At 66.8% G+C, this 109777-nt stretch carries 119 protein-coding genes, 1 tRNA gene and 1 pseudogene (2 of these 121 cut by a window edge); 76 read left to right on the top strand and 45 right to left on the bottom strand.

What is annotated here, in order from left to right; all coding sequences use genetic code 11:
- From gatB to ABD727_RS08890, 5 genes are all read left to right on the top strand, one after another.
- On the top strand, positions 1-96 hold the 3' end of the coding sequence (gatB, locus tag ABD727_RS08910; protein WP_344707050.1) for an Asp-tRNA(Asn)/Glu-tRNA(Gln) amidotransferase subunit GatB. The gene continues 1380 nt to the left of window position 1, outside the view; 96 of the gene's 1476 nt are visible here — the last part of the coding sequence; its start codon lies off the left edge, out of view; its stop codon occupies positions 94-96.
- 32 nt (positions 97-128) lie between these two features.
- Complete coding sequence (locus tag ABD727_RS08905; protein WP_344707049.1) at positions 129-1742, top strand: alkaline phosphatase family protein; 1614 nt, start codon at positions 129-131, stop codon at positions 1740-1742.
- Between the two features lie 217 nt (positions 1743-1959).
- Positions 1960-2376 carry an MbcA/ParS/Xre antitoxin family protein gene (locus ABD727_RS08900; RefSeq protein WP_344707048.1) on the top strand — a complete coding sequence of 139 codons (417 nt, stop codon included), beginning with the start codon at positions 1960-1962 and terminating at the stop codon, positions 2374-2376.
- 120 nt (positions 2377-2496) lie between these two features.
- The gene (locus ABD727_RS08895) at positions 2497-3213 is read left to right on the top strand and encodes an RES family NAD+ phosphorylase (RefSeq protein WP_344707047.1); all 717 of its coding nucleotides are present in this window, start codon (positions 2497-2499) and stop codon (positions 3211-3213) included.
- A 54-nt stretch (positions 3214-3267) separates the two neighbouring features.
- On the top strand, positions 3268-3780 hold the full coding sequence (locus ABD727_RS08890) for a hypothetical protein (RefSeq protein ID WP_344707046.1): 513 nt from the start codon (positions 3268-3270) through the stop codon (positions 3778-3780).
- Between the two features lie 344 nt (positions 3781-4124).
- On the opposite strand, the gene ABD727_RS08885 is transcribed toward ABD727_RS08890, so the two are convergent.
- The 5 genes from ABD727_RS08885 to ABD727_RS08865 form a co-directional block, all read right to left on the bottom strand.
- The gene (locus ABD727_RS08885) at positions 4125-5303 is read right to left on the bottom strand and encodes an ATP-binding protein (protein WP_344707045.1); all 1179 of its coding nucleotides are present in this window, start codon (positions 5301-5303) and stop codon (positions 4125-4127) included.
- 34 nt (positions 5304-5337) lie between these two features.
- Positions 5338-7380, bottom strand: coding sequence for an RNA polymerase sigma factor RpoD (gene rpoD, locus ABD727_RS08880; RefSeq protein WP_344707044.1), 2043 nt, complete (start codon positions 7378-7380; stop codon positions 5338-5340).
- Positions 7381-7395: 15 nt separating this feature from the next.
- A complete protein-coding gene (dnaG, locus tag ABD727_RS08875) occupies positions 7396-9252 on the bottom strand; it encodes a DNA primase (protein ID WP_344707043.1) in 1857 nt (618 codons plus the stop codon).
- Between the two features lie 29 nt (positions 9253-9281).
- Entirely contained in the window at positions 9282-9635 is a 354-nt protein-coding gene (locus ABD727_RS08870) for a GIY-YIG nuclease family protein (RefSeq protein ID WP_344707042.1), read from the bottom strand.
- A 205-nt stretch (positions 9636-9840) separates the two neighbouring features.
- Entirely contained in the window at positions 9841-10296 is a 456-nt protein-coding gene (locus tag ABD727_RS08865; RefSeq protein WP_344707041.1) for a GatB/YqeY domain-containing protein, read from the bottom strand.
- Positions 10297-10440: 144 nt separating this feature from the next.
- On the opposite strand from ABD727_RS08865, the gene carA reads away from it, so the two are divergent.
- The 4 genes from carA to ABD727_RS08845 all read left to right on the top strand — a co-directional run bounded on the left by carA (position 10441) and on the right by ABD727_RS08845 (position 16215).
- Positions 10441-11688, top strand: a complete 1248-nt coding sequence (carA, locus tag ABD727_RS08860) for a glutamine-hydrolyzing carbamoyl-phosphate synthase small subunit (protein WP_425566781.1) — start codon at positions 10441-10443, stop codon at positions 11686-11688.
- Complete coding sequence (gene carB / locus ABD727_RS08855) at positions 11688-15032, top strand: carbamoyl-phosphate synthase large subunit (protein ID WP_344707039.1); 3345 nt, start codon at positions 11688-11690, stop codon at positions 15030-15032. The genes carA and carB overlap by 1 nt, the downstream gene beginning before the upstream one ends.
- A gap of 81 nt (positions 15033-15113) precedes the next feature.
- Positions 15114-15587 carry a transcription elongation factor GreA gene (gene greA, locus ABD727_RS08850; protein WP_344707038.1) on the top strand — a complete coding sequence of 158 codons (474 nt, stop codon included), beginning with the start codon at positions 15114-15116 and terminating at the stop codon, positions 15585-15587.
- A gap of 10 nt (positions 15588-15597) precedes the next feature.
- Positions 15598-16215, top strand: coding sequence for a rhomboid family intramembrane serine protease (locus tag ABD727_RS08845; protein ID WP_344707037.1), 618 nt, complete (start codon positions 15598-15600; stop codon positions 16213-16215).
- Between the two features lie 3 nt (positions 16216-16218).
- Here the strand turns inward: ABD727_RS08845 and ABD727_RS08840 are convergent, their stop codons facing one another.
- From ABD727_RS08840 to ABD727_RS08820, 5 genes are all read right to left on the bottom strand, one after another.
- Positions 16219-16431, bottom strand: coding sequence for a DUF4170 domain-containing protein (locus tag ABD727_RS08840; RefSeq protein WP_344707036.1), 213 nt, complete (start codon positions 16429-16431; stop codon positions 16219-16221).
- Positions 16432-16562: 131 nt separating this feature from the next.
- Complete coding sequence (locus tag ABD727_RS08835; RefSeq protein ID WP_344707034.1) at positions 16563-16889, bottom strand: hypothetical protein; 327 nt, start codon at positions 16887-16889, stop codon at positions 16563-16565.
- The gene (locus ABD727_RS08830; protein ID WP_344707033.1) at positions 16882-17241 is read right to left on the bottom strand and encodes a hypothetical protein; all 360 of its coding nucleotides are present in this window, start codon (positions 17239-17241) and stop codon (positions 16882-16884) included. Before ABD727_RS08830 ends, ABD727_RS08835 begins: the two co-directional genes overlap by 8 nt.
- Positions 17238-17591, bottom strand: coding sequence for a phage holin family protein (locus ABD727_RS08825; protein WP_344707032.1), 354 nt, complete (start codon positions 17589-17591; stop codon positions 17238-17240). Before ABD727_RS08825 ends, ABD727_RS08830 begins: the two co-directional genes overlap by 4 nt.
- Before the next feature lie 4 nt (positions 17592-17595).
- Positions 17596-18297 carry a hypothetical protein gene (locus ABD727_RS08820; protein WP_344707031.1) on the bottom strand — a complete coding sequence of 234 codons (702 nt, stop codon included), beginning with the start codon at positions 18295-18297 and terminating at the stop codon, positions 17596-17598.
- A 162-nt stretch (positions 18298-18459) separates the two neighbouring features.
- Between ABD727_RS08820 and eno the strand changes: the two genes are divergently transcribed.
- The 6 genes from eno (at position 18460) to def (ending at position 23864) form a co-directional block, all read left to right on the top strand.
- Positions 18460-19746 (top strand): phosphopyruvate hydratase, encoded by a 1287-nt coding sequence (eno, locus tag ABD727_RS08815; protein WP_344707030.1) that lies wholly within the window; start codon positions 18460-18462, stop codon positions 19744-19746.
- 142 nt (positions 19747-19888) lie between these two features.
- On the top strand, positions 19889-20149 hold the full coding sequence (locus tag ABD727_RS08810; protein ID WP_344707029.1) for an FtsB family cell division protein: 261 nt from the start codon (positions 19889-19891) through the stop codon (positions 20147-20149).
- A gap of 82 nt (positions 20150-20231) precedes the next feature.
- Positions 20232-21281 (top strand): pyruvate dehydrogenase (acetyl-transferring) E1 component subunit alpha, encoded by a 1050-nt coding sequence (pdhA, locus tag ABD727_RS08805; protein WP_425566780.1) that lies wholly within the window; start codon positions 20232-20234, stop codon positions 21279-21281.
- Positions 21281-21862 (top strand): hypothetical protein, encoded by a 582-nt coding sequence (locus tag ABD727_RS08800; RefSeq protein ID WP_344707028.1) that lies wholly within the window; start codon positions 21281-21283, stop codon positions 21860-21862. Before pdhA ends, ABD727_RS08800 begins: the two co-directional genes overlap by 1 nt.
- Before the next feature lie 2 nt (positions 21863-21864).
- Positions 21865-23289 carry a pyruvate dehydrogenase complex E1 component subunit beta gene (locus ABD727_RS08795; protein WP_344707026.1) on the top strand — a complete coding sequence of 475 codons (1425 nt, stop codon included), beginning with the start codon at positions 21865-21867 and terminating at the stop codon, positions 23287-23289.
- 38 nt (positions 23290-23327) lie between these two features.
- Positions 23328-23864, top strand: coding sequence for a peptide deformylase (gene def, locus ABD727_RS08790; RefSeq protein ID WP_344707025.1), 537 nt, complete (start codon positions 23328-23330; stop codon positions 23862-23864).
- A gap of 54 nt (positions 23865-23918) precedes the next feature.
- On the opposite strand, the gene purF is transcribed toward def, so the two are convergent.
- The gene (purF, locus tag ABD727_RS08785; RefSeq protein WP_344707024.1) at positions 23919-25370 is read right to left on the bottom strand and encodes an amidophosphoribosyltransferase; all 1452 of its coding nucleotides are present in this window, start codon (positions 25368-25370) and stop codon (positions 23919-23921) included.
- 143 nt (positions 25371-25513) lie between these two features.
- On the opposite strand from purF, the gene ABD727_RS08780 reads away from it, so the two are divergent.
- The 7 genes from ABD727_RS08780 (at position 25514) to msrB (ending at position 31127) form a co-directional block, all read left to right on the top strand.
- Positions 25514-25933, top strand: a complete 420-nt coding sequence (locus ABD727_RS08780; RefSeq protein WP_344707023.1) for a hypothetical protein — start codon at positions 25514-25516, stop codon at positions 25931-25933.
- A gap of 71 nt (positions 25934-26004) precedes the next feature.
- A complete protein-coding gene (locus tag ABD727_RS08775; protein WP_344707022.1) occupies positions 26005-27801 on the top strand; it encodes an acyl-CoA dehydrogenase C-terminal domain-containing protein in 1797 nt (598 codons plus the stop codon).
- A 59-nt stretch (positions 27802-27860) separates the two neighbouring features.
- Positions 27861-28370, top strand: a complete 510-nt coding sequence (locus ABD727_RS08770) for a sigma-70 family RNA polymerase sigma factor (RefSeq protein ID WP_344707021.1) — start codon at positions 27861-27863, stop codon at positions 28368-28370.
- Complete coding sequence (locus tag ABD727_RS08765; RefSeq protein WP_344707020.1) at positions 28367-29083, top strand: anti-sigma factor; 717 nt, start codon at positions 28367-28369, stop codon at positions 29081-29083. The genes ABD727_RS08770 and ABD727_RS08765 overlap by 4 nt, the downstream gene beginning before the upstream one ends.
- Before the next feature lie 139 nt (positions 29084-29222).
- A complete protein-coding gene (locus tag ABD727_RS08760) occupies positions 29223-29738 on the top strand; it encodes a fasciclin domain-containing protein (protein ID WP_344708056.1) in 516 nt (171 codons plus the stop codon).
- A gap of 100 nt (positions 29739-29838) precedes the next feature.
- Positions 29839-30654: an outer membrane protein gene (locus ABD727_RS08755; protein ID WP_344707019.1), complete on the top strand. Its 816-nt coding sequence runs from the start codon at positions 29839-29841 to the stop codon at positions 30652-30654.
- Between the two features lie 11 nt (positions 30655-30665).
- Positions 30666-31127, top strand: a complete 462-nt coding sequence (msrB, locus tag ABD727_RS08750; protein WP_425566778.1) for a peptide-methionine (R)-S-oxide reductase MsrB — start codon at positions 30666-30668, stop codon at positions 31125-31127.
- Here the strand turns inward: msrB and thpR are convergent.
- Genes thpR through ABD727_RS08725 form a run of 5 tightly spaced genes read right to left on the bottom strand, consistent with a single transcriptional unit; the run spans position 31112 to position 33969 of the window.
- The gene (thpR, locus tag ABD727_RS08745; RefSeq protein ID WP_344707018.1) at positions 31112-31642 is read right to left on the bottom strand and encodes an RNA 2',3'-cyclic phosphodiesterase; all 531 of its coding nucleotides are present in this window, start codon (positions 31640-31642) and stop codon (positions 31112-31114) included. The genes msrB and thpR overlap by 16 nt on opposite strands.
- Before the next feature lie 6 nt (positions 31643-31648).
- On the bottom strand, positions 31649-32023 hold the full coding sequence (locus ABD727_RS08740) for a potassium channel family protein (protein WP_344707017.1): 375 nt from the start codon (positions 32021-32023) through the stop codon (positions 31649-31651).
- A 4-nt stretch (positions 32024-32027) separates the two neighbouring features.
- Positions 32028-33170, bottom strand: a complete 1143-nt coding sequence (locus ABD727_RS08735; protein WP_344707016.1) for a glutathionylspermidine synthase family protein — start codon at positions 33168-33170, stop codon at positions 32028-32030.
- Entirely contained in the window at positions 33170-33556 is a 387-nt protein-coding gene (locus ABD727_RS08730; protein WP_344707014.1) for a hypothetical protein, read from the bottom strand. The genes ABD727_RS08735 and ABD727_RS08730 overlap by 1 nt, the downstream gene beginning before the upstream one ends.
- Positions 33557-33561: 5 nt before the next feature.
- Entirely contained in the window at positions 33562-33969 is a 408-nt protein-coding gene (locus ABD727_RS08725) for a DUF350 domain-containing protein (protein ID WP_344707013.1), read from the bottom strand.
- A gap of 201 nt (positions 33970-34170) precedes the next feature.
- On the opposite strand from ABD727_RS08725, the gene ABD727_RS08720 reads away from it, so the two are divergent.
- The 3 genes from ABD727_RS08720 to ABD727_RS08710 all read left to right on the top strand — a co-directional run bounded on the left by ABD727_RS08720 (position 34171) and on the right by ABD727_RS08710 (position 36577).
- Entirely contained in the window at positions 34171-34899 is a 729-nt protein-coding gene (locus tag ABD727_RS08720; RefSeq protein ID WP_344707012.1) for a Bax inhibitor-1/YccA family protein, read from the top strand.
- A gap of 135 nt (positions 34900-35034) precedes the next feature.
- Positions 35035-35841, top strand: coding sequence for a hypothetical protein (locus ABD727_RS08715; RefSeq protein ID WP_344707011.1), 807 nt, complete (start codon positions 35035-35037; stop codon positions 35839-35841).
- A 49-nt stretch (positions 35842-35890) separates the two neighbouring features.
- The gene (locus ABD727_RS08710; protein ID WP_344707010.1) at positions 35891-36577 is read left to right on the top strand and encodes a hypothetical protein; all 687 of its coding nucleotides are present in this window, start codon (positions 35891-35893) and stop codon (positions 36575-36577) included.
- Here the strand turns inward: ABD727_RS08710 and ABD727_RS08705 are convergent.
- The 3 genes from ABD727_RS08705 to ABD727_RS08695 all read right to left on the bottom strand — a co-directional run bounded on the left by ABD727_RS08705 (position 36574) and on the right by ABD727_RS08695 (position 39968).
- Positions 36574-37431 carry a dienelactone hydrolase family protein gene (locus ABD727_RS08705; protein WP_344707009.1) on the bottom strand — a complete coding sequence of 286 codons (858 nt, stop codon included), beginning with the start codon at positions 37429-37431 and terminating at the stop codon, positions 36574-36576. The genes ABD727_RS08710 and ABD727_RS08705 overlap by 4 nt on opposite strands.
- Before the next feature lie 112 nt (positions 37432-37543).
- Positions 37544-38173 carry a glutathione S-transferase family protein gene (locus ABD727_RS08700; protein WP_344707008.1) on the bottom strand — a complete coding sequence of 210 codons (630 nt, stop codon included), beginning with the start codon at positions 38171-38173 and terminating at the stop codon, positions 37544-37546.
- A 94-nt stretch (positions 38174-38267) separates the two neighbouring features.
- A complete protein-coding gene (locus ABD727_RS08695; RefSeq protein WP_344707007.1) occupies positions 38268-39968 on the bottom strand; it encodes a M28 family metallopeptidase in 1701 nt (566 codons plus the stop codon).
- 135 nt (positions 39969-40103) lie between these two features.
- On the opposite strand from ABD727_RS08695, the gene ABD727_RS08690 reads away from it, so the two are divergent.
- Together ABD727_RS08690 and ABD727_RS08685 are read left to right on the top strand one after the other, a co-directional pair.
- A complete protein-coding gene (locus ABD727_RS08690; protein WP_344707006.1) occupies positions 40104-40958 on the top strand; it encodes an ATP-grasp fold amidoligase family protein in 855 nt (284 codons plus the stop codon).
- A 51-nt stretch (positions 40959-41009) separates the two neighbouring features.
- Positions 41010-41486, top strand: a complete 477-nt coding sequence (locus tag ABD727_RS08685) for a hypothetical protein (RefSeq protein WP_344707005.1) — start codon at positions 41010-41012, stop codon at positions 41484-41486.
- A gap of 2 nt (positions 41487-41488) precedes the next feature.
- On the opposite strand, the gene ABD727_RS08680 is transcribed toward ABD727_RS08685, so the two are convergent.
- From ABD727_RS08680 to ABD727_RS08670, 3 genes are all read right to left on the bottom strand, one after another.
- Positions 41489-42814 (bottom strand): SLC13 family permease, encoded by a 1326-nt coding sequence (locus ABD727_RS08680; RefSeq protein WP_425566777.1) that lies wholly within the window; start codon positions 42812-42814, stop codon positions 41489-41491.
- A gap of 150 nt (positions 42815-42964) precedes the next feature.
- Positions 42965-45352, bottom strand: a complete 2388-nt coding sequence (gene clpA, locus ABD727_RS08675; RefSeq protein WP_344707004.1) for an ATP-dependent Clp protease ATP-binding subunit ClpA — start codon at positions 45350-45352, stop codon at positions 42965-42967.
- A gap of 108 nt (positions 45353-45460) precedes the next feature.
- Complete coding sequence (locus tag ABD727_RS08670) at positions 45461-45655, bottom strand: DUF1192 domain-containing protein (protein ID WP_344707003.1); 195 nt, start codon at positions 45653-45655, stop codon at positions 45461-45463.
- Positions 45656-45787: 132 nt separating this feature from the next.
- Between ABD727_RS08670 and ABD727_RS08665 the strand changes: the two genes are divergently transcribed.
- From ABD727_RS08665 to queA, 7 genes and pseudogenes are all read left to right on the top strand, one after another.
- Positions 45788-46780 carry an NAD(P)H-quinone oxidoreductase gene (locus ABD727_RS08665; RefSeq protein WP_344707002.1) on the top strand — a complete coding sequence of 331 codons (993 nt, stop codon included), beginning with the start codon at positions 45788-45790 and terminating at the stop codon, positions 46778-46780.
- A 132-nt stretch (positions 46781-46912) separates the two neighbouring features.
- Positions 46913-47602 (top strand): cell cycle transcriptional regulator TrcR, encoded by a 690-nt coding sequence (locus ABD727_RS08660; RefSeq protein ID WP_344708053.1) that lies wholly within the window; start codon positions 46913-46915, stop codon positions 47600-47602.
- Positions 47603-47684: 82 nt separating this feature from the next.
- The gene (locus ABD727_RS08655; protein WP_344707001.1) at positions 47685-47924 is read left to right on the top strand and encodes an exodeoxyribonuclease VII small subunit; all 240 of its coding nucleotides are present in this window, start codon (positions 47685-47687) and stop codon (positions 47922-47924) included.
- On the top strand, positions 47921-48829 hold the full coding sequence (locus ABD727_RS08650) for a polyprenyl synthetase family protein (protein ID WP_344707000.1): 909 nt from the start codon (positions 47921-47923) through the stop codon (positions 48827-48829). Before ABD727_RS08655 ends, ABD727_RS08650 begins: the two co-directional genes overlap by 4 nt.
- Position 48830: 1 nt before the next feature.
- On the top strand, positions 48831-49337 hold the full coding sequence (gene coaD, locus ABD727_RS08645) for a pantetheine-phosphate adenylyltransferase (protein ID WP_344706999.1): 507 nt from the start codon (positions 48831-48833) through the stop codon (positions 49335-49337).
- A gap of 23 nt (positions 49338-49360) precedes the next feature.
- Positions 49361-49894 (top strand): annotated as a pseudogene (locus ABD727_RS08640) (peptidylprolyl isomerase); the annotation flags it as partial.
- A 55-nt stretch (positions 49895-49949) separates the two neighbouring features.
- Positions 49950-50984 (top strand): tRNA preQ1(34) S-adenosylmethionine ribosyltransferase-isomerase QueA, encoded by a 1035-nt coding sequence (queA, locus tag ABD727_RS08635; protein ID WP_344706998.1) that lies wholly within the window; start codon positions 49950-49952, stop codon positions 50982-50984.
- On the opposite strand, the gene ABD727_RS08630 is transcribed toward queA, so the two are convergent.
- From ABD727_RS08630 to ABD727_RS08620, 3 genes are read right to left on the bottom strand one after another with little or no spacing between them, the layout of a single operon-like run.
- Positions 50981-52201: a glycosyltransferase gene (locus tag ABD727_RS08630; RefSeq protein WP_344706997.1), complete on the bottom strand. Its 1221-nt coding sequence runs from the start codon at positions 52199-52201 to the stop codon at positions 50981-50983. The genes queA and ABD727_RS08630 overlap by 4 nt on opposite strands.
- Before the next feature lie 14 nt (positions 52202-52215).
- Positions 52216-52950: a fatty acid desaturase gene (locus tag ABD727_RS08625; RefSeq protein ID WP_344706996.1), complete on the bottom strand. Its 735-nt coding sequence runs from the start codon at positions 52948-52950 to the stop codon at positions 52216-52218.
- A gap of 55 nt (positions 52951-53005) precedes the next feature.
- Positions 53006-53758 carry a TSUP family transporter gene (locus ABD727_RS08620; protein ID WP_344706995.1) on the bottom strand — a complete coding sequence of 251 codons (753 nt, stop codon included), beginning with the start codon at positions 53756-53758 and terminating at the stop codon, positions 53006-53008.
- Between the two features lie 49 nt (positions 53759-53807).
- Between ABD727_RS08620 and tgt the strand changes: the two genes are divergently transcribed.
- Together tgt and ABD727_RS08610 are read left to right on the top strand one after the other, a co-directional pair.
- Entirely contained in the window at positions 53808-54950 is a 1143-nt protein-coding gene (tgt, locus tag ABD727_RS08615) for a tRNA guanosine(34) transglycosylase Tgt (protein WP_344706994.1), read from the top strand.
- A 31-nt stretch (positions 54951-54981) separates the two neighbouring features.
- Positions 54982-55608, top strand: a complete 627-nt coding sequence (locus ABD727_RS08610; protein ID WP_344706993.1) for a glutathione S-transferase family protein — start codon at positions 54982-54984, stop codon at positions 55606-55608.
- A gap of 12 nt (positions 55609-55620) precedes the next feature.
- On the opposite strand, the gene ABD727_RS08605 is transcribed toward ABD727_RS08610, so the two are convergent.
- A complete protein-coding gene (locus tag ABD727_RS08605; protein ID WP_344706992.1) occupies positions 55621-55887 on the bottom strand; it encodes a hypothetical protein in 267 nt (88 codons plus the stop codon).
- Between the two features lie 191 nt (positions 55888-56078).
- Here ABD727_RS08605 and ABD727_RS08600 point away from each other — a divergent pair, with 191 nt between their 5' ends.
- Both ABD727_RS08600 and ABD727_RS08595 read left to right on the top strand, forming a co-directional pair.
- Positions 56079-56807, top strand: a complete 729-nt coding sequence (locus tag ABD727_RS08600; protein ID WP_344706991.1) for a hypothetical protein — start codon at positions 56079-56081, stop codon at positions 56805-56807.
- Positions 56808-56851: 44 nt separating this feature from the next.
- Positions 56852-57331, top strand: a complete 480-nt coding sequence (locus tag ABD727_RS08595; RefSeq protein WP_344706990.1) for a hypothetical protein — start codon at positions 56852-56854, stop codon at positions 57329-57331.
- Positions 57332-57334: 3 nt separating this feature from the next.
- On the opposite strand, the gene arsC is transcribed toward ABD727_RS08595, so the two are convergent.
- From arsC to ABD727_RS08580, 3 genes are all read right to left on the bottom strand, one after another.
- On the bottom strand, positions 57335-57682 hold the full coding sequence (gene arsC / locus ABD727_RS08590) for an arsenate reductase (glutaredoxin) (RefSeq protein ID WP_344706989.1): 348 nt from the start codon (positions 57680-57682) through the stop codon (positions 57335-57337).
- A 3-nt stretch (positions 57683-57685) separates the two neighbouring features.
- Positions 57686-59083 carry a DEAD/DEAH box helicase gene (locus ABD727_RS08585; RefSeq protein ID WP_344706988.1) on the bottom strand — a complete coding sequence of 466 codons (1398 nt, stop codon included), beginning with the start codon at positions 59081-59083 and terminating at the stop codon, positions 57686-57688.
- Between the two features lie 92 nt (positions 59084-59175).
- Positions 59176-59595, bottom strand: a complete 420-nt coding sequence (locus ABD727_RS08580) for a hypothetical protein (protein WP_344706987.1) — start codon at positions 59593-59595, stop codon at positions 59176-59178.
- Between the two features lie 215 nt (positions 59596-59810).
- Between ABD727_RS08580 and ABD727_RS08575 the strand changes: the two genes are divergently transcribed.
- A complete protein-coding gene (locus ABD727_RS08575; protein ID WP_344706986.1) occupies positions 59811-60611 on the top strand; it encodes a SapC family protein in 801 nt (266 codons plus the stop codon).
- Positions 60612-60754: 143 nt separating this feature from the next.
- Here ABD727_RS08575 and ABD727_RS08570 read toward each other — a convergent pair whose 3' ends face one another.
- The gene (locus tag ABD727_RS08570) at positions 60755-61612 is read right to left on the bottom strand and encodes an N-formylglutamate amidohydrolase (RefSeq protein WP_344706985.1); all 858 of its coding nucleotides are present in this window, start codon (positions 61610-61612) and stop codon (positions 60755-60757) included.
- Between the two features lie 113 nt (positions 61613-61725).
- On the opposite strand from ABD727_RS08570, the gene cpdR reads away from it, so the two are divergent.
- A complete protein-coding gene (gene cpdR, locus ABD727_RS08565; protein WP_344706984.1) occupies positions 61726-62103 on the top strand; it encodes a cell cycle two-component system response regulator CpdR in 378 nt (125 codons plus the stop codon).
- Between the two features lie 68 nt (positions 62104-62171).
- Positions 62172-63635: a M48 family metalloprotease gene (locus ABD727_RS08560; RefSeq protein ID WP_344706983.1), complete on the top strand. Its 1464-nt coding sequence runs from the start codon at positions 62172-62174 to the stop codon at positions 63633-63635.
- Positions 63636-63641: 6 nt separating this feature from the next.
- Here the strand turns inward: ABD727_RS08560 and ABD727_RS08555 are convergent, their stop codons facing one another.
- Positions 63642-63854: a Flp family type IVb pilin gene (locus tag ABD727_RS08555; RefSeq protein WP_425566776.1), complete on the bottom strand. Its 213-nt coding sequence runs from the start codon at positions 63852-63854 to the stop codon at positions 63642-63644.
- A gap of 85 nt (positions 63855-63939) precedes the next feature.
- Positions 63940-64686: an SAM-dependent methyltransferase gene (locus tag ABD727_RS08550; protein ID WP_344706982.1), complete on the bottom strand. Its 747-nt coding sequence runs from the start codon at positions 64684-64686 to the stop codon at positions 63940-63942.
- Between the two features lie 95 nt (positions 64687-64781).
- Between ABD727_RS08550 and ABD727_RS08545 the strand changes: the two genes are divergently transcribed.
- From ABD727_RS08545 to ABD727_RS08515, 7 genes are all read left to right on the top strand, one after another.
- Positions 64782-65462: a ComF family protein gene (locus tag ABD727_RS08545; RefSeq protein WP_344706981.1), complete on the top strand. Its 681-nt coding sequence runs from the start codon at positions 64782-64784 to the stop codon at positions 65460-65462.
- Positions 65463-65518: 56 nt separating this feature from the next.
- Positions 65519-65773: a glutaredoxin 3 gene (grxC, locus tag ABD727_RS08540; RefSeq protein ID WP_344706980.1), complete on the top strand. Its 255-nt coding sequence runs from the start codon at positions 65519-65521 to the stop codon at positions 65771-65773.
- Entirely contained in the window at positions 65770-66600 is an 831-nt protein-coding gene (locus tag ABD727_RS08535) for a carbon-nitrogen hydrolase family protein (RefSeq protein WP_344706979.1), read from the top strand. The genes grxC and ABD727_RS08535 overlap by 4 nt, the downstream gene beginning before the upstream one ends.
- 35 nt (positions 66601-66635) lie before the next feature.
- Positions 66636-66712: transfer RNA gene (locus tag ABD727_RS08530), tRNA-Arg, on the top strand.
- Positions 66713-66753: 41 nt separating this feature from the next.
- The gene (locus ABD727_RS08525; protein ID WP_344706978.1) at positions 66754-68025 is read left to right on the top strand and encodes an FAD/NAD(P)-binding protein; all 1272 of its coding nucleotides are present in this window, start codon (positions 66754-66756) and stop codon (positions 68023-68025) included.
- Positions 68018-68632 (top strand): GTP cyclohydrolase I FolE, encoded by a 615-nt coding sequence (folE, locus tag ABD727_RS08520; protein ID WP_344706976.1) that lies wholly within the window; start codon positions 68018-68020, stop codon positions 68630-68632. Before ABD727_RS08525 ends, folE begins: the two co-directional genes overlap by 8 nt.
- Before the next feature lie 37 nt (positions 68633-68669).
- The gene (locus ABD727_RS08515; protein WP_344706974.1) at positions 68670-69824 is read left to right on the top strand and encodes an aromatic ring-hydroxylating oxygenase subunit alpha; all 1155 of its coding nucleotides are present in this window, start codon (positions 68670-68672) and stop codon (positions 69822-69824) included.
- On the opposite strand, the gene ABD727_RS08510 is transcribed toward ABD727_RS08515, so the two are convergent.
- Positions 69772-71127 (bottom strand): APC family permease, encoded by a 1356-nt coding sequence (locus ABD727_RS08510; RefSeq protein WP_344706972.1) that lies wholly within the window; start codon positions 71125-71127, stop codon positions 69772-69774. The two genes, ABD727_RS08515 and ABD727_RS08510, sit on opposite strands and share 53 nt — an antisense overlap.
- A gap of 81 nt (positions 71128-71208) precedes the next feature.
- On the opposite strand from ABD727_RS08510, the gene fabD reads away from it, so the two are divergent.
- From fabD to ABD727_RS08475, 7 genes are all read left to right on the top strand, one after another.
- On the top strand, positions 71209-72132 hold the full coding sequence (fabD, locus tag ABD727_RS08505) for an ACP S-malonyltransferase (RefSeq protein ID WP_344706970.1): 924 nt from the start codon (positions 71209-71211) through the stop codon (positions 72130-72132).
- Positions 72132-72872 (top strand): 3-oxoacyl-[acyl-carrier-protein] reductase, encoded by a 741-nt coding sequence (gene fabG / locus ABD727_RS08500; RefSeq protein WP_344706968.1) that lies wholly within the window; start codon positions 72132-72134, stop codon positions 72870-72872. The genes fabD and fabG overlap by 1 nt, the downstream gene beginning before the upstream one ends.
- 175 nt (positions 72873-73047) lie before the next feature.
- Positions 73048-74976, top strand: a complete 1929-nt coding sequence (gene dnaK / locus ABD727_RS08495; RefSeq protein ID WP_344706966.1) for a molecular chaperone DnaK — start codon at positions 73048-73050, stop codon at positions 74974-74976.
- Between the two features lie 102 nt (positions 74977-75078).
- The gene (dnaJ, locus tag ABD727_RS08490) at positions 75079-76191 is read left to right on the top strand and encodes a molecular chaperone DnaJ (RefSeq protein ID WP_344706964.1); all 1113 of its coding nucleotides are present in this window, start codon (positions 75079-75081) and stop codon (positions 76189-76191) included.
- A gap of 36 nt (positions 76192-76227) precedes the next feature.
- Entirely contained in the window at positions 76228-77280 is a 1053-nt protein-coding gene (locus ABD727_RS08485; RefSeq protein ID WP_344706963.1) for a serine hydrolase domain-containing protein, read from the top strand.
- A gap of 103 nt (positions 77281-77383) precedes the next feature.
- A complete protein-coding gene (gene glmS / locus ABD727_RS08480) occupies positions 77384-79207 on the top strand; it encodes a glutamine--fructose-6-phosphate transaminase (isomerizing) (RefSeq protein WP_344706961.1) in 1824 nt (607 codons plus the stop codon).
- 53 nt (positions 79208-79260) lie between these two features.
- A complete protein-coding gene (locus ABD727_RS08475; RefSeq protein ID WP_344706959.1) occupies positions 79261-79782 on the top strand; it encodes a YcxB family protein in 522 nt (173 codons plus the stop codon).
- Here the strand turns inward: ABD727_RS08475 and ABD727_RS08470 are convergent.
- A complete protein-coding gene (locus ABD727_RS08470; RefSeq protein WP_344706957.1) occupies positions 79779-80690 on the bottom strand; it encodes a LysR family transcriptional regulator in 912 nt (303 codons plus the stop codon). The two genes, ABD727_RS08475 and ABD727_RS08470, sit on opposite strands and share 4 nt — an antisense overlap.
- 166 nt (positions 80691-80856) lie before the next feature.
- On the opposite strand from ABD727_RS08470, the gene ABD727_RS08465 reads away from it, so the two are divergent.
- Genes ABD727_RS08465 through ABD727_RS08415 form a run of 11 tightly spaced genes read left to right on the top strand, consistent with a single transcriptional unit; the run spans position 80857 to position 91162 of the window.
- On the top strand, positions 80857-81975 hold the full coding sequence (locus ABD727_RS08465; RefSeq protein WP_344706956.1) for an EpsG family protein: 1119 nt from the start codon (positions 80857-80859) through the stop codon (positions 81973-81975).
- Positions 81972-82850 carry a glucose-1-phosphate thymidylyltransferase RfbA gene (gene rfbA, locus ABD727_RS08460; RefSeq protein WP_344706954.1) on the top strand — a complete coding sequence of 293 codons (879 nt, stop codon included), beginning with the start codon at positions 81972-81974 and terminating at the stop codon, positions 82848-82850. Before ABD727_RS08465 ends, rfbA begins: the two co-directional genes overlap by 4 nt.
- Complete coding sequence (rfbC, locus tag ABD727_RS08455) at positions 82850-83398, top strand: dTDP-4-dehydrorhamnose 3,5-epimerase (RefSeq protein ID WP_344706952.1); 549 nt, start codon at positions 82850-82852, stop codon at positions 83396-83398. The genes rfbA and rfbC overlap by 1 nt, the downstream gene beginning before the upstream one ends.
- The gene (rfbB, locus tag ABD727_RS08450; protein ID WP_344706950.1) at positions 83395-84453 is read left to right on the top strand and encodes a dTDP-glucose 4,6-dehydratase; all 1059 of its coding nucleotides are present in this window, start codon (positions 83395-83397) and stop codon (positions 84451-84453) included. The genes rfbC and rfbB overlap by 4 nt, the downstream gene beginning before the upstream one ends.
- A complete protein-coding gene (gene rfbD / locus ABD727_RS08445; protein WP_344706948.1) occupies positions 84450-85358 on the top strand; it encodes a dTDP-4-dehydrorhamnose reductase in 909 nt (302 codons plus the stop codon). The genes rfbB and rfbD overlap by 4 nt, the downstream gene beginning before the upstream one ends.
- A complete protein-coding gene (locus tag ABD727_RS08440) occupies positions 85355-86581 on the top strand; it encodes a glycosyltransferase (RefSeq protein WP_344706946.1) in 1227 nt (408 codons plus the stop codon). Before rfbD ends, ABD727_RS08440 begins: the two co-directional genes overlap by 4 nt.
- A gap of 40 nt (positions 86582-86621) precedes the next feature.
- Positions 86622-87833, top strand: a complete 1212-nt coding sequence (locus ABD727_RS08435; protein WP_344706944.1) for a 2-phospho-L-lactate transferase CofD family protein — start codon at positions 86622-86624, stop codon at positions 87831-87833.
- The gene (locus tag ABD727_RS08430) at positions 87830-88462 is read left to right on the top strand and encodes an HAD family hydrolase (protein WP_344706942.1); all 633 of its coding nucleotides are present in this window, start codon (positions 87830-87832) and stop codon (positions 88460-88462) included. The genes ABD727_RS08435 and ABD727_RS08430 overlap by 4 nt, the downstream gene beginning before the upstream one ends.
- Complete coding sequence (locus ABD727_RS08425) at positions 88459-89358, top strand: glycosyltransferase (RefSeq protein WP_344706940.1); 900 nt, start codon at positions 88459-88461, stop codon at positions 89356-89358. The genes ABD727_RS08430 and ABD727_RS08425 overlap by 4 nt, the downstream gene beginning before the upstream one ends.
- Positions 89348-90073: an NTP transferase domain-containing protein gene (locus tag ABD727_RS08420; protein WP_344706938.1), complete on the top strand. Its 726-nt coding sequence runs from the start codon at positions 89348-89350 to the stop codon at positions 90071-90073. The genes ABD727_RS08425 and ABD727_RS08420 overlap by 11 nt, the downstream gene beginning before the upstream one ends.
- Positions 90074-91162, top strand: a complete 1089-nt coding sequence (locus tag ABD727_RS08415; protein ID WP_344706936.1) for a glycosyltransferase — start codon at positions 90074-90076, stop codon at positions 91160-91162.
- Here ABD727_RS08415 and ABD727_RS08410 read toward each other — a convergent pair.
- Together ABD727_RS08410 and ABD727_RS08405 are read right to left on the bottom strand one after the other, a co-directional pair.
- Positions 91132-92343 carry a glycosyltransferase family 4 protein gene (locus ABD727_RS08410; RefSeq protein WP_344706934.1) on the bottom strand — a complete coding sequence of 404 codons (1212 nt, stop codon included), beginning with the start codon at positions 92341-92343 and terminating at the stop codon, positions 91132-91134. The genes ABD727_RS08415 and ABD727_RS08410 overlap by 31 nt on opposite strands.
- Positions 92340-93821 carry an oligosaccharide flippase family protein gene (locus ABD727_RS08405; protein ID WP_344706932.1) on the bottom strand — a complete coding sequence of 494 codons (1482 nt, stop codon included), beginning with the start codon at positions 93819-93821 and terminating at the stop codon, positions 92340-92342. The genes ABD727_RS08410 and ABD727_RS08405 overlap by 4 nt, the downstream gene beginning before the upstream one ends.
- 17 nt (positions 93822-93838) lie before the next feature.
- Between ABD727_RS08405 and ABD727_RS08400 the strand changes: the two genes are divergently transcribed.
- Together ABD727_RS08400 and ABD727_RS08395 are read left to right on the top strand one after the other, a co-directional pair.
- On the top strand, positions 93839-94390 hold the full coding sequence (locus tag ABD727_RS08400; RefSeq protein WP_344706931.1) for a GNAT family N-acetyltransferase: 552 nt from the start codon (positions 93839-93841) through the stop codon (positions 94388-94390).
- Positions 94390-95319 carry a GNAT family N-acetyltransferase gene (locus tag ABD727_RS08395; RefSeq protein ID WP_344706930.1) on the top strand — a complete coding sequence of 310 codons (930 nt, stop codon included), beginning with the start codon at positions 94390-94392 and terminating at the stop codon, positions 95317-95319. Before ABD727_RS08400 ends, ABD727_RS08395 begins: the two co-directional genes overlap by 1 nt.
- Positions 95320-95322: 3 nt before the next feature.
- Here ABD727_RS08395 and ABD727_RS08390 read toward each other — a convergent pair whose 3' ends face one another.
- Genes ABD727_RS08390 through ABD727_RS08375 form a run of 4 tightly spaced genes read right to left on the bottom strand, consistent with a single transcriptional unit; the run spans position 95323 to position 99230 of the window.
- Positions 95323-96426, bottom strand: a complete 1104-nt coding sequence (locus ABD727_RS08390; protein WP_344706929.1) for a DegT/DnrJ/EryC1/StrS family aminotransferase — start codon at positions 96424-96426, stop codon at positions 95323-95325.
- Complete coding sequence (locus ABD727_RS08385) at positions 96423-96854, bottom strand: sugar 3,4-ketoisomerase (protein ID WP_344706928.1); 432 nt, start codon at positions 96852-96854, stop codon at positions 96423-96425. The genes ABD727_RS08390 and ABD727_RS08385 overlap by 4 nt, the downstream gene beginning before the upstream one ends.
- 53 nt (positions 96855-96907) lie before the next feature.
- Entirely contained in the window at positions 96908-97903 is a 996-nt protein-coding gene (locus ABD727_RS08380) for an NAD-dependent epimerase/dehydratase family protein (RefSeq protein ID WP_344706927.1), read from the bottom strand.
- 10 nt (positions 97904-97913) lie between these two features.
- Complete coding sequence (locus tag ABD727_RS08375) at positions 97914-99230, bottom strand: UDP-glucose dehydrogenase family protein (RefSeq protein WP_344706926.1); 1317 nt, start codon at positions 99228-99230, stop codon at positions 97914-97916.
- Positions 99231-99335: 105 nt separating this feature from the next.
- Here ABD727_RS08375 and asnB point away from each other — a divergent pair, with 105 nt between their 5' ends.
- Positions 99336-101306, top strand: a complete 1971-nt coding sequence (asnB, locus tag ABD727_RS08370) for an asparagine synthase (glutamine-hydrolyzing) (protein WP_344706925.1) — start codon at positions 99336-99338, stop codon at positions 101304-101306.
- On the opposite strand, the gene ABD727_RS08365 is transcribed toward asnB, so the two are convergent.
- The 3 genes from ABD727_RS08365 to surE are packed head-to-tail and all read right to left on the bottom strand — an operon-like array spanning position 101303 to position 104069.
- Positions 101303-102970 carry an ABC transporter ATP-binding protein gene (locus ABD727_RS08365; RefSeq protein ID WP_344706924.1) on the bottom strand — a complete coding sequence of 556 codons (1668 nt, stop codon included), beginning with the start codon at positions 102968-102970 and terminating at the stop codon, positions 101303-101305. The two genes, asnB and ABD727_RS08365, sit on opposite strands and share 4 nt — an antisense overlap.
- Positions 102967-103302, bottom strand: coding sequence for a hypothetical protein (locus tag ABD727_RS08360; protein WP_344706923.1), 336 nt, complete (start codon positions 103300-103302; stop codon positions 102967-102969). The genes ABD727_RS08365 and ABD727_RS08360 overlap by 4 nt, the downstream gene beginning before the upstream one ends.
- Positions 103299-104069 carry a 5'/3'-nucleotidase SurE gene (gene surE, locus ABD727_RS08355; protein WP_344706922.1) on the bottom strand — a complete coding sequence of 257 codons (771 nt, stop codon included), beginning with the start codon at positions 104067-104069 and terminating at the stop codon, positions 103299-103301. Before surE ends, ABD727_RS08360 begins: the two co-directional genes overlap by 4 nt.
- A 283-nt stretch (positions 104070-104352) precedes the next feature.
- Here surE and dksA point away from each other — a divergent pair, with 283 nt between their 5' ends.
- Positions 104353-104814, top strand: a complete 462-nt coding sequence (dksA, locus tag ABD727_RS08350) for an RNA polymerase-binding protein DksA (RefSeq protein WP_425566775.1) — start codon at positions 104353-104355, stop codon at positions 104812-104814.
- A 131-nt stretch (positions 104815-104945) separates the two neighbouring features.
- On the opposite strand, the gene ABD727_RS08345 is transcribed toward dksA, so the two are convergent.
- Positions 104946-105110 carry a DUF465 domain-containing protein gene (locus ABD727_RS08345; RefSeq protein WP_344706921.1) on the bottom strand — a complete coding sequence of 55 codons (165 nt, stop codon included), beginning with the start codon at positions 105108-105110 and terminating at the stop codon, positions 104946-104948.
- Positions 105111-105259: 149 nt separating this feature from the next.
- Here ABD727_RS08345 and ABD727_RS08340 point away from each other — a divergent pair, with 149 nt between their 5' ends.
- The 5 genes from ABD727_RS08340 (at position 105260) to ABD727_RS08320 (ending at position 108655) form a co-directional block, all read left to right on the top strand.
- On the top strand, positions 105260-105457 hold the full coding sequence (locus ABD727_RS08340; RefSeq protein WP_344706920.1) for a DUF465 domain-containing protein: 198 nt from the start codon (positions 105260-105262) through the stop codon (positions 105455-105457).
- Between the two features lie 86 nt (positions 105458-105543).
- Positions 105544-106035, top strand: coding sequence for a DUF1465 family protein (locus tag ABD727_RS08335; protein ID WP_344706919.1), 492 nt, complete (start codon positions 105544-105546; stop codon positions 106033-106035).
- Positions 106036-106053: 18 nt separating this feature from the next.
- Entirely contained in the window at positions 106054-107196 is a 1143-nt protein-coding gene (locus ABD727_RS08330) for an iron-containing alcohol dehydrogenase (RefSeq protein ID WP_344706918.1), read from the top strand.
- Positions 107193-107627: an acyl-CoA thioesterase gene (locus ABD727_RS08325; protein ID WP_344706917.1), complete on the top strand. Its 435-nt coding sequence runs from the start codon at positions 107193-107195 to the stop codon at positions 107625-107627. The genes ABD727_RS08330 and ABD727_RS08325 overlap by 4 nt, the downstream gene beginning before the upstream one ends.
- 128 nt (positions 107628-107755) lie before the next feature.
- On the top strand, positions 107756-108655 hold the full coding sequence (locus ABD727_RS08320; RefSeq protein ID WP_344706916.1) for a hypothetical protein: 900 nt from the start codon (positions 107756-107758) through the stop codon (positions 108653-108655).
- On the opposite strand, the gene ABD727_RS08315 is transcribed toward ABD727_RS08320, so the two are convergent.
- On the bottom strand, positions 108551-109501 hold the full coding sequence (locus ABD727_RS08315; RefSeq protein ID WP_344706915.1) for an NAD(P)H-dependent flavin oxidoreductase: 951 nt from the start codon (positions 109499-109501) through the stop codon (positions 108551-108553). The genes ABD727_RS08320 and ABD727_RS08315 overlap by 105 nt on opposite strands.
- A 152-nt stretch (positions 109502-109653) precedes the next feature.
- Between ABD727_RS08315 and ABD727_RS08310 the strand changes: the two genes are divergently transcribed.
- Positions 109654-109777 carry the beginning of a PAS domain S-box protein gene (locus ABD727_RS08310; protein ID WP_344706914.1) on the top strand. Its footprint extends 3044 nt past the window's final position, so the window shows 124 of its 3168 coding nt (coding positions 1-124); it begins with the start codon at positions 109654-109656; the stop codon falls past the right edge of the window.

Below are 109777 nucleotides of genomic sequence, written 5' to 3'. Positions count from 1 at the left end.
CTGTTCGGCTTCTTCGTCGGCCAGACGATGAAGGCGATGGCGGGCAAGGCCAACCCGGGCGTGGTCAACGAGCGGCTGAAGGCGAAGCTGGGCTAGTTACCCGCTTCGCAGCGGGGTAGGAGAGGGCGATGCGTACCTTCCTCCTCGCCGCCTCCGCGCTTGTCGCCGTTCCCGCCGCCGCCCAGCAGCCGTCGCGGAGCCCCAAGCTGATCGTCGCCATTTCGGTCGACCAGCTGTCGAGTGACCTGTTCGAAGCCTATCGCCCGCACTTCACCGGCGGGTTCAAGAGGCTGATCGACCGCGGGGTGGTCTTCGCCAACGGCTACCAGAGCCATGCCGCGACCGAGACCTGTCCGGGCCATTCGACCCTTCTGACCGGGCGGCACCCGGCAGCGAACGGGATCGTCGCCAACAACTGGATCGACCAGGGCGCGGCGCGGTCGGACAAGAGCATCTACTGCGCCGAGGACGAGCGGGTCGCGGGCTCCTCGTCGAAGGATTATAGCGTCAGCCCCGAGCACCTCCGCGCCTCGACATTGGGCGACCGGCTGAAGGCAGCCGATCCGCGCAGCCGCAACGTCGCGGTCGCGGGCAAGGACCGCGCCGCGGTGATGATGGGCGGACGCGCGGTCGACCAGCGCTACTATTGGGACGGCAAGGGCTGGGCGAGCGACCGCAAGGACGCCGCCGTGCCGAGGATCGTCACCGACTTCCGCTCCTCCTTCGCCGCGAGCCTCGCCGCCCCGCGTTCCGCGCTGGTCCCGCCGCCGCTCTGCCAAGCCCGCGCCACGCCCTACCAGGTGAGCCCGACGGTGACGGTCGGCAATGGCACCCTCGGCCGCGCGGCGGGCGACGCCCGTGCCTTGCGCGCCTCGCCCGAGATCGACGGGGCGACGCTGGCGCTGGCCGCCGCGCTGACCCAGCAGATGGGGCTCGGCCAGGGGCCTGCGACCGACGTCCTCTCGGTCGGCCTCAGCGCGACCGACTATGTCGGGCATAGCTACGGCTGGGGCGGGCAGGAGATGTGCCTGCAGATGCTCGTGCTCGACGGTGAGCTCGGCCGCTTCCTCGCCTGGCTCGACACCCGCAAAGTCGACTATGCGGTGGTGCTGTCGGCCGACCATGGCGGGCTCGACCTCGTCGAGCGGCTCCGCGCTAACGGCAATACCGCCGCCGAGCGGGCCGACCCGGGCCTTGCCGCGGGCGAAGTCGGCAAGCTGCTCGGGCCCCAGGTCGGGCGCAGCGGCGCCGTGCTGCTCGGCGAGGGGGTGGGCGGCGACGTCTGGCTCGACCGCGCCATTCCCGCCGCCGACCGCCCCCGCATCCTTGCCGCCGCGGTCACCCGCTACAGGGCGCACCGGCAGGTCGAGGCGGTATTCACCGCGGCCGAGCTCGCTCGCTTGCCGGTCCCGTCGGGCGACCCCAGCCGCTGGACCATCCAGCAGCGGGTGCGGGCCTCGTTCGACGCGGGCCGCTCGGGCGACTTCATCGTCGTCCTCAAGCCCTATGTCAGCACCGTCGCAAGGCCCGGGCCCGGCTACACCGCGAGCCACGGCACCCCCCACGACTATGACCGGCGGGTGCCGATCGTCTTCATGGCCCCCGGCCTCGCCCCGGCGGCGCCGACCGGGGCCGCGGACACGGTCGACATCCTGCCCACGCTGGCGAGCTGGGTCGGGCTGAAGCTCGACCAGGGTTCGGTCGACGGGACCTGCCGCCGCGAGGCCGCCGCCTGCCGCTAGGGCGCGAAGTTCTCGAAGTTCTCGAAGTTCACAGGGTGCGGGGGTCTCGCGAGGACCCGAAGTTCTCGAAGTTCACAGGGTGCGGGGGTTCCGCGCTCTTTGTCCCCTGGTGGCTGGCGAAGATGGTGGCCGGAAGCATCACCGGATCACCACATCATGCGAAATCCTACTAGGCAAGAGGTTGCCATTTGGCATCATCGTACCTAGATTGTTCCGCATGGCCCTCTCCCTCGTTCCCGCGGGCGCCGAGCCCGAGCCGCCCCGAAGCGCCGCGATCAGCGAGGCCGAGGGGCAGGCGGCGTTCCGCGCGGTGCGGACCCTGTTCGAGCGCTGGGGGGTGACCGACGCGCAAGGCGCGGTCCTGCTCGACGCGCCGCTGCGCACCTACCGCCGGTGGAAGGCCGACGCTCCGCCGCGGATGGGGCGGGACCTCAAGGCCCGGCTCGGCAATTTGCTCGGCATCCACAAGGCGCTTCGGATCCTCTTCACCGATCCCGCACGCGGCTATGCGTGGGTGAGGGCGCCCAATGCCGCGTTCGCGGGCGCGAGCGCGCTCGAGGTAATGCTCGGCGGCGAGCTCACCGACCTGATGCGGGTGCGGCGCTATCTCGATGCGGAGCGGGGCGGGTGGTGATGGCCATCGTCACGCACTGGCGTGCGCGCCGGGGTGGGCTCGCCAAACCGACTCGCTTTCCCGTTCGTGCTGAGCGAAGTCGAAGCACGCCCTTCGACTTCGCTCAGGGCGAACGACACGGTGAGTAGTCACAAGACCGTCCTCGTCGACTGGCCCGAGGCGCGGCGGATCATCCGGAGCAGCTTTCCGCCGATCGACCTGTTCGAGGACATCGCCGATCCGGCCGACTGGCCGTTGCTGCTCGCCGCCGAGGCCAAGACCAACCCGCGGCTGGCGCTAAGCGTCGGCGCGCTCGACCTGGTGCCGCCCGAGCGGCGGGTGAGCGGGCCGGGCGCGAGCCTCGTCATGGCGCCCTTCACCCATGTCAGCCGCGACCGCCCGAGCCGGTGGAGCGACGGCAGCTATGGCGTGCTCTACGTCGCCGACAGTTTCGGGACCGCGCTCGCCGAGACGATCCACCACTTCGCCCGCTTCATGCGCGCGACCGACCAGCCGCCCGGCTGGACCAGCCAGTTCCGCGAGCTGGTGGTGCCGGTGAAGGTCCGCGCCGAGCGGGTGGGGAAGGGGGAGACGGCGCTGCTCGATCCGCGGGACTATGCGGCCGCGCAAGCCCACGGCGCGGCGCGGCGGGCGGCGGGGACGGAGGCGCTGCTGTGGCCGAGCGTGCGGGCGAAAGGCGGCGAGTGCCTCGCGCTCTTCTGGCCGGACCTCTGCGGGCCGCCCGTCCAGGCGCGGCACCTCGACTATCATTGGGACGGGGCGCGGGTGGACCGGGTGCGCGATGCGGGGACGCGGGAGGAGTGGGCGGTCGGCGAGGGAGCGGCGGGGCCTGCTTGACGGAGCGGCCGCGCGGCTTCTTGATGGCGCGGGCTGCGAAGGGGGGACGACATGATGCGGCGATCGACAAGCGGGCTGCTGGCGCTGGGCGTCATGGTCGCGACGGGGGCCGAGGCCTGCCCGCGGACCAGCGAGGCGGCGTTCAACTCGGTCCTGCAAAACGAGATTCTGATCAAGAAGCGCGAGGGCCCGCTGACGATCCTCGCGATCGAGCCCAGGGACCTCCAGATGATCGGCGAGCCGGTCCACGGGATCGAGATGGTGGTCGACATCAAGCGCCCGCGCGCCACAAGGGTGAAGGAGATGCGCTTCTTCTTCCATGGCCAGCTCGACGAATATGACTTCCGCTTCGTCAAGCAGTTCGCCGAGGGGCGGGCGGCTTGCTACGACCGGACGATGGGTCAGGGCGGCGACGGCTTCTGCCGCTATCGCGTGCCCCTTCACACGGAGAAGGTCGGCGGCCTCATCGGCGCCGACATACGCCGCGCCGGCGATCACCTCGACGGGCAGAAGCGGCACCTCGCGGCGGGCGATGTGGCGGTGCGGTGCTTCTATCGGTTCGAGTGAGGGTTGAGAGCGGAGGCGCTACTGTCACCGAGCCTCGTAGTCGCGCGGTAAGTGGCGTCTTTCGGGACTAGTCAAGTAGGTGCAGGAACGGCAGCGCATAGCCTGCGCTGCTCATATTTGCGCGTCCGAGCCGCACGCTGCAGCCTGTCAGCCGCGCCCTAGCAAAGATCCGGGTAATTGAAGTCCACTGCTTTGGTCAGAACGCAAAGCGTATAGTCACAAGCAGAAAATCTAACTCAAATGGGCGAGATAATGCTCAATCAGCCAGCCCTTCGGAGTAATCGTTATGATTTTTCTCCGGCCATCGGAATCATCTTGAGAGCTGACAATGAGTCCTTGTACCTCTAGTGATTTGATGTGCGGTCGAATGCCATCGACGTTTCAAAGCCAAATTGAGCATGATCGCTGGGCGAGAAAATGCCGTCGAGTTCGACCGCCGTCCTGAAAACTTTGAACGCTCTTGGGCGCACTTCGCTAGCGATAGAACGATAAGCAGCTTCGCACCTGTCGTTGAGCCAAGTTGTAAAATGCGCTCGCTTTTCTTCTTCGGTACGCGGCAACGCTCTATCAGCGATCCACTGGCAATAGTTGTCAGCATCGCCCAGAACATCCCTGAGATTTCCTCTGAGGATATTATAAAGTCTGTCGAAATCCTCAACCAGAAGCGGCATGTACGGTGAAGTCTGAGGGAGTGCAAAAGCCCGCACACGGCTCTCTATGATCTGAGGTGCGATATCGGGAGTTAACGCCTGAATCTCCACTGGAGCGTGGAGGCGACCAGCCAATCGCTTGGATGAGGCGACTCCGAAGAATATACCAGATGCTCCGCAGAGAACCCACTTCAGACCGGGGACATTGAAAAGTGTATCGCGGAATGTTTCGATGATAGTGCGAGCGCGCTCTGATGTCTGCAAGAGTTCGAGATTGTCAATTACACAGATGATGCCTTCAGACGCTTCGTCAACGAACAAGTCTTTGAGCCAAGAGCGGATAAGTTGCCTGAATCCACTTCGGTCGAACCCAGTAGAAGAATTATTTTCACCTGACGATGAAAAATTAAATCCGAATGCGCCAGCCTCTAAGGATGAGATCTGAGGAGCATTCAGCCACTTATTGATTCGATCTAGAGTCGGGACATTCAGGTTACGATCGGTGCCTCCAATAATAGCTGCTCGCTGAATAAGTGTTTGAGCAACCTCTCGGTAGACGTGATCGATGAACTCTTCAGCGATGGTATCAGGAGTAAGTTGAAAAATCTCGCTGCAAGGAATGATGAAGCTGCCTTCACCATTGTTGATGTAATCCCTGAAGAGCTGGAAAGCTGCGACGTTTACAACGCTAGTCTTTCCGATGCCGATCTCACCTTCAACGGTGACAATTCTTGGACCGTTTTGAATCCGTCGCTTGATCTTTGCAAGTTCGTCGGCCCGACCAACGAGGAGTCGCTCACCTAATGCATCAGCGGGTAGTGATTTAGTCTGAAAAGGAGGCTGCGAAAAACCCCAATCGCGATAAAAAACCACTTAGTCCCCCCAAGCAAGCTCATATATTTGAGAATTACTGATCCAAGAAGCTCCGCATCTTCCGGCTCCGCGACGGGTGCTTGAGCTTCCGCAGCGCCTTGGCTTCGATCTGGCGGATGCGTTCGCGGGTGACGCTGAACTGCTGGCCGACTTCCTCGAGGGTGTGGTCGGTGTTCATGCCGATGCCGAAGCGCATGCGGAGGACTCGCTCCTCACGCGGCGTCAGGCTCGCGAGGACGCGGGTGACCGTTTCCTTGAGGTTGGCCTGGATCGCGGCGTCGACCGGGATGACCGCATTCTTGTCCTCGATGAAGTCGCCGAGGTGGCTGTCTTCCTCGTCGCCGATTGGGGTCTCGAGGCTGATCGGCTCCTTGGCGATCTTCATCACCTTGCGGACCTTCTCCAGGGGCATGGAGAGGCGCTCGGCCAGTTCTTCCGGGGTCGGCTCGCGGCCGGTCTCGTGGAGGAACTGGCGGCTGGTGCGGACGAGCTTGTTGATCGTCTCGATCATGTGGACCGGGATCCGGATGGTCCGCGCCTGGTCGGCGATCGAGCGGGTGATCGCCTGGCGGATCCACCAGGTCGCGTAGGTCGAGAACTTGTAGCCGCGGCGATACTCGAACTTGTCGACCGCCTTCATCAGGCCGATGTTGCCTTCCTGGATGAGGTCCAGGAACTGCAGCCCGCGGTTGGTGTATTTCTTGGCGATCGAGATGACGAGGCGGAGGTTGGCCTCGACCATTTCCTTCTTGGCGATGCGCGCTTCGCGCTCGGCCTTCTGGACCTGGTTGACGATCCGCCGGAACTCGCTGAGCGCCATTCCGGTGCCCTGGGCGATCTCGCCGATCTCGGTACGGATGCGGTCGACGCTGTCCTTCTCGGCCGCGGCGAAGGCGGCGAACTTCTTGTCGATGGTCGCGACGCGGTCGAGCCAGCCGTCGTCGAGCTCATGGCCCATGTAGCTGTCGAGGAAGGCCTTGCGCGGCACGCGGTGGCGCTCGGCAAGGCGCAGCATCTGGCCGCCGAGCGCAGTCAGGCGCCGGTTGTAGCTGTAGAGCTGCTCGACCAGATACTCGATCTTGGCGTTGTGGAACTGCATGCTCTCGACCTCGGCCGTGAGCTGCTCGCGAAGCTTCTGATAGTCCTTCTCCTTGGCGGGGGAGAAGGGCGTGCCGGCGGCCATGCAGGCAAGGCGCGCGTCCTGGAGCTTGGCGAACTTCTTGTAATGGTCGGTGATGGCGGCGAACCGCTCGAGCGCTTGCGGCTTGAGCGTCTCTTCCATCTGGGCGAGGCTGAGGGTGTTGTCCTCTTCCTCTTCCTCGGCGGGCTTGGGCGCGCGATTCTCGCGCAGCTCGTCCTCGTCGTCGCCGTCGGCAGGGGCCGATTCGGGCTCTTCCTCTTCCTTGAGGGTCGGGCCGGCGGCCGCGGCGGTGACTTCGCCGTCGCCGTCCTCGTCATTCTCGGCGGCGTTGAGCTGTTCGGCGCTGGGGCCCTTCGACAGCATCGCCTCGAGATCGAGAATCTCGCGCAGCTGCATCCGGCCCTCGTTCAGGGCGGTCGACCATTCGATGATCGCGTTAAAGGTGATCGGGCTTTCGCACAGCCCCCAGATCATCGTGTCGCGGCCGGCTTCGATGCGCTTGGCGATCGCGATCTCGCCCTCGCGGGAGAGGAGTTCGACCGCGCCCATCTCGCGCAGGTACATGCGGACGGGATCGTCGGTGCGATCGACCGTCTCCTTCTTGACCGCCGCCGCGGGGCGCGGGCCGCCGTCGTCGAGCGGATCGACCTCGTCGTCGCTGGCCGATTCGGAGTCGGACTGCTCCTCCTCGTCGTCGGCGCTGTCATCCTTCTCGACGATCTGGACGCCCATGTCGTTGAGCGCGGACATGACGTCCTCGATCTGCTCGGACGACATCTGGTCCTGAGGCAACGCCTCGTTCAATTCGTCGATGGTGATGGTGCCGCGCTTCTTGGCGCGCGCAATCAGCTTTTTGACTGATGCATCGTTGAGATCAATGAGGGGGGCGTCGCCGCCGTCCTGATCGTCGGTGTCCTGGGTTTCGACTTTGGCCATGGTTGGTCGCTGCGCTTAATCGCTGGAAGTCAAATCTACCAGCTTTCTGTTAAGGTCATGGAGAGTGAGCTGAAGACGTAACCGTTCCGTCACAGCTTCCTCCCTTTCGAGTACTTCTGCTTCCATCGCCCCGAGCGCCGCCGCGATCTCCCGCTTGGCACCCAATAGTTCGATCACGAGCTTGAGGTCGGCCCGGCCGCGCGCCGGATCGGTCTCGCTGCGGTTGAAGGAGAAGATCACGTTCGTCCCGCGCTGCACCTCGAGGAGGAGCGAGGCGGTCCGCTCGTCTGCCAAGATGGGTTGGAGCGCCTGCGAGTCAAGGGCGTCGTGGAGGGCGGCGTCGAGCAGCCTCTGCTTGAGCGCCTCGGCCGACGGGTCGGCAAAGGGCAGGGCGGCGAGGAGGTCGAACTCCTCGGCGATGAGGTCGGGGTAGGCGGCGAGCCCGGCGGCGATGGCGCGCGCCTCCTGCGGGCCGACGCTTTCTCGGCCGATCTGGCGAGTCGCGTCCTCGAGCGGCTTCTCAGGCGGGACGAAGCCCTTGCCGCGGACCCAGGAACCGCGGCGCTGGGGCGACTGGCCAGGAGAGCGCGGCTCGAACGCCGGGCGTTCGCGGCGATTGAGGGCGAAGAAGCGATCCATCCACTCGTCGCGATAGAGCTGCGAGAGGCTGCGGTCGGCGATCGCCGCGGCATGGTCGAGGAGCCGCTGCTTCAGGCCGGCGCGCTGCTCGGGGGTGGCGAGGGGCGTGGAGTCGACCTCGTGGCGCCAGAGCCGGTCGACCAAAGGCTCGGGCCGGCCTAGCAGCGCCTCGACCGCCTCGCGCCCGCCCGAAGTCACCAGATCGTCGGGGTCCTGCCCCTCGGGCAGGGTGACGAAGGAAAGGGTCCGCTCCGGACCAAGCATCGGAAGCGCGCGGGTGGCGGCGCGGATCGCGGCCTTGGACCCGGCCTTGTCGCCGTCGAAGCAGAGGATGGGCGAGGGATCGAGCCGCCAGAGCAGCTCCAGCTGGCGCTCGGTCAGCGCGGTGCCGTTGGGCGCGACAACCTCGGCGATCCCGGCGCGGTCGAGGCCGATCACGTCCATATAGCCCTCGACCACGATCAGCCGCCGAGCCTGGCGCGAGGCCGGGCCGGCGCGGTCGATCGCGTAGAGGGACGAGCCCTTGTCGAAGAGTACGGTCTCGGGCGAGTTGAGATATTTGGGCTCGCCAGCGCCGAGGATCCGCCCGCCAAAGCCGATCACGCGCCCGCGCTGGTCACGGATCGGGATCATCAGCCGTCCGCGGAACCGGTCGTAGGGCTCCTTCTTCGGCTCGTCCTCGATGCTGATGAGGAGGCCGCACTCGACGAGCCTGGCGTCGCCGTGGCGCTCCAGCGCCTTGCGCAGCCCGTTTCGGCGGTCGGGGGCGAAGCCGATGCCGAAGCGCTTGATCGCGCCCGCGCCGATGCCGCGTTTCTGGCAATAGGCGCGCGCCTCGGCGCCATCGATCCCGTCCAGTTGCTCGGCGAACCAGGCCTGCGCGTCGGCCATGACGTCGTGGAGGGTCGCCTGGCGCTTGGCCCGTTCCTGGCTTCGCGGGTCGGCGGCGGGCACCTCGAGGTTGGCGGCGGAGGCAAGCTCCTTGACCGCGTCCATGAAGGGCAGGCCGAGATGGTCGGTGAGAAAGCGGATCGCGTCGCCGTGCGCCGAGCATCCGAAGCAATGGTAGAAATGCTTCTCGTCGTTGACGGTGAAGCTCGGCGTCTTCTCGTTGTGGAACGGGCAGCAGGCCTTCCACTCGCGCCCGGCACGGGTGAGCTTGACGTGCGGCGCGATGACGCTGCTGAGCGTGGTGCGGGCGCGCAGTTCGTCGAGGAAGGCGGGGGTCAGCATGGGGGTGCGATAACGTCCTTCGACTTCGCTCAGGACGAACGAAAATTCGCGATTATCTTACACGGTTCGTTCGTGCTGAGCGAAGTCGAAGCACGTTCGCTCGGCGGCTTCGATAGCCATTTGATTGCGGCCCAGTCACCGATGATCAGCGCTTCCTTCTTGGCGCGGGTCCAGCCCTTGATGCGGCGCTCGAACGCGAGAGCTTCCTCGCGACTCCCGGTGGCCTCGGACCACAGCAGTCGAACGGGCCTCCGCTTTTGCGTGTAGCCCTCGTGAATGCCGTTCTGGTGCTCGTGCAAGCGCTTCTCGAGATTATCGGTGTGACCGACGTAATAAGAGCCGTCGGCGCAGCCCAAAAGATAGACCCAGAAGTGCAGTTGCATGTGGAGGCGTTCGCGCCTGCGCCCTTCGACTTCGCTCAGGGCGAACGATGGTGAGGGTTGAACGGAAGCGCAAGCGCCCTTCGACTTCGCTCAGGGCGAACGAGGATGGGACGAGCCGGCAAGCGCTCCTTGACTTCGCTCCGGACGAGCAAAACTGGTTAGGGCACTTATCTCGTTCGTGCTGAGCGAAGTCGAAGCACGCTTGTCAGGAACTCAACGCCCCCTTGACCAGCCCGCTCGCCCGGGCCGGTTCGATGCTCGTTCCCAGCCGCTCCTTCACCGTGGCCATGACACGGCCCATGTCCTTCATGCTTGAAGCGCCGAGCTCGGCGACGATCTCGCGGACCTTGGCCGAAGCTTCCTCGTCGGACAGCTGGGCGGGGAGGAAGCGTTCGATGACGGCGATCTCGCTTTCCTCCTGGGCGGCGAGTTCCTCGCGGTTGCCCTGGCGGTACATGGTGACCGATTCGCGCCGCTGCTTGATCATCTTCTGGAGGACCTCGGTCACCAGCGCGTCGTCGTCAGCCGGCGCGGCGGCGGTGCGAAGCTCGATGTCGCGGTTCTTGATCGCGCTCTGGATCAGGCGGATGGTGCTGGTGGAGGCCTTGTCCCCGCCCTTCATGGCGGTGACGAGCGCGGTCTTGATGGTGTCTCGGATCATGGAGGCGCGCATAATCCATATGCAGCGCGGTTGACCATCCCGCGAGAGTCTTCGAAGCGCGCAGTTGACCAGCACCGCGCAAGGCCGTAGCGGCGGCGGCTTAGCGACATCGCCGGTTTTCACTCTCACGGAGCCCTCCATCCGATGGCCAGTCCTGCGCCCACGCCCATGCCGAAGGGAGCCACCGGCGCCCTCGTCTTCGCCGATGGACGGGTGGTCTGGGGACAGGGCTTCGGGGCCGAGGGGGCGGAGGTGGCCGAGCTGTGCTTCCACACCGCCATGACCGGCTACCAGGAGGTGATGACCGACCCGTCGTTTGCACGGCAGCTCGTCTGCTTCACCTTCCCGCACATCGGCAACGTCGGGGCGAACGATGAGGACGTCGAGGCCGACGATCCGCATGCGGTGGGCTCGATCGTGCGCGAGGCGGTGACGGGGCCAAGCAACTTCCGGTCGAGGAGCGACTTTCCGGCCTGGATGGCGAAGCACGGGCGGATCGGGCTGTCGGGAGTCGATACGCGGGCGCTGACGAAGCTCATCCGCCGGGAGGGGCCGCCGACGGTGGTCATCGCCCATTCGGCCGCTGGCGAATTCGATGTGCCGGCGCTGGTCGAGATGGCTCGTGCATGGCCGGGGCTCGAGGGGATGGACCTGGCGAAGGAAGTGTCCTGCGAGCAGCTTCGGGTGTGGTCGGGCGGCAAGTGGACGATCGAGCTGGGCTATGCGGGGGAGGAGCGCGAGCGTGCTTCGACTTCGCTCAGCACGAACGAGAATGGGAACGGTTCGTTCGCCCTGAGCGAAGTCGAAGGGCAGGGGACCAGGCCCCACGTCGTCGCGATCGACTATGGTGCCAAGCGCAACATCTTCCGCAACCTGGTCGAAGCCGGGGCGCGGGTGACGATCCTTCCGGCGACCGCCACCTTCGAGGAAGTGATGGCGCACGAGCCCGACGGCTTCTTCCTCTCGAACGGGCCGGGCGATCCGGCGGCGACGGGGGACTATGCCATTCCGGTGATCCGCAGCATGCTGGAGACGGGCAAGCCGCTGTTCGGCATCTGCCTCGGCCACCAGCTTCTCGCGCTCGCGGTGGGGGGCAGGACGAGCAAGATGTTCCAGGGCCATCGCGGCGCCAACCATCCGGTCAAGCGGCTGGCCGACGGGGCGGTCGAGATCACCAGCATGAACCACGGCTTCGCGGTCGAGCGCGAGGGACTGCCGAACAACGTGCGCGAAACGCATGTGTCGCTGTTCGACGGGTCGAATTGCGGGATCGAGCTGGCGGACCGGCCCGCGTTCAGCGTGCAATATCACCCCGAGGCGAGCCCGGGGCCGCAGGACAGTTTCTATCTGTTCGAGCGGTTCATGGGGATGATCAAGGAAGCCAGGAAGTAATGCCCCGCCGTACCGACATCTCCTCCATCCTCATCATCGGCGCTGGCCCGATCGTCATCGGGCAGGCGGCGGAGTTCGATTATTCGGGCAGCCAGGCGGTCAAGGCGCTGAGGGCCGAGGGTTATCGCGTCATCGTCATCAATTCTAACCCGGCGACGATCATGACCGATCCCGAGCTCGCCGACGCGACTTATATCGAGCCGATCACGCCCGAGGTGGTGGCGCGGATCATCGAGGCGGAGAAGCCCGACGCCCTGCTTCCAACGATGGGCGGGCAGACCGCGCTCAACACCGCGCTGGCGCTCTACAAGGACGGGACGCTCGACCGGCTGGGGGTCGAGCTGATCGGGGCCAATGCCGAGGCGATCGAGAAGGCCGAGGACCGGCAGAAATTCCGCGACGCGATGGACGCGATCGGGCTCGAGAGCCCCAAGTCGGCGGTGATCCACACGGTCGAGGAAGCGCTCGGCGTGCTCGACACGATTGGGCTTCCGGTCGTGATCCGGCCAAGCTTCACGCTGGGCGGGACGGGCGGGGGGATCGCCTACAATCGCGACGAATATCTCCACTTCGTCCGCACCGGGCTCGAGGCCTCGCCGACGACCGAGGTGCTGATCGACGAGAGCCTGGTCGGGTGGAAGGAATATGAGATGGAGGTGGTCCGCGACCGCGCGGACAATGCCATCATCATCTGCTCGATCGAGAATGTCGACCCGATGGGGGTGCATACGGGGGATTCGATTACCGTCGCCCCGGCGCTGACGCTGACCGACAAGGAATATCAGCGGATGCGTTCGGCGAGCATCGCCGTGCTTCGCGAGATCGGGGTCGAGACGGGCGGCTCCAATGTCCAGTTCGCGGTCGATCCCAAGACCGGGCGGATGATCGTCATCGAGATGAACCCGCGCGTGTCGCGGTCCTCGGCGCTGGCGTCCAAGGCGACCGGCTTCCCGATCGCCAAGGTCGCTGCCAAGCTGGCGGTGGGATACACGCTCGACGAGATCGCCAACGACATCACCGGCGGGGCGACCCCCGCGTCGTTCGAGCCGACGATCGACTATGTCGTGACCAAAATCCCGCGCTTCACCTTCGAGAAGTTCGCGGGCTCGCCGGCCGAGTTGTCGACCGCGATGAAGTCAGTCGGCGAGGTGATGGCGATCGGGCGTAGTTTTGCGGAGTCGCTGCAGAAGGCGCTTCGCGGGCTCGAGATCGGGCTGTGCGGCCTGGACCGGGTACGGCATCTCGAGACGGCGAGCGTCGAGGAAGTGGAGACCGCGCTGGCGGTCTCGACCCCCGACCGGCTGCTGGTCGCGGCCGAGGCGCTCCGCCACGGGATCAGCGTCGCGCGCATCCACGAGATCGCCGGCTTCGACCCCTGGTTCCTCGAGCGGCTGGCCGAGATCGTCCGGGCCGAGGGCCAGGTGCGGGCCTTCGGGCTGCCCAACGATTCGGCCGAGATGCGGCGCCTGAAGGCGATGGGCTTCTCGGACAGCCGGCTCGCGCAGCTCAGCCTTCGCTCCACGGGCATGAACCGCGAAATGAGCGAGATGCAGGCGCGCGGCGGCGGAATCGTCCACGCAGCGATGCGCGCGATGACCGGCGGCGTGACCGAGGCGGAGGTGCGCAAGCATCGGCTGAAGCTCGGCGTGCGGCCGATCTACAAAAGGATCGACAGCTGCGCGGCCGAGTTCGACGCCTCGACGCCCTATCTCTATTCGACCTATGAAGCGCCGCTGTTCGGCGAGCCGGAAGACGAGGCGGAAATCAGCGATCGCCGCAAGGTGGTGATCCTCGGCGGCGGGCCGAACCGGATCGGGCAGGGGATCGAGTTCGACTATTGCTGCTGCCACGCGAGCTTCGCGCTGGGTCGCGACGGTGCGGGCTATGAGACGATCATGGTCAACTGCAATCCGGAGACGGTCTCGACCGATCCGGACACCAGCGACCGGCTCTATTTCGAGCCGCTGACGCACGAGGACGTGCTCGAGATCGTCACCCGCGAAAGCGAGAAGGGCGAGCTTGCGGGTGTGATCGTGCAATTGGGCGGGCAGACCCCGCTCAAGCTCGCCGAGGGACTGCAGGCGGCGGGGATCCCGATCCTTGGTACCAGTCCCGACAGCATCGATCTTGCCGAAGACCGCGAGCGGTTCGCGGCGCTGGTCGCCCGGCTCGACCTCCGCCAGCCCGAGAACGGGATCGCGCGGAGCCGGGAGGAGGCGCTCAAGGTCGCCGAGCGAATCGGCTATCCGGTGCTTCTTCGGCCGAGCTACGTGCTCGGCGGGCGGGCGATGGAGATCGTCGACGGTCCGGCGCAGCTAGAACATTATATCGCGACCGCTGTGCAGGTGTCGGGATCGAGCCCGGTGCTGGTCGATCGTTACCTGCGCGACGCGACCGAGGTCGATGTCGACGCGATCTGCGACGGGACCGACGTGGTGGTCGCGGGCGTGCTCGAGCATATCGAGGAAGCTGGCGTCCATTCGGGCGACAGCGCCTGCTCGATCCCGCCGCACAGCCTTCCCGCCGACATCATCGCCGAGATCGAGCGGCAGACCCGGGCGCTCGCGCTCGAGCTCAAGGTCAAGGGCCTGATGAACGTCCAATATGCGGTGAAGGACGGCGCGGTGTACCTCATCGAGGTCAATCCGCGCGCGAGCCGGACGGTGCCCTTCACCGCCAAGGCGATCGGCGTGCCGGTGGCCAAGATCGCGGCGCGGGTGATGGCGGGCGAGATGCTCGCCGACCTGCCGCCGATCGACCGGGCGATCGCCCATGTCGCGGTCAAGGAGAGCGTCTTCCCCTTCGCCCGCTTCCCCGGCACCGACCCGGTGCTCGGCCCCGAGATGAAGTCGACCGGCGAGGTGATGGGCATCGCCGACGACTTCGAGATGGCCTTCGCCAAGAGCCAGATCGGTGCGGGCACCGTGATGCCGCAGGGCGGGACCCTGTTCGTGTCGGTCAAGGACAGCGACAAGGAGGCGATCGTCCCGGCGGTCGAGGCCATGCTCGAATTGGGCTTCGACGTGATCGCGACCGGCGGCACCCACGACCATCTCGCCGCGCGCGGGCTCAAGGTCGCCAAGGTCAACAAGGTCGCACAGGGGCGGCCGCACGTGGTCGACCGGATCGTCGACGGCGACGTCAGCCTGATCTTCAACACGACGGAAGGCTGGCAGAGCCTCAAGGACAGCCAGTCGATCCGCGCGACTGCGCTCAACCGCAAGGTGCCTTACGTCACCACGGTCGCGGCGAGCATCGCCATGGCGCGTGCCTGCCGGGCCGCTCGGGGCCGTTCGCTTGAAGTCCGGTCCCTGCAGTCCTATTATTCCGCCCGCGCAATCTAAGGGTTTCCCCAACAAGCTGGCATGCACGACGCGGCCCGACCGCGCAGGGAAGCTATTGAGAAGAGAGAAGGACCGGGGACGATGGCGAGTGAAAAGGTGCCGATGCTGGCCGAAGGCTATCGGAGCCTCGAGGACGAACTGAAGCGCCTCAAGGCCGAGCGCCCGCAGATCGTCGACGCGATCGAGGAAGCGCGCGCCCACGGCGATCTCTCCGAAAACGCCGAATATCATGCCGCCAAGGAGCGGCAGGGTCAGGTCGAGGCGCAGATCGGCGACATCGAGGACCGGCTGGCGCGCGCGCTGGTGATCGATCCGACGACCCTGTCGGGCGACAAGGTGGTGTTCGGGGCGACGGTCAATCTCGTCGACGAGGACGACAAGAAGGTCCGCTACCAGCTCGTCGGCCAGCAGGAAGCCGACGCCAAGGTCGGTCGGATCAGCTACAATTCGCCGCTCGGCCGGGCCCTGATCGGGCGCCAGGTCGGCGACGAGGTCGAAGTGACGACGCCGAGCGGCGATCGCTACTACGAGATTGCGGGGATCGAGTTCATTTGAACCTAGCCCGGTGAAGCTTCCCTCGACCGCCACCATCTGGCTGCTGATCGTCACCGCGGTGGTCAGCATCCTCGCCGGCTTCAGCGACGCGGCAATCGGCGCGATGGCCTTCGTCCCGGCGCGGGTCAGCGGGCTGTTGGCGATTCCGGGCGCAGTGCCGGCGGTGCTCACCCCGCTCAGTGCGACGCTGATCCACGGCGGGCTGCTCCACCTCGGCTTCAACATGCTGATGCTTGCCTGGTGCGGGCTGGCGGTGGAGCGGATTCTCGGCCGCGCGGGAACGCTGACCATCTATGCCGTCAGCGCCTACGCGGCGATGCTTGCGCAGTGGCTTGCCGACCCGCAGGGGGTCGCTCCGGTGATCGGCGCGAGCGGTGCGATCAGCGGGCTGATCGGAGCCTATGCGCTGAGCTTCGGGCGGGCGCGGCGGATCAGCGACAATCCGCGGACCAACCGCTGGATCAATATTGTCTGGCTGGCGATCAGCTGGGCGGTGCTGCAGGTGATGGTCGGCTGGGTCGCCGGCCAGCAGGGACTGCTGCTTGCAACCCCGGCACACGTCGGCGGCTTCCTGGCCGGTCTGCTGATGCAGCGGCCGCTACTGTTGTGGCGCTACCGCAAGGCCTGACGTCTAGGCGTCCGGCTCGAGCAGCCGGTGAAGGTGGACGACGACATATTTCATCTCGGCATCGTCGACGGTGCGCTGGGCATTGGCGCGCCAGGCATCCTCCGCCTCGGCGTAATTGTCGAACAGGCCGACGATGTGGACATTCGGTAGATCGGTGAATTCGAGGCCCTGCGGGTCGTTGACCCGTCCGCCGAACACGAGGTGGAGCTTGCTCATGCGCGCGCCGGTAGCATGAGGCGGCATCACAAAAAACCCTCCCGCATGCGCGGGAGGGTCTGTTGCGAAGCGGGTCCGTGCGAGGACAGGCCCGCTCTTGGCCCCTCCCGCGAACGGGAGGGGAGACGGATTCAGGCGTTCGAGCTGGTCGAGCCGAGGAACTCGCGCACCTTGTCGCCGGCCATCTCGTCGAACTTCTGCTTGGCCATGCCGCGACCGCGATCGAGCGCCCCGGTGCCGGCATCGTTGAGCTTCGTTCCGAGCGGTCCCAGAAGCTCGCGCTCCTTGTCGCTGGCGGGAAGCACCGCGCCGAGCACCGCACCGAGCGCAAGGCCGGCACCGAGCGCGATCAGCGGGCTGTTGTCGATCTGACCCGAGGCGCTGCTGCCAAGGTCGGAGAAGCGGCCGCCGGTGGAGCCGGCGTCGGCATTGCTGTCGTAGGTGTCGTTCTTAGCCATCGAGATTCTCCATTCGGTCCGCGGTCGTGCGCGAGCCCTTGTTGCTGTCATTCGAAAGGTCGTCCGAGCCGCCGAACAGGCCGCGCACGGCCGCGAACAGCGGACGACGGGCGATGTAGAGGGCGGCGGCGGTGGCCACCCCGGCGGCGAGGCCGGGGCGTTCCTTGACCGCCGTCACGGCGTCATCGGCGACCACGATGCTCTTGTCCTTGGCGGACTGGACGGCGTCGGAGGCGAGCTTGCCCGGGGCGAGCCTGGCCTTCGCTTCCTCGACCGTTCCCATCAGCCGGGCCTTGGCCTGGTCGGCCTCGCCCCGGGCCCGAGCGATGCGGACCTTCGCCGCGCCGCTCACTGGGCATCCTCCATTCCCGATTTTGCCTTGCTGTAGGCGAGCGAGCCGAGAAGCCCGGACACCGCGAGGCAGATCACGAGGGTCACGACGCCGGCCAGAGTGTCGCTCATCAGCGACGCGAGCCCGACGAAGATGGTCGCGATCAGAACCAGGAAGGCGGCATGGGCGAACAGCAATGCGCCAAGACCCAGCAGGAGCGGGGTCTTGATCGCGCTGGCCTTCTCGGTGCCGAGGGTCTTGTAATAAGCCACCTCGGCCCGGGCATAGGCCTTGCCGTCCTCGACCAGGCGTTGGACGAGATCACCGATCCCCTCCGCTTCGCCGGTCGTCGTCTCGGTCCGCTTCAGCATTGGCTCACCGGGTGGAACCGGTCCGGTCGCTCTGACGGTCACGGGTTCCATTGCTGCCCTCCTGCGGGATACCGGCCTTCAAGAGGCGAACGAGGCCGAAGCCGAGGATTGCGGCGCCCGTGATCGCCACCGCTGGGCTCTTGCGGATGATCGCGCGGGCGTCGTCCACCAGTTCGTCGGGATTCTTGTTCTCGAGCGTGGTGGCGTAGCGCTGGATCGACTGGCTCGCCGAGCGGGCATAGTCGCCATATTGCGGGCCGAGCTTCTCGCCGATCTGGTCGACGGTCTCCTCGATGATCCCGGCAATGCTGCCGAGCGTGGTCGAGCCGCTCTTGAGGCCTTCGCCGACGAATCCGCGAGCGCGATTGGCAGCCTCGTCGCGGGCCTTGGTGGTGACGTTCCCGACCATGCCGCGGATGCCGCCGCTCGACCCGTCGCTACCCGACGAACCGCTGCTGCCCGACGATCCGGCCGAACCGCTGCTGCCCGAAGAGCCGGCCGAGCCGCTGCTGCCCGAGGAGCCGGTCGAGCCGGTGATGAGCGCGTCGGTCTGGCTGTCGCCCGAAGGGGTGGTGGTGCGTCCGCCAGTGGAACTGGTCGTCGTGGAAGGGCTGTGGCCCTGGCTGGTGGTGCTGGTCCGGCCCATGCCGCCGCCTTCGATCACCGTGTCGGTGCCCTCAGGCAAACCACTCTTGTTGTCGGCCATGTGTCGGCTCTCCTCTTCTACGCTGGAGTTGGATTCAGTGCCGACAACGACAGAGCACTGCACGCCGTTCCGGCCTATCGCCGCGCTTCAGGTTGTGCCTGCCGCGGCCCGCCGATACAGGCGTCCAGCGTAACAAAAGCCGCGCCGGAGTGCCACTTCATCATGACCGCCATCATCGACATCCACGCCCGCCAGATCCTCGACAGCCGCGGCAACCCGACGGTCGAGGTGGATGTAACGCTGGAAGACGGCAGCATGGGCCGCGCGGCGGTGCCCTCGGGCGCCTCGACCGGAGCGCACGAAGCGGTCGAGCTTCGCGACGGTGACAAGAGCCGCTGGGGCGGCAAGGGCGTCAGCAAGGCGATCGAGGCGGTCAATGGCGAGATCGCCGAGGCGCTGGTCGGCTTCGAGGCCGAGGACCAGAGCGAGATCGACGGCGAACTGATCCACCTCGACGGGACCGAGAACAAGGGTCGGCTCGGCGCCAATGCCATCCTCGGCGTGAGCCTGGCGGTGGCCAAGGCGGCGGCGGACGCGCGCGGGCTGCCGCTTTATCGCTACGTCGGGGGAGTTTCGGCCGACCTGCTGCCGGTGCCGATGATGAACATCCTCAACGGCGGCGCCCATGCCGACAATCCGATCGACTTCCAGGAATTCATGATCATGCCGGTCGGCGCCGACAGCTTCGAGGAAGCGCTGCGCTGCGGGACCGAGATCTTCCATGCGCTGAAGGGCAAGCTCCTCTCGGCGGGCCTCGCCACCGCGGTCGGCGACGAGGGCGGGTTCGCGCCCGACATCGCCTCGGCCCGGGCGGCGCTCGACTTCATCGGGGAGGCGGTGAACGCCGCGGGCTACAGCCTCGGCGAGGACGTGCTGCTGGCGCTCGACTGCGCCGCCACCGAATATTTCAAGAACGGCCGCTACGAGATGACGGGCGAGAAGCTCAGCCTGACGCCCGAGGAGAATGCCCGCTTCCTCGCCGACCTCGCCCGCGATTATCCGATCGCTTCGATCGAGGACGGGATGAGCGAGGACGACATGGGCGGCTGGGCCGCGCTGACCGAAGCGCTCGGCGATCGTTGCCAGCTAGTCGGCGACGACCTGTTCGTCACCAACGAGACCCGGCTGGCGCAGGGGATCGAGGACGGCATCGCCAACTCGATCCTGGTCAAGGTCAACCAGATCGGGACGCTCACCGAGACGATCGCGGCGGTCCGGCTGGCGCAGTCGAACGGCTATACGGCGGTGATGAGCCACCGATCGGGCGAAACCGAGGACTCGACCATCGCCGACCTCGCGGTTGCGCTCGGCTGCGGACAGATCAAGACCGGCAGCCTCGCGCGCTCGGACCGGACGGCGAAGTACAACCAGCTGCTCCGCATCGAGGAGGAGCTCGGAATGGTGTCGCGCTACCCCGGAAGGGCCGCGATCAAGGCCTATCGCGGCTGACACCCGCGGGTTTGTCGCTTTTTTGTTGCGCGGGCGCGACGAACCCCTTGCGCCCGCGAGTCAAAACTGATTCTGTCCCCATATGGGAAGGGGAGCAGTCAGTCAGGCACGAAGCTTGATCCGCAGGGCGGTATGGCCTGCGGTGTCGCTGCTCATCATCGGGACCTTTGCGGGCCATGCGGTGGCCGGCCCCAACGGGCTGCTCGCATGGGGCGGCTACCATCGCGACCTCACCTCCAAGCGCACCGACCTCGCCCGGCTCGAGGCCGAGCGCGAGGCGCTGAAGCACCGCTCGGCGCTGCTCGATCCGCGCAAGGCCGACCCGGACATGGCCGACGAGCTGGTCCGCCGCGATCTCGGACTTGTCCGACCCGACGAAGTGATCGTTCCGCTCGAGGACTAGGCACATGGCGATGCGCGGGACGGTTGCCCATCGCCCGGCCTCGCTCCTATAGAGCCGCCAACCATTTCAAAGAGGTTTGCCTGTGGCGCGTTCGCCCAAGACGGCGGCTCCGGCCGTTCCCTTGACCCCCAACCGGGAGCGTCCGGCCCAGCCGCAGCGCTACCAGGCGAGCAAGGAAGAGTTGCTCGACTTCTACAAGCAGATGTTGCTGATCCGCCGCTTCGAGGAGCGCGCGGGCCAGCTTTACGGCCTCGGCTTCATCGGCGGCTTCTGCCACCTCTACATCGGCCAGGAAGCGGTCGCGGTCGGGCTGCAGAGCGCGATGACGGTCGGCAAGGACAGCGTCATCACCGGCTATCGCGACCATGGCCACATGCTCGCCTACGGGATCGACCCCAAGGTCATCATGGCCGAGCTGACCGGACGCGCCGCGGGCATCTCCAAGGGCAAGGGCGGCTCGATGCACATGTTCTCGGTCGAGCATGGCTTTTACGGCGGGCACGGGATCGTCGGCGCGCAGGTGTCGCTCGGCACCGGCCTGGCGCTCAAGCACAAGTATAGCGAGGACGGCGGGGTCAACCTCGCTTACTTCGGCGACGGCGCGGCCAACCAGGGCCAGGTCTACGAGAGCTTCAACATGGCGAAGCTGTGGGACCTGCCGGTCATCTACGCGATCGAGAACAACCATTATGCGATGGGCACCAGCGTCGAGCGGTCGGCGTCCGAGCCCGACTTCTACAAGCGCGGCGAGAGCTTCCAGATCCCCGGCATCCAGGTCGACGGGATGGACGTGCTCGCGGTACGCGGCGCTGCGCAAGTGGCGCTCGAGTGGACCCGCTCGGGCAAGGGGCCGATCATCCTCGAGCTCAAGACCTATCGCTACCGCGGCCACTCGATGAGCGACCCGGCCAAGTACCGCACCCGCGAGGAGGTGCAGAGCTACCGCGAGAACCAGGACCCGATCCAGCGCGCCGAGAAGGAGCTGGTCGCGATGGGCGTTGCCGAGGAAGAGCTGAAGGCGATCGACAAGGAGATCAAGGACATCGTGGTCGAGGCTGCCAAGTTCGCGGAAGAGGCGCCCGAGCCCGAGGCGGGCGAGCTCTACACCGACGTGCTGGTGGAGCGCTATTGATGCTCGCCTTGTCCCTGGCGTCGGTGCTGGCGGCGAGCCAGCCTGCGGATCTGTCGGTCGCGCTCCGTCCCTGCGAGTCCGAGACCAGCTTCGAGGCCGCAACGGCCTGCATGGTGGAGAAGCTTGGAGACGAGGGCGTCGCGGCGCTTCGCACCGACCGCGACTACGATCCTTCGGTCTACCGTGCGGTTGGACTGACCTTCCGTCTGCAGGATGCTCGCTCGCCGGTGGCCGCAAGCATGGCGGCGAAAGGCTATTATAACGCCGACATTGCGCCGGCAGTATTGATCACGATGGCCCAGGCACGGACCCGCGGTGATGGTAGGCTGAACGACCAGCCCGATCTTCGCCGGATGATCGCGATGGTTAACGAGGAGCAGGTCGCGAAGCGCAAGGCGTGGCCGCCGGCAAGCGCCGGCCGAAGGGTCGATCTGTCCCGCTGTCCGGTGACACCCGCACGCACTGCGCCGGGGGCGGTTTGCGTCGACAGTCCGGAACATGGCCTCTCCATCCTGACGCCGCTTGCCGCAATTCCTGGCTGGCTCGCTGCCGATTCCTCATCGAACAAGAAGGCTGATTGAAGATGGGCGTCGAACTGAAGATGCCGGCGCTGTCGCCCACCATGGAAGAGGGCACGCTGGCCAAGTGGCTGGTCAAGGAAGGCGACACCGTGTCGAGCGGCGACATCCTTGCCGAGATCGAAACCGACAAGGCGACGATGGAATTCGAGGCGGTTGACGAAGGCGTCATCTCGAAGATCCTCGTTCCCGAGGGCACCGACGGGGTGAAGGTCGGGACTGCGATCGCGCTGATGGGCGGCGAAGGTGACGAGGCGGCCGAACCAGCTCCGGCGCCTGCCGCGGAGGCTTCGCCGCCGCCGGCTGTTGCGCCCGCGAACGCCGGGGCGACGACGCCCTCGGACCAGAAGACCGAGACCGATGCGCCGAAGCAGAAGGCCGAGACCGGTACGTCGCAGCTGACCACGGGTGCTGCCGCCGATCCCGAGGTGCCCGCGGGCACGGCGATGCAGAAGCTGACGCTTCGCGAGGCGCTGCGTGACGCGATGGCCGAGGAGATGCGCAAGGACGAGCGCGTCTTCGTGATGGGCGAGGAGGTCGCGCAGTATCAGGGTGCCTACAAGGTGACCCAGGGCCTGCTCGACGAGTTCGGGCCCAAGCGCGTGATCGACACGCCGATCACCGAATATGGCTTTGCCGGGCTCGGCACCGGCGCTGCGATGGGCGGTCTGAAGCCGATCGTCGAGTTCATGACCTTCAACTTCGCGATGCAGGCGATCGACCACATCATCAATTCGGCGGCCAAGACCAACTACATGTCGGGCGGCCAGATGCGCTGCCCGATCGTGTTCCGCGGTCCGAACGGCGCCGCCAGCCGGGTCGGCGCGCAGCACAGCCAGAACTACGCGCCCTGGTATGCGAGCGTCCCCGGGCTGATCGTGATCGCGCCCTATGACGCGGCCGACGCCAAGGGGCTGCTCAAGGCGGCGATCCGGAGCGAAGACCCGGTGGTCTTTCTCGAGAACGAGCTGCTTTACGGCCATTCGTTCGAGCTTCCGGCGGTCGACGACTGGGTTCTTCCGATCGGCAAGGCGCGCACCGTGCGCGAGGGCAAGGACGTGACCATCGTCAGCTACTCGATCGGGGTCGGGGTCGCGCTCGAGGCCGCGCAGACGCTGGCCGGCGAGGGGATCGACGCCGAGGTCATCGACCTTCGCACGCTCCGCCCGCTGGACAGGCAGGCGGTGCTCGAGAGCCTCAAGAAGACCAACCGGATGGTGGTGGTCGAGGAAGGCTGGCCGACCTGTTCGATCTCGAGCGAGATCATCGCCATCTGCATGGAAGAGGGTTTCGACGACCTCGATGCGCCGGTCATGCGGGTGACCGACGCCGACGTCCCGCTGCCTTATGCCGCCAACCTCGAGAAGATGGCGCTGATCAAGGCCGCAGACGTGGTCGAGGCGGTGAAGAAGGTGACGTACCGCGGATGATTGAAGGGGAGGGCGGACCCGCCTAAGTGGGCGCCATCATGGCCATCCTCCCCATCGTCTGCATTCCCGATCCGATCCTGCGCGAGACCTCGACCCCGGTCGAGGCGTTCGACACCGATTTGAAGACCCTCATCGCCGACATGTTCGAGACGATGTACGACGCGCCCGGCATCGGGCTAGCCGCGGTGCAGGTGGGCGTGCCCAGGCGGCTGCTGGTGATCGACCTCCAGGAAGAGGAGGATGCGGAGGGCAAGCCGGTCAAGGATCCGCGCGTCTTCATCAATCCCGAGATCCTCGAGGAGAGCGACAGCTTCGTCCCCTACAAGGAGGGCTGCCTGTCGATCCCGGAGCAATATGCCGAGGTGATGCGACCCGACCGGGTGCGCGCCAAGTGGCAGGACGCCGAGGGCGGTTGGCAGGAAGAGGAGATCACCGGGCTGCTCGCGGTCTGCCTCCAGCACGAGATCGACCACCTCAACGGCGTTCTGTTCATCGACCACCTGACCCGGCTGAAGCGCGACATGCTGCTCAAGAAGCTGGCGAAGGGACGCAAGGAAGGCACGATCGCGGCCTAAGGCCGGCTTCCAACGTCGTTGGTCCTGCGCTCAAGGGCAGCGAGGGTTGGACGTTCAGCCCACCGCGGCTAGCTTGAGCCCGCTCTCCTCGGCCTTCTTCTCGGTCAGGTCGGTCAGGCGGGTCGGATAGTCGCCGGTGAAGCAGGCGTCGCAGCGCTGCGGTGTGGCGGCATCGCGCTGGTCGCCGAGAGCGCGGTAGAGCCCGTCGATCGAAATGAAGGCGAGGCTGTCGGCGTTGATGTACTTGGCCATCGCCTCGACATCCATCTGCGCGGCGAGGAGCTTGGCGCGCTCGGGCGTGTCGACCCCGTAGAAGCAGCTGTGACGGGTCGGCGGGCTGGCGATCCGCATGTGGACCTCGCGCGCGCCGGCATCGCGCATCATCTGCACAATCTTCACGCTGGTGGTGCCGCGAACGATCGAATCGTCGATGAGTACGATGCGCTTGCCCTTGATCAGCGCGCTGTTGGCGTTGTGCTTGAGCTTGACGCCGAGATGCCGGACATCCTGGCTCGGCTGGATGAAGGTTCGCCCGACGTAGTGAGAGCGGATGATCCCGAGCTCGAACGGGATGCCGCTTTCCTGGGCGTAGCCGATCGCTGCGGGAACGCCGCTGTCGGGCACCGGCACGACGATGTCGGCGTCGACCCCCGACTCGCGGGCGAGCACGGCGCCGATGTTCTTGCGCGACTCGTAGACCGATGTGCCGTCGACCACGCTGTCGGGGCGCGAGAAATAGACATGCTCGAAGATGCAGGGGCGGGGCGAGGCGGCGGCGAAGGGGCGGAAGCTGCGGATGCCCTCGGCATTGACCAGCACCATCTCGCCGGCGCCGACATCGCGTTCGTAGCGGGCGCCGATGACGTCGAGCGCGACGGTCTCCGAGGCGAACACGATCTTGTCGCCGATCCGGCCCATGACCAGCGGACGGATGCCGAGCGGGTCGCGGCAGGCGATCAGCCCCTGCTCGGTGAGGACGACGAGCGAATAGGCGCCTTCGACCTGGTTCAGCGCATCGACCAATTTGTCGATCATCGAGCTGTAGGTGGAGGTGGCGACGAGGTGGATGATGACCTCGGTGTCGCTGGTCGACTGGAAGATGGAGCCGCGGCGGTTGAGCGTTCGGCGGAGCTTCATCGCATTGGACAGATTGCCGTTGTGCGCGACCGCGAAGCCGCCCTCGGCAAGCTCGGCGAACAACGGCTGGACGTTGCGCATCGCGCTAGAACCGGTGGTTGAATAGCGGACGTGGCCGATCGCGGTCCGGCCGGGCAGCGCGCGGATCACCTCGTCCTTGTCGAAGTTGCCGGCGACATGGCCGTTGGCGCGGTGCGAGTGGAAGGCGGTGCCATCCATCGAGGTAATCCCGGCCGCTTCCTGGCCGCGATGCTGGAGCGCGTGGAGGCCGAGGGCGACGAAGCTCGCCGCATTGTCGGCGTTCCACACGCCGAAGATGCCGCACTCCTCGCGGAGCTTGTCGTCGTCGAAGGGGTTGGTGGTCAGCATGCCGCGCGGCTCCTCTGGCTGGGCGGGCATATAGGGGCGGGGGGTCGGTTTGTCGCCCCCGCTATTCCGTCGACCCGCGAGGAAGAAGGCACCTTCACGCCTTCGGCGTTGCCAGACGGGAAGGAGTCGCTACCGTCGCACCGATGCGCCTACTTCCCCTTCTGCTGCTCTTACCCATGGCGGCCTGCCGGCAGGAGGAGGCTGCTCCGGCCGCGGAGACCGTGCCGGACGCGGCCGCTGCCGAGGTCTATGCATCGGGTCCGCGCGATCGGCTGTGCCTGAAGCCTGGCGAGCAGCGCGCGGGGATCATTACCTTCGCAAAGACGGGCGACTCCAATTGCTCCGTGCGCGGGTCCATCACGAACCCGCAGGCGATCCGTCCCGACGGCGACACCACCTGCGCAATCCTTTACAATCGCGACGGCGACACGCTGACCCTGCTTACCGGCGATAACAGCTGCGCCTATTATTGCGGGCCGGGCGCAAGCCTCGAGGGCAAGACCTTCGTCCGCATGGACAATCCCATGCCGGTCACCGACATCGCCGGAGACCCGCTTTGCTGACAATTTTGTTGATTAGCTGCCGCTCGCCCACCTAGAGCAACCTGCGACATGCTTTTTCCGGAGACGCCTCGATGCCCGTCTACACCGCTCCCGTCCGCGACACGCGCTACGTCCTCGACCACATCGTCCAGATGCAGAACTTCGGCAACCTGCCGGGCTTCGCCGATGCGACGCCCGACCTCGTCGAAGCGATCCTGACCGAGGGCGCGCGCTTCACCCAGGAAGTGCTGCTCCCGCTCAACCGGGTTGGCGACGAGGAAGGCTGCACTCGGCACGAGGATGGTTCGGTCAGCACCCCAACCGGTTTCAAGGACGCCTACAAGCAGTTCTGCGAGCTCGGTTTCACCAGCCTCGCGGCGCCGACCGAATTTGGCGGGCAGGGGCTTCCCCACGTGCTTGCGACCGCGATGAGCGAATATGTGCTCTCGGCGAACCAGAGCTTCGAGATGTACCATGGCCTGACCGCGGGCGCGATCGCCTCGCTGCTGGTCAAGGGCAGCCCCGAGCAGCAGCAGATGTACGTGCCCAAGATGGTCTCGGGCGAGTGGACCGGCACCATGAACCTGACCGAGCCGCATTGCGGGACCGACCTCGGGCTACTCAAGACCAAGGCCGAGCCGCAAGGCGACGGAAGCTACAAGATCTCGGGCACCAAGATCTTCATCTCGTCGGGCGAGCACGACATGAGCGAGAACATCATCCACCTGGTGCTCGCCAAGATCGCCGGCGCGCCCGACAATGTGAAGGGAATCAGCCTGTTCGTGGTGCCCAAGTTCCTCGTCAACGAGGACGGCACGCCGGGTGAGCGGAACAGCCTCGCCTGCGGATCGATTGAGCACAAGATGGGCATTCACGGCAACTCGACCTGCGTGATGAACTATGACGGTGCGACCGGATGGCTGGTCGGCGAGCCGGAGAAGGGCCTCGCCGCCATGTTCATCATGATGAACGCCGCGCGCCTCGGGGTCGGGCTGCAGGGCCTCGCGCAGGGCGAGATCGCCTACCAGAATGCGGTCGCCTATGCGAAGGACCGCCGCCAGGGCCGCGCGATCAATCCCGCGATGCGCGAGGAAGGCGTCAAGGCCGACAACCTCTTCGTCCACCCCGACGTTCGTCGAATGCTGCTCGAGGCCAAGGCCTTCAACGAGGCGGCGCGCGCGCTGATCCTGTGGGGTTCGCTCCAGGTCGACCTGTCCCGCAAGGGCGCGACCGAGGAAGAGCGCCAGCGCGCCGACGACATCATCAGCCTGCTGACCCCCGTCATCAAGGGCTACCTCACCGACAAGGGCTTCGAAGCCGCGGTCAACATGCAGCAGGTGTTCGGTGGACACGGCTACATCCGCGAATGGGGCATGGAGCAGTTCGTCCGCGATGCCCGTATCGCCCAGATCTACGAGGGCACCAACGGCATCCAGGCGATGGACCTTGTCGGCCGCAAGCTCGCGCAGAACGGCGGTCGCGGCGTCCGGCTGCTGTTCGAGACCGTCGCTGCCGACATCGCCGAGGCGCGCAAGAACGGCGACCCGGCGGGGGTCGCCGATCCGCTCGAGAAGGCACTCGGCCACCTCCAGGCCTCGACCATGTGGCTGGCGCAGAACGGGATGCAGGATCCCAATCACGCCGGCGCCGGAGCGGTGCCCTACATGCACCTGATGGGCCTGGTGACGCTCGGCTGGATGTGGCTCAAGATGGCCGACGTTTCGGCGCGGCTCGAGAATGAGGCGGGCGAGGATGCCGCCTTCCACCAGACCAAGCTTGCGACCGCGCGCTTCTACGCCCAGCGCGAACTGCCCAAGGCGAGCGCCTATCGCGGGCAGATCGAGGCCGGGGCGGACAGCCTCATGGCACTGGCCGAAGAGGCTTTCTGAGCCGAGCTTCCGCCCAGGATCCAGCCGGGATCGAGGCGCTCCGCCAGGCGCTCGCCAATGTGGCGAGCGGCGACCGGGACGCGCTCCATCTGCTGATGGATCGAACGGGCGCGAAGCTGTTCGCCATCTGCCTCCGTATCTTGGGAGACGAGGCGGAAGCGGAGGATGCAGTGCAGGAGGTGTTCGTCAGCGTCTGGCATCGCGCCGGCAGCTTCGACGCGACCAGGGCAAGTCCGATCAGCTGGCTGTCGGCGATCGCGCGCAATCGGGCAATCGACCGGCTGCGCTCGTCGCGGCGGGTCCGCGAAAGTGCGTCCATCGAGGCTGCGGCCCATGTTGCCGACGACCGTCCGGACCCTCATGCGCTTGCCCTCGCGGGTGACGAGGCGCGCCGGCTCTACCTATGCATGGACGGGCTTGAGGATCGCCAGCGCGGCGCCATCCGCTCGGCCTTCTTCGAGGGCCTGAGCTATCCCGAACTGGCGGAGCGGACCTCGGTACCGCTGGGAACGATGAAGAGCTGGATCCGCCGTGGTCTCCAGCAACTCAAGGCCTGCCTCGACGGATGAGCGAGCGCGATCTCCTTGCCGGCGAATATGCGCTGAGGCTGCTGAACGGCGAGGAACTGCTCGCCGCACGCCGGTTGCTGGCCGAGGATCCCGACTTCGCGGCGGCAGTCGCCGAGTGGGAAGAGCGTTTCGCACCGCTGGCCGGCGAGCTTCCGGAGCAAGCGCTGCCCGCGGATATGTGGGCGCGGATCGAAGCGGCGATCGCAGGCGGCGCGAACGAGCCCGTCTCACTCAATCTCCGGCGCAAGCTGCGCCGCTGGCAGGGTCTCACCGGCTTGTCGACGGCGGCGGCCGTGGCAGCCAGCCTCGCGCTGTTCCTCGTCGTCCGCTCCGAGCCGCCGGCGGTACCGGTGCCCGCGCCGGTCGAGCGGGTTTCCGCCCCGGTGCTGGTGGCGTCGGTCGCGACCGAACAGTCCGGCAGCCTGGCGGTGACCTACGTCCCCGACCGCGGCGACCTGCTGGTCGTCCCGGCCGCGCTCGAGGTACCCAGCGGTCGGTCGCGCCAGTTGTGGCTGATTCCAGAGGGTGGGACGCCGATCTCGCTCGGCCTCGTGGCCGAAGGCGACAGCGGGCCGCGCCGGATCGCTGCGGTGACGGCACGCCAGTTCGCACGCGGCGCCACGATCGCAATCTCCGACGAGCCGGAGGGCGGCTCGCCGACCGGGCAGCCGACCGGCACCGTGCTCGGCACCGGAGTGCTCCAGCAGGGATGATTTTCGTCCCCACTGCATCCGCTCGGTTCATCGCTCCGTAACTTACCCTGATCGCCAGAATGGCGGCAGACAGGGAGTGACCATGAACAGCTTCAAGATGCTTCTTCTTGCGGGGGCCGCAGCCTCGCTCGGAGCCTGCATGACCATGGACGGACAGGCGGCCACCTCGGCCGACGTCGTCACGGTCGGCGGCGCGCCGATGTACGCCAACAAGACCATTGTCGAGAATGCGGTGAACTCGGCCGACCACACCACGCTGGTCGCCGCGGTCAAGGCCGCCGGGCTGGTCGACACGCTGAACGGCGCAGGTCCGTTCACTGTTTTCGCGCCGACCAACGCGGCTTTCGCAGCGCTTCCGGCGGGCACCGTCGACACGCTTCTTCGCCCCGAGAACAAGGCGATGCTCACCAGCGTGCTGACCTACCATGTGGTGCCCGGCCGGCTGACCGCCGCCGACCTCATGTCGCAGATCCGCGCCGGCGGCGGGATGGCGATGCTGACCACCGTCCAGGGCGGCATGCTGCATGCGCGTATGGACGGCAATCGGATCGTGATCGTCGATGCCAAGGGCGGGGTCGCGACCGTGACCCAGGCCGACGTGCTGCAGTCGAACGGCGTGATCCACGTCACCAACAAGGTCTCTCTTCCCGGCTAAGCCGGGACACCGGGCCGGCTCGTCCTGTCGCTCTCTCCGGGGCGGGTCGGTCCTTTGAGCTTCCATCGCGAGAGAGAATTTTCCGAGAGAGGAAATTTCCATGCACAAGATCATCACTGGCGGCCTGCTCGCCGCTGCCTTTGCCGCCACCCCAGCCGCGGCCCAGACCGCCGACTGGAGCGGCTTCCACGTCGGGGCGCGCGCCGGCATCTCCAATGCCCGCAACGGCAATGAGCGGATCGAATTCGACAACAACCTCGATGGCTCGTTCGGCGACACGGTGAACACCGCGGCCGGCGCCAACGCCTTCTCGCCCGGCTTCTGCAACGGCGCGGCACTCGGCGCGACCCCTGCGCAGGGCTGCCGCAAGGACAAGGAGAAGGGCGACTATGCGCTGATGGCCGGCTACGACCAGCAGTTCGGCAATGTGGTCGTCGGCGTCGTCGGCGAGATCGGCCGTTCGTCGGCCCGCGACAGCGTCACCGCCTACAGCACCACCCCGGCCTTCTACACGATGACCCGCCGGATCAAGAACAGCGCCGCGATCCGTGCCCGCGTCGGCCTCGCGCTCGGCGACACACTGCCCTACGTCACCGCGGGTGTCGCAAGCGCCAAGATCCGGCACGACTTCGCTACCAGCAACGCGGTGAACACCTTCACCGAGCGCGGTGACGACGACCGGTCGACGGGCTTCCGCTACGGCGCCGGTGTCGAGCAGCGCTTCGGCAACATCGCCGTCGGCCTGCTTTATCTGGGTACGCGCTACAGCGACAATGACTATCGCGTCCGTGCCAGCGGGCCGGCCCCGGCGACCAACCCGTTCATTCTCAGCAATGCCGGCGGGACCGACTTCCGGCGCAGCGATGACCGGTTCATGATCCATAGCCTAAGCCTGACCGCAGGCCTTCGGTTCTAGGAGCAAGCAAGATGGAAGAACGTCGGACGATCCTGCGAATGGGTTTCGCGCTGGCGCTTCTTCCGCTTGCGGGCGGGGTCTCGGCCCAGGCCTTCAAGCTCGACGATCGCGAGTGGCGGCGGCGCCTGTCGCCCGCCGCCTATCGCGTGCTTCGGCAGGCGGGGACCGAGCGACCGTTCAGCTCGCCGCTTGACCATGAGAAGAGGGTCGGAATCTACCGCTGCGCGGGTTGCGGGCAGCCGCTGTTCCGCTCGACTGCGAAATTCGACAGCGGGACCGGCTGGCCGAGCTTCTTCGCGCCTTTCGACGGCGCGGTCGATCTGCGTACCGAGAGCGGCTTCATGGCCCGGACCGAGGTCCGTTGCCGCCGCTGCCTCGGCCATCTCGGCCACGTCTTCGACGATGGTCCCAAGCCCACCGGCAAGCGCTACTGCATGAACGGGGTCGCGCTGCGCTTTCAGCCGGCAAAGTAACTGGCGACGGTCTTGTAGAAGGGGCCGTGGCGACCAAGACGGCTTTCGACGAGGTTGAAGCGATCCACCGTCCATGGCGCGGAGCGGAGCCCGCCGTGGCGCTCTAGGAACGGGCCGAGAAGAGGCTCGGCACCATTCCAGCGGGCCAGGGTGATGTGCGGGTGGAAGGCACGGTGCTCGGCGGCCAGGCCGCATGCCTGAACGAGACGTTCGATCCTCGCCGCCAGCGCGGCGACCGGCTCGCGCGGAGCGATCCCGCACCACAAGGCCCCGCCACGGCGCTGCGCGAAGCGGCCGACTCCGGATAGCGCGATCTCGAATGGCTGGAAGGTGAGGGTGGCGAGCGCTCGGGCGAGGTCCTCGGCGATTGGCCGCTCGACCTCACCGACAAAGCGCAGGGTGAGGTGAAGCTGCTCCGCCTCCTGCCAGCGCAGCGGTGCACCGTCGTCCATGAGGTCGAGCAGCACGTCCGCGACAGACTCGGGGACGGGGAGGGCGACGAACAGGCGGTGCATGACCGCTCAACGCTTCTCGATGCGCTCCAGCCGCTCCTCGAGCCTTGAGAGGGTCGCGAGGATCCGCTCCTGCTCGTCATGGGTGAACTCGTGCCGGTCCTCGTTCAGCCGCTCGATTAGGCGAACGACGATCAGCGGCGCGATGACGAAGATGCTGGCGTGCATCAGCGCGACCGAGACAATCATCCCGCCCAGCGTCTTGGCCGAGATGTCGCCATAGCCGGTCGACGTGGCGGTGGTCGCCGCCCAGTAGAGGCTGTCGAGGAAGGGTCGGCCCTCGAACCAGGCGAAGAGGGTCGCCGACACCAGCAGGAGACCGACGTAGAGCGCGGCCACTTCCTTGAGCGTGTCGGTGGCGGCGCGGAGCTTGATCACGGCCATCGGGTCAGCCCTCGATAATGTGGGGCACGAAGCGGGCCTCGTCGCCGGTGATCCGTCCGCCCTCGCGGATGCCGAGACCGGCTGCCTCCCCGCCGACGGTCCAGACGCCAAGCACCGGATAGGCGCCGTCGAACTCGGGCAAGTCGTAGAGCTGCTGGTAGATCACGGGTGACGTGTAAGGGCCGTCGGTCCGGCCGGTCTCGCGGCCGTCCTCGCTGATCACGATGTTGGCGCCTTCGCGGGCAAGGATCGGCTTGGCGACGTGCCGCGAGCCGACGCTCACCGGGTCCCAGCTGGCGGGTAGAAGATTGGGGTGCTTCGGTTCCAGTTCGGACAGGAGGGGCAGGATCGCCTTGTTCGACCATAGCATCTTCCAAATCGGCTCGAGCCAGAGGGTCGCGTCCATCCGACGGACGATTTCCCGGCCATAGTCCTCGGCGACAATCCATTCCCACGGATAGAGCTTGAAGATGGCGGTGATGAGATAGTCCTCGTCGTCGACGATCCGCCCTTCGCCGTCGATCCCGATGCGGTCGATGAGGACCCCGCGGGTCTCGAGACCCGCCTGCTCGGCGAGGTCGCGCATGTAGGTGGCGGTGAGCGTGTCCTCGTGCAGCTCGTCGCCGTAGTGGGTGACCCACAGCCGTTGCCCCGGAAGGTCGCGGGCCATGTAGCGCCAGCGATCGATGAGCTTGTCGTGGAGCGAGGTGAACTGGTCGTTGGCGGGGAAGACCTCTTCCTTCCACTGCCATTGCACGACGCCGCATTCGAGCATCGCGGTCGGCGTGTCGCAATTATACTCGAACAGCTTGGGCTCGCCCTTGCCGTCCCAGCCGAAGTCGAAGCGGCCGTAGTCGAGCGCCGGCCGGTCGCGCTTCCACTCGGCGAGGAGCGGATCGATACACCAGTCGGGAATGCCGAAGCGGGCGAGCTTCTCGGGTCGCTTGGCGAGATGGTCGCCGGCCTCGAGGAACAGCTCGTGGCAGCGCTCGGCGGCGCGTTCGAGGGTTTCGATCTCCTTCAGCGTGAAGACGTAGCAGCCGCTTTCGTCCCAATAGGGCTTGCCGTCCTGGGTGTGCCAGACGAGCCCCTGTTCCTCGACGATCCGCTGCCAGCCCTCGCGTGGACGCAGCCTGCGCTTGTCCATCAGCCGCCGCGGCCGAAGCTGCGCCCGCTGCTGCCGAGGCCGCCGCGCGAGATGGCGGAGGAGCGCGACATGTTGACGGAGGAGGGCGCGCGATTGACCGCCCCGCCAAGCGGCGTGGGGCTGAGATAGCGCGCGTATTTCGCGCCGCGGACATTGTCGTAGTAATAAGGGATCGGACTACCGGCACGCAGGTAGAGGAAGCTGCTGCGATGGCCGCTGCCGTAGCGCCCTTCGCAATAGTCGTCGTCGATGCGGTTGCTCCACTCGTCGACGCAGATCCGGGTGTTGTTGGCCGCGACGACCTCACGGGCGCCGTTGCTGGAGCACCCCGACAGTCCGGTGAGGGCTGCGGCGAGCGTAGCGGTGAGGGTGAGCTTGCGATCCATCGCGCTCACGGAACCATGCAGGCGGCCTGGAGCAGGCCGATGCCGAGACCCATTCCGCCGACGAAGACGCCGCTCGAGGTGCAGCCGTCGCTGATCCGGGCCGAGATGCCGCGGAACAGCAGCCGGGCGATGACCACGAAGACCAGCAACTGGACGACCGCCGCGACCACGCCCCACATCAGCATGTCGGGAATGCTGACGCTGTTGCCGATGATGGTGGCGACCGGAAGCGCGAAGCCGAGGAAGGTGCCGGTCAGCTGGAGCGCGGCGGCACTGTTGCCGTTGCGGATGAGGTCCAGCTCCCGGTGCGGGGTCAGCTGGACGTAGATGGTGAGAAAGGCCGCGGCGAGCAGCAGCGCCGCCCCGAAATAAGCCAGGAAATGCGGCAATGCCGCAGTGAAGTAGCCGAACAAGCTTAAGCCCCCTGTGTGTCGCTCGTCTGAGACACCATGACTAGCCGATCCGCGTGACCGCGCAAGTGCTTGCCCCGGCAGCTTCTACTCACATGTAAGTAGGTCGTTTCGCTTGCGATTATTTCTTGAAACCTTCGCCCCCCTCAACGATATATGGTCTCGTAGACGGGCTATCGGGCCCGCCGGACATGGAGCTTTGAGATGCAGAACTGGTCTGACCCGCAAGCGACCGCATCGCCGGCCGTCTCGGTCGGCGTGCCGCGCGCCGCCCGTGATGCGGGCCTGCGGTCCTACATGCTGGGTGTGTACAACACGATGGCGTCGGGCGTGCTGCTCACCGGCATCGTCGCGCTGGCGCTGGCCGCGACGGGCGTCGCCGCCTCGCTGTTCGCGCATCCGATCCTCCGCTGGGTCGCGCTGTTCGCGCCGCTGATCATGATCATGGTGATGGGCTTCAAGGCCCAGAACATGTCGGCGGCGGGCATGCGGACCTTCTTCTACGCCTTCGCCGCGGTGATGGGCGTGTCGATGTCGGTCATTCCGCTGATCTACAGCGGCACCAGCATCGCGACGACCTTCTTCGCGACCGCTGTCGCCTTCCTGTCGCTCAGCCTCTACGGCTACACGACCAAGAAGGACCTGTCGGGCCTCGGCACCTTCCTGATCATGGGCGTGGTCGGCCTGATCGTGGTGATGATCGCCAACATCTTCATCCAGTCGACTGCGCTCAGCATGGCGATCAGCGCCATCGGCGTGCTGCTGTTCGCGGGCCTGACCGCCTACGACACGCAGAAGATCAAGAGCGTCTACGCGCAGGTCGCCGGGTCGGACATGCTTGGCAAGGCCGTGATCATGGGCGCGCTGACGCTCTATCTCGACTTCATCAACATGTTCCAGTTCCTGCTGAGCTTCATGGGCAACCGCGACTGATCAGCGCACGGATCGGAAAAGAGATGGGCTCGGCGGGCAACCGTCGGGCCCTTTTTCTTGCGCCCGATCAATCAACGGGGCATGGTTGCGCGCACGCCGACTCTGGGGGGAGTCGCGGCAAGGCAGGGGGAAGACATGCCTTATCGACACGCGCACTGGTACATCTTGTCGCTCTTTCCGCTGGCCGCGGTGGCCTTCTGGCCGACCTATCTCGGGCAGTTCGGAACCGCTCCGTGGGAGCTTCATGCGCACGGCCTGACCGCGACCGCCTGGCTGCTGCTGCTGGCGCTTCAGAGCTGGACCATCCACCATGGCCAGCGGGCCACGCACCGCACCGTCGGCCCGGCCGTCCTGGCGCTGTTCCCGCTGTTCATGGCGGGCGGAGCCGGGATCTTCTTCGGCATGGCCGATCGCTACGCGGCAGGCGCGCCCTTCCAGGCGATGTGGGCGCCCGAGCTCGCCTGGTTCGACTTTGTCGGGGTCGCGATGGTGGCCTACTTCGTTTTCATGGGGCTGAAGCACCGCCGAAGCGTTCGCCTGCACTCGGGCTACCTGCTGGCGACGGCGATCGCGCTCTTGCCGCCGATCATCGGACGACTGAGCGGCATCCCGCTCGGCATCCGGGGGCCGGAGGACTTCGACAGGCTGCACGTCGGGTTCCAGGCGACCAACGTCCTGGTTGCCGCAATCGCCTTCCTGATCGCCTTCCGCCAGCGCAAGGATGGCCGTCCCTTCGTGCTCGCCGGCGCGGCGACCATCCTTTCCTCGATCTTGTTCGAGGTGCCCGGGCATACTCCTGGCTGGGAGCGCATCTACGCTTCGCTCGCCCCGCTGCCGAGTGAGCCGTTCATCCTCCTGGCGGGCATTGCCGGGGTGGGGATCGCGGCCGCCGGCTGGTTCGCGGGAAAGCGCCCGTCGCTGGGCGGAGCCTTGCCGGCCTGAGATCCCAGACGCGATGACCCATTCCACGCCGTAGCGCGTTGGCGGCGTCATGCGAGGACTGGATATCGGCAGCTGGCAGGGGCTTCTCTCGACCCTGCTCGGAATCGTGCTCATCACGCTGGTCGGTGTTGGAATCCGCTTGCTGCTGATGATGACCTGGCAGCAGCGTCGGGAGCGCGAGAACCGGCAGATCAACGAGCGACTGCGGACGCTGATCGCGGCCTACAAGACACTCGGTGGAAGCTTCACCGGCGACCTCAGCGTCGATCCGACCCACCTGCGGGATCTCCGTGCCGCCGGCCTCGTCGAAGGTGCCGGGGAAAGCGATCGTCCAGGCTCCGAGCGAGGCCGCCGGACGCGTGACGCGGTCGAGGCCGCACTCTCCGACATCATCCTGCTCGGCACCGACGACCAGGTCCGCCTTGCCGCGACCGCCGCGTCGGAACTCGCGTCGGGACGGCCGGTGCACACCGCCGAGCTGGTGACGAGCCTGCGCGACTTCATCCGCTCGGCGCTCGGCCTTGCCGCCATCCCCAACGATGTCGCCATTCCCCGCCAGGGACCGGCCCGGCCCAGCAGCGGCGGCGGGGGCGGAGGCCGGAATGGCGGGCGCGGCGAGGGCGGCGGCGGTGGAGGACGTGGCGGCGGCGGAATGGCCGCGGGCATGGGCATGGGCGGGCTCGGGCTCGGGCTTGGAGCCCGCCACGGTGATGCCGACGAAGAGCCTCGCGCCTAGCCGAGGTTGCGCTTGAAGAAGCGCAGCGTGCGCTGCCAGCTCAGTTCGGCCGCTGCCTTGTCGTAGCGCTCGGCCGAGGTGTCGTTGTGGAAGGCGTGATTGACGCCGTCGTAGAGCTGGAAGGTCACCGGCTTGTTCGCCGCGCGGAGCGCCTCGACCCACGGAAAGGCGCTGCGGTTCACCCGCTCGTCGAGCCCGGCGCAGTGGATGAGCAGCGGTGCCGAGACCCGCGCCGCCTGGCTCGGGTCGGGGGCGGTGCCGTAATAGGGCACTCCCGCGTCGAGGTCGCTGCCCGCGTCGACCGCCAGGCGGTTCACGTAAGCGCCGCCCCAGCAGAAGCCGACCGCGCCGACCTTTCCGCCGCGACTGCTCTTGGCGAGCTCGCGGAGCATGGCGACACCCGCCTGGCTGGCCTGCGCGAGGTCGAGCTTGCCGATCAGGTCGCGGGCCTGGTCCTCATTTGCGGGCGTGCCGCCGAGCGGCGTCAGGAAGTCGGGCGCGACCGCGCGATAGCCGGCGACGCCCAGCCGCCGGGCGACGTCGCGGACATAGCCGTTGAGGCCGCGGTTCTCATGAACCACGATGACCGTCGGCTTGAGGCTGCGGCTGCGCGGTTCGGCGACATAGGCCTTGGTACCGGCGATCGTCTGCTCGCGCATGGTCAGCCGGCGATCGTTCTCGGGCACGATGGCCGCGGCGGCGGGCGAGGCAGCAATGCTTCCGATCAGCGCTTCGGCAGCGGCCACGCTTCCAGCCAGCGCCACCATCCGGGTCATGAAGGTCCGGCGCGGCATGCCCTCGTGGGTGAAGGCGTCGTAGAGGGCGATGGCTTGGGTCTTGAGGTCTTCGGTCATCGTCGGTCATCCTCCACGGCTCGGCCGCCCGGGGGTGGGGCGGTCCGCATCGCCATGCCGGCAGAAGACCAGAAGCGGGACCCCGGCTCAAGGCCGGGGTGACGATCAATTGTCAGGAAGCGTCGGTCTTCATCGCTTCGGCGGCTTCGGTGTCGATCTGCTTGGCGCGGCGGTACGCCTCCCGGTCGGTGCAGCGGGCGACATAGGCCTTGAGGAGCGGAGTGCCCTCGATCATCCCGAACGTCATCATGAAGCCGAGTTGCGAGGCGACATAAAGATCGGCGGCGGTAAAGCGGTCCCCGCAGGCATAGTCGCGGCCGGTCAGCATCGTCTCGAGCGCGGCGAAGGTGCGGGCCTCGCTGCCGTGGCCGAACATCGCCTGCTTGTCGGCGGGCGGATCATATTGGATCGCCTTGAGGCTGAAGGTCATCTCGAGCGGACCCGAGGCGAAGAAGAGGAAGCGGTAATAGTCCGCCCGATCGGTCAGCGCCGGAGCAAGCCCGGCTTCGGGAAAAGCATCGGCGAGATAAGCGCAGATCGCCGCCACTTCGGTCACCACCGTGCCGCGGTGGCGGATGGCGGGGACCTTCATCATCGGGTTGATCGACTTGTAGGGCTCGGCCGTCATCGAGCCGCCATAGGTCAGGATCTCGGTCTCGTACGGGACGCCGACCTCTTCCAGCATCCAGCGGATGATCTGCCCGCGCGACTGCGGATTGGTGTAGAAGGTGAGATCGGTCACGGCGCTTCCCCTTGCCAGAACAAAAGACGAACAAGCGGTAGCCTCCGCGCCTCCTTCCTCAAGCCTGAAGAAGGAGGCCCGTCAGCGCGTTCGGTCAGCCCCGCTCGCCGGCGCCTACGGCAGCACCGGCGGCCGGTGCGCCCGGCCGTTCGCCGGCGGTGGCGTCGCGGGCACCGCGGAATTCGCTGTCCTGGCTCCAGTTCGGCCAGGCGGTCGAGTTGGCGAGGTCGCGTCCGACGCGGTGCAGAAGCTGGGCATCCTGGACGAGACCGGTAAGGTTCCAGCTCGAGTCATATTCGTCGTCGGGCTGGTGGTAGCGCTTGGCGGTATATTCCTCCTCGAGCGCCGCGCCCCGGGCCCGTCCGCCGGTGACCAGGTCCTGGCCCTCGCCGAAGCTGATCGCGGGCACGCCGCGCTTGGCGAAGGGGAAGTGGTCGGAGCGGAAGAAGTAGCCGGCCTCGACCTTGGCGTCGGGCGTGTAGCTGCGGCCCTGGCGACGGCCCTCGGCGATCAGCATGTCGAGCAGCCCGACCTTGGCGGTGCCCGAGATGGTGAAGTCGCGGGTCGGCCCGTGAATCGAGCCGCCGTCGGTATTGAGCACGCCCGCGGTCTTCGACAGCGCGTAGAGCGGGTTCGAGACATAATATTCGGAGCCGAGGAGGCCCTTCTCCTCGGCCGCGACAAACAGGAAGACGAGGCTCCGGTCGGTCCGCGGCTCCCTTGCGAAAGCGCGCGCCTGTTCGAGCACGTGGGCGGTGCCGGTCGCATTGTCGAGTGCGCCATTGTAGATGTTGTCGCCATTGGCGTCCGGCTGGCCGATGCCGAGATGATCGTGGTGCGCGGTGTAGATGACGGTCTCGTCGGGGCGGGTCTTGCCGGGCAGGATGCCCACCACATTGTAGCTGGTAATGACCTTGGCGGCGGCGTTGCCGGTGGCGCTGAAGCGGACCGGAAGGTCCATCAGGCGGAAGTCGCGGCGGCGCGCGGCGGCCTTGGCCTGCGCCAGGCTCATGCCCGCCGAGGCGAAGATCTTCGCCGCCGTCGCGCTGGTCACCCAGCTTTCCATCAGCGGGTGCGAGGCCGCGGGGTTCTGTCGGACGACGTCGAACATGGTATTGGTGTTCGAATTCTTGACGGTGGCCCAGCCATAGGAAGCGGGCGCGTCCTCGTGGACGATCATCACGCCGGCCGCGCCGAGCTTGGCCGCCTGCTCATATTTGTAGGTCCAGCGGCCGTAGTAGGTCATCGCCTTTCCGCCGAAGTCGGGGCCGCCATCGGTGATCGCGCCCTCGAAGTCGGGGTCGTTGATGAAGACGGCGAGGATCTTGCCGCGGACATCGACGCCCTTGAAGTCGTCCCACTGCCGCTCGGGCGCCTGGACCCCGTAGCCGGCGAATACCAGCGGGACATTGTCGAGGCGGAGCTGGCTGGCGCCGGTGAGCGGGGCGCGGACCGCGATGTCGGTGCCCTGTGCAAGCCGACCGGCCGCGCTTCCCCCCTGCAGCGTCAGCACCGGATCGCCGCTCCAGCTCGACTGGAGCAAGGGCACGCGCTGGGTCCATTGGCGCTTGCCGTCCGCGACCTCGCCGCCGGGCTGGACGCCTGCTGCGGTCAGTTGCCGGACGAGATAGGCGACCGTCTTGGTCTCTCCCTCGGTCGCGGGACCGCGCCCGGCGAAGCTGTCGTCCGAGAGGGTCTTGATGTCCTGCGTCAGGCGCGGGATCGAGAAATTCTGTGCGATCGCAGGCGCGGTGGCGAGCGTGGTGGCGGCGAGCAGAACGAACGGACGGATCACAGGCAAGGCTCCGCAAAGAGAATGGTAGTGCAGTCATGCGCTGGGAGGGCGCCACTGCAAAGTGCTTTCGGTTTCTTCGGAGCATCGGACCGGAGGCGGAACCAACCTGCCCGTTCCGGAGCTTGCCCTTCAATGGTGAGCTTTCCCGCACCCCCGACCGCCGTCGGAAGCAGCGCGCTGCGTGTTCAATTGACCTACTGGTGGCGGCACCGCCGGCTCGCCAGGTTGAGCGCGCCGCGGCTGTTCACCGAATGGGTGCAGCATCGCAAGCTCAACGACCGCGACCCACGGCTTCCAATCCTGGCGGACAAGGTGCTGGTCAAGGACTGGGTCGCGGAGCGGCTCGGGCCGGAGTGGATCACGCCGACGCTGTGGGCCGGGAAAGTGATGCCGACGCGTCCGGATTGGCCCTTGCCGGTGATCGTCAAGTCTCGCCACGGCTGCAACCAGAACATGGTGGTCCGCTCGCTGGCCGATCACCGCGAAGCCGTGCGCCGCGCGCGCAGATGGGCCGGACGGCCCTATGGCGCTTGGCTCGACGAATGGCTCTACGGCGAGATCACGCGGGGGGTCATCGTCGAGCCCTTCATCGGCACCGGCGAAGCGCTGCCGATCGACTACAAGATCTTCGTCTTCGCCGGCGTCGCCCGCTTCGTGCAGGTCCATCTCGGCCGTGGGGAGCAGCATCGCTGGATCGTGTTCGACCGGGCCTGGAAGCGGGTGTCGCTGCCGACCGACGATCCCGATCCCGTCATGCCGGAGTCGCTTGAGCGGATGCTTGCCGCGGCGGAGGAACTCGGCCGCGAATTCCCGTTCGTTCGGGTCGACTTCTACGAGATCGACGGCGCGCCCCGCTTCGGGGAGCTGACCTTCTATCCGGGCAGCGGTCTCGAACCGATCCAGCCGATGCGGCTCGACCTGCTGATGGGGCTGCTGTGGACCGCGGCGGCGGCGGACTGGCTCGAGCGCGGGATGCTAGTGCACGCTTGACGGCTCAATCCGAGGGTGTATTGTGGCAGCAACACACCGGAGGGCCGTTCCATGAAGTCGCTGCTGTCGATCCTTGCCGCACCCCTGCTGCTCACGGCCTGCGATGCCGAGGTCAGGACGCCGGCGAACGGCGACGAGAAGGTCGCACTGAGCGCGGATGCCAATGGCAGCGTCAAGTTCGACATGCCGTTCGCCAAGGGTAACCTAAAGCTGCCCAACGCGATGATGGCGAGCGGCGACTTCGACATCGATGGAGTCACGCTGCCAAAGGGAAGCCGGATGACCGGCTTCAACCTCAATGCCGGTGACGGCAACGAGGCGAGGGTCGACATGAGCTTCATCGCACCCGCGCCTCCGGCCGAGACCGGCCGCTACTTCCTCGCGTCGTTCAAGGACAAGGGGATGCAGGCGGCGATGTCGGGCGGTGCCATCAAGGGCAAGACCAAGGACGGCTCGCCCTTCGTCATGCGCCTCGTGCCGAATGGAAGCGGGACCCGCGGGACGATCGAGCTGAGCACCAAGAGCTAGAATCAGAAGGGGAAGACGATCAGGATCGCCGCGATGGCAGTGATCCAGGTCACGAGGTTGAGCGGCAACCCGACGCGCAGGAAGTCGAGGTAGCGGTAGCGGCCCATCTGATAGACCAGCGCGTTGGTCTGGTAGCCGAAGGGCGTCGCGAAGGCGGCGCTTCCGGCCATCATCACCGCCACCAGAAAGGGGCGGGGACTGACCTGAAGTGCCTCGCCCATGCTGACCGCGATGGGCGTGAACAGCACCGCCACCGTCGCATTCGACAGGATCTCGGTCGCGAGAAGCACGACGCCATAGATGAGGATGAGCGCAAGGAGCGGGCTTAGCTGCTCGAGGTTGCCGACCAGCAACTCGGTCATCTGCTCGGCAAGGCCCGAGGTTCGAAGCGCGATGCCGAGCACCAGCATTCCGGCGATGAGCATCAGCACGTCGGGCCTAAGCCCGCTATAGGCCTCGTCCGCGGTGATGACCCGGAGCAGGATGAGGAGCACGGCGCCAGCGAAGGCAGCGGCGGCGATTGGCACGATCCCCCACGCGGACAGCGCGATCACGCCAATGAATACTGCGAGCGAAACGAGCGCGCGAAGGGGGCGGAGCGTTCGCTGAGTGGCGAAGGCGCGCGGGTCGCCGATCTGCCCGCCCGCCATGGTTGTCCCGCCGAGGCCGGTAGGGGCGCTCACCTCCTCGCCGGGTCGCTCCGACGTGTCGATCAGCTTGCCGCTGAACAGCAGGAGGTAGAGCCCGCCGGCAAGCGCGACGGCGAGGCCGACCGGGGTGATCTCGAAGATGCCGAACTTCTGCTGGCCGGCGGCGCCCGCCATGTCGTTGACGAGGAGGTTGGTGGAGGTCCCGATGAGGGTGCAGCCGCCGCCGAGGATCGTCGCATAGGACAAAGGGATGAGGAAGCGCTTGGGCGAAAGACCGAGCGACTGGGCGGTGTCGCGCAGAACCGGCGCTGCGAGGACCACCATCGGCGTGTTGTTGAGGAAGGCCGAGAAGGTGCCGCACAGGCCGACGACGATCCACAAGCCGACCGCGCCGATCCGCCGGCATAGCGCGACCAGTCGGCGGATGCCGCTGTCGAGCAGGCCCGCAAGCTCCATCGCGTAGGCAATGACGAACAGCGAGGCGAGAGTGATGATCGCCGGGCTGGCGAAGGCGCTCTGCACCTGGATGGGGCGGACAACCCCGGTCAGCAGGAGGACCGCCGCTCCGGCGAGCGCGACCACGTCCGACCGCGCCTTGTCCCAGATGAGCGCGAAGACAACGGCTGCGAGCACGAGAAGCGTGATGATCCGCGGATCGACGATCGGAAGCGCGATCATCAGAGCGGAAGAGTTTCGCTCAGCGGCGGAGGTGAGGGTGGGTTCCTCAACGCGGAATGATGGTCGGCAACTCCGGGACGCATGTCCGATGAACGACCGGAAGGTAGGAAAGTGGCAGGCGGACGGACGTCACGCCTGCCACTTGGTAGATCATTCGGTCGTCGTCGGGCTTTCCGGCTGCTCACCCTCTTCGGGGTTCGCCTGCGGCGCCTCGCCGGCGCGAACGTCGCGGACCTTGACCGACTTGGCCTTGACCTTGCCCTTCACCGCCTTGGCCGGAGCCGCGGGGGTGATCTCGAACACCGGGGCATTGTCCTTGAGCCGTACCTTGACCTCTCCGCCGTGGACCAGCTTGCCGAAGAGCAGTTCCTCGGCGAGCGGCTGCTTGATCTTCTCCTGGACCAGGCGACCCATCGGACGCGCGCCGTAGAGCTTGTCATAGCCCTTGGCGGTGAGCCACTCGCGAGCCTCGTCGTCCAGTTCGATGTGGACGCCGCGATCCGCCAGCTGGAGCTCGAGCTGGAGGATGAACTTGTCCACCACCCGCGCGACCACCGCCGGCGGCAGGTAACCGAACGGCACCACCGCATCGAGGCGGTTGCGGAATTCGGGCGTGAACATCTTGCGGATCGCGTCTTCCTGCACGTCCTCGCGGCTCGACGCCCCGAAGCCGATGCTCTCACGCGCCATGTCCGACGCACCGGCGTTGGTGGTCATGATCAGGATCGTGTTGCGGAAGTCGACGGTCTTGCCGTGGTGATCGGTCAGCTTGCCGTTGTCCATCACCTGCAGGAGGATGTTGAACAGGTCCGGGTGCGCCTTCTCGATCTCGTCAAGCAAGAGCACGCTGTGCGGCTGCTGGTCGACCGCGTCGGTCAGGAGACCGCCCTGGTCGTAGCCGACATAGCCCGGAGGCGCGCCAATCAGCCGGCTGACCGAGTGCCGCTCCATATATTCCGACATGTCGAAGCGCTGCAGCGGGATGCCGAGGATCGACGCCAGCTGGCGCGCCACCTCGGTCTTGCCGACGCCGGTCGGCCCCGAGAAGAGGTAGTTGCCGATCGGCTTGTCGGGATCGCGAAGGCCGGCGCGGCTGAGCTTGATCGCCGAGGCGAGCCGCTCGACCGCGAGGTCCTGCCCGAACACGACGCGCTTGAGGTCCGCTTCCAGGTGCTGGAGCGTCTTCTTGTCGTCGGTCGACACGCTCTTCGGCGGGATCCGGGCCATGGTCGCCACGACCTGCTCGACCTCCTTGGGCGTGATCACCTTCTTCCGCTTGGACGGCGGCACCAGCATCTGCATCGCGCCGACTTCGTCGATCACGTCGATCGCCTTGTCGGGCAGCTTGCGGTCATGGATGTAGCGCGCCGACAGCTCCACCGCCGACTTGATGGCATCGGGGGTGTAGCGGACCTGGTGATGCTGCTCGAACGAGGAGCGAAGCCCGGCGATGATCTTGATCGTGTCCTCGACCGTCGGCTCGTTGACGTCGATCTTCTGGAAGCGCCGGAGCAGTGCCCGATCCTTCTCGAAGTGGTTACGGAACTCCTTGTAAGTGGTCGAGCCGATGCAGCGGATCGCGCCGCTCGACAGCGCCGGCTTGAGGAGGTTGGACGCGTCCATCGCCCCGCCGCTGGTCGCGCCGGCACCGATGACGGTGTGGATCTCGTCGATGAACAGGATCGCGTCCGGCAGCTTCTCGAGCTCCGAGACGACCGACTTCAGCCGCTCCTCGAAGTCGCCGCGATAGCGCGTGCCGGCCAGAAGCGCGCCCATGTCGAGCGAGTAGATGACCGCCGGCTTGAGCACCTCGGGCACGTCGCCCTCGACGATCTTGCGCGCCAGGCCTTCTGCGATGGCCGTCTTCCCGACGCCCGGATCGCCCACGTAAAGCGGGTTGTTCTTGGACCGGCGGCAGAGGATCTGGACCGTCCGGTCGACCTCGGCCATGCGCCCGATCAGCGGATCGACCTTGCCGACCTTGGCCTTCTCATTGAGGTCGACGGTGAACTGCTTGAGGGCGGATTCCTTCTTGTCGCCGCCCTTGTCGCTCTTGGTCTCGACCGGCTGCTCGCCCGCAGCAGGAGTCTCGGCGCTCTCGCCCTTGCCAACCCCGTGGCTGATGTAGGTGACCGCATCGAGGCGGCTCATGTCCTGCTGCTGAAGGAAATAGACCGCGTAGCTCTCGCGCTCGGAGAAGAGGGCGACCAGCACGTTGGCGCCGGTGACCTCGTCACGGCCCGACGACTGGACGTGAAGGATGGCGCGCTGGACGACGCGCTGGAAGCCGCTGGTCGGGGTCGGGTCGGTACCGCTGTCGGCGACCAAGGCACCGAGCTCGCCGTCGAGATACTGCTTGACGGTAGCCTTCAGCTCGTCGCGGTTGACCCCGCAGGCGGTCATCACCTTGGACGCATGATTGTCGTCGATCAGCGCCATCAGCAGATGCTCGAGGGTCGCATATTCGTGGCGGCGGCGGCTCGCCTCCCCAAGCGCATTGTGGAGGGTCTGCTCGAGCTCGCGGGCGAAACTTGGCATTCGGGAACTCCTTAGGCGGGGACAGGACGCACCCGCTTTCCTTAACTTCTTATCTCGTGAGGCGTTGCGGCCGCTGCAAGGGCGGCGGAAAGGTCAGGATGGCCGCTGCTAGCGCTTGAACAGCGCATCGGCGGCGGAGCGGTGCTTCGTGACCGCGTCGATGTGGTGGCGAACCCGGGCGATCTCCGCCTCGAGGGCTTCGATCCGCCCGGTGAGCTCGTCGCGGCTCAGGGGGTCGAGGTCCTGACGGGCCAGCAGCACCAGGGGGTCATCCGGCTTGGACGAAAAGAAATCGTCATCCATGCCGACGAAGGTCGGACCTCAAATCCTCCAAGTCAACAAAGGCCTTCGCTGCTCGTCCGATTTTTGCTTCCCGCGAGCATAACAGCCCTTATGGCTAGGTAACGGGGCGATCGAGACAGCCGAAGGACACGCATGGACCTGCCTGACGTCATGACGGTAATCGAAATCAGGACGCCGGGTGGCCCAGAGGCACTCGTCCCCGGCACGAGACCGATCCCGAAGCCGGGCCCGGGCGAGGTGCTGGTCAAGGTCGCCGCCGCCGGGGTCAATCGGCCCGACGTGCTGCAGCGTCGCGGCTTCTACCCGCCCCCGCCGGGTGCCTCGGACATCCCTGGTCTCGAGATCGCAGGGCAGGTCGTCGCAGCGGGCGAGGGCGCGACCCACCTGATCGGGACCAACGTCTGTGCGCTCGTCGCCGGGGGCGGCTATGCCGAATATGCGCTGGCTCCGAGCGGAACCTGCCTTCCTGTTCCGGGAGGCCTCCCGCTCGAGCAAGCCGCAGCTCTGCCGGAGACCCTGTTTACGGTCTGGGTCAACCTGTTCGAGCGGGGCTTCGCCTCCGAGGGCGACTGGGCGCTGATCCATGGCGGGACCAGTGGCATCGGAACCATGGCAATCGCGCTTTGCCGGTTGTTCGGGATCAAGGCGATCGTGACCTGCGGGAGCGACGACAAGTGCGCCGCCGCGCGGGGGCTCGGAGCCACGGCGGCCATCAACTATCGCACGCAGGACTTCGTCGAGGAAGTGAAGGCGCTGACACGAGGGCGGGGCGTCGACATCTGTCTCGACATGGTCGGCGGCGACTATCTTCCCCGCAACCTGTCCTGCCTCGCCGATGACGGGCGCCATGTCTCGATCGCCACCCAGCGCGGTGCGACGTCCGAGCTCAACATCCTCGAGATCATGCGCAGGCGCCTGACGCTGACCGGATCGACCCTTCGCCCGCGTCCGACCGCCTTCAAAGCCGACGTCGCGGAGGAGCTTCGCCGGACGGTCTGGGGCTTCGTCGAGAGCGGGCAGCTGCGCCCGGTGATCGACCGCAGCTTCCCGCTGCGCGAAGCCGCCGCCGCCCATGCCCGGATGGAGGCGGGCGAGCATGTCGGCAAGATCGTGCTGACCTGCTGACAGTTCGTCTTGCCCTCGCGGGCGCATCGGCGTATCTGCCCGACCATGACGGCCGCTCCGCAAAGGGGCGGCCCTTTTTGTGTCCGGAGACTCTTCATGGCCCAGGCCCCCACCGTCACGGCGACGCCGCTCATGCCCCACGCGACCGCTGCCTGGCTGGTCGACAACAGCGCGCTGACCTTCGAGCAGATCGCCGAATTCTGCGGTCTTCACATCCTCGAGGTCCAGGCGATCGCCGACGACACGGCGGCCACCAAGCTGACCGGCCGCGACCCGCTTCGTTCGGGCGAGCTGACCCATGAGGAGATTGAGCGCGGCCAGGCCGATCCCGACTACCGCCTCAAGATGTTCAAGGCGCCCGAGGCGGTCACTCGCACCAAGGGTCCGCGCTACACGCCGGTCTCCAAGCGCCAGGACAAGCCGGACGGCATCGCCTGGATCATCAAGAACCATCCCGAGGTCTCGGATGGCGCGATCGGCAAGCTGATCGGCACCACTCGCACGACCATCGCCGCGATCCGCGATCGCAGCCACTGGAACATCGCCAACATCCAGGCGAAGGATCCGGTGACCCTCGGCCTGACGTCGCAGCGCGAACTCGACGCGGCGGTCGCCAAGGCCCAGAAGGCGGCGGGCATCGAGCAGGCCGATGACGGTCGTCTCGACACCGATCGCGCAAGCCTGATCGAGCAGCTCCGCGCCGAGCGCGAGCAGCATGCCCGCGACGCCGAGGCGGCAGCGCTCGACGCCCAGCGCGACGAGCATGGCCTGGCCCCGGGCGAGATCGTCCCCGGCATCGCCGACCCGTTCCGCAAGGCCTGAGCTCGATCCCTCGACTGCGCACTATGCGTAGTCGAGGGATGCTCTTGCTTGCTTCTCTCCATCGGCAGGCTAATTCCGTCCCATGGCCACTGCCCCCGAGAACATGACTTTCGAGGCCGCGCTTCAGCGGCTCGAGGAAATCGTCCGCCTGCTTGAGCGCGGCGAAGCCCCGCTCGACCAGTCGATCGACCTCTATCAGGAAGGCGACCGGCTGAAGCGGCTGTGCGAGGAGCGCCTCAAGTCGGCGCAGGCGCGGATCGACGCGATCGCGCTTGGTCCTGACGGCCAGCCCGCCGGCCTTCGTCCGTTCGAGGCGCAATGAGCGCTGCGACCGACGCCAGCGTGGATCTTCTCGGCGAAGCCCGGCGCATCGCCGAGGGCGTCGACCAGCTCTTCGAGGAAGCGCTCGCCAATCGCTGCGACGGCCGTGACCGGCTCTGCGCCGCGATGCGCCACGCGGGCATCGGCGGCGGCAAGCGTCTCCGTCCGCTGATGACCGTAGCCGCGGCGCAATTGTTCGGGATCGACGAATATCGCGCGCTTCGTGCCGGCGCCGCGATCGAGGCGATCCACGTCTACAGCCTGATCCACGACGACCTTCCCTGCATGGACGACGACGACCTTCGTCGGGGCAAGCCGACCGTCCACAAGGCGTTCGACGAAGCCACCGCGGTGCTCGCGGGCGACTGCTTCCATGCGCTGGCATTCGAGCTGCTCGCCGACGAGCGCACCCACGAGGATCCGTTCGTCCGCTCCGACCTGGTGGTCGAACTCGCCAAGGCTTCGGGGATCGACGGCATGGGCGGAGGTCAGGCGATGGACCTTGCGGCCGAAGGGCAGGAGCTCGACCTCAATGCCATCACCCGGCTTCAGCAGCTCAAGACCGGTGCGCTCATCGAATATGCGGTCGAGGCGGCGGTGATCATGGGGCGTGTCATGCCTGATGGCCGCGCTCGCTACCGGGGCTATGCCCGCAATGTCGGCCTCGCCTTCCAGATCGCGGACGACCTGCTCGACCACGAAGGCGACGAGCAGGCCGCGGGCAAGCGGCTGCAGAAGGATGCCGAGGCGGGCAAGGCGACCTTCGTCTCGCTGCTCGGCGTCGAACGGGCCCGCGCCCAGGCGCAGATGCTCGTCGACCAGGCGATCGAGCACCTCCATGGCCATGGCGAGGAGGCCGACCTGCTGCGCGCCATCGCCCGCTATGCCGTCGAGCGGGACCGCTAGGATGGAGCGCACCGCCGTCTATCCGGGGACGTTCGATCCGGTCACGCTCGGCCACCTCGACATCATCCAGCGCGGAAGCCGTTTGGTGGACCGGCTGGTCATCGGGGTCACGACCAATCCGTCCAAGACCCCGATGTTCACGACCGACGAGCGAATGGCGATGGTCAGGCGCGAGACCGCGCAACTGCCGAACATCGAGGTGGTCGAATTCGACAGCCTGCTGATGGACTTTGCCGAAGCGCAGGGCGCGACGATGATCCTGCGCGGGCTGCGTGCGGTCGCCGATTTCGAATACGAATATCAGATGGCGGGGATGAACCAGCAGCTGAACGACCGGATCGAGACCGTCTTCCTGATGGCCGACGTCTGCCTCCAGCCGATCGCGTCAAGGTTGGTGAAAGAAATCGCTCGCTATGGCGGGCAGATAGACAAGTTCGTGACGCCGGCCGTCGCCGCCGACGTGGCGGCACGGCTGGGGCATCAGCCGCAAGGGAAGCAGGGTACATGATCGTGAAGTTCGCGCTGCCATTCATGGCGCTGTTTGCCGCTGCGGCACCGGCGCAAGTGCAGGCGCCCGCGCCCGGGCTTCCGATCAACGCCCCCGCCGAGGTCGCCGCCGACCTCTCGAACCGGCTGATCATCGACCTGTCGAGCGGCGGCCAGGTCGTCGTCCAGATGCGCCCGGATGCGGCACCGCTGATGGTCGAGCGGGTCAAGACGCTGGTCCGCCAGGGCTTCTACAACGGCCTTCCGTTCCATCGGGTAATTCCGGGCTTCATGGCGCAGGGGGGCGACCCCAAGGGTGATGGCACCGGCGGCAGCCCGCTCCCGGACGTCAAGGCCGAGTTCAACACCCTTCCGCACCTGCGCGGCACCGTTGCTGCGGCACGCTCCAGCAATCCCGACAGCGCCAACAGCCAGTTCTACATCATGTTCGCGCCGCGCGTGTCGCTCGACAATAAGTATACCGTGTTCGGACGGGTATTGAGCGGCATGAACTTCGTCGACCAGATCGCCCCTGGCGAGCCGCCGGCCGAGCCGACGCGGATCGTCAAGGCAACGCTGGGCGGCTGATCGCCGCGACTCCCGTTTCTGTGGGCCCGTCGCTAAAGGCGCGGCGATGCGCGTAGACCTTTTCGACTTCGACCTTCCCGAGCAGAATATCGCGCTTCGCCCGGCCCGGCCGCGCGACAGTGCGCGGATGCTGATGGTCGATGGCGAGCAGCTTGAGGACAGGGGCGTCCTCGACCTTCCCGCATTGCTGTCGCCCGGCGACGTGCTGGTCTTCAACGACACGCGGGTGATCCCCGCGCAGCTCGAAGGGCGGGTGCGCGAGGCCAAGATCGGCGCGACCCTGCACAAGCGTCACGACCTTCGCGCATGGTGGGCCTTCGTCCGCAACGCGCGCCGGGTGAAGAACGGCGACACCCTCGTCTTCGGCGGCGGAGTCGAGGCAGTCTGCGAGGAGAAGGGCGCGGACGGGGCCCTTCTACTCCGCTTCACGGGCGCGGAGGCGGTCGAGGTGCTGCTGCATCGTGCCGGCACGATGCCGCTGCCGCCCTACATCGCTTCCAAGCGGCCGATCGATGCGGCGGATGCGGACGACTATCAGACCATGTTCGCGGCGAAGGAAGGGGCGGTGGCCGCACCGACCGCATCGCTCCACTTCACCCCGCGGCTGATCGCGGCGCTCGAGGCCGCGGGAATCGGCCGCGAGACACTCACGCTTCACGTCGGCGCCGGCACCTTCCTGCCGGTCAAGGCCGATGACACCGCCGATCACCGGATGCACGCCGAGTGGGGTCGCATCGACGTTGAAGCCGCCGAGCGCCTCAACGCGGTGCGCGCGGCCGGCGGGCGGATCATCGCGGTCGGGACGACCGTGCTTCGCCTGCTCGAGAGTGCGGCCGACGAGCATGGCGCAATCCGGCCGTTCGAGGGCGACACCGACATCTTCATCACGCCGGGTCGCCAGATCCGGGCCGTCGACGGGCTGATGACCAACTTCCACTTGCCCAAGTCGACCCTGTTCATGCTGGTCTCGGCATTGATGGGTCTCGAGACGATGCAGCGCGCCTACGCCCATGCGATCGCCGCCGGATACCGCTTCTACAGCTATGGCGATTCGAGCCTGCTGCTACCAAGGCGCGGCTAGAGCGCGGCCTCGATCAGCTCGGCGCCGCGACGGGCCCCGCCGGCCCGCTCGAGCGCGTCCGCCACCTCGGCACAGCGCGACGTATAGCTGGCATCGGCCAACAGGCGGCGAATTTGATCGGCGATCGCCCTTGGCCTGCGCAGCGAGGCAAGCTCCTCGCCGAGGGCGTGATGGCGGATCCTGGCGAGGTTGCCGGGCTGATCGAAGCCGACCGGTCGAACCAGCAGCGGCACGCCGCAGGCGAGTGCGTCGAGGACGGTATTGCTGCCGCCATGGGTGATCACCAGTGCTGCGTGCCGCATCGCCGCGCGGTAGGGCAGGAAGTCGGCGGCGTGGTGAACGTCGAGACTTGCGACCTCCGCCGGGCCGAGCCGCCCTCCGTGGGTCAGGACCAGCGCCGCGCCTGCAAGGCGGCAAGCCTGAGCCAGGGACCGCCAGATGCGGATGTCGCCGCCGAGCAGCGTACCCATGCTTGCGAACACCATCGGCCGGTCGGTCGGCAGCTCGAACGACAGCGGCACTCCGGCCACTTCCTCCGGGCGGCGGAGCGGGCCGATGGGCACGAACGGCAAGGGGTCGGGCCTGGGCAGATCGAGCGCCGGCACCATCTGCGCCATCTGCACCGGACCGAGGCAGGCTTCGAGGCTGTCGAGGCCACCGATGCCGAAGCGCTCGGCCCAGCCCGCGATCACCTTGTTCTGCTTGCGGCTCATCGTCTTCGCAATCTTGCCGGTGCGGCGAAGCTTGCCCTCGGATTCAGGCTCGTAGGGCCAGTCGAGGAAGGGCAGGGGGACGCCCGGCGCGGGATCGATCGGGACGGCGCAGGCCAGGCCGACGAAGGGAAGATCGAGCGAGCGCGCGAGAAGGTACCCCGCAGGCTCCATCTGGTCGCCGACGACGATATCGGCGCCGAGCTGGCGCAATTGCTCGCGGCCGCCGGCACAGAGCTGGTCGGTCAGCGCGGCGCTGTCGGCAATGGTCCTAAGCGTTGCAATGAGCCCGCCCGGTTTCTCGGCCGAGGCAAGCACCCGGCCGACCGCGGGATCGCCGCGACGCTCGGGGACGTGGTGGATCGGGATCGACCCGGTGCTGCCCGAAGCCCCGGCATTAAGCAGGAAGCAGGGCTCGTGCCCCCGCCTTGCCAGTTCCTCGCCAAGCGCTCGGAAGCTGGCGAGATGCGCCGCGAAGGGCGGGCAGACGAATGCGATCCGGGCCAATGTCGGGGAGGCTTCTAGAGACCGAGCTGGCGGCGCTTGGCCGGGAGGGCCCACCACGGCGTGCCCGGGCTCAGATGATGCTCGCGGTGGTAGCCGAAGTGGAAGCAGGTCAGGAGCGAGGCGAGGACATTGTAGTTGTTGCTCCGCGCGCGATGCTCGTCGGCGAAGGGGCGCTCTTCGTGCCGGTGCGGCAGGTAGGTGCCGAAATAGAAGAGCTGAAGCGAGGAGAGGATTGCCGGAAGCGCCCAGAACAGCAGCAGGTTGCCGATCGGCGCGCCGAGCAGCAGCACGTAGGTCCACACGATGACGCTCAACACCAGGAACTCGCGAAGGCCGAAGTATCGGACCATGAATTGCCGGTACCAGGGCCAGAAGCGGGTCGGATGGTCGACCGCGAAGTCGGGATCACCCTCGGTCCCGACATGCTCGTGATGGTCGAAGTGCTTGGGGCGGAGCCGGTCCATCCAGAAGCCGGCGTAGAGCAGCAGGCTGACCCGGCCGAACAGGAGGTTGAGCGCGGGGCGGCCCGGGGCCAGGCTTCCGTGCATCGCGTCATGCGCGACAATGAACAGACCGACACTGAGCCAGGCGAGGGTCGCGACCAGCAAGGGCGCGGCGAGCCATGCGGCGCCATCGAGCGGGAGGAAGAAGACGCTCCAGACATGAAGCGCGACAAAGGCCGCGATGATCGCGAGCGCAAGCACGATGCCGACGGCGGTCTGCTTCCTCATCTGCGCTTCGCTGGGCATGGGATGCATATAAGCCGACACGGGCCGTCCCGCCATGCCGCACATCGGGTACACCTCAGGCGAAGTAGCTCCACAGGAGCCGCCCCGTCATCGCCACGCTGGCCGTCACCAGCAGCGGCCGGATGAGGCGCGCGCCGTAGCGCATGGCCGTATGGCTTCCGAGCCAGCCGCCGGCCATCGCCCCTACCGCCATGCTGAGCCCGAGCAGCCAGAGGATCTTCCCGCCGATGGCGAACAGCAGCACCGAGGCGACGTTGCTCGTCCAATTGAGCAATTTGGTCAGCGCGGTCGCCTTGGTCAGGCCGTAGCCGCGAAGCGCGACCAGCGTCGATGTGAAGAAGCTTCCGGTGCCGGGCCCGAAGAAGCCGTCGTAGAAGCCGATCAGACCACCGGCCCCGGCGTAGCCGCGGCTGCTGACACGGGCGCGCGCGTCCTCGTCTGTCATCCGCGGGCTGACCAGGATGTAGACGGCGTTGGCGAGCAGAAGCAGCGGAATGACGAGGGCCAGGATGCTGGTGTCCACCCGCTGCACGAGCAGGGCGCCGAGGCAGGCGGCGACGAACACCACCGCTGCGGTGAGAAGGTTGGGGCGCCAGTCGATCAGGCCCTTGGCGCCATAGTTGCGCATGGCGACGAAGGTCCCGCACATCGACTGAAGCTTGTTGGTCCCGAGCGCGAAGAGCGGCGGAACCCCGCTGACGAGCAGCGCGGGCATCATGATCAGCCCGCCGCCGCCGGCGATCGCGTCGACGAAGCCGGTGACGAAGGCGACGGCGGTGAGGAGGGGGTAGAGCCAGGGGTCGATCACGTCGCGGGCTGTAGCGGGCAGGGCAGGAGGCCGCTAGGAGCCGCAGCCGATGACCCGCTTCGCCTTCACCATCGCTGCCACCGACGGCAGGGCCCGTACCGGTACCATCGCCATGGAGCGCGGGACCATCCGAACGCCTGCCTTCATGCCGGTCGGGACCGCCGCGACGGTCAAGGCGGTGAAGCCCGAGGGTGTGCGTGCCGCGGGCGCCGACATCATCCTTGGCAACACCTATCACCTGATGCTCCGCCCCGGCGCCGAGCGCGTCGCACGGCTCGGCGGACTGCACAAGTTCATGGGCTGGGAGCGGCCGATTCTGACCGACAGCGGCGGCTACCAGGTGATGAGCCTCAGCGACCTCAACAAGGTTACCGAGGAAGGGGTCACCTTCAAAAGCCATCTCGACGGGTCGCGGCATCTCCTCAGCCCCGAGCGCTCGATGGAGGTCCAGCGGCTGCTCGGCTCGTCGATCGTGATGCAGTTCGACGAACTGGTCCGCCCCGACGTGTCCCCGGCCAAGCAGCGGGAGGCGATGGACCGTTCGATCCGTTGGGCCCGGCGGAGCCGCGACGAGTTCGACCGCGGCGAGGCCCATGCCGAGGGCAATGCGATCTTCGGCATCCAGCAAGGCGTGCTCGACGAGAAACTGCGCCGGGAAAGCGCCGACGCGCTCATCGACATCGGCTTCGACGGCTATGCGGTCGGCGGACTTGCAGTGGGCGAGGGGCAGGAGGCGATGCTCGGCTGCCTCGACTTCGCGCCCGGCCAATTGCCCGTCGACAAGCCGCGCTATCTGATGGGGGTGGGCAAGCCCGACGACATCGTCGAGGCGGTCGTGCGCGGGATCGACATGTTCGACTGCGTCCTCCCGACCCGCTCGGGCCGCACCGGACAGGCGTTCACCGCCGAGGGGCCGCTGAACATCCGCAATGCCAGGCATGCCGAGGACCAGCAGCCGCTCGAGACCGGCTGCCCGTGCCCCGCCTGCGCGACCTACAGCCGCGCCTATCTCCACCACCTCGTCCGCTCGGGCGAGATCCTCGGGGCGATGCTGATGACCGAGCACAATCTCTGGTTCTACCAGCGGATGATGCAGGGCTTGCGCGATGCGATCGCCGGGGGACGGCTGGCCGCGCACGCAAGCGCTCTCCTCGCCCGGTACCGAGCAGGTCGGACGGCCTTACGCGCTTGACCGCGCCGCGCGCCATGCGCCACCCTTGGCCATGACCATCATCGTCCACCATCTCGAGAACTCCCGCTCGCAGCGAGTGTTGTGGCTGCTCGAGGAGCTAGGCCTCCCTTATGAGGTCCGCCGCTACGAACGGGACCGGGTGACCATGCTCGCCCCGCCCGAACTGCGGCGCGTGCATCCGCTGGGCAAGTCGCCGGTGATCGAGGATGACGGAATGGCGATCGCCGAAACCGGGGCGATCATCGAATATCTGGTGGAGAAGGGCGGCGGACGGCTCGGGGCTCCCGCCGACCGACCCGGGGCGCTGCGTTATCGCCAGTTTCTCCATTACGCCGAAGGCTCGCTGATGCCGCCGTTGCTGGTGAAGCTGGTGCTCGCCCGGATCCCGCTGCTGGGCAAGGCGGCGCAGCGCAAGTTCCAGCCGATGATCGACGTCCACCTGAACTATATCGAGGCCGAGCTGGCCAGCCGACCGTGGTTCGCGGGCGGGGAGATGACCGCCGCTGACGTCATGATGAGCTTCCCGCTCGAGGCGGCCGCGAGCCGGGCACAGGCACGCGAAGGGCGCCCGCATCTCGCCGACTGGCTCGATCGGATACACGCGCGACCGGCCTACCAGGCCGCGCTCGCGGCCGGTGGGCCCTATGCCTATGCCTGAGGGCGTCGCGGCCTAGACCGCGGCGAGCTCGTCCGCCTTGTCGAGGATGTCGAGCTCACGCAGCAGATGGTCCACGCTGTGGGTCATCTCGGGCAGGAAGGTCACCTGGTGGCGGGCGCCGCGGTAGGCCTCGACCATCAGGATGGCGTCGAGCAGGACGCGAATGACATCCGCCTCCGCATCGTCGAGTTCGGGCAGGCGCTGCAACTTGGCGAGCACCTTGTGGCGGGCGGCGTCGGGATCGGCGAGGGCTTCCGAACGGGCAATCTTCCAGACCATATTCTCTCCTGAAGCGAAGGGGATAGTGGAAGCGCGGGGGAGTGGAAGCTCGGCCCGTCGCGGCCTCGTGGCGGCGCGGCGATGGCGCGTTCTTAACCGATCGCCAGAGGCCCCTCGACAAGGGCCGGGAGCGGAAGCAAACTCCTTGCTCTTCACGCGCGATGGTCGGGTTGAAGGGGGGAACAAGGTACGTGGCGACATCACCGGACGAATTGGGCGGGCCGAACCCGGAACGATCGCGCTTTGCCGACTATGCGGAGGACGCGACGGGCTTCGGAGCGACCGAGTGGCGCACCTTCCGCGACTTGCTCAAGCGTCCCCGCGCGGTTCTCGACGCCTATCTCGAGCGGGGGCCCACCGGCGGCGGCCTCTATGCCCGGCCGATGGGCTTCTATTTTGCCCTGTGCGGGGTCCTGATGATCTACATGTTCATCGCCGGCGGGCTCGAGGGAGTCATCCAGCGGCAACCCGCCGAGGTACTCAACGGCTGGATCGCGGCATCGGGCAAGAGCCGTGCCGAGTTCATCGGCGATGCCGACGGATGGATGAGCCTGGTGTCCGTGCCCGTGCTCTCCTTCTTCTACGCGATCTTTTCCGCGCCGCTGCTCAAATGGTGGGGAGGGCTCGATTGGAGGCGGACCTTCCGCTCAACCTTCACCCTGCTCAATGCCTGGACGGTCCCAGTGATTTTTCTGGGGCCGCTTCCAATGATGGAGCGGTTCGCGCTGTTCGCCTCCATTTTCATGTACGGCGCCAACATCGTCGCTTTCCTGCGCCTTGGTCGCGGTTTGTGGTGGAAAGGCTGGCCGGGCGGCATCCTCAAGGGCTTCCTGCTGCTGGTCGTCATGATGATCGGCGCCGGGATCGGCATGTTCTTCGTCATGCAGATCGGAATGATGGGTGCCCTCCACGGCAACTGAGCGAAGAGACGGACCCGAAGGTGGCGCGGATCGTTGCAGCGGCGATGTCCCTTCGGATCCCCATGCTCGCGCTTGTCCCCGCGGCGCTGCTGGTCGCGCCCGCGCCCGCCGCGTCGCCGCCGCCCGTCGAGCATGCCGAGGTCCGCTTCGCTCAGGGCGACTGTGACAGCCTGCTCCTCGAGGGAAGGCCGCGGACGAGGGGGTGCAAGCCGAACCTCGTCTCGCTCGCCTACCGCTCCGGATTGGTGTCGTTCGTCTTCGCCGGCAAGGATGGCCGACACCTGAGCTTCCTCACTCGCATCGAGCGGCAGGTCGGCCAGGAGACCAGGCTCAAGGTCGGCCAAGTGACGATCGTCACTCGAGGCGGGGCCGAGGCCTACGCCAGCCCAGCCGCGGGTGATTGCGTGCTGACTCCCTTCGCGGTCAACCGTAGTCGGCTGGAATGCAGCGCGAAGGCTGGCGGATCGCGCTATTCGGCGCTCTTCCGAACGAGTGACGCCGAGCCGCGGATCGTAACCTTCTAGGGTTCAGAGAAGGTCGAGCAGCCGTTCCTTGGGGCGGCATAGCGCAGTACCCTTGTCGGTGACCACGATTGGACGGTTGAGCAGGATGGGATGCTCTTCGATCGCGTCGAGCAGCTGCTCGTCGGTCAGCTGCTCGTCGGCAAGCCCGAGCTCTTCATAGGGCGCGGCATTTGCCCGCAGGAGGGTCCGCAGCGGCACGCCGGCCGAGCGGGCGAGATGCCGGATTTCGTCCCGGGCAGGCGGGTTTTTGAGATACTCGACGACCGTGGGCTCGATCCCGCGCTCCTCCAGCATCGCCAGCACGCCGCGCGACGTTCCGCAGGCCGGGTTGTGGTAGACGGTGACCGCCACCTGTCAGTCGCCAAGGCCGATCGACAAGAAGCTCGGCAGCGGGCCGTTCCAGCCATCCTCGTCGGCCGGCTCCAGCTCGCGGCGGGGCTGGGGAGCAGGCTTTGGAGCCGCGGGGGCTTCGGTCCGGGGCGCCTCGGAACGGCGCGGTTCGGGCTCGCGCTTGCGGTCGCGGCGATCATTCCTCGGCTCGGCCTTCTCGCGCCGCTCTTCCTTCGGCTTGGCCTCTTCGCGCGGGCGGCGCGCAGGCCGCTCCTCGGCCGCTTCCGCCGGCGCGGACATTTCGCTGGCGCCCGTGTCAGCGCGCGCGATCTTGGCACCGGTCAATTTCTCGATCTGGGCGACGGCTTCGTTGTCCTCGCGGGTGGCGAGGGTGAATGCCTTGCCCTTGGCGCCGGCGCGGCCGGTACGACCGATCCGGTGGACATAGTCGTCCGGCTGCCACGGCACGTCGAAGTTGAAGACGTGGCTAACGCCCTTGATGTCGAGGCCGCGCGCCGCGACGTCGGACGCGACCAAGATGTTGATGTCGCCGGCCTTGAAGCGATCAAGCTCGGCGATGCGTGCCGCCTGCTCCATGTCGCCGTGGATCTGCCCGACCGCGAAATTCGAGCGCTTGAGGCTGGTCGCCAGCTCGCGGACGGTGGTTTTGCGATTGCAGAAGATGATCGCGGTCGTCACGTCTTCGGCGCGCAGCAGGTCGCGAAGCACGTCGCGCTTCTTGTCCGAACGGGTCTCGACCAGCTTGGCGTCGATGTTGAGGTTGGACGACGCCGGTCGCGCCACCTCGATCCGGCGTGGATCGGTCAGGAACTTGGCCGCGAGCTTCTGAATTACCGGCGGCATGGTCGCCGAGAAGAGCAGGGTCTGCCGCTGCTTGGGCAGCTTGGTGCAGATTTCCTCGATGTCCGGGATGAAGCCCATGTCGAGCATCCGGTCGGCCTCGTCGATGACGAGCAGGTCGCAGCCGGTCAGAAGGATCTTGCCGCGCTGGAACAGGTCCATGAGCCGGCCGGGCGTGGCAATGAGGACGTCGACGCCCTTTTCGAGTGCCTTGACCTGGTCGCCCATCTGCACGCCGCCGATCAGCAGGGCCATCGAGAGCTTGTGATACTTGCCGTACTTCTCGAAATTCTCGGCGACCTGCGCGGCAAGCTCGCGAGTGGGCTCGAGGATGAGGCTGCGCGGCATGCGAGCCCGGCTCCGACCTTCGCCGAGAATGTCGATCATCGGCAGCACGAAGGCGGCGGTCTTGCCGGTGCCGGTCTGGGCGATCCCGATCAGGTCCTTGCCCATCAGCACGGGCGGAATCGCTCCGGCCTGGATCGGCGTCGGTTCGTTGTAGCCGCTATCGCCGATGGCGCGCAGCAGGTCGTCGGAAAGGCCGAGATCGGCAAAAGGCATAAAGTGGTCCGGATACGAGGAAGGCCCGGCTTCGCTTGAACGCGCGCCAGGCGCTTCGCGCCGTGCGGCAGGACGGTCGCAAAGTCAAGGAATCAGGGGAACTCGGGCACCATCTTGCGGAACTTGTCGATCCGACAGGAGCCGCCGATCCGACTCTTGATCTCCTCCCGCTTGGCGCAGATCCGGTCATCCTCGGGCTGGACGTAGAAGCTGCCGTAGAAGTCGAGGGTAGGGCAGTCGTCATCCATCTTGGCTCGAATCCGGGTCCGGTCGCGAAGCAGGAAGTCGATCGAGCGCTCGTCGGCAAGCGCGGCAGCAACGATCTGGCCCGACCCGATGCACTTGGGCCCCTTCTTCTCGACCCAGCGGATTGGTCGGAGGATCCGCGGACGGACCACCGGCACTCGCAAGATGACTTCCTGCTGCACGATCATCCGGCTCACCGACACCGGACCAAGGCCGGGGAGCACAGCGAGGCTCGCTAGCCAGGTCAGGAGGGAGAAGGACGGCATCATGATCTGGATGAGGGACTTTCGTGCGAACGGACGACGACGAGATGGACCGGCACCTGCGGTCCAGCCATTGAACTCAGCCTGAACTCCTCCGCCCGGCCACCCGCCTTCTTGCCGCCACTTGCAAGCATCGCCAAGCCCGCATAGAGGCGCGGCCCATCATCATGCGATGGGCGTGGGCGGGACCCGCTCCCGTGTCCCAGGAGAGAGTAGCAATGGCTTCCGCGGCGCCGAACTCCGGCCTTCCGATGCTCTACAACCAGCTAGAGCCGATCAGCAGCCAGGTGCATGGCAAGCTGAAGGTGCGGGGCATCGACGCTCTGCCCGCGCTCAGCTCCATTCATGCCGTTCCGGTGACCGTGGACGAATTCGCCCTGGCGCAGCGTCACTACCCGATCATCTTCTCGGTCGGCGAGGATTCGGTTCCGCTCGCGCTCATGGGCCTGAACGAGGGGATCAACACCTTCGTCGACGAGAATGGCAAGCCGAGCGAGCCCAACGTCTACATGCCGGCCTATCTGCGCCGCTATCCCTTCCTTCTCGCTCGCCTGCGCGACGACGCCGACGAGCTGTCGCTCTGCTACGACCCGACCAGCGGCGCGATCGGCGACCATGAGGACGGGCAGGCCCTGTTCGACAACGACCAGCCGTCGGAAGCGACCAAGGCGATCCTGCAGTTCTGCGAGCAGTTCGAGGAAGCCGGTCAGCGCACCGGTGCCTTCATGGCCGAGATCAAGAAGGCAGGTCTTCTGATGGACGGCGAAGTCGCCATTCAGCCCGAGGGCGTCGAGCAGCCGTTCGTCTATCGCGGCTTCCAGATGGTCGACGAAGAGAAGCTTCGCGACCTTCGCGGCGACGAGCTTCGCCGGATGAACCAGAGCGGTCTCCTGCCGCTGATCTACGCCCACCTCTTCAGCCTCGGGCAGGTGCGAGAAGTGTTCGCCCGCCAGGCCGCGCAGGGCAAGGGTCCGGCGGGTCTTCCCTCCGGTCTGCAGCCGCAGTCCGCCGAGGCGTGACCGGCATGCGGCGAGGCGAGCGCTGCTCGCCTTGCTGCAGGCGCCGATCCTTCCCACTTCGGGACGGTACTGGTCGCATCCGCGACTTGGTGCGTTCCCCTTGAACTTCTGCCCTCGGCGCCATCGCCGGGGGCTTTTTTTTGCTATTCGGCGGCGAGAGGCGGAGCCTGGCGGTCGAGCAGTGCGGCCCCCACCGTGCTTGCAATCCGCTCGATCAGCCGCGCTGCGCGGTCGAAGGCGGGACCGGGCTCCTGGTTGCCCGGGTCGAGGTAGCAGCGGCGGTCGAGTTCGAGCTGGACCGCGTGGATGCCGGACTCGGGCACTCCGTGCGAGGCGACGACGTTGCCACCTGCATAGGGATCGTTGATCGCGGTCCGGTAGCCGTCCTCCTCGGCGGTGCGGCGGACGAGGTCCGTGACGAAGCGGGACGCGGTGGTGCCATGCCGGTCGCCTATGACAACCTCCGCCTGGCCCGCGCGCCAGGGCATCGAATGACAGTCGAGGAGCAGGACTTCGCCATGGCGTCGTTTCAGGCGCTCGAGTTCGGAGGCGACCAGCAGATGATAGGGCCGCCACGCACTTGAAAGCCGTGCCTCGAGCTCGGCCGGACCGATCCGTCGCCGCCACAGCTCACCTGCCTGCGGCGCACGGCCTGGAATGAGGCCGAGCCCGGCGCGCACCCTCCAGCCGTCGTGAGCCATGCCGGGCGGAAGGCTGATGACTGCGGGATCGAGCTCGTCCTCGGCCCGATTGCAGTCGATTGCCGCCCGGGGGGCTTGCGCGATGACCGCGCCGATCCCGAGCGCCTGCGCGCGCCATACGAGCCGGTCTACCAGCGGGTCCTCGAACAGGCGCAGCCCGTCGCGGCCCTTGCGGCTCAGGCGCAGCAGCCAGTCGGGATAGTCCCGCCCCGAGTGAGGAACGGACAGCAGCACCGGCAGACGATCGCTGCCTGGCACCAGCCGAGGTCCGGGAAGGACAAGATTGGCGCGGGCAATCACGGGCGTGGCGCGGCTTTTCCGGGAGGCAGGGACAATTGTCTCAAACGTGGAGCAGACAAGCGCCGTTCCGCCTAGGAAATCTTAAAGACTGCAGGCATAAGGAGGGCTCCGTGATGATCAAGATCCTGCTTGCCGAAGACGATCGCTCCATGCGCGAGTATCTCGCGCGTGCCCTCGAACGCGTGGGTTATGCAGTGACCGCGGTGGGTTGCGGGACCGAGGCGATGCCGCTTCTCAACGCCGAGTCGTTCGACCTGCTTCTGACCGACATCGTCATGCCCGAGATGGACGGGATCGAGCTTGCCCAGAAGGCGAGCGTCATCGATCCCTCGATCCGGGTCATGTTCATCACCGGCTTCGCCGCCGTAGCGCTGCAGAGCGGGCGGACGGCACCCGAAGCCAAGATGCTGAGCAAGCCCTTCCACCTCAAGGATCTTGTCGCCGAGGTGGATCGCATGTTCCAGACCGAGGACCAGCACGGGCGCCTCTGAGCGCTGGAACTGATTCCGCCACCGTTCCGTTCAGGAAGCCGATAAGCTTCTCAAGATACGGACGATCCATGCGCAAGACCCTGTTCCTGTTGAGCTCCGTTGCTCTCGCAGCCACTCCGGTGGCGCTCTCTGCCCAGACCGCTTCGCGCGGTCTTTCCTCCCGCTACGTCCAGGATGCGCAGCAGCAGCATCCCGCCGTTCTGCAGGAGTTCGGTGGTGCCGACACCAGCCAGCGCGGCGCCTATGTTGAGCAGGTCGGCCGGCGAGTCGCGGCCTACTCCGGGGTCAATCCCGCCTCCTTCCGCTACACGACCCTCAATTCGGCGGTCGAGAACGCCTTCGCGGTGCCGGGCGGCTACATCTACATCACCCGCCAGCTGATGGGGCTGATGAACGACGAGGCGGAGCTCGCCTTCGTACTCGGCCATGAGACCGGACACGTCGCCGCCAACCACGCCCAGGCACGCCAGTCGGCAAGCCAGCGCAATGCGATCGGCGGAATCCTCGGCTCGATCCTCGGATCGGTGCTCGGCGGCGGGATCGGCAACATCATCGGCCAGCTGGCGCAGACCCAGTCGCAGCTCTCGACCCTGCAGTTCAGCCGCGCCCAGGAATATGATGCCGACCGCCTCGGCATCGGTTACCTCAATCGCGCCGGCTACGATCCGGGAGCTTCATCGACGATGCTCGCGGCGCTTGGCCGTGCGACGGCGCTCGAGGCGCGGGTACAGGGGCAGGACAGCCGCTCGACGCCCGAATGGGCGAGCACCCACCCGCTTTCGGAGAATCGCGTCGCGCAGGCCTCCCAGATGGCGCGCCAGACGGGCCGGGTCGGCACCGGCCTGCGTAACCGCGATCAGTTCCTGAACCAGCTCGAGGGCGTGTTCGTCGACGACGATCCTGCTCAGGGCGTGATCGAGGGACGGATGTTCACCCATCCCGACCTTCGGCTGCAGTTTACCGTACCGACCGGCTACCTGATGCAGAACGGGTCGGACGCGGTCAGCATTCAGGGCTCGGCAGGGCAGGCGCAGTTCCGCGCCAGCCGCTACACCGGAAATCTGCAGAGCACGATTACCCAGAGGTTCCAGCAGCTGACCGGCGGTCGGACCCAGATCCAGATTGTCGACAGCAACCGCACGACCATCAACGGTCTTCCGGTCGAATATGCGATCGCGCGGGCGCAGACCTCGAGCGGCGTGGTGGACGTCAGCGTCTTCGCCTACGCCTTCGACAATGACACGGCCTACGATTTCACGATGCTGACTCGGGGCGGGCAGGGGGTCGGACCCTTTTCGTCGATGGTCAGCTCACTGCGCCGGATCGGTGCGCAGGAAGCGGCCGCGATCCGACCGCGCGTCATCGACGTCTACAGCGTGCGAACGGGCGACACGCCTCAGTCACTTGCCGGGCGCATGGCCTATCGCAATTACCAGCTCGAGCGATTCCTCTCGCTCAACGGCCTGGCCGCCAACAGCCGGCTGGTACCGGGTCAGCGCGTCAAGCTCGTCGTCTACGGGCAGCGCCGCTAGGAACGATCAGGGCGCCGCAGGGGCCGGAGCGGAACCTGCGGTGGCCGTTGCGACCTGCGCACCGATCTTGCCCCAGAGGCCGCCGCTGCCGCCCCCAAGCGTGCTCATCCCGCTGATGCAGGCGACCGCGATGAGCGCGGCGATAAGCCCGTATTCGATCGCAGTTGCACCGCCCTCATCGGCGCGCAACCTGCGCAACATCGTTCGGATAGCGTCCAAGCCACCCTCCTCTGGTCCACGTCCACGCCGATGGTGGTAGCTACGCACTCTTAACGAATGGTGCGTCGAGGAAATGAAGATCCGGTTAAGGCTGTTTGCTGGCGGGGATCCAGGCCGCGAAGTGGATCAATTCGATCCGTTCCTCGGTGGCGCCGCCCTCAGCCCGCGCGGCGAAGGCCTGCTCCGCGGCAGCCACCGCGCTGCGTGACATAGACTGGCGCGGCCGCGAGCGGAGGATGTTGGTCGCCGCATGGTCGCGCAGGTCGGCAACCAGCCGGCTCATCGACCCGTAGCTGAGCCGGACGCGGTCGATATCCACCACCGGATCAACAAAACCGGCGGCACCGAGCAGCCCGGCAAAGGCGCTCGCCTCGATCCTCGGGTGGGTCCGGGGCGCAAAGCCGCCGACGGCGCGGTCGGCGGCGTGGAGCGCTGCACGGAGCGCGGGAAGGCTGTTCCCGCCGACGATGGCCCCTGCGAAGAGTCCGGACGGGGCAAGACGCGACCAGGCGATGCGAAGCAGCAACGGAAGCTCGTCAAGGACGTCGAGTTCGCCAACAGTCAGGAGCAGGTCTAGTCCCTGTTCCTCCTCGGCGGCGAGGGCGTCGAACTGGTCAGCGAAGCGCACTTTCTCGGCAACGTCGGCGAGGCGCGGACGGAGGCCCGTGGGGCAGCCTGTCACCAGTGCCTGACGGAAGTTGCGGCGAACCGGCATGAGCCGCTCGACCATTTCCTCGACAATCCGCTCAGCGAGGAAGGGCGACCCGTCCCGCGCTTGAGCGCGGCGACGACGCAGCGCGCGTGCCTCATCATCGAACAGGGGGTCGGCCATGCCCCTCTTGTGGGAAGCCGCTCTTCGACCGACAAGAGGGAATGGGGGATGCTGCTCTCGTTGCGACAGGCTGGGTCGGTTCCGCCGCCAGGCAGGTGGGTCGGCTCATGCTCGACTTCTCCTTGCCGCCACGCTGCGCCGGCTGCGGCGACATCGTCGCCGAGGTGGACCTCTTCTGCAATGCTTGCTGGGGACAGCTCCGCTTCCTGACCGGCGGCTGCTCGCGCTGCGGTGTTCCCCTGGCACCCGCCGACGACGAGGTCTGCGGCGATTGCACCGCGGGCAAGAACGCACTCCACCGAAGCCGGGCGGCGCTCGCCTATGGCGAGATCCCGCGCGGGGTCGCGATGCGCCTGAAATATGGCCGCAAGATCGCGCTTGCCCGGACCATGGCCATCTACATGAAGCGGCCGCTCGCCGACCTTTCGCCCAATGCCCTGCTGGTACCAGTACCCCTGCACCGCTGGCGCCTGTGGCAGCGTGGCTTCAACCAGGCCGTGCTGATCGCCCGGGCCCTCGGGCGTGAGGTCGATCCGGATCTGCTGCGCCGGGTCAGGGCAACCCCACGGCTCAAGGGGCTCAACCCATCGCAGCGCAAGGCGACAGTGCGCGGCGCCTTCGCCGTCAGGCCGGGCGAGTCGCTCAAGAATCGCGACATCATCCTCGTCGACGACGTCATCACGACCGGCTCGACGGCCGAGGCCTGTGCAAGGGCGCTGCGCAAGGCGGGGGCCCGGCAGGTCGAGCTGCTCGCCTGGGCGCGGGTGCTCAAGTAGCTGGCAAGCCGGGCCTATCGCCCTACATAGGGACAAAGAGCACAAGGAGTTTGCGGATGGCCGACGTCGAAATGTATCTCAAGACCACCTGTCCCTACTGCATCCGCGCGAGCGAATTGCTTCGGACCAAGGGGGTCGATACGACCACCTACAACATCGATTCGGGCGGACCGAAGCGCGAGGAGATGATCCAGCGCTCGGGTCGGATGACCGTGCCCCAGATCTTCATCGGCGGACGACACGTCGGAGGCTGCGACGACCTTTTCGCGCTCGAGCGCGACGGTCGCCTGGACACCATGCTGGCGGCATGAGCCGGATCGCGGTCCTCCAGGCGCAGACGGGGATCGATCCTTCTCGCAACGCCGCCGGTATCGCGGAAGCGGTGGCGGCGGCCGCCTCGGGCGGGGCGGTGATGCTGTTCACGCCCGAGATGAGCGGCCTGCTCGATCGTGACCGGTCGCGCGCGGCGGGCAACTACCGCGACCAGGAACACGAGCCGACCCTGGCGGCGGCGCGCGAGGCGGCGGCAGAGGCGGGGATGTGGGTGCATCTCGGCAGCCTCGCAGTCATGCGCGAGGACGGTCGGCTGGCGAACCGGGCCTTCGTCATCGATCCGGCGGGAGAGGTCCGGGCGACCTACGACAAGCTCCACCTGTTCGACGTCGACCTCCCGACCGGGGAGAGCTGGCGCGAATCGGCGAGCTATGCGCCGGGCGAGACGACGGTGGTGGTCGAGGGGACTCCGGTCGGGCGCCTCGGCCTCGCCATCTGCTACGACATCAGGTTTCCCGCCCTGTTCGCTGCGCTTGCCGAGGCAGGCGCCGAGACGATCGCCGTTCCGGCAGCCTTCACCGTTCCGACCGGCCAGGCCCACTGGCAGGTGCTGCTCCGGGCGCGCGCGATCGAGGCCGGCCTGTTCGTCGTCGCCGCGGCGCAGGCCGGCCGGCATGAGGACGGGCGCGAGACTTATGGCCACAGCCTGGTTGCGGACCCTTGGGGTGAGCTTTTGCTGGAGATGGACGACGCGCCCGGCCTCGCCTTCGCCGAGGTCGATCTTGCCCGCATCTCCGAGGTGCGCGGCCGCGTCCCCGCACTCAGGCACCGCCGCTCCATCCCACCGGTGACGCTGCTCGATTGATTTCGGGCCGCCCTCTCCTGTAGGGCAGCGCTGAAGGCCCCGTAGCTCAGCAGGATAGAGCGCCAGATTCCTAATCTGTAGGCCACTGGTTCGAATCCAGTCGGGGTCACCACATCTTCTTCAAAGGCCCGCACGCTGACTGAGCGCACGACAATGGACCCGGTCGCAGTGATCGGCGGCGGTTTCTCGGGCGTGATGACCGCGGTGCAGCTTTCCCGGCAGGGCGTGCCGGTGCGACTTCTCGAGCAGACCGAATTGGCCGGTCGCGGCACCGCTTATGGCACGCGCGATCCCAATCACCTGCTGAACGTGCCCGTGGCGAAGATGAGCGCCTGGCCTGACCGACCGGACGATTTCCGTACGTGGCTGAAGGCGGACGGCGGCGACTTCGCGCGTCGGATGGACTTCGGCGACTATCTCGCCGGCGTGCTCGCCGACCACCCGCATGTCATGGTCGAGCGGGGCCGCGTGGTCGCAATGGATCGCGTTGATGCAGGCTGGCGCCTTTGGCTTGAGGACGGACGCAGCTTCGCCGCCTCGGCCGCCGTCCTTGCGCTCGGCAACGAACTGCCGGCTGCTGTCCCCGGCTGGGAGCAGTTGCCGATGCTCGGCAATCCATGGAGCCCGGCGGCGCAGGAGCGGCTCGCGCAGGCGGCCGCGAACGACGAGACCTTGCTCCTCATCGGGACCGGGCTGACCATGATCGACGTCATGCTCTCGCTTGATGGCGCTGGCTTTGCGGGGCGGGCAGTCGCGGTCAGCCGCAGGGGCCAATTGCCTCGCGCCCATGCGGCGCATGATCCTGCGCCGGTCGAGAGGAGCGAACTTCCCGAGGTGTCGTTGATGGCCTTGTGGCAGTGGCTTCGTCGTCGCAGCCTGGAAGTCGGCTTCAGGGCGGCAGTCGACAGCCTGCGCCCGCATTCGATCGCGCTTTGGCAGGGTTTCAGCCAGGAGGATCGCCGCCGCTTCCTCCGCCATGCGCGGCCTTGGTGGGACGTCCACCGGCACCGGATCGCGCCGCAGGTCGCGGGCCGCGTGCAGGCGATGGTCGCCGAAGGCCGGCTCGAGGTAGTGGCGGGGCGCCTTCAGCAAATCGCCGAGGGCGAGGTCGTCATCCGCACCCGGAGAGGGTCGGAGCGCCGCCTCAGGCCCTCGCTGGTCGTCAACTGCACGGGACCGCTCGGCGATCCCCGGCGAAGCGCCAATCCGCTGCTTCGCGCTCTGCTTGAACAAGGCGCGGTCGAAGCCGATGAACTCGGCCTCGGCCTTCGCACCAGCGACCGCGACCGGGCAGGGCATCGCCTGTGGGCGGTGGGTCCGCTGACCAAAGGCATGTATTGGGAGATGACCGCAGTGCCCGATATCCGGGGCCAAGCGGAGCGCATTGCTGTCGACATCGCGAAGGACCTTGAGCTTCATGGCTGACACCCCCGACGATGGCGATCTGGTCGCCGCTCCCGCGAAGCTGCCGGTGCCCGACGATGTCGCCGAGGCCGTTCGCACCCTGATCCGCTGGGCCGGGGACGATCCAACCCGCGAAGGTTTGCTCGACACGCCGGCACGAGTGGCGCGGGCATGGAAGGAATATGCCCGCGGTTACGGCGAAGATCCTGCCGCGCATCTCTACCGGACCTTCGACGAGGTCGGCGGCTATGACGAGATCGTGCTTCTGCGCGACATCCCGTTCCAGTCGCACTGCGAGCACCACATGGCGCCGATCATCGGCAAGGCGCACATCGCCTATCTGCCCAACACACGCGTGGTCGGCATTTCCAAGCTGGCCCGCGTGTTGCACGGCTTCGCACGGCGGCTGCAGGTGCAGGAGCGGCTCACCGCACAGGTTGCCGACTGCATCTGGGAGCATCTGCAGCCAAAGGGGGTCGCGGTGGTGATCGAGGCGACCCATGCCTGCATGACCGCCCGCGGGGTCAACACCCCCGGGGTGCTGATGACCACCAGCCGGATGATGGGCACCTTCCGCGAGGACGAGCGAAGCCGCAAGGAAGTGCTTGCGCTAATGGGCAAGGGCTAGGCTGGACCCGGGCGCTCCGGCCATGGCACAAGGGTGCATGGCTACCCGGCTCCGCGCTGCCTCCGACCCGCTCGACGACCTCAGCCTGCCCGGCTGGCTCTACTGGCACGAGGGCTTCTTCGCGGCCGAGAAGCAGTCCTTCCTTCGTGCCGCGCCGCAGGTCGTCTGCCACGAGAACGAGATTCCAAGTCCCGGCGACTGGCGGACGCTCGACTATCTCGGGGAGAGCGTCATCGTCATCCGCGGCGACGATGGTGAGGTCCGCGCCTTTACCAACGTCTGCCGCCACCGCGGCTCGCGACTGGTCGACGGAAACGGCGGCTGCGCCAAGGTCCTGACCTGCCCCTATCACGCGTGGAGCTATGCCCGCGACGGCCGGCTGGTCGGGGTTCCGCACCGGCAGGAATATCCAGGATTGGAGCCCGAGCGGCTAGGCCTGGTCCCAGTAGCGCTGGAGCGCTGGCTCGGCTTCCTCTTCGTCACGCTCGAGCCAGGTGCGCCGACGGTCGCCGAAATGATGGCCCCTTATGCCGACGAGGTCGCACCCTATGCCTTCGAGCAGTTGCAGGCGATCGGCCGGGTGACGCTTCGGTCGCGCGAGCTCAACTGGAAGACGATTGCCGACAATTATTCCGACGCGCTCCACATTCCGGTCGGGCATCCGGGGCTGACCCGGCTGTTCGGACGCGGCTACCGGGTCGAGGCGAACGAGCATGTCGACCGGATGGAAGGCGACCTTGTCGACGGCGCTTCGGCCAACCCGTCCGAGCGGGCCTACCAGGCCCTTCTGCCCGAGGCGGCGCACCTGCCGCCGAGCCACCGCCGCAAGTGGCTCTACTTCAAGCTGTGGCCCAACGTCGCCTTCGACATCTATCCCGATCAGGTCGACTTCATGCAGTTCCTGCCGCTTTCGGCGACAAGGACGATGATCCGCGAGATCAGCTATGCGCTGCCCGACGAGCGGCGCGAAATGAGGGCCGTTCGTTACCTCAACTGGCGGATCAACCGGCGGGTGAACGCGGAGGATACCGAGCTGATCGGCCGGGTGCAGGAAGGGATGCGCTCGCCATCCTACCAGCCCGGCCCGCTGGGCACGTCCGAAGTCTCGCTTCGCGCATTCGCTCAGAAGCTACGGCGGCTCATCCCCGAGGCGAGGCTGCCGGCGCCGCCTCCCGGATGGTCCGCCGGCTGAGCCAGCGCAGGGGGAGGCCGGCGAGCGCCAGGACGATGCCCCACGCGACCGCTTCCATGCCCGACCCGTAGAACATGGCGAGCGAGTAGAGGATCGCAGGGACTGCGATGACCGCGCCCGTCACCTTTAACCGCCATGCCGCTGCGGCGCAGGCGAGATAGAGCACCAGCGCCCCGACCGCGGAGACGAGTGCGACGAAGTTGAAGGTCGCGAGGAAGTTTTCGCTGACCGAACCCAAGACCATTATCGCGGCGAGCAGGGCGGACAGCCACAGCCCGCGCCGAGCAACTCCATTGGCGTCGGTGACCGCCAGCGATTGCGGCAGGTCTCCGGCATTGGCCAGCGCGCGCAGGATTTCGACCGACAGCAGCAGAAGCGCATTGCAGGTTCCGAGTGCGCTGATCGCCCCGACGAGGGCGACGAGTGTCTGGGCACTGGCGCCCAGGCTCGGCGCGATGGCGTCGGCGATGGGGGTGGGCGAACTCGCCGCCACCGCGCTTGGAAGCAGCCACAGCACGGCGACCGTGGCGAAAAGGTAGAGCAAAGCGACGAAGGCGGTCCCGCGGATCGTCGCCGATGGCACCAGTTCCTGCGACCGGTCGGTGACGTTGGCGCTGATTGTCCCTGCCTCGAAGCCGGTAAAGGCGAACAGCATCAGCGCCGCCGCGGCAAGCGTCCCGGCAAGGCCGAGCGGAACCGGTGCCAGTGGCTGCGGCGTGCCGCCGCTGGCGAGGAGAAGGAGCGCGAGGATCACGACGACGAGCAATGGCACGAGCTTGATCAGCGCGGCGGTGACCTGGACCCGCCCCGCCGAGCGCGCCCCGCGCGACTGCACCAGCGCGAGGATGGCGATGGTCGCGACGCCGATGATGGTCACCGACCAGGGCGAACGCAGCGCGGGAATGGCAACGCCGAGCGCTCCGCCGACGGCGATGGCGGTCGCCGCGACGCCCATCACCTGCGAGATCATGCTGCTCCACAGCGCGACGAAGGCGGTGCGGTCGCCGAACGCCGCAGCGACATGGCTGAAGGGACCGCCGGGCAGCGCCCCGGCCAGCCTCGCCATCGACAAGGCAAGCAGGAAGGTGCCGAGGCCGGTCAGGACGAAGGCGGCGACGAGGTTGATTCCGAAGGGCGCGACCTGGGCAGGAAGGAGGTAGATGCCCGATCCGACGATGGTGCCGACGACCATCGCCAGGCTCATCATGCGGCCGAGGCGCTTCTCGGGCGGAGGTGGCGGAGGAGGCGGCGGCACCGCGGCGTGATCCACATGCGTCAGCTCATCGCCAATCTCGTGGCTCATGCTTTCCTTGTCCCCGGTCTTCACTTTGGCCCCGCGCGCGACTAGCGCCCGCAGCCAATCGAATAGCAGAAGGCTTGGTTGATGCGCGCATTTCTTTTCCCGGGGCAGGGCAGCCAGTCGGTCGGCATGGGTGCCGCGTTGGCCGAGGCGAGCAGCGCCGCCCGCGACGTGTTCGCCGAAGTGGATGAGGCGCTCGGCCAGCACCTGTTCCGCATCATGCGCGAAGGACCCGAGGCCGACCTCACGCTGACCGAGAATGCGCAGCCGGCGATCATGGCGCACGCCATTGCCGTCTTCCGCACGCTGGGGCTGGACGTGACCAAAGCCGACTTCGTCGCCGGCCACAGCCTCGGCGAGTATAGCGCGTTGTGCGCAGCCGGAAGCCTTGATCTCGCGACCACCGCGCGCCTGCTCAAGCGCCGCGGCCAGGCGATGCAGGCGGCAGTTCCGGTTGGCGAAGGCGCGATGGCCGCGCTGCTCGGGGCGGACCTCGACAAGGCACAGGCGATCGCCGCCGCCGCGGCCGAGGGTCAGGTCTGCACCGTCGCCAACGACAACGACCCGAGCCAGGTGGTCATTTCCGGCCACCGCGCGGCGATCGAACGCGCGGTCGCCATCGCCAAGGACCATGGGGCCAAGCGCGCGGTCCTGCTCCCGGTTTCGGCGCCTTTCCACTGCCCGCTGATGCAGCCCGCGGCCGACGCCATGGCCGACGCGCTCGGCGGAACGGAAATCAAGGCTCCTGCCGTTCCGCTCTATGCCAATGTCATTGCCGTTCCGATCGACGATCCCGCTCGAATCCGTGAGCTGCTGGTCGAGCAGGTGACCGGCATGGTGCGCTGGCGCGAGAGCATCGAGGAAATGGCTCGTGCCGGCGTCGATGACTTCATCGAGATCGGCGGCAAGGTGCTCGGCCCGATGGTCAAGCGCATCGCGCCCGACGCCCGGGTGACCAGCGTCATCAGCATGGCCGACATCGAAGCGGCCGCGAAGGAGATTGCATGATGTTCGACCTGACTGGAATGACCGCTCTCGTGACCGGCGCCAGCGGCGGGCTCGGAAGCGCGATTGCCAAGGCCCTTGCTGCGCAAGGCGCGCGTCTCGCTGTCAGCGGCTCGAACGCCGAGAAGCTCGAGAGCTTCCGCTCCGGGCTCGGCGGCGATCACGTCGCCTTGCCGTGCAACCTCTCGGACGGGTCTGCGGTCGACGCGCTCGTCCCGCAAGCGGTCGAAGCGCTCGGCGGCAAGCTCGACATCCTCGTCAACAATGCCGGGATTACGCGGGACAATCTGCTGATGCGGATGAAGGACGAGGAGTTCGATTCGGTGCTCCAGGTCAACCTGGCCGCGGCCTTTCGCCTGATGCGCGCGGCAGCCAAGCCGATGATGAAGGCCCGCTTCGGGCGGATTGTGTCGATCACCTCCGTTGTCGGCCAGACCGGCAATCCCGGCCAGGCCAACTATGTCGCGGCAAAGGCCGGGCTGGTGGGGATGAGCAAGGCTGTCGCGCAGGAACTCGCGACCCGCAATATCACCGTCAATTGCGTCGCGCCGGGGTTCATGGCGTCGGCGATGACCGATGCGCTGAACGACGCGCAGCGCGCCGCCATCCTCGGCAAGATTCCTGCGGGCGCGATGGGCAGTGGCGAAGACGTGGCATCCGCCGTCGTCTATCTCAGCAGCCGCGAGGCGGGCTACGTCACCGGCCAGACGCTGCATGTGAATGGCGGCATGGCGATGGTCTGACACTCGCGAGCTGTTGTTGTAAGCGGCTGGGGAGCAACATCTTCCCGGCCGTATTGCAATGCTGCCACACCGAGTCCTTGTCGCCGCTTTCACCCTCCCTATATCGCCGCCGAAACATGAACGCGGGCGTCCCTTCAGGGGGCGTCCGAGGGGCGAGTGAAAGGGTAGAAGAAAAATGGCGAAAGTGATCGGGATCGATCTCGGCACGACCAACAGCTGCGTTGCGGTGATGGAAGGCGGCAAGCCGAAGGTCATCGAGAATTCGGAAGGCGCGCGCACCACGCCGTCGGTGGTCGCCTTCACCAAGGATGGCGAGCGCCTGATCGGCCAGCCGGCCAAGCGCCAGGCCGTCACCAATCCCGACAACACCATCTTCGCGGTCAAGCGCCTGATCGGCCGCCGCTTTGACGACCCGGTGACCAAGAAGGACACCGAGCTGGTCCCCTACAAGATCGTCAAGGGCAACAATGGCGACGCTTGGGTCGATGCCGGCGGCCAGCCGTACAGCCCGTCGCAGATCAGTGCCTTCACGCTCCAGAAGATGAAGGAAACCGCCGAGGCCTATCTCGGCGAGACGGTCAGCCAGGCGGTGATCACCGTTCCCGCCTACTTCAACGACGCGCAGCGCCAGGCGACCAAGGACGCCGGCCAGATCGCGGGCCTCGAAGTGCTGCGCATCATCAACGAGCCGACCGCCGCGGCGCTGGCCTATGGCCTCGACAAGGACACCAACAAGACCATCGCGGTCTACGACCTTGGCGGCGGCACCTTCGACGTGTCGGTCCTCGAGATCGGCGACGGCGTGTTCGAGGTGAAGTCGACCAACGGCGACACCTTCCTCGGCGGCGAGGACTTTGACGCCAAGATCGTCGAGCATCTCGCGGCCAAGTTCCAGGCGAAGGAAGGCATCGACCTCCGCAAGGACCGTCTTGCGCTGCAGCGCCTCAAGGAAGCCGCGGAGAAGGCCAAGATCGAGCTGTCGTCGACCGCGACGACCGAGATCAACCAGCCCTTCATCACGGCGCGCATGGAGGGTGGTTCGACAACCCCGCTGCACCTCGTCGAGACGATCACCCGCGCCGACCTCGAGAAGCTGGTCGCCGACCTCATCGACCGCACCCTCGAGCCGTGCCGCAAGGCGCTGGCCGACGCGGGCGTCAAGGCCGCCGACATCTCCGACGTCGTGCTGGTCGGCGGCATGACCCGCATGCCGCGCGTCCGTGAGGTGGTGAAGGAGTTCTTCGGCAAGGACCCGCACACCGGCGTCAACCCGGACGAGGTCGTCGCCATGGGCGCCGCGATCCAAGCGGGCGTGCTTCAGGGCGACGTCAAGGACGTGCTGCTGCTCGACGTGACCCCGCTGTCGCTCGGCATCGAGACCCTCGGCGGCGTGTTCACCCGGATGATCGACCGCAACACGACCATCCCGACCAAGAAGAGCCAGGTCTTCTCGACCGCCGACGACAATCAGAATGCCGTCACCATCCGGGTCTTCCAGGGTGAGCGCGAGATGGCCGCGGACAACAAGATCCTCGGCCAGTTCGACCTCGTCGGCATTCCTCCGGCGCCGCGTGGCGTGCCGCAGATCGAGGTCACTTTCGACATCGACGCCAACGGCATCGTCAACGTCTCGGCCAAGGACAAGGGCACCGGCAAGGAGCAGCAGATCCGAATCCAGGCATCGGGTGGTCTGTCGGACTCGGACATCGACAACATGGTCAAGCAGGCCGAGCAGTTCGCCGAGGAAGACAAGAAGCGGCGCGCTGGAGCCGAGGCGAAGAACCAGGCCGAGAGCCTCGTTCACTCGACCGAGAAGCAGCTTGCCGAGCATGGCGACAAGGTCTCGGCCGAGGTGAAGAGCGAGATCGAGACCGCCATCGCCGAGACCAAGACCGCCATCGAGAGCGGCGATGCCGACGCGATGACCACCAAGTCGAACGCGCTGACCCAGTCGGCGATGAAGCTTGGCCAGGCGATCTACGAGAGCCAGCAGGCGGGCGGCACCACCCAGTCCGCAGCCGACACGGCCGACAATACGCAGGCGGGCCAGGAAGAAGTGGTCGACGCGGAATATTCCGAAGTCGACGACGACAAGAAGGCGTAAGCCAGTGATTGGCGTCCTCCCCGCGAGAGCGGGGGCCTCGGGAGGTACTCAACACCCTGAGGTCCCCACCATCGCGGGGACGACGGTGTCAGGATTGCGTCAATGACTGTTCACACCGACTATTACGAGCTGCTCGGAGTCCAGCGCGGCGCTGACGAGCGGACCATCAAGATGGCCTATCGCAAGCTCGCGATGGAGTGCCATCCTGACCGCCACGGCGGCTGCGCCGAGCAGGAAGCCAAGTTCAAGCAACTGAACGAAGCCTACGACTGCCTCAAGGATCCTCAGAAGCGGGCGGCGTACGACCGCTTCGGGCATGCCGCTTTTCAGCAGGGCGGGGCAGGCGGTTTCGGCGGCGGCGCGGGACCCGATTTTTCGGACATCTTCTCGTCCATCTTCGGCGAGTTCATGGATCCCCGCGGCGCTCGCCAGAACGCCGCTCGCGGCGCGGACCTCCGCTACGACCTCGAGCTGTCGCTCGAGGAGAGCTTCGCAGGCAAGTCGGCGACGATCGACATCGAGACCTTGGCTCCGTGCGAACCGTGCGAGGGCGATGGTGCGCGGGGCTCTTCGGTCCCGATCACCTGCCCGACCTGTCACGGCGCCGGCAAGGTCCGTGCGCAGCAGGGATTCTTCGTGGTCGAGCGCGGCTGTCCCTCGTGCCACGGCCATGGTGTGACCATCGCCGACCCCTGTCCCGAGTGCCAGGGCGAGGGCCGGACCCTCAAGCGGCGGACCCTGACCATCCAGGTTCCCGCCGGGGTCGACGAGGGAACACGCATCCGCGTTGCCGGGGAAGGCGAAGCCGGCATCCGCGGCGCCCCGTCGGGCGACCTTTACCTGTTCGTGCACCTCAAGCGCCACGCGCTCTATGGCCGCGAGGGGACGACCCTCATCGCCGAATGCCCGGTCAGCTTCACCACTGCCGCGCTGGGCGGCTCGATCACTGTCCCTGGCATCGATGGCGAGAAGATCGAGGTCAAGATTCCGTCGGGCGTCCAGTCGGGTGAGACGCTGCGGCTTCGCGGCAAGGGCATGGGCGTGCTGAACGGCCGTGGGCGCGGGGACATGGTGGCCCGGATCCTGGTCGAGACGCCGACCCGGCTGACCGCCAGGCAGAAGGAAATCCTCACCCAGTTCCGCGAAACGGAAACCGGCGAGGAATGCCCGGCGAGCAAGAGTTTCTTCTCGCGGATCAAGGATGTGCTGGGCTAGGAGCGGCAATCCTGTTGCGTTCCTGAAGGCATTTCCATGATCGATCGTCGGCTGTTCGTCAGCGGCATCTCTGCCGCCATCGCCGCGAGCAGCGTTCCCGTCCGGGCGCGTGATCGATCGGCCTCCGACCTCGTCATCGACCACTTCGCCGCGGCCAATGGCTTCAGCGGTTCGATCAGCCTCGGCGCCAACGGGCGCATTCGGCACCAGCGCCTGTTCGGCCTTGCCGACCGTGAGGCGCGACTGCCTGTCGCGGCCGATACGACCTTCCGGATCGGCTCGGTGTCCAAGTGGTTCACGGCGGTCGCACTGCTGCGAATGGTCGACCAGGGGCGGATGGCGCTGGGCGCACCGATCCGCACCCACCTTCCCGTGCTTGGTGGGCCCTATGGGTCAGTTTCGGTCGAGCATCTGCTCGCCAACGACAGCGGCATCCCCGACCGGGTCACCCAGGCGATCAAGGACGAGCCGCAGCTGCGCACCTCGCGCGCCGGGTCGGCCGAGATGGTCGCACGCTTCGCCGAGGGCGATCTCGCCTTCGCGCCGGGCGGGCGCTTCGACTATTCCTTCTTCAACTGGGTTCTCCTTCATGCCGCGATGGAGCGAGTCGCCGGGAAGCCGTTCGAGGCGGTGCTGGCCGAACAGGTCTTCCGTCCGCTCGGGCTGTCCCGCACCGGCTTTGTCGACACCCGGGATGGAGGCATCGCGGGGCTGGCCGCTGCTTATGGCACGAGCGGGCGCAAGGACCTGCGAGTTCCGCCATTCGGCGGCGCGAGCGGCAACATCCATGCAAACGCGGCCGACCTGATCCGGGCGGCATATCTGATCAATCACGGCAGACTCCTCTCCGCGCGTTCGCGTGCCGAGCTAGTCCGCGTTCGCGTGCCCACGGAGGGTTACGCCCTTGGCGGGCGGGTCCGCACCATCGGGGGACGACGCGTCGCCTGGGAGACCGGCAAGGTGCAGGGCTATCGCACGCACCTCGCCCACGATCTCAGGACCAGTCGGTCCGTGCTCATTCTCAACAACAGCGACCTCGATCAGGACGTCCTGACCGGCGCTGTGGAGGCTCTCCTGCCGCTTGCCTGAGGCAATGCGGAAAGTGACCGATATATTTACGTTTCGCAGCTCACTTGGCCGCGGCTACCGACATCGCTAGCGCGGGCATGAGATTTCAAGGAAAGACAGGTTTATGTGCGGCATCGTCGCGATCGCAGGCAAGCAAGCGGTGGCCCAGCGGCTGTTCGAAGGACTGAAGCGGCTCGAATATCGCGGCTATGACAGCGCCGGTATCTGCACGGTCGATGGCGGCGCGTTCGAGCGCCAGCGGGCCGAAGGCAAGCTCGACAATCTCGCCGCGCGGCTGGCGGAGGATTCTCCCCCCGGGACGATCGGCATCGCCCATACCCGCTGGGCAACGCACGGCGCACCGACCGAGAGCAACGCCCATCCGCACATCGCTGGTCCGGTGGCGCTGGTCCACAACGGCATCATCGAGAACTTCAAGCCGCTTCGGCAGGAACTGCTGGCCGAGGGCCGCAGGATCCTGTCCGAAACCGACAGCGAAGTGGTGGCGCATCTCGTCGCGCGCGAAATCGAGAAGGGCGCCGACCCGCAGTCGGCGGTCGCGGCGGTTCTTCCCCGGCTTCACGGTGCCTTCGCCATGGCCTTCCTCTTCCGCGACCATCCGGACCTTGTGATCGGTGCCCGCATGGGTGCTCCGCTGACCGTTGGCTATGGCGAGGGCGAGAATTACCTCGGCTCGGATGCTATCGCGCTGGCGCCCTGGACCCGCCGCATCGCTTATCTCGAAGAAGGCGACTGGGTCGTGGTGCGCCGCGACGGCGTGCAGATCTTTGACCGCGCGAACCAGCCGGTCGAGCGGCCGCAGGTCGACAGTGAGGCCTCGGCCGAGACGATCGGCAAGGGCAACCACGCGCACTTCATGCGCAAGGAAATCTACGAACAGCCGATCGTGGTCGCGCAGACGCTTCAAAGCTATGTCCGCGCCTTCGACGGGGAAGTGGCAATTCCCGCCAGCGACTTCGACCTGGCGGCGGTCGATCGCGTGACCATGGTCGCCTGCGGGACCAGCTTCTACGCCGGCATGGTCGGAAAATATTGGATCGAGCGGTTTGCCCGGGTTCCGGTCGATATCGATGTCGCGTCCGAGTTCCGCTACCGCGATCCCGTCCTCGAAAAGGGCGGGCTTGCGCTCTTCATCAGCCAGTCGGGCGAGACCGCCGATACACTGGCCGCGCTTCGCCACGCCCGCGAGCAGGAGCAGAAGATTGCGGTCGTCGTGAATGTCCCGACGAGCTCGATGGCGCGCGAGGCGGACCTGCTGCTTCCGACCCGCGCGGGCCCGGAGATCGGTGTCGCCTCGACCAAGGCTTTCACCTGCCAGCTGGCGGTCCTCGCCGCGCTCGCCGTCAACCTAGCCCGGGCCAAGGGCCGGATCACGGCGGAAGAGGAAAAGGACATCGTCGCGCACCTCCAGGAGGCGCCCGAGGCAATGACCCAGGCACTCGACCATGACGAGGACATCAAGGCGATGGCGCCGCTGATCGTGCCCGCCCGCGACGTGCTCTATCTCGGTCGTGGCCCGGACTATCCGATGGCGCTCGAGGGTGCGCTCAAGCTCAAGGAAATCAGCTACATCCACGCGGAAGGCTATGCTGCGGGCGAGATGAAGCATGGACCGATCGCGCTCATCGACGATCAGGTCCCGGTGATCGTCCTGGCTCCGTCGGGTCCGCTATTCGAGAAGACCGTCAGCAACATGCAGGAGGTTCGCGCCCGCGGCGGCAAGATCGTCCTTATCAGCGATGCCAAGGGGTTGGCCGAGGCCGGCGAGGGCTGCATGGCGACCATCGAGATGCCCGAGGTCCATCCCCTGATCGCGCCGCTGGTCTATGCGGTCCCCGTTCAGCTGCTGGCCTACCATGTCGCCGTGCTCAAGGGCACCGACGTCGACCAGCCGCGCAACTTGGCGAAGAGCGTCACAGTCGAGTGAGCGCTTGCCCGGAAGAAGGTAGGCGCTAGGCTCGCCCTACGGGGGAACCTGCGTTGGATCGGATTGCGGACGACGAAGTCTCGATCACCTATGAGGCGTCGGATTTCCGGGCGTTGTCGCGCACGTGCAAAAGTTGCCGACGTAGGTTGGTGACTTCGGGAATGTTGCTCCTCGCGATCGGCGCGGGATCAGCATACCTGTTCGAAGGCACCAGGGGCGTCGACCTTATCTACGCGGCGCTGCCATACGTCCTCATCTGGATGGTAATGGTCGCCGCCATCTATCTGTTGTCGCCGATGTGGCAGGTGCGACAACGCCGGAAGAGTGGCTGGGCGACACCGATGAAGCTGCGGATGAACGAAGCGGAGATTGCGATCCATCATGAGGTTCAGTCGCTTCAGCATCGGTGGGCGGCGATCAAGCGCGTCGTCGCGACCAGGGACCGCCTCTTTCTCTTCACGACCGACAGTTGCGCCTTCATCCTCCCGCGACGCGCATTCGCCAGCGACGCCGAGTTCCAGCGCTGGTCTGAGCGCGCCGGAGCCTATTGGAGCGACGCTCACCCTGCCGGCTAGGCGGCGACCCTGAGCTGAAGGTTGCGGACGTGCGCGCTCAGGCGCTCGTAGAGGAAGTCGATCACCGCCCTCACGGCAGGCTGGTGCCTTACCCGCTCGTGGGTGAGCAGCCACATCTGCCGCCGCTCGGCCATTGGCGGGAGGCAGCGGATGATGTCGGGGAGGGCGTCCGCGACAACGCAGGGCAGCACCGCGATCCCTAGCCCGGTCTGGACGGCGCTGAGCAGTCCTGTCGCGCTCCCTTGCTCGACCGTAACCCGATCCGCGAGGCCAGCCTGTTCAATCCACTCGCCATATTCGCGGGCAAGCTGGCCGCCGCCGCCGCCCACCAACGTGTGCGCGCGAAGGCCGGGAATCGAACCGGGAACGCCATGCCGCTCGGCGTAGGAACGGCTGCAGTAGAGGGTCCAATTGTCGGCGACGAGCCTTCGTCCAACCAGCCCACCGCCCTCCATCTTCTCGCTGCTTCGAAGGGCAATGTCGGCCTCTCCCGCGGCGAGGTCTCTCAGCCCGATGGTGTTGTCGATCTCGATCCGGACTTCGGGATAGGTCTCGTGAAGTTCGAGCAGATGCGGCGCGAGGAGGGCGGTGCTGAAGATCTCCTCGGCGGTGATCCGCACGGTGCCGGACAACGAGCGTCCGGCCGCACGGGCCTGCGCTTGGGCAGCAAGCGCCGCCGCCTCGACGGCCTCGGCCCGCGCAACCAGCGCTCCACCTGCGGCGGTAAGTGCGTAGCCGGCCGAGCGGCGCTCGAACAGACCGAGCCCCAGCGCTTCCTCGAGACAGGCGATGCGGCGGGCGACGGTGGTCTGGCTGACCCGCATCGCGCGGGCCGCGGAAAGCGTACTGCCGCTGCGCGCGACGGCGAGGAAGGCCCGCCAGTCGTTCCAGTCCGCATCTCGTTGCATGTCCAGAACATAGGAGGTCGCCGGGCCGCTGACCACTGCGACTGCGCACGGGAGCCGACGCGTCTGTTGTCACTCTCTCACTTCTCGCCGGTCTGCGGACGCCGAGACCGCCGTGAGCGGTTTGACTTGCGTCATGAGGGTGGCACTGCCACAGACCCGGCGACCCATGCTGCCCTACTGGATCCTGTTTCTCTTCTTCGCGATCGGAGCGTTGATCAGTCTGCGCGGACGCCTTCCTGCGCGACTGCCGGCCCATGCGCATCCTGCGACGGGACACACAATCGAGGGGGCGGCGCTGCCGAGCCAGATGGGCGCCCTGCTTCCCTTCGCCTTGCTCCTGCTGTTCCTGATGATCGGCCTCCGTTTCGAGGTCGGCGGCGACTGGCTGAACTACCTCAGCATCTTCGAGCGCAGCCGCATCTTCTCGCTCGGACAGCAGATGGCGCGTGGCGACTGGGGATACACGCTGCTCAATTATGGCGTGTCGCAGGTCGGCGGGGGTTTCTGGCTGGTCAACGCGATCGTCGCCATCCCCTTCGTGTGGGGCTTCTACCGGCTTGCGAGGACCCAGCCCGAGCCATGGCTGATGATGGCCGTCGCGGTGCCTTACCTGATCATCGTCGTCGGCATGGGCTATACCCGGCAGGCGGCGGCCATCGGCTTCCTGATGATGGGCATCGCGGCGATCATCAACGGCGCGGGGATTGTCCGCTTCACGCTCTACATCCTTGCCGCGGCGCTGTTCCACAAGACGGCGATCGTCTGCCTGCCGCTGATGCTATTCGTGTTTCCGCAGTCCCGACTTGCCAACGTGCTGATGGTGGTCGCTCTGACGGCCTCGCTCAATACGCTGTTCCTGTCGGACAGCTTCGAGCGCCTGAGCCGCAACTATATCGAGGCGAAGTACAACAGCTCGGGCGCGGCCATCCGCATCGCCCAGCTCGTCCTTTCCGCCATGATCTTCTACATCGGAAGGAAGAAGCTCGGTTTTGATGCGCGGGAAGAGCCCATCTGGCGCAATCTCTCGCTGGTGTCGTTGCTGATGGTGCCCGTCCTGCTGCTGTCGCCCAGCTCGACCGTTGTCGACCGCATTTCGCTCTATTTGCTGCCGCTTCAGATCGTCGTGCTCGCGCGCGTGCCGCTGTGGCTTCGTCAGGCCTTCCTCGGCCGTCTGCTGGTGCTGGTCTACTCGGGGACAGTGCTGTTCGTCTGGCTGAACTATGCGGTGAATTCGTTCGGCTGGCTGCCATACCAGACCATCCTTACGGAAAGTTCGGGCCGATGAAGGGCATCATTCTGGCGGGTGGGAGCGGGACCCGCCTCTATCCTGCGACCATGGGCATCTCGAAGCAGCTCCTGCCGGTCTATGACAAGCCGATGATCTACTATCCGCTCGGCGTGCTGATGCTTGCCGGGCTGAGCGAGATCCTGATCATCTCGACTCCGCACGACCTTCCGCAGTTCAAGCGGCTCCTCGGCGACGGCAGCGCGTTCGGTATCAAGCTCAGCTACGCCGAGCAGGCCGAGCCCAACGGCCTTGCCGAAGCCTTCATCATCGGCCGCGAATTCATCGGCTCTGACCCGGTGGCGCTGATCCTCGGCGATAACATCTTCTATGGCGCCGGCCTTGCGGGGCTGGTCCAGGCCGCGGCCTCGCTGACCGGCGGGGCGCAGGTGTTTGCCTATCATGTCGAGGATCCCGAGCGCTATGGCGTGGTCGAGTTCGATGCCCAGCGGCGGGCTCTGTCGATCGAGGAGAAGCCAGCAAAGCCGCGCTCGCGCTGGGCGGTGACGGGCCTCTATTTCTACGACAATCAGGTAGTCGACATCGCGGCGAACCTTGCTCCTTCCGAGCGCGGCGAGCTGGAGATCACCGACGTCAACCGAATCTATCTCGAACGCGGCCAGCTTGAGGTTCAGCTGATCGGGCGCGGCTATGCCTGGCTCGACACGGGAACCCACGACAGCCTGCACGACGCGTCCTCCTTCATCCGCACGATCGAGCATCGGCAGGGCCTCAAGGTCATGTGCCTCGAGGAGATCGCGCTCGAGCGCGGCTGGCTTTCCGCCGACCAGGTCCGAAGCCGCGCCGACGCGCTCGGCAAGACCGACTATGCGCGTTACCTTCGCACCCGAGTGACCGAGATCGAGCAGGGCTGATGGACTATCGCCATCTCGACGGCGGGCTGACGGAGATCGTTCCGCGCCGCATCGCCGATGAACGTGGCTTCTTCTCCGAAGTCTGGAATGAGGCCATGCAGCGGCTGACCGGCTTCACCGACGGCTTCGTTCAGGAGAATCACAGCCGCTCGGTCGCGGCCGGCGTTCTTCGCGGCCTCCACTATCAGCTGCCACCGTTCGCCCAGGCCAAGCTGGTCCGGGTCACTCGTGGTGCAATTTTCGACGTGGTGGTCGACATCCGTCGCTCGTCGCCCGCTTTTGGCCGCTGGCAGGGAGTGAAGGTCTCGGCCGAGCAGTGGAACCAGTTGTTCGTGCCGACCGGCTTTGCCCACGGCTTCCTGACCCTCGAGCCGGATACCGAAGTGCAGTATAAGGTAAGCGCGCGCTACAGCGCCGAGCATGAGCGGACGATCCGCTTCGACGACCCGGCGATCGGGATCGACTGGCCGACCACCGCCGGTGCTCTGACTCTTTCCGACAAGGATCGGTCCGCGCCCCTCCTGGCCGATGCGGAGCTGTTCGCGTGAGCCGGCGTCTGCTGATCACGGGCGGTGCGGGCTTCATCGGCTCGGCGGTGGTCCGCCGACTGGTCGCCCGCGGGCACCATGTGGTGAACCTCGACAAGCTGACCTACTCCGGCAATCTCAACTCGCTTCGCGACGTCGAGGGGATCGAGAACTACCGTTTCGTCGAAGGCGACATCGCCGACGAAACGCGGGTGTCCGCACTGCTGGCGGAGCACCAACTCGACGGCATCATGCACTTGGCCGCCGAGAGCCATGTCGACCGCTCCATCGATGGTCCGGCCGCCTTCATCGAGACCAACGTGGTCGGTACCTTCCATCTGCTCCAGGCCGCGCTCGGCTACTGGCGCACGCTGGGCCGCGAGGCGGCCGAGAACTTCCGCTTCCACCATGTCTCGACCGACGAGGTGTTCGGCGACCTGCCCTTCGACGACAGCCTGTTTCGCGAGGATACGCCCTACGCGCCTTCCTCGCCCTATTCGGCGAGCAAGGCGGCATCGGACCATCTCGTTCGCGCCTGGCACCACACCTACGGGCTGCCCGCGGTCTTTTCGAACTGCTCGAACAATTACGGGCCGTTCCACTTCCCCGAGAAGCTGATCCCGCTGGTCATCCTCAATGCGCTCGAGGGCCGCGAGCTGCCTGTCTACGGCAAGGGTGAGAATGTCCGCGACTGGCTTCATGTCGAGGATCATGCCGAGGCGCTGGAGCTGATCCTGACGCGCGGAAGGGTCGGCGAGAGCTACAATGTCGGGGGAAGCGCCGAGCGCACCAACCTGCAAGTGGTCGAGGCGATCTGCGACCTGCTCGACGCGAGGGCTCCATTGCCGGAGGGGCAGCGGCGGTCGCTGATCCGCTTCGTCACCGACCGTCCGGGCCATGACCGCCGCTATGCGATCGACAGCTCCAAGCTGCAGGGCGAGCTTGGCTGGGCGCCGCGCCACAGCTTCGAGGAAGGGCTCGCCGAGACCATCGACTGGTACCTCGCGAACGACTGGTGGTGGCGGCCGATTCGCGAGGGGTGCTATTCAGGCGAACGGCTCGGGACCGCCGCGTGAAGATCCTGGTGCTCGGCCGTTCTGGCCAGTTGGCCACGGCTCTCTCCGAGATGGCTGGAAGCATGGCCGAGGTCCGACTGCAGCGGGTCGGCAGGCCCGACCTCGACATGGCCGAGCCGGGGCAGGTCGCCGACCTGATCGCGGCGGAGCGCCCCGACCTCGTCATCAACGCCGTTGCCTACACCGCCGTCGACAAGGCTGAGCAAGAAGAGGGGCAGGCATTCCGCCTCAATGCGGAGGCGGCCGGCGAAGCGGCGGAAGCGGCCGGCAGGGCAGGGGCGGGCTTCATCCACGTCTCGACCGACTATGTCTTCGACGGCTCGGGCGATCGACCCTGGAGCGAGAGCGATCCGACCGGCCCGCTCGGAGCCTACGGCCGTACCAAGCTCGCCGGCGAGATCGAGGTTCGCCGCCGCAACCCCGACGCGCTGATCGTGCGGACCTCATGGGTCTACGGACCGACGGGCTCCAACTTCGTCGCCACGATGCTCCGCCTGGGTGCCACCAAGGATCGCATCACTGTCGTGGAAGATCAGGTCGGCTGCCCGACCCATGCCGGGGATCTTGCCTGGGTGCTCCTTACGCTGGCCCGGCGCTGGCCCGAGCCCGCCGGATTGACGCTGCACGTCGCCGGTTCGGGCGCGCTCAGCTGGGCAGATTTCGCCCGCGCCACCTTCGAAGCGAGCGCCAGCGCGGGTGGGCCGTCCGCCGAGGTCATCGGCATCAGCACGGCCGACTATGGCGCACCGGCCCCGCGTCCGGCCAACTCGCGACTGTCGACGGAGCTTCTGAAATCGCGGTTCGGACTGGTCGTGCCGGGCTGGCGCGAGCGCATCGGGCCGACCGTCGCCAAGCACCTCGCGGGCATGGCGCCTGCCGCATGTGCGGGTGCCGGAAAGCCATGACCGACGTCCTCTACCTCAGCCACAACGGCATCACCGATCATATCGGACAGTCGCAGATCGCGCCCTACAATCTCGGGCTGGCGGCGCGAGGCTACCGGATCCACATCGTCAGCGTCGAGAAGCCCGGACGCGACGCGCTGATGCAGCGCTACCGGGACCGCTTCGAGGAAGCCGGCATTCGCTGGTCCCACGTGACCTATCACAACCGCCCGCAGGTGGCGGCGCAATTCTACGACATGGCGCGCATGCACCGGCTCGCGCTCGGCATTGCCAAGGCCGAGCGTCCCCGCCTCGTCCATAGCCGCAGCTGGCTCCCGCTCGAGATCGGCAAGGCGGTCAAGCAGGCGGTCGGAGCGCGCTTCCTGCTCGATTTTCGCCACTTCTTTATCGAGAGTGGCATTCAGGACAGCCGCTTTCCCTGGGTCTACCGGCTGCTTGGCACCCGCGAGAAGGGCTATTTCGACGCCGCCGACCATGTCGTGACCTTGACCGCCAAGGCGGCCGAGGTGCTGAACACCAAATATCCGCATGCCGGCGGCCTCGACCGCTACACTGTCATCCCCTGCTGCGCCGATTTCGAGCTTTTCGACATGAGCCGGGTCGCTCCCGAGCGAGTGGCGGCGGCGCGATCGCGGCTCAAGCTCGAGGAAGGGCAGCCGGTCCTTCTCTACCTCGGCAGCATCGGTGCCGTGTACCTCCTCGACGAGATGGTCCGGCTGTTCGTCGAGTTCCGCAAGATCAAGCCGAATGCGCGCTTCCTGTTCGTGTGCAACAATGGCGAGCAGGAGATCGCCGCTGCGGTCGCAGCCGCCGGTCTTCCCGCCGATTCGGTCAGCATCGTCAACGCTTCGCGCGACGAGGTCCCGGTCTACCTGGCGCTTGCCAGCCTCTCGGTCATGTTCTTCCGCCCGAGCGCGGATCTCGCGGGTTGCTCTCCGACCAAGATGGCCGAGCTGTTCGCGGCCAACGTCCCGATGATCAGCAACAGCGGGGTGGGCGACCTCGACGACATTCTCCGCCCGCAGCGCAATGCCTCGCTGGTGGTGATGGACTTCAGTCCCGCGACCCTGCGATCGGCGATCGAGCAGGTCCTCGCGGTACCGGAGACGACGAGGCGCGCGACCCGCGGTAAAGCGGATGCGTTCACGCTGGAACATGGTGTCGAAACCTACGCTTCCATCTATGAGCGGCTGATTGGCGCGCCGGCTCGAAACACGACGTGAGAACAAGCAGGATGAGGATTGTGGTGGTGGAGCGTAGGTCATGCTGAACGTGGTCGTCCTCAATGGCGGCCGCGGAGCCGCGTCGCTCATTCCCGCGCTGCTCGACCGGCCGGGGCTCAACGTGACCTCGATCGTCAATGCCTATGACGACGGCAAGTCGACCGGCGAGATCCGCCGCTTCTTCAACATGCTCGGCCCCTCCGACATCCGAAAGGTGCAGTCACTGATGCTGCCCGAAGGACCGAAGAGGGACGTTGCCGAGGCATTGTTCGACGTCCGCTTCCCGCTCGACGTCGACCGTGAAGAGCTGGTTTGCGGGTTCGAGCGCTTCGTCGCGGGCGGAGAGGAGCTTGCCGGAGTGACGGTTACCGATCCGGTCCTAGCCGCGGCGTTGCGCCGTTTCGTCGGCCAGTTCCTCGAGACCCTGCTGCTGATCGAGCAAGTGCGGTCGCAGCAGTTCAACTTCGCCGACTGCTCGCTGATGAACTGCCTCTACGCCGGCGCCTATCTCGATAGCGGTCGCGACATGGAGCGGACGACACGGACCATCGATCGTCTGTTCCGGCTCAAGGGAACGGTCCTTCCCAACAGCGTCGAGAACAAGTGGCTCGCGGCGGTCCGCCAGAATGGCGAGGTGCTGAGCTCCGAGGCCGAGATCGTCGAGCTACGCTCCAACGTGCTGATCGACAGCATCTACCTGCTCGACGCGGCGCTCGAGCGGTCGAGTTTCGACCGGCTGAGCGAAGCCGATCAGCGACTCTACCTCGAGCGCCACCAGGCGCCCGCCATCGCCTCGGCGGGGGTGCGGCTGGCACTCGCGCAGGCCGACATCGTCATCTATTCGGCCGGCACGCAGCACAGCTCGCTCTATCCGACCTACCTGTCGCGCGGCCTGCCCGAGGCGATCGCCCGCAACCGCTCGGCGCTGAAGGTCTTCGTCACCAATATCGGCGCCGACTACGAGACGCCGACCTACCGCGCGGCGGATTACCTCCACGGCGCCTATCGCTACCTCTGCCTCGCGGAGGACCGCCACCATGCGCCGGAGGATCTGTTCGACGCGGTGCTGGTCAACAATGGTCGGCGCAAGGCCGACACCACCTACGTCGACTATGACGACAGCGAATATCGCCTCGACGTGCCGCGGATTGTCGACGACTTCGAGCATCCCGAGCTGCCCGGCCGCCACAATGGCGAGCGTCTGGTGTCGACGATGCTCGATCTCTACGCCAAGCGCGACCTGGCGAAGTGAACGAGGCGGCGTCGCCCTTCCAGGGCAAGAAACTCCTGATCTTCGACCTCGACGGGACGCTCGTCGACAGTTCGCCCATCCATGCCCGGGCCTTCGCCGAGGTATTCGCGCCGCTGCAGGTCGCGGTCGACTATGACCGAATCGCCGGGATGACGACGGCCGCCGCAGTCGATCGCCTGCTGCTCGACGCGGGCAGGGAAGCCGCCGCCGAGGAGCGCGACCGGCTCCGCGATGCCAAGCAGCAGCGTTCGCGTGCCCTGATCGAGCAGGAATTACGCGAGATTCCCGGAGCCGTGGCATTCGTCACTGCGGCGCGCGCGCTCTTCCGCTGCGCGCTGTGCACCTCGGCCTCGCCACCCTCGGCCGAGGCGGCGCTTGCCGCGATCGGCCTAGCCGGGATCTTCGATCCGGTCGTCACCTCCGCCGACGTGCGCAAGGGCAAGCCCGATCCCGAAGGCTTCCTGCTCGCCGCATCACGAGCGGGGATCGAACCCGCCCGAGCGCTGGTCTTCGAGGACAGCGAAAGCGGACTTGCCGCCGCCAGGGCGGCCGGGATGGACGCTATTGCGATCGGGCCCGGGCTGCGCGACTGGGCCTCGCTGCTAGCCGAGATGGAGGCGGGTGCGTGAAGATCCTCGCCTGCGTCGTGACCTACAATCGCTCCGAGCTGCTCGCCCGCTGTGTCGACGCGATCCGCGGCCAACGCCGGCCCCCCGACCGTCTGCTCGTCATCAACAACGGGAGCACCGACGACACGGTCGCAATGCTGGAAGCCAAAGGGGTCGAATGCCTGACCCAGGAGAATGTCGGCTCTGCCGGCGGCTGGGCACGGTCGATCTCGGAAGCGCTGGCGGGAGACTATGACGCCGTCTGGCTGATGGATGACGACGGCTTTCCGGACCGCGAGGCGCTTGGCCTGCTCGAGCAGGCGCTCACGCCCGACCGCGCCTGCGTCTCGTCGGTCGTGCTGCAGGAGAATGCGCGCGACCGCTTCGTCTTTCCGATGCCCTTGCTCAACGACAACCAGCTTCCGGTGCTCGCCGCGCGGCGCCGCAAACTTCCGACCCTCACCGAGCTTCGTGCCGAGGTGAAGGGCGACCTCTATCCCTTCGCCCACCTGTTCAACGGGGCGCTGGTCAGCACCCAGGCGGCGCGCGCGATCGGTAATGTCACCCCCGACTTCTTCCTGTTCGGCGACGAGGTGGACTATTTCATGCGCCTGCGGAGCTTCGGTCCGGTGCTGTCGCACCTTGGCGCGCACCATTATCATCCCGACGTCGCAGGCCGACCGCTGACACCCGAGAAGGCCTATTATTACGTCAAGAACACCATCATTCTGAACCGGCGCTACTTCGACGCGCGCCCGGTCCGTCATGCGGCGGCGGTGGCGGCGGCGCTCTGGCGGACCGGGCGCCGCAACGGATGGAAGCAGGCGGCGGCGCTGGTCGCGGGACGCAATGCACCGCTCGCCAAGGCAGTGGCGCGCGGCCTCAAGGGCCAGATCGGGCGCGACTATGGCCGCTAGGCTCGCCGCGCTCATCGCCGCCGCCGGCACCGGGAGCCGGGCGGGGCTGCCCTATCCGAAGACGCTGCACCCGGTTCGCGGCAAGCCGATCCTGATCCACCTGCTCGATCGCTTGAAGGCGCATGACGGGAATCCGACGATCATCGTCTCGCCGAGCGGGCTCGAACCCATCTCGCGGACCCTCGAGGAACATGGCCGCGAGGCGCACCTGCTGGTGCAGGAGAAGCCAACGGGCATGGGTGACGCCGTGCTCGCCTTCCGGCAGTCGCCCGCCTTCGATCCCGATGCAGACGTGCTGCTGGCCTGGGGCGACATCCCGCTGCTCGAGGAAGCCACCATTGCCGGGCTCGTGGCGCGCCATCGCGAAGAGGGCAACGACTTCACCTTCGCCAGCCGACCGGTGGCGCAGGCCTATACGCGGGTAGCCCGCGATGCGGCCGGCGCGGTCACCGCGCTCGAGGAGACCCGCGAACTCGGCGTCGAACCCGAGCCTGGCGAGCGCGACATCGGGCTCTTCGTGTTCCGGGCCGGACCGATCCTGCAATTGCTGGAGCACCACCGGGACGAGGGGCTCGGCCGCGCCACCGGTGAGCATGGCTTCCTGTACATCGTCGCCCACGCTGCCGCTTCGGGCTTCAAGGTCGAGGCGCTGCCCATTGCCACGGAGCAGGATTGCATCTCGCTCAACCGGCTTTCCGATCTCGACGGGGCCTGAGTGGGCGGACGCCGGATCGCATTGCTCCTCCCCGATCTCGGCGGCGGGGGCGCCGAGCGCGTCGCGGTGACGCTTGCCAACGGCTTTGCCCGCCGCGGCCTTATCGTCGAACTGGTGCTGATGCGGCCGCAGGGCGTGTTGCGCGACCTTGTCCACCGGGATGTTCGGATTGTCGACCTCAAGGCACCGCGCATCCGCCAGGTGCCGACCCGCTTCGCGGCCTACCTGCGCGAAACGAAACCCGACGGCGTCCTCGCCTTCATGTGGCCGCTGACCGTCGCCGCGGTGCTCGCGCGGATCATCGCCCGTTCGCCGGCGCGACTGGTGCTGAGCGACCATAGTACCCTTGGCCGGCAATATCCAGGCAAGCGTGTCCAGCAGGCGATCCGCTGGACCGTGCGCCGCTTCTATCCTCATGCCGTTGCCCGGACGACGGTTTCCGAGGGCGCGACCGCCGATCTTGCAAGCCTGAGCGGACTCGCGCCTGACCAGTTCGAGGTGCTGTCCAACCCGCTCGACCTGCCGCCACTCCCGCTCGCGCGGTCGGACGAGGTCGAGCGGCAATGGGACGGGGATGGGCGACGGATCCTGTCCCTCGGCAGCCTCAAGCCGGAAAAGGACCAGGCGCAGCTTCTCCGCGCCTTCGCCCGCATGCCCGCCGGCGACCGGCTGATGATCGTCGGCGAAGGCGCAGAGCGCTGGCAGCTCGAGAGCCTCACGAAGGAGCTCGGAATCGCGGACCGGGTCGTCATGCCGGGCTTCCGGATCGATCCCTGGCCATTCTTAGCCTCGGCTGACCTGTTCGTGCTTTCGAGCCGCTTCGAGGGACTGCCGCTGGTGCTGGTCGAAGCGCTCCACGCCGGCCTCAGGATCGTCAGCACCGATTGCCCGTCAGGGCCGCGCGAGATCCTCGCAGGGGGGCGGTACGGCAAGCTTGTTCCGGTCGGCGACGCAAACCAGCTGGCCGAGGCGATGGAAAGGGCGCTGGCGAGCGTGCCCGACCGTGAGAGCCTGCGTCGTCGTGCCCGGCAACTTGCCAGCCATGCGACGATCGATCGTTATCTTGAGTTGCTGCTCGGCACGGCCTGACGGAGCGCCCGGACCATCCTGATTGGAAGGCTGTCGGTCAGCAATCCGTAGAGCATGGATGTGAGCCGTTTGGCGTGCGGCGCGCCGCCTGAGGGCGCGGCATCGGCCAGCGCCTCGAGCTGCCTTGCGACACCCGGAAGCGCATAGCGGAGAGCGCCCGAATGCAGGTCCTGCGACAGGGTCATGCGGTCCGCCTGCGGCATTGCCCGATAGTCGCGGATCAGTTGCTCGATCCGGTGTGTCGGCTCCTTGCCCTCCTGCCGCTCCCCGAGGTTGCCGAAGGGAAGCTGGTGAAACCAGCCGTAGCTGCCTTCCGCCGAGCTGTCGGTAGCAGCGATCGTGGGGATGCCGAGCATCGAAGCCTCGAGCGCCGCCGTCCCGAGCCCGACGAACAGGTCATAGTCGAGCAGGGTCGAGGCCAATTGTGCATAGGGCAGGGTCCCGCACAGCCGAAGCTGCTTGCTCACACCCTGCCGGTCGATCGCGGCCCTTACCTCGGGCTCGAGCGCGCCATCGCCGTAGATGTCCCAAGACACCTCGACGCCATCATCGAGCAGCCGGCGGACGATGGAGGATGCCCCGATATTATATTGCTTGAAGTCGGTCAGCCGCCCGACGGATACGATCCGAAGCGGTGCTTCGCTGGCGGCGCGGCTCCACTGCCGATTGCGCTCTTCGACCGGGACCGGGATGATCGGCGATCGGTCGAGTGCGACCTCCCAGCGGCGCTGCTTCTCGGTCCGTGATTCCTCGTTCATGAAGAACAATCGCTCGAACCCGACTGCCTCGGCGACCATACGGTTGAGCCATCGCCGGTCCGCGCGTTCGCCGTCCATGAAGAAGGCACGCGGATGGTAGATGCCGCTGAGGTGCACGGCATGTCCGCCTGGCGCGACGGCTTCAATTGCTAGCCCGAGCGCGGCGCTGATCGGATCGAAGCTGATCAGGGCTGCCGGCGCTTGCTCGCGACCGAGCCAGCGGCTGCCCAGTCCGATCGCAGACTGCCTGCTGGCATATTCTAGCGGCGTCACGTCAGGCGATAGCAACGGCACGTTCTCACCGCCCGAGTGGAGGACGGCGACATCCTTACCTTCACTCGCGAGGTGATTGGCGAGGCGCACGATGAGTGTCTCGATGCCGCCCATTCCGAGCGGCCCATAGACCAGCAGCCAGCGCTTCACCGGCCGATCCTTGCAGCGAGGGTCCGTGCGGTCCGTCCGATCCGGTTGTCGGCCTCGGTCAGGTGGGCGAGGCGGAGCAGCCCAAACAGTCCGGCGGCGGCCGAAAGCGGAAGGCCGATCGCGAGTCCTGCAAGCGGGAAGAAAGAGCCAACCAGCGCCAAGGCCGCGACCGATCCGATCACCGCCAGCGCAAGCAGGATCAACGGACGACCCGGATGGAGGCCGATCAGCCGCCGCGCAATGAAGAATTGGGTGAGAAGGTAGACGCTCATCATCGCGAAATAGGCGATGCCGGCGGCTTCCACCCCGAAGCGGGGGAGCAGCAGCAAGGTCCCGCCGACCAGCACCAGCGCAAACAGTGCCTCGGCGGCGATGTAGATCTTGCCGCGTCCCGAGGCGAGCAGAAGGTATCCGAGCGGCCAGCCGAGCGTCTTGAGCGTGTCGCCGAGCACCAGCCAGCGGAGCAGCGGCGTCGCCTCGACGAACTGGCTGGAATAAAGGGCGTGGAGCACCCAGGGCGCGGTCGCCTGCAGTCCCAGGAAAAGTGGCGCGGCCAGCAAGAGTGCGATTTCCGCCTGCTCGAGCACAACCCGCCTGGCGACGAGCGGGGTGGGATAAGCGGCGGATACGCGCGGGTAATAGTCGGTCGCCATCGCGCTCAGCACGAAGCCGATGTAGGTCACCGAGATCATGCTGGCCGCGCCATAATAGCCGAGCGCCGCGGCCCCGAGTTGGTCTCCCATCGCGCTCCGGATCGCGAGCTGCGCGACCGGCGCAAGGAGGTTGCCGAGCATCAGCGGGACACCGAGCGACAGCATCGGCCTGAGCTCGGAAAGGAGGCGCGGAGAGGAGGGGGCAGCGCCGGGCCGCAGCGGGGCGAGCACCATCACGCCCACGACGAGCGCGCCGACCGGAGCGGCGAGGATGTAGAGCGGAATTCCTCCGCTCCCCAGCCAGTATAGCGCCCCGACCCCGAGCAACGTCCCCGTCAGCGCGCCGCCGACGTTGAGCAGCGCCAAACGACCGATCTGCCGCAATCCGGTGAGCAGGAACTGCTGGGTCGTGGCAAGGATCGTCAGTGCCGCGGCAAGCGCGATCAGCCCGAGCGACCAGCCCGCGGCCTCGTCCGGAAGGAGCCAGGCGCCGAGCGGCTTCTGCAGCAACCAGAGCAAGGCGAGCGTCAGCGCGGCCAGCGTCAGGGAGCCCAGGAACAAGGCACGGCGGACGCTCGCCCGGGCCTGCTCCTCGTCGGCTTGGGACAGCTGGCGAACCGCCGCATTGGCCAGTCCCAGGCCGCCGACCTGAGCAAGGCTCGTCACCAGGCTCTGGACCAGTGCGATCAGGCCGAAGCCTGCCGGACCGAGCAGCAAGGCGGCAAGCTTGTTTCGGACGAGACCGGTGAGGACGTTCGCGACCGACGCCGCGCCGATCAGCGAGGAGGAGCGGAGGATCTGGCGGGCGGAGTTGTCATCGGTCATCGGGGAGCCGCGTCCGCGTGGCGCATGCCGGTGAGAACATCAAGCTTGTCCTTGCCAAGCCCTTTCACCCTTGCGAAGGCCTCGACCGTGCCAAGGACCTCATTCTCGTGACCGCCGGGCTGAGGCTGGTCCCCTACGACCGCGACTATCTCGACCGCAGCTGGGAGTGGCTGTCGGATCCGCAGACCCGGGCGCTGACCCTGACACCCGCCTTTCGCCGGGAGGATCAGCAGGCCTTCTTCGAACGGCTGCCGGGCCGGACCGACTATCTGATCTGGGGAGTAGAACATGACGGGCGTCCGGTCGGGGCCGCGGGCCTGAAGCAGGTGGCAGCGCCCAAGGCCGAATATTGGGGCTATCTTGGTGACAAGTCGCTGTGGGGGCGCAAACTCGGGCCGGTCCTGCTCGCGCTTGTCGAGGAGCAGGCGCGCGAACGCGGGCTGACCGACCTGTTCCTACGCGTGGCCCGCGACAATGAGCGCGCCATCCGCCTCTACCTTCGCACCGGTTGGGCCGATGCAGGGGATGACGGCGAGGTGCTGCACATGACCAAGACGCTGGCGCCATGATGTTCGAGGTGAGGCGCTACTCCGCGGATGATGCGGACTGCTGGAACGCGCTGGTGGCGCAGTCGAAGACCGGGCTGTTCCTCTTCGACCGCCGCTTCATGGATTATCATTCCGACCGCTTCGAAGACGTCAGCGCGTTGGTGCTGCGGGATGGCGAGCCGGTCGCGGCACTTCCGGCCTCGCGCCACGGGGACGAAGCGGTGAGCCATGGCGGCCTGACCTTCGGCGGGCTGATCGCCCGTTCCGACCTTCGAACCCCCGACGTCATCGACGCCTTCGACAAGGCTCTTGAGGGACTGCGCGACTGGGGCGTGCGTAAGCTCACCATCAAGAGCATTCCCGCGCCCTTCACGACACAGCCATCGGGCGAGCTCGACTATCATCTGTGGCGCCGTGGCTTCGTGTTGGCCGGGCGCGACGTGTCGAGCATCGTCCCGCTTCGCGACCCGCTTTCCCCATCCAAGGCCAAGCTTCGCGACTCCAAGCGCGCGGCCAAGCTCGGCTGCGAGGTGCGCGACACCTCACTGGCGGACTTCCATCCGCTCCTCGCCGAAGTGCTGCTTGCACGCCATGGGCGCGATCCTGTGCACAGCCAGGACGAGCTCGTGCAATTGCAGGCGGCGCTTCCGGATCGGCTGCTGGTCCGCTGCGCGTGGCTCGACGGCGAGCCGGTCGCCGGCACCCTCCTGTTCCGCTACGGCGCCGTCTGGCACACCCAATATCTTGCCTCCAACGAGGCTGGCCGCAAGGCGAATGCGCTCGACCTCGTGATCGCCTCCGCCATGGCTGAGGCGGCCTCGGAGGGAGCGGACTGGTTCAGCTTCGGCATCTCGATGAGCGGCGAAGAGCTCAACGAGGGCTTGCTATGGCAGAAGGAGAGCTTCGGCGCCCGGACGATCCTGTTCGATCGCTGGACCGGCGACCTCTGATCCTCAGGCTGCCGCGGCGCGGACCGCGGCGATGACGGCCTCGACTTCCTCGTCGCGCATCTGCGGACCGATCGGCAGGCTGAGCACCTCGTTCGCAAGCTGCTCGGCGATCGGAAAGCTCCCGGCAGGAAGGCCGAGATCGGCATAGGCCTGCTGGCGGTGCGGCGGGATGGGGTAATGGATGAGGGTCTGGATGCCTTGGTCGGCAAGACGCTGCTGCAGCCCGTCCCGATCGGTCGCCCGAATGACGAACAGGTGCCAGGCCGGATCGGCCCAATCGGGCACCGCCGGAAGGGTGATGCCGGGAAGGTCGGCAAAGGCCTCCAGGTAGCGCTCGGCGATCGCCTTGCGGCGGCTGTTCCACGCGTCGAGATAAGCGAGCTTGACCGAGAGCACCGCAGCCTGGAGCGGATCAAGCCGGCTGTTCACGCCGCGCACCTCGTTCACGTAGCGCTGGTGCGAACCGTAATTGCCGAGCGTCCTGACCCGGTCGGCGAGGACCGGATCGTTGGTGGTGATCGCGCCCGCGTCCCCGAGCGCGCCGAGGTTCTTGCTCGGGTAGAAGCTCCACGCGACGAGGTCGCCATGGCCGCCGACGCGCTGGCCCCGATAGCGCCCGCCATGCCCCTGCGCACCATCCTCGAGCAGCCGCAAGCCGCGCCTGCGGGCAATCTCAAGGAGTGGATCGAGGTCGGCCGGCTGGCCGTAGAGATGGGTCGGCAGGATGACCCGGGTGCGCGGCGTGATCGCAGCCTCGACCTTGCTCGGGTCGAGATTATGGGTTGCCGGATCGGCTTCGACCAGCACCGGGGTGGCGCCGACCATGCTCACCGCAAGCAGGGTTGCGATGTAGCTGTTGCTGGCGACGATCACCTCGTCGCCGGGACCGACATCCATTGCGCGGAGCCCGAGGTGAAGCGCATCGAGCCCGTTGGCCACCCCGACGCAATGCGCGGCACTGCAGTAATCGGCGAAGGCCCGTTCGAAGCCCTCCACCTCCGGACCCCCGATGTACCAGCCCGAAGCCATTGCCCGTGCCACGGCCGCGTCGATCTCGGGCTTGAGAACCTCATAGCCGGCGCGAAGCTCGAGAAAGGGGACTTTCATCGGCCTGCACCCACAAGCGCGAGGAAGTCGTCGTAGCCGCGGATGTAGTCGGCCTCGGCATAGGGTGCATCGGCAAGGACAAGCAGCACGCAGTCGGGGGTGAAATCCTCCATCTCGTGCCAGACCATCGGCGGGATCGTCAGCCCGACGTTAGGCCGGTCGAGGCGGATCTTCTGCCGCCGCTCACCATCGTCCAGAACCATGGTGCAGCCGCCCGCCACCGAGAGCGCGAACTGCTGCAGCTCGCGATGGGCATGGAAGCCTCGACGAACACCCTGGTCGGTGCCGAAGACCGTGTAGACCCGCTCAATTGCGAAGGGCACTTCGCGGCGCGCCTCCATCGGGACCAGCGAGCCACGCTCGTCGCCGCGCACGGGCAACTCGATGAGTTCGCACCCTGCGATGATTTCCTGATCCGGCAACAGCATAGCGCGCGCTGATAGTCCGGTGGCCGGGATACGCAACTGGCTGCGGGAGGATTTCAGACCGGACGCTCTGCGGTGAACCAGTCGACGAAGCGCGGTACGCCCTCGTCGAGCCGGGTACGCGGAGCGAAGCCGAAATCGCGCCGGAGCGGCTCGATGTCGGCGAAGGTGTCGATCATGTCGCCGGGCTGGAGCGGGGCTTGCTCGACGATCGCGGTCCGGCCGGTCGCCCGTTCGATCAGCCGGACGAGCTCGCCGAGTTCCTCGGAGCGGTTGTTGCCGATGTTGTAGAGGGCGTGCGGGGCAACGCTTCCTCCCGGCTTTTCCGACCCGTCGGCGAGCGGAGGACGATCGAGCACCCGCAGCACGCCCTCGACGACGTCGTCCACGAAGGTGAAGTCGCGGCGCATGCGCCCGGCGTTGAAAAGGCGGATGGGGCGGCCTTCCAGCACCGCGTCGGTGAACAGCCACATCGCCATGTCCGGGCGGCCCCACGGGCCATAGACGGTGAAGAACCGTAGGCCCGTCTGTGGAATGGCGAAGAGATGGGCATAGCTCTCGCTCATCAGCTCGTCGGCGCGCTTGGTCGCGGCGTAGAGAGACAGTGGCAGGTTGGCGCGCTGGTCGGCCGACATGGGCAGGGTGGTTCCGCCGCCATAGACCGACGAAGACGAGGCATAGACGAGGTGGCGGACCTGCCGCCGGCGGGCCAGTTCGAGGATGTTGGCGTGGCCAACAAGGTTCGAGCGAACGTAGGCCGCCGGCTGCTCGAGGCTGTAGCGGACCCCGGCCTGCGCCCCGAGATGGACGATGCGGTCGATCTCTGCGCCCGCAAGCGCTCCTTCCAGCAAGCCAGCGTCCGAAAAGTCGAGTCGATGAAAGGAGAAGTCGCCGCCAGCCTTCTCAATCTCGTCGAGGCGGGCCTGCTTGAGCCGGGGATCATAGTAGTCGTTGCAGTCGTCGACCCCGACGACGGCCTCGCCGCGCGCGAGCAGAGCCCGGGCGACGTGCATCCCGATGAAGCCCGCACATCCGGTGACGAGGATGGCCATCGCCCTTGCCCTAGCTGCGATGCTCGCCGCGACCGATGCCGCGATAGCTGAGTCCGGCCCGGCGCACGTCCTCGGGCACATAGACGTTGCGAAGATCGACCAGCGCCGTGCCGCGCATGGTGGCGGCGAGGCGCTTGAGGTCGAGGGCGCGGAATTCATCCCACTCGGTCACCAGCACCAGCGCGTCGGCACCCTTGGCCAGCGCGTAGGCGTCGTCGGCGAAGGTCACGCCGGGCAGCATCGGCTCGGCCTGTTCGCGACCCACGGGATCGAAGGCGACGACCTCGGCACCGCCTTCCTGAAGTCGCTTGATCAGGGTCAGGCTGGGCGCGTCGCGCATGTCGTCGGTGTTCGGCTTGAAGGTCAGGCCGAGCACGCCGACCTTCTTGCCCGCAAGCTCGCCCCCGAGCGCATCGCGGACCCGGTCGGCGATTGCCGCCTTGCGGGCGTCATTGACCTCGACCACCGAAGAGACGATCCGCATCGGCACGTCATAGGTCTCGGCCGTCTGCAGCAGGGCCAGCGTGTCCTTGGGGAAGCAGCTGCCGCCGTAGCCGGGCCCGGCATGGAGGAACTTGGAGCCGATCCGGTTGTCGAGCCCGATTCCGCGCGACACCTCCTGCACGTCGGCACCGACCGCTTCGCACAGGTCGGCGATCTCGTTGATGAAGCTGATCTTGGTCGCAAGGAAGGCATTGGCGGCATATTTGATCAGCTCGGCCGTGCGCCGCCCGGTGAACAGGATCGGTGCCTTGTTGAGGAACAGCGGCCGGTAGACCTCGCGGAGGGCTTCGCGGGCGCTTTCCTCTTCGGCACCCACCACGATCCGGTCGGGAATCTTGAAGTCGCGGATGGCCGCGCCCTCGCGCAGGAACTCGGGGTTCGACGCGACGCTGGTGCCCTCGGGAGCCCCATTCTCTTTGAGAATGCGGGCGATCTCGTCGCCCGTTCCGACCGGGACGGTCGATTTGGTGACGATGACCGCCGGGCGGGTGAGGGCGCCGGCGATCTCCTTGGCAGCGGCATAGACGAAGCTGAGGTCTGCATGTCCGTCGCCGCGACGGGCCGGCGTGCCGACCGCGATGAACACGGCATCGGCGTCGCGGATGCCTTCCACCAGGTCGGTGGTGAACTTCAGCCGACCGCGCGACGCATTATGCTGAACCAGCGCCTCGAGCCCCGGCTCCCAGATCGGCATCCGCCCGGCGAGCAGCCCCTCGATCTTGGCCGGTACCTTGTCCACACAAGTGACGTCATGACCAAAGTCGGCGAAACAGGCGCCCGAGACGAGGCCGACGTAGCCCGTGCCGATCATGCAGATGCGCATCGCAATCCCATCGAGAACGAATGAAGTGGTCGCGCCTTAGCCAGCGCGCTCTTTCCTGACTAGCCGTGCTTCCCTGCCGCTCCCCCGCGCGTTAGAGCGCCCGGCATGTGCGGAATTGCAGGAATGATGGGCCCTCGAGCGGCCGACGAGCGGCTGCTTGGCCAGATGGCGGATCCCATCAGGCATCGCGGACCCGACGATGGCGGCGTGTGGACCGACGCGGAAGCGGGGATCGGACTTGCTCATCGCCGGCTGGCGATCGTCGACCTTAGCCCGCATGGCGCTCAGCCAATGGCGTCGGCAAGCGGCCGCTTCGTCCTCAGCTACAATGGCGAGGTCTACAACCATCGCGATCTTCGCGCTGAACTGGAGGCGGCCGGCGCAGCGCCGCCTTCGGGCTGGCGCGGGCACAGCGACACCGAGACGCTGCTCGAGGGGATTGCGCACTGGGGTCTTGCCGGAACGCTCGAGCGTGCCACCGGAATGTTCGCCTTGGCAGTGTGGGACAAGGCCACCCGAACTCTCAGCCTCGTCCGCGACCGCTTCGGCGAAAAGCCGTTGTATTACGGGTGGATCGGCAAGGACTTGGTGTTCGCGTCCGAGCTCAAGTCGATCCGCGCCTTGCCCGGCTTTGCCGCCGAGATCGAGCGCGAGGCCGTCGCTGGCCTTGCCGCGCGAAGCTACATTCCGGCGCCGCTTTCCATCTATCGCGGCATCTTCAAGCTCATGCCCGGCTGCGTGCTCGAGGTCGTCCCCGGGGCTGCCCCGCGCCAGAGCGCACCACCCGTCGGCACTGCCGAGCAGGGGCTTAAGCTGTCGCGCTACTGGGATTATCGCCAGGTCATCGCCGATGGCCTTTCGGACCCGATCGCCAGCGAGGGCGAGGCGCTCGAGGCGGTCGAAGCATCCCTTCGCCAGGCCATCGCCGACCAGGCGGTCGCCGACGTGCCTGTCGGAGCCTTCCTCTCGGGAGGATTCGACAGTTCGACCGTGGTCGCGCTCTACCAGAAGGTTTCGAGCGGGCCCGTCCGCACCTATTCGATCGGCTTCACCGAGGCCGGCTTCGACGAAGCGCCGCACGCCAAGGCGGTCGCCGCCCATCTCGGGACCGATCATAGCGAGCTTTACGTCACTCCAGCCGAGGCTCGCGAGGTGCTTCCGCTGCTGCCGGCCATGTATGACGAGCCGTTTGCGGACAGCTCGCAGATCCCGACCTACCTCGTCAGCCGCTTCGCCAAGAGCGAGGTCACGGTCGCATTGACCGGGGACGGCGGCGACGAGCTGTTCGGTGGCTACAACCGGCACGTCATCGGCCCGGCGCTGTGGCAGCGGCTCGCCCCCGTGCCGGCGGCGCTTCGCGCGCTTGGTCGTCCCCTGGGATCGCTTCCGCAGCGCTGGTTCGAGCTGCTCGTACAGAGCGGGCCGAAGGGCAACGGTGCGGCCCGGATCGCCAAGGGCCTCAAGGTCGCGACCAGCGCCCGTTCGCCGGACGACGTCTATCGCTCCTTCATCGACGAATGGGCGTTCGAGGCCAATCCGGTCCTTGGCGCGCACCCGGTGCCGGACGTTCCCCTGAACCTGGAGGGCGCTAGCCCGGCCGAGCGGATGATGCTTGGCGATGCGCTTGGCTATCTGCCCGACGACATCCTTTGCAAGGTCGATCGCGCCTCGATGGCGGTCAGCCTCGAAACTCGCGTGCCCTTCCTCGACCATCGCCTCGCGGCAGTGGCGGCGCGCGTACCGATCGGGATGAAGATCGCGGACGGACGCGGCAAGCAGATCGTCCGCAAGCTGCTCAACCGCTATGTCCCGAGCGAGCTGACCGATCGTCCCAAGGCCGGGTTCGGAATTCCGGTCGGCGAGTGGCTGCGCGGCCCGCTCAAGGAATGGGCCGACGACCTCTTGTCCGAGGAGCGGCTGCGTCGCACCGGCATGTTCGACGTCGCGGCGATCCGCCGTCGCTACGAGTCACACCAGGCCGGGCACCGCGACAGCACGGTCGCCTTGTGGTCGGTGCTGATGTTCGAAAGTTGGCTTGAGGCGCAGGGCAGCGCGACTCTCGCCGACGCCGCCTAGGGTTCGACGATCCGGCCGGCCTGGAGCCGGATGATCCGGTCGCAATGCTCGAGCATGCTCGCCCGGTGCGCGATCAGCAGGATGGTGACCCCGCGCTCCTGAAGCGCGTCTAGCGCGGCGAGGACATGCTCCTCGCTTTCGGGGTCAAGCGCGCTGGTGGCTTCGTCGAGCACGAGCAGCGGGGCAGGGGCGTAGAGCGCCCGGGCGAGCGCCAGCCGCTGCCGCTGCCCGCCCGAAAGCATGAGTCCGCCGGATCCCACTCGGGTCTCGTAGCCGCGGGGAAGGGCGTCGATCATGGCATGCAGTCCGGCGAGGCGCGCCGCCTCGACCACGCGGGCATGGTCAGGATGCCCGTCCATGAAGGCGATGTTCGCAGCCATGGTCGTGTCGGCGAGGAATGGCGCTTGCGGCACGTGCGCGACATTGCGCTGCCAGGCCCGGACGTCCTCCGACGCCTCGAGCACGTGGCTGTCGATGAAGAGCCGGCCCCAACTCGGCTTGATCAGCCCCATGATCACGTCAGCGAGGCTGCTTTTCCCGCTGCCGTTGCGGCCGACGAGGGCGATCCGTTCTCCCCGTGCGATGGTGAGATCAATGTCGCTCAAGGCCGCTTCGTTGCGTCCGGGATAATGGAAGCCGACGCTGTCGAGCCGGATCTGCTGCTGGAAGGGCAGGGGAGGCGCGGGCGCATGCTCGGTGAGGTCGGCCTCGTTGAGCAGGTCGGTCACCCGGTCGATCGCCGCGCCGTTGGCGGTGATCCCAGAGACGGCCTGCGCCAGCGACTGGGCGAGCGGCAGCAGCCGTTGTGCCCCGAGCGCAAGCGCTGCGAGGGTTGGAAGCGCCGGAGCAAGCCCGTCGGAGCGGTCGGTCACCCACCAGGCCAGACCGATCAGGGCGATGAGGCCCAGCGTCTCGACCAGGATCCGAGGAGTCGCGTTTATGATCGAGATGCTGGCTCTGGCATCTGAGAAGCCTCGATCCACCTTACGGAAGCGTTCGGCGGCAACCCCACGGCTGCCGGCCAGGATCAGCTCGCGCATCGCTCCGACATTCTCCTGCACGGCCGCGATCCGGGCTTCGTAGCCCGCGTTGACTGCTGCGCCGGCCCGGCGGGTCCGGCCGCGGCACAGCCACAAGGCGAGGAAGAAGAGCCCGCCGAGCAGAAGGGCGGCCGCCAGGGCGGTCACGACGTCGATCCTGATCAGCGCCGCCAGGATCGCTCCACCGAGCACGAGTGCTGACGCCCCTTGCAGCAGGGGAAGGAGAACGGAGTAGACCAGGAGGTCGACCTGATCGAGCGCGGCCAGGGGAGCGCTTGCCCGGGCCTGGGCATGCGCCAGCCATCCTCTTGCAAGGACGCGTCGCTGCACCGCGACCGTCAGACGGTGCGCCGTTTCGAAGGCGAGTCGCTGGGTCGCGACCAGCAGCCCGAACCGGATGACACCGGCGGCCAGCACCACGACCGCGAACAGCAGGGCTGATCCGGCGGCAACGTCGTCATGCGCCCCGGTGAGCCAGGAGCGAAGGAGCCTGAGCAGGGCGACGAGCGTCCCGAACTCGGCAGCGGCCCCCGCGATCGTCAGCAGGGCCAGCGCGACCAGCCGCCGCCGGCCATCGCTTCCGAGCGCCTGCAACAATGCCTTGAGGCGAGTGCCGCTGATCATGCCCGCTCGCCCAGCAGCCAGGGCCGCCGCCGCGCGACCAGCATCAGCAGGGTCGGCAGGAGCATCGTCCCGATCAGGTCTCGAAGACCCTCGACCAGCTGCATCGGGAGCGAGGGCCAGCGTTCGAACCAGAGGTCGTAGGTCTCGTTGGCAAGCTCCAGCAGCAGAAGGACGGTCCACGGCCGCCACGAGGCGATCGACGTGCGCAGAAGCAGGGCAAGAACCAATTGGAGGATCACGCCCCCAAGCACGTGGAGCGTGTCCATGGGCCAGCCTGTCGCGTGCGCCAGCAGCTCCTTTGCCCAGTACCAGTCCTGCAAATCGACGCTCATCGCGGCGCGAAGCGCTCCGCAAGCGACGAGAGCGAAGGTTCGTGCGTCAGGTCGAGGTGCAGCGGGGTTACCGAGACGAAGCCGTCGGCAATGGCCTCGAGGTCGGTGCTGTGGCCCGGCGTCTCGACCGAGGGTCCGAGGCCAAACCAGTAATAGTTGTAGCCACGCGGATCGGTCCGCTGGACGATGCGGGTCCGGCCATAATCCCGGATGCCCTGCCGGACGACGCGCACGCCCTTGACCTCTTCGGGGGCGCGGGCCGGGAAGTTGACATTGAGCAGCGTGCCCGGCGGCATCTCGGCGGTGAGCAGTTGCTCCAGCACCCGCGGGCCCCAATGCTCGGCGGCCGCGAAGGGGACGGTGTCGCCCATGCCCTCGCGCGCATAGGACTGGCTGAGCGCAATCGAGCGCACTCCGGCGAGCGCGCCTTCCATCGCTGCCGACACGGTCCCGCTATAGGTGACGTCCTCGGCCAGATTGGCGCCACGGTTGATGCCCGAGATGATCACGTCGGGCCGCGCCTCGGGCATGAGATGGAACAGCGCCATCAGGACGGCGTCGGTCGGCGTTCCGGCGACCGCGAATTTCTTCTCCGCGACCCGGCGCAGTCGCACCGGGCGGGTCAGGGTGAGGCTGTGGCCGGTCCCCGACTGCTCCTCTGCCGGGGCGACGACCCACAAGTCGTCGGCGAACGGGCGCACAAGCTGTTCGAGGAGCTCGAGGCCGGGGGCATTCACCCCATCGTCGTTGGTCAGCAGGATGCGCATGGGCCGCGCTATGGAGTCGCGATTGCGGGGGCGCAACCGCGGTTGCGCCATTTTGGCAACATGGAACGGGAAAGCCGATTTCAGCGCTTGTTCAGCCGGTCTGACGCAGTTAGAGGCCCCGCTTGGGGATATCCGGCTTTACGAGGGATAAGTACCTCAAAAGCCTAGTGATCGCTCGCCGTCGTATCCGGCCTGCCCGGTGCTTCGGCAAGCGGGTGTGCTTTGGGTTGGGACCGGCGCGCCATTTGGTCTGGCCGCCACCGACCCGATTGGGGAGGGTTTGATGGCGACTGCACTCAGCGACATCTACGAGACACCGGAGCCGTTCGATCGGATCGTCCTCGCCGAGGACTATCGCCCGAGCGACGACGAGGAATTCATGGGCACGCAGCAGCGGGCCTATTTCCTGGCCAAGCTGCGGGCCTGGAAGGAAGCGATCGTCGAGGAAAGCCGGGCCACCATGGCGCAGCTCCAGGTCGACACCCTCCGCGAACCCGATCTTGCCGACCGCGCCTCGAGCGAGACCGACTGGAGCATCGAACTCCGCACCCGCGACCGCCAGCGCAAGCTGATCGCCAAGATCGACGCGGCCATCCGCCGGCTCTATGCCGGTGAATATGGCTATTGCGAAGTGACCGGGGAGCCGATCGGTCTTGGTCGCCTCGAGGCCCGTCCGATCGCCACGATGACTCTCGAGGCTCAGGAACGCCACGAGCGGATCGAAAAGATCAGCCGCGACGATTGATCGACTTCGCTCGGTTTAGTGGTTCGACCTTGAAGAGGCGATGAGTAGCGAGGGGGCTCGAACCTGCGGCGCAGGCGGCCCCCTCCGAGTTCAGGATTCTTCCCCGGTCTGACCGGAGAAGGACGCCGGACTCAATGCACGGTCAGGCCGAGCATCTCGTCCTTGAGCCGGAGCTTTTCCTTCTTGAGTTTGTGGAGCAGGATATCGTCGGGGTTGGGTCGCTGTTCTTCTCGATCGATTTGCGCCTGAACAGCGGCATGCTTTGATGCGAGGGCCTCGACGTGTGCCTTTTCCATATGTGTCATTCCCTTTCGGTTGGTGTGACAGCCTGATGAGAAAACCACGAAGCGCTGCGTTTGTCGCGTCCAATTTGCGCCACTTGCCGCATCCAGCCCGCGCCTCGGCGTGACCGCGCAGTCAACTTGGAATAACCAGCTTTTCACCGATGAACGACGACCACCCTACAGCCAGGCTTGAACTGCTCCGCGCCGAACACCGGCAGCTCGACTCCGAGATCGCCGCGCGACTCGAGGGCGGGGAGGGCGACATGATCGAGATTGCCCGGCTCAAGAAGCGCAAGTTGAGGCTGAAGGACGAGATCCAGTTGCTGCTCGACCGGGCAGTTCCGGACATCATCGCATGACCCCGTCCCCGAACGGGACGCGCCGGAGCCCTCGTAGGGCAGCAGGCGTTTCCCTCCGACCTTGAGCATGGCATGACGGTCTTCTGATGAGCGACGTCACGACCCTCGGCTCGACCGGTAGCCGGATCACACCCCGGCTGATCGAGAGCCTGTACACGGAAGCCATGGTGCTGGCCGACGAGGCGCGCGCCTATTTCGACACGGTCGGCCGGAGCGAACGCGACGGTCTCGATCCCTTCGTGCGGGTGGGGTTTGCCTGCGAGTCGCTCAAGGTCACGACGCGGCTGATGCACATCATCGCCTGGCTGCTCACCCAGCGGGCGGTCGAGACCGGTGAGATCAGCACCGCAAGCGGCATGCGGCCCGAGCGGCGTCTCGGGCACGCGGGGATCAGCGATCCCGAGGTCGTCCATCAATTGCCCGCCGCCGCCCAGTCACTGGTCGAGGCGAGCGTCGATCTTTACGATCGTGTCCGGCGGCTCGACGAGGAAAGCGTCAGCGACGCTCCCGTCTCAAGCCCAGCGCGGGCGCTGATGGGTCGGCTGGAGCGGGACCTCATCTGGAACGGGTCGCACTGACCGGCTAACCCTGCGGCCATGAGCCTTCCAATATTGAATCCCGGCCCCCGCCTGCTGATCGGCGACGGCCGCTCACCCGAGATTGCGGCACTGATGCCGGACGGTCCTATTCTCGTCGTCACCGACGACGGGGTGCGCCGCTTTGGACTGATCGAGCCGCTGCTCTCCGAGCTGCGCCGAACCCGTGACGTCATTGTCTTCGACCGGGTAGAAGCCGACCCCAGCCGCGCGAACCTCCTCGAAGCGGTCGATGAAGGCCGTGCCGCTGGTGTCGGCGGAGTGATCGGCTTTGGTGGCGGGAGCCCGATGGATGTCGCCAAGCTCGCCGCTTACCTGATCGGATCGGCCGACGCGCTCGACTCGATCTGGGGCGTCGGACTGGCGAGGGGGCAGCGGCTGCCGCTCGCGCTCGTACCCACCACTGCGGGCACGGGTTCGGAAGCAACTCCGGTCGCAGTCATCACGGTAGAAGGCGCGGAGAAGAGGGGGGTAAACAGCCCCGTCCTGGTGCCCGACGTGGCCGTCCTCGACGCCGGCCTGACGCTGGGCAAGCCCCGCGCGCTCACCGCGGCCACCGGCATCGACGCGATGGTTCATGCTATCGAGGCCTACACCTCGGCCAAGGCCAAGAACCCAATCTCGGACATGCAGGCGCGCGAAGCCCTGCGCTTGCTCGGCGCCAATCTGCTGACCGCCTGCGACGAGCCCGGGAATGTCGCCGCGCGCGAGGCGATGCTGCTCGGCGCGCACCTTGCCGGGCTCGCTTTCGCCAATGCGCCGGTCGCCGGCGTTCACGCGCTCGCCTATCCGCTCGGCGGCATCCACCACCTGCCGCACGGTCTCAGCAATGCGCTGATGCTTCGCCCCGTCCTCAGCTTCAATGCCGAGGCAGCCCGCGAGCCCTATGCCGAGCTTGCCGCCATCCTCGATCCGGCCGCTGCCGAACTCGGCAGCCAGGCCGCGGCAGCGCGGCTGATCGAGCGATGCGAGGAGCTGGTGCAAGGCTGCGGCCTTGCTCCGCGGCTCCGCGATCACGGGATCGGGCGCGACGAAGCGCCGATGTTGGCGCGCGAGGCGATGAAGCAGCAGCGACTGCTGGTGAATAATCCGGTGCCGATCGGGGAAGAGGATGCGCGGCGTCTCTACGAGGCCGCCTGGTGAGCCGGGCCGCCGCTCCGGTCCGCGCCGACTTTCGCTACTGGCAGCGGTTCACCACCCGTTGGGCCGACAATGACGCCTACGGGCACGTCAACAATACCGTCTACTATCAATGGTTCGACAGTCTGGTGAACCAGTGGCTGATCGAGCGGGATCTGCTCGACATCGGCCAGGGGGATCCCATCGCGCTGGTCGTCGCGACGGATTGCCAATTCTTCTCCTCCACCGCCTATCCCGGCCAGATTGACGCCGGTCTGGCAGCAACGGAGGTTGGTAGCTCGAGCGTTCGCTACCGCATCGGGATCTTTGCCGCCGGCGACGAAAATGCCGCGGCGGCGGGGCATTTCGTGCACGTGGCCGTGACCCGCACCGGACGTCGTCCGACACCGTGGCCGGACGCATGGCGAGTGGCATTAAGAGACTTATTAATATAACTTTTTTGGTAGTCGCGTTGCGGCGCCTCCGAGGGCCTGTCACCTCTTTCCGGGCTTGATCCACTAAGAGCGCAGGCGGGGTTCTCATTCTCATTCTCTGTTGCGACCGGGCGGTGGCCCGGTGGCCCTTGGCGACGCGCGTCCTGCTCGCCATCGGACTTCTTCTTGCCGCCGTGACCGCGGCTGCCACCCTGTGGGGACAACAATCGAGGCCGATGCCGCGCATCCAGGAGAGCTTCGATCCTTTCCTGTCGGGCATCAGCAGCGTTGACGAGATCATGTCCGTGCTCGCCACGGTCGATCCGACCGCCACGAACCTGCAGCGGCTCGATCAGGCCGACGCTCTACTCCGCCGTCGCTTTGTTCACGGCTACAGCTACCTGACCTTCGACCAGAACTGGGCGGGCGCTGCCCTTCGCCTGTTCTGGGACGACCTCGCCAGTCCTGTTCGGGCCGATGACATCCTCAAGTTCCGGCGCGGAGCCTGCAGCCAGCAGGCGCTCGTCTTCCAGGAGATCAGCCGGCGCCTCGGCTTCGACTATGCCACCGTGAGCATCCCCGGCCACTATGCTGCCGCAGCACGGATCGATGGGAAATGGTATGTCTATGACGCGAACCGGGAGGTTCTGGCGCGCCGCTATCCCTTCGAATGGATCGCCACGGGCGACCCGCGGCTCTCCAGCATCTACAGTCCCGAACTCGCGGCCCAGCTGATCGACGATGGCCGCAACGGCCGGATCAGGCTTCGTGACGTCAACCGGAACTCGGCGGAAAATGCAGCCCTTCTCCAGTCCGCTACCGACCTATTCAGTCGGTTCGGCTGGCTCGTCGTTCTGGCGCTCTGCGCGGCGCTTGAAGCAGGGAGCCGGCTGGCAAGGCTGCGCATCCGCCTGGAAGCAGCCGAACAGGCCGTTCATAGTCTGTCAGCGGCAGATGAGATTGCGAGCAACCTCATATTCTTCCCGCCACCGCTCGAGCAGCGCGGCCGTAGGCTGCACGCGATCGATCGCGCCGATGCCCTGGCCTGAGCCCCAGATGTCCTTCCAGGCCTTGGCCCCATCGCCGCCGAAGCTCATCGCATCCGCGTTGCTCTCGGGCAGGTGATCGGGGTCGAGCCCGGCCTTCTCGATCGATGAGCGCAGGTAGTTGCCATGCACACCGGTGAACAGGCTTGAGTAGACGATGTCCTTGGCCGAGCCCTCGACGATGCCACGTTTGTAGTCCTCGGCAGCCCGCGCCTCGTCAGTCGCGATGAAGGGCGAGCCGATGTAGGCGAGGTCGGCGCCCATTGCCTGCGCCGCGAGGATGGACTGGCCAGTGGCGATCGAGCCTGAAAGGGCGAGCGGCCCGTCGAACCAGGCGCGGATTTCTTGGACGAGGGCAAAGGGTGACCAGCGGCCGGCGTGGCCTCCGGCGCCGGCAGCCACCGCGATCAGTCCGTCAGCGCCTTTCTCGATCGCCTTGCGGGCATAGCGGTCGTCGATGACGTCGTGGAGCGTGATCCCGCCCCAGCCGTGGACCGCGTGGTTGAGTTCCTCGCGTGCGCCAAGCGAGGTGATGACGATCGGCACCTTCCACTTGGCGCAGGTCGCCACGTCCTCCTCGAAGCGCACGTTCGAGCGATGCACGATCTGGTTGACGGCGAACGGCGCGCTCGGCGCGTCGGGGTGGTCCCGATCATGCTCGGCAAGGGCCTCGGTGATTTCATGCAGCCACTCGTCGACCTGGCTCTGCGGACGGGCGTTGAGTGCCGGAAAGCTGCCGACCACGCCTGCCTTGCACTGGGCGATGACGAGCGCCGGGTTGGAAACGATGAACAAGGGAGCGCCGATCACCGGCAGTCGAAGTCGATCGAAAACAGCCGGAAGCGTCATCTGTTGGTCCCCGCGTCTAAAGCTGCCTGAGTGGCTAGCAGCGCTGTCGCATCGTGCAAGCCCGACCATTCGACCAGTCCTCTTCGCAATTGCCAATCATTTCAGCGCTACGCTAAGAGGTCGGAAGAGGCAGAGCTGAGACGATACTGCAGATGGACAGGCCTGCCGACACCTCCTTCATTGAGCATGGGCCCGTGGACTGGTCGCGCCTTGCCGACCAGTTGCCTCAACTGGTTTGGATCGCCGATGCAAGCGGGGCGATATCCTGGGTAAACC

Source organism: Sphingomonas swuensis, assembly GCF_039538045.1.
In the GTDB taxonomy this organism is placed as follows: domain Bacteria; phylum Pseudomonadota; class Alphaproteobacteria; order Sphingomonadales; family Sphingomonadaceae; genus Sphingomicrobium; species Sphingomicrobium swuense.
Note: the sequence above shows the minus strand (reverse complement) of the source record. Positions and strands in the feature narration are given on the sequence as shown.

Coding starts and splice junctions, on each gene's coding strand:
- ABD727_RS08905 (WP_344707049.1), top strand. CDS start 129: ATGCGTACCTTCCTCCTCGCCGCCTCCGCGCTTGTCGCCGTTCCCGCC.
- ABD727_RS08900 (WP_344707048.1), top strand. CDS start 1,960: ATGGCCCTCTCCCTCGTTCCCGCGGGCGCCGAGCCCGAGCCGCCCCGA.
- ABD727_RS08890 (WP_344707046.1), top strand. CDS start 3,268: ATGCGGCGATCGACAAGCGGGCTGCTGGCGCTGGGCGTCATGGTCGCG.
- rpoD (WP_344707044.1), bottom strand. CDS start 7,380: ATGGCCAAAGTCGAAACCCAGGACACCGACGATCAGGACGGCGGCGAC.
- dnaG (WP_344707043.1), bottom strand. CDS start 9,252: ATGCTGACCCCCGCCTTCCTCGACGAACTGCGCGCCCGCACCACGCTC.
- ABD727_RS08870 (WP_344707042.1), bottom strand. CDS start 9,635: ATGCAACTGCACTTCTGGGTCTATCTTTTGGGCTGCGCCGACGGCTCT.
- ABD727_RS08865 (WP_344707041.1), bottom strand. CDS start 10,296: ATGATCCGAGACACCATCAAGACCGCGCTCGTCACCGCCATGAAGGGC.
- carA (WP_425566781.1), top strand. CDS start 10,441: ATGGCCAGTCCTGCGCCCACGCCCATGCCGAAGGGAGCCACCGGCGCC.
- carB (WP_344707039.1), top strand. CDS start 11,688: ATGCCCCGCCGTACCGACATCTCCTCCATCCTCATCATCGGCGCTGGC.
- greA (WP_344707038.1), top strand. CDS start 15,114: ATGGCGAGTGAAAAGGTGCCGATGCTGGCCGAAGGCTATCGGAGCCTC.
- ABD727_RS08840 (WP_344707036.1), bottom strand. CDS start 16,431: ATGAGCAAGCTCCACCTCGTGTTCGGCGGACGGGTCAACGACCCGCAG.
- ABD727_RS08835 (WP_344707034.1), bottom strand. CDS start 16,889: ATGGCTAAGAACGACACCTACGACAGCAATGCCGACGCCGGCTCCACC.
- ABD727_RS08825 (WP_344707032.1), bottom strand. CDS start 17,591: ATGCTGAAGCGGACCGAGACGACGACCGGCGAAGCGGAGGGGATCGGT.
- ABD727_RS08820 (WP_344707031.1), bottom strand. CDS start 18,297: ATGGCCGACAACAAGAGTGGTTTGCCTGAGGGCACCGACACGGTGATC.
- eno (WP_344707030.1), top strand. CDS start 18,460: ATGACCGCCATCATCGACATCCACGCCCGCCAGATCCTCGACAGCCGC.
- ABD727_RS08800 (WP_344707028.1), top strand. CDS start 21,281: ATGCTCGCCTTGTCCCTGGCGTCGGTGCTGGCGGCGAGCCAGCCTGCG.
- ABD727_RS08795 (WP_344707026.1), top strand. CDS start 21,865: ATGGGCGTCGAACTGAAGATGCCGGCGCTGTCGCCCACCATGGAAGAG.
- def (WP_344707025.1), top strand. CDS start 23,328: ATGGCCATCCTCCCCATCGTCTGCATTCCCGATCCGATCCTGCGCGAG.
- purF (WP_344707024.1), bottom strand. CDS start 25,370: ATGCTGACCACCAACCCCTTCGACGACGACAAGCTCCGCGAGGAGTGC.
- ABD727_RS08780 (WP_344707023.1), top strand. CDS start 25,514: ATGCGCCTACTTCCCCTTCTGCTGCTCTTACCCATGGCGGCCTGCCGG.
- ABD727_RS08775 (WP_344707022.1), top strand. CDS start 26,005: ATGCCCGTCTACACCGCTCCCGTCCGCGACACGCGCTACGTCCTCGAC.
- ABD727_RS08765 (WP_344707020.1), top strand. CDS start 28,367: ATGAGCGAGCGCGATCTCCTTGCCGGCGAATATGCGCTGAGGCTGCTG.
- ABD727_RS08760 (WP_344708056.1), top strand. CDS start 29,223: ATGACCATGGACGGACAGGCGGCCACCTCGGCCGACGTCGTCACGGTC.
- ABD727_RS08755 (WP_344707019.1), top strand. CDS start 29,839: ATGCACAAGATCATCACTGGCGGCCTGCTCGCCGCTGCCTTTGCCGCC.
- msrB (WP_425566778.1), top strand. CDS start 30,666: ATGGAAGAACGTCGGACGATCCTGCGAATGGGTTTCGCGCTGGCGCTT.
- thpR (WP_344707018.1), bottom strand. CDS start 31,642: ATGCACCGCCTGTTCGTCGCCCTCCCCGTCCCCGAGTCTGTCGCGGAC.
- ABD727_RS08740 (WP_344707017.1), bottom strand. CDS start 32,023: ATGGCCGTGATCAAGCTCCGCGCCGCCACCGACACGCTCAAGGAAGTG.
- ABD727_RS08735 (WP_344707016.1), bottom strand. CDS start 33,170: ATGGACAAGCGCAGGCTGCGTCCACGCGAGGGCTGGCAGCGGATCGTC.
- ABD727_RS08730 (WP_344707014.1), bottom strand. CDS start 33,556: ATGGATCGCAAGCTCACCCTCACCGCTACGCTCGCCGCAGCCCTCACC.
- ABD727_RS08720 (WP_344707012.1), top strand. CDS start 34,171: ATGCAGAACTGGTCTGACCCGCAAGCGACCGCATCGCCGGCCGTCTCG.
- ABD727_RS08715 (WP_344707011.1), top strand. CDS start 35,035: ATGCCTTATCGACACGCGCACTGGTACATCTTGTCGCTCTTTCCGCTG.
- ABD727_RS08710 (WP_344707010.1), top strand. CDS start 35,891: ATGCGAGGACTGGATATCGGCAGCTGGCAGGGGCTTCTCTCGACCCTG.
- ABD727_RS08705 (WP_344707009.1), bottom strand. CDS start 37,431: ATGACCGAAGACCTCAAGACCCAAGCCATCGCCCTCTACGACGCCTTC.
- ABD727_RS08685 (WP_344707005.1), top strand. CDS start 41,010: ATGAAGTCGCTGCTGTCGATCCTTGCCGCACCCCTGCTGCTCACGGCC.
- ABD727_RS08680 (WP_425566777.1), bottom strand. CDS start 42,814: ATGATCGCGCTTCCGATCGTCGATCCGCGGATCATCACGCTTCTCGTG.
- clpA (WP_344707004.1), bottom strand. CDS start 45,352: ATGCCAAGTTTCGCCCGCGAGCTCGAGCAGACCCTCCACAATGCGCTT.
- ABD727_RS08670 (WP_344707003.1), bottom strand. CDS start 45,655: ATGGATGACGATTTCTTTTCGTCCAAGCCGGATGACCCCCTGGTGCTG.
- ABD727_RS08665 (WP_344707002.1), top strand. CDS start 45,788: ATGGACCTGCCTGACGTCATGACGGTAATCGAAATCAGGACGCCGGGT.
- ABD727_RS08660 (WP_344708053.1), top strand. CDS start 46,913: ATGCCCCACGCGACCGCTGCCTGGCTGGTCGACAACAGCGCGCTGACC.
- ABD727_RS08655 (WP_344707001.1), top strand. CDS start 47,685: ATGGCCACTGCCCCCGAGAACATGACTTTCGAGGCCGCGCTTCAGCGG.
- ABD727_RS08650 (WP_344707000.1), top strand. CDS start 47,921: ATGAGCGCTGCGACCGACGCCAGCGTGGATCTTCTCGGCGAAGCCCGG.
- coaD (WP_344706999.1), top strand. CDS start 48,831: ATGGAGCGCACCGCCGTCTATCCGGGGACGTTCGATCCGGTCACGCTC.
- queA (WP_344706998.1), top strand. CDS start 49,950: ATGCGCGTAGACCTTTTCGACTTCGACCTTCCCGAGCAGAATATCGCG.
- ABD727_RS08625 (WP_344706996.1), bottom strand. CDS start 52,950: ATGCCCAGCGAAGCGCAGATGAGGAAGCAGACCGCCGTCGGCATCGTG.
- tgt (WP_344706994.1), top strand. CDS start 53,808: ATGACCCGCTTCGCCTTCACCATCGCTGCCACCGACGGCAGGGCCCGT.
- ABD727_RS08610 (WP_344706993.1), top strand. CDS start 54,982: ATGACCATCATCGTCCACCATCTCGAGAACTCCCGCTCGCAGCGAGTG.
- ABD727_RS08605 (WP_344706992.1), bottom strand. CDS start 55,887: ATGGTCTGGAAGATTGCCCGTTCGGAAGCCCTCGCCGATCCCGACGCC.
- ABD727_RS08595 (WP_344706990.1), top strand. CDS start 56,852: ATGTCCCTTCGGATCCCCATGCTCGCGCTTGTCCCCGCGGCGCTGCTG.
- ABD727_RS08585 (WP_344706988.1), bottom strand. CDS start 59,083: ATGCCTTTTGCCGATCTCGGCCTTTCCGACGACCTGCTGCGCGCCATC.
- ABD727_RS08580 (WP_344706987.1), bottom strand. CDS start 59,595: ATGCCGTCCTTCTCCCTCCTGACCTGGCTAGCGAGCCTCGCTGTGCTC.
- ABD727_RS08575 (WP_344706986.1), top strand. CDS start 59,811: ATGGCTTCCGCGGCGCCGAACTCCGGCCTTCCGATGCTCTACAACCAG.
- cpdR (WP_344706984.1), top strand. CDS start 61,726: ATGATCAAGATCCTGCTTGCCGAAGACGATCGCTCCATGCGCGAGTAT.
- ABD727_RS08560 (WP_344706983.1), top strand. CDS start 62,172: ATGCGCAAGACCCTGTTCCTGTTGAGCTCCGTTGCTCTCGCAGCCACT.
- ABD727_RS08550 (WP_344706982.1), bottom strand. CDS start 64,686: ATGGCCGACCCCCTGTTCGATGATGAGGCACGCGCGCTGCGTCGTCGC.
- grxC (WP_344706980.1), top strand. CDS start 65,519: ATGGCCGACGTCGAAATGTATCTCAAGACCACCTGTCCCTACTGCATC.
- ABD727_RS08535 (WP_344706979.1), top strand. CDS start 65,770: ATGAGCCGGATCGCGGTCCTCCAGGCGCAGACGGGGATCGATCCTTCT.
- ABD727_RS08525 (WP_344706978.1), top strand. CDS start 66,754: ATGGACCCGGTCGCAGTGATCGGCGGCGGTTTCTCGGGCGTGATGACC.
- folE (WP_344706976.1), top strand. CDS start 68,018: ATGGCTGACACCCCCGACGATGGCGATCTGGTCGCCGCTCCCGCGAAG.
- ABD727_RS08515 (WP_344706974.1), top strand. CDS start 68,670: ATGGCTACCCGGCTCCGCGCTGCCTCCGACCCGCTCGACGACCTCAGC.
- ABD727_RS08510 (WP_344706972.1), bottom strand. CDS start 71,127: ATGAGCCACGAGATTGGCGATGAGCTGACGCATGTGGATCACGCCGCG.
- fabD (WP_344706970.1), top strand. CDS start 71,209: ATGCGCGCATTTCTTTTCCCGGGGCAGGGCAGCCAGTCGGTCGGCATG.
- fabG (WP_344706968.1), top strand. CDS start 72,132: ATGTTCGACCTGACTGGAATGACCGCTCTCGTGACCGGCGCCAGCGGC.
- dnaK (WP_344706966.1), top strand. CDS start 73,048: ATGGCGAAAGTGATCGGGATCGATCTCGGCACGACCAACAGCTGCGTT.
- dnaJ (WP_344706964.1), top strand. CDS start 75,079: ATGACTGTTCACACCGACTATTACGAGCTGCTCGGAGTCCAGCGCGGC.
- ABD727_RS08485 (WP_344706963.1), top strand. CDS start 76,228: ATGATCGATCGTCGGCTGTTCGTCAGCGGCATCTCTGCCGCCATCGCC.
- glmS (WP_344706961.1), top strand. CDS start 77,384: ATGTGCGGCATCGTCGCGATCGCAGGCAAGCAAGCGGTGGCCCAGCGG.
- ABD727_RS08470 (WP_344706957.1), bottom strand. CDS start 80,690: ATGCAACGAGATGCGGACTGGAACGACTGGCGGGCCTTCCTCGCCGTC.
- ABD727_RS08465 (WP_344706956.1), top strand. CDS start 80,857: ATGCTGCCCTACTGGATCCTGTTTCTCTTCTTCGCGATCGGAGCGTTG.
- rfbA (WP_344706954.1), top strand. CDS start 81,972: ATGAAGGGCATCATTCTGGCGGGTGGGAGCGGGACCCGCCTCTATCCT.
- rfbC (WP_344706952.1), top strand. CDS start 82,850: ATGGACTATCGCCATCTCGACGGCGGGCTGACGGAGATCGTTCCGCGC.
- ABD727_RS08440 (WP_344706946.1), top strand. CDS start 85,355: ATGACCGACGTCCTCTACCTCAGCCACAACGGCATCACCGATCATATC.
- ABD727_RS08435 (WP_344706944.1), top strand. CDS start 86,622: ATGCTGAACGTGGTCGTCCTCAATGGCGGCCGCGGAGCCGCGTCGCTC.
- ABD727_RS08420 (WP_344706938.1), top strand. CDS start 89,348: ATGGCCGCTAGGCTCGCCGCGCTCATCGCCGCCGCCGGCACCGGGAGC.
- ABD727_RS08405 (WP_344706932.1), bottom strand. CDS start 93,821: ATGACCGATGACAACTCCGCCCGCCAGATCCTCCGCTCCTCCTCGCTG.
- ABD727_RS08395 (WP_344706930.1), top strand. CDS start 94,390: ATGTTCGAGGTGAGGCGCTACTCCGCGGATGATGCGGACTGCTGGAAC.
- ABD727_RS08390 (WP_344706929.1), bottom strand. CDS start 96,426: ATGAAAGTCCCCTTTCTCGAGCTTCGCGCCGGCTATGAGGTTCTCAAG.
- ABD727_RS08385 (WP_344706928.1), bottom strand. CDS start 96,854: ATGCTGTTGCCGGATCAGGAAATCATCGCAGGGTGCGAACTCATCGAG.
- ABD727_RS08380 (WP_344706927.1), bottom strand. CDS start 97,903: ATGGCCATCCTCGTCACCGGATGTGCGGGCTTCATCGGGATGCACGTC.
- ABD727_RS08375 (WP_344706926.1), bottom strand. CDS start 99,230: ATGCGCATCTGCATGATCGGCACGGGCTACGTCGGCCTCGTCTCGGGC.
- asnB (WP_344706925.1), top strand. CDS start 99,336: ATGTGCGGAATTGCAGGAATGATGGGCCCTCGAGCGGCCGACGAGCGG.
- ABD727_RS08365 (WP_344706924.1), bottom strand. CDS start 102,970: ATGATCAGCGGCACTCGCCTCAAGGCATTGTTGCAGGCGCTCGGAAGC.
- ABD727_RS08360 (WP_344706923.1), bottom strand. CDS start 103,302: ATGAGCGTCGATTTGCAGGACTGGTACTGGGCAAAGGAGCTGCTGGCG.
- surE (WP_344706922.1), bottom strand. CDS start 104,069: ATGCGCATCCTGCTGACCAACGACGATGGGGTGAATGCCCCCGGCCTC.
- dksA (WP_425566775.1), top strand. CDS start 104,353: ATGGCGACTGCACTCAGCGACATCTACGAGACACCGGAGCCGTTCGAT.
- ABD727_RS08345 (WP_344706921.1), bottom strand. CDS start 105,110: ATGGAAAAGGCACACGTCGAGGCCCTCGCATCAAAGCATGCCGCTGTT.
- ABD727_RS08340 (WP_344706920.1), top strand. CDS start 105,260: ATGAACGACGACCACCCTACAGCCAGGCTTGAACTGCTCCGCGCCGAA.
- ABD727_RS08335 (WP_344706919.1), top strand. CDS start 105,544: ATGAGCGACGTCACGACCCTCGGCTCGACCGGTAGCCGGATCACACCC.
- ABD727_RS08330 (WP_344706918.1), top strand. CDS start 106,054: ATGAGCCTTCCAATATTGAATCCCGGCCCCCGCCTGCTGATCGGCGAC.
- ABD727_RS08315 (WP_344706915.1), bottom strand. CDS start 109,501: ATGACGCTTCCGGCTGTTTTCGATCGACTTCGACTGCCGGTGATCGGC.